Raw genomic sequence first — 112,691 nt, forward strand, 5'->3', positions numbered from 1 at the left:
TCTGTCGAATCCCTTCGTTCTGGCTCTGGCTGCGGTCGCCGCGGTGTTCGCCGTGGCGATGGGCGTCGCCACGTTGACCGGCGGACGGTCCGGCGGAGAAAAGGCACCGCAGGCGCCGGTTCAGCAGGCCGCGGTGCCGCCTGCGCCGGCCTCAGCGCCGCCCGCAACGCCGCCTTCAACGCCTGCGGTCAAGGCCGAGGCGCCGGTGCATGCGGCGGAAGGGCCGGAACATGCGGTGCCGGAAAAGCCGGCGCAGGATAAGGTCGAGGCGCGTCCGCCGGCCACGACGGTGGCGATGCTGCCGCCGCCCGCGCCGCCGGCCCAGCCGCCGGTGCAGGCACCTTCGGGCAACGCCGCGCTGTGGCGCAAGAACGCGCTGCCGGCCGAGGTGCCGCCGGGCAGGCCGATCATCGCCATCGTCATCGACGACATGGGGCTGGACCGCAAACGCTCGGCGCGGATGGTCGGGCTGCATGGTCCGCTGACTCTGTCCTGGCTGCCCTATGCCCGCGACCTGTCGGCCCAATCGAAGGCGGCCCGCGCCAATGGGCACGAGCTGATGCTGCACATGCCGATGGAGCCCAGCGTGAAGGCCGATCCGGGGCCGAACGCTCTGCTGGTCTCGCTGGACAAGGGCGAGATCGTGAAGCGGTTCCGCGCCGCGCTGGACAGCTTCGACGGCTATGTCGGGGTAAACAACCATATGGGCAGCCGGTTCACCGCCGACCGGGCGGCGCTGGCGCCGGTACTGGCGGAGCTGCACCGCCGCGGGCTGCTGTGGCTGGACAGCCGGACGACGCCCAACAGCGCCGGAATCGGGCTGGCGCGGGAGCTGAAGATGCCCTGGGTCGGCCGCGACATCTTCCTCGACAACGAGGAGACGGTGGCGGCGGTGAAGGCCCAATTGGCGAAGACGGAGCAGGTGGCGAAGCGGCAGGGCTATGCGGTCGCCATCGGCCACCCGCATGATGCGACAATCGAGGCTCTGGCGTCCTGGCTGCCGGATGTGCAAAAGCGTGGCTTCGTTCTTGTCCCGGTCAGCGCGGTGGTGCGGACGCACCATGCCGGCGGCTGACCCGACCGAAAGGGGAGCCCCGTGACGATGGCCGATGCGTACAAGGTGGATGGAATGACCTGCGGCGGCTGCGCCCGCTCCGTTTCCAACGCGATCACCAAGGCGGCCCCCGATGCCGCGGTGACTGTCGACCTCGCCACCGGCACCGTGCTGGTCGATGGCGGCGTGCCGGCCGATGTGGTGCGGCAGGCGGTCGAAGCGGCCGGTTTCGATTTCGCTGGGGCTGCTGCCTGACCGATTTGGGTGCGGTGCAACAAAACCATTTTCTTAATATGGATATTGCGGCATGCTCGGGACGATGCGATCCGTTTCGCGAGGGTGCGATGCCGCTTTACTCCTATCGCTGCAAGGCCTGCGACCATGGGTTCGAGTCCCTGGTGCGCTCCGGTGAGACGCCCGCCTGTCCATCCTGCGGCAGCGCCGAGCTGACCCGCCAGCTTTCGAACGTGGCGCCGGAAGGCAAGTCCGGCGCCATCGTCCACTCCGCCCGCCGGATGGCGGCGAAGGAAGGGCATTTCAGCAATTATTCCCGGTCGGAGCGGCCCAAGGCGTAGGGCGGCCTCAGGCCACCTCGGCCGTCACCGTCGCGGTGATCCACGCCTCGACCCGCTCGGCCGCCGACTGCCAGTCCTGTTCGAGCATCATCGCGTGGCCCATGCCCGGCAGGAACACCGGGTGGGTGCCCAGCGCTGCGGCGGTGGCGACCACCTCCGCACGGGGGAACAGCAGGTCTTCCTCCGCGCCCATGACCAGCATCGGCATGTCGCGCGGCGGCAGGACGGGGAAGGGGATCCAGCCGCCGATGTCCAGCAGGACTCGGCGCGATTCCTCCTGCAGGTAGCTCTCGTACTTGGCGGCTTCGGCGCGCGGCATCTTGTCGGAGAACATGGCGCGGCGGATGGCGTCGGGGTCGATCGCCTTCTCGCCGAATGTCATCAGCATCGACATCTGCTGGAACACATAAGGCGAGCGCCAAGCCAGCCCCATGGTGGAGGACAGCAGGCCGTAGGGCGGGGCGGACGCCATCAGCACGCCGGCGGGAAAGCGGCACTTCGCCAGCGCGCGCTGCACCACCATGCCGCCCATCGAATGGCCGATCAGAACCGGCGGGGCGGAGAGGCGATCTGCCGCCTCCAGCACGTCATCGATGTAATCGGCGATGCCGAAATCATGCAGCCGGTCGCGCCCTTCGCTGTTGCCATGCCCACGCAGCGAGACGGCATGGGCTTCCCACCCGCGCGCGGCGAACCAGGGCAGGAACTTGGCATCCCAGATCCAGGCGCCGCTGAAGGCGCCATGGACGAACAGGAGCGGCGGCGCTTTCGGCGTGCTGATGGGCGGCGTGCCGGCGGGACGGCGGCTGATGATTTCCAGGGTCGACATCGCATCGCAGGTTGTTGTTTTGCACTGCAATAAGCATGGTGGGCGAACGGGCACCTGTCCAGCCGTAGGGCGGGCAACCCTGCCCTGTAAGGGGACTTGAGCCGTTTGACGCCGCCGGTGCGGTTTGCGACAGTCCGGACCCGCACTGCAGAACCGGAGAGCGCCCGTGCCGAACCCACCGGTCCTTGATCCCGCGACGCTGGCCGCTGAAACCGGCGCCACCGACTATCCGCAGCCGTTCCGGGCGCAGGTCGCCGGGCGGCACAGGGTCGTGCTGGGCGATCCGCTGGGCCTGAGCAAGTTCGGCGTCAACATGACCCGGTTGGCGCCCGGCGCTTCCTCCGCCCTGCGCCACTGGCACAGCAAACAGGACGAGTTCGTCTATGTGGTGGAGGGCGAACTGACGTTGGTGACCGACGCGGGGGAGACGCTGCTGACCGCCGGCATGTGCGCCGGATTCCCGCATGGCGTCGCCGACGGGCACCGGCTGATCAACCGCAGCGACCGCCCGGCCAGCTATCTGGAGGTCGGCGACCGCAGCGCCGGCGACGAGATCGACTATTCCGACGAGGACATGGTCTGGCGCGACGGCGCCTATCGGCATCGCGACGGGACCGCCTGGGAATGAAGGTTGGGGGAATGAGCGCCGATCTGACGCTGGTGCTGGGCGGCGCGCGGTCGGGCAAGAGCCGCTATGCCGAGGGGCTGGTGACCGCGCTGGGGGGCCCACGCGTCTACATCGCCACCTCGCAGGTGTGGGATTCGGAAATGGCGGAGCGGGTGGCGAAGCACCGCGACGACCGTGGCCCCGACTGGACGACGGTGGAGGAGCCGCGCGACCTGACCGGGTCCTTGCGTACCCATGCGGCCGAAGGCACCGGAGTCCTGGTCGATTGCCTGACCCTGTGGCTGACGAATCTGATGATGGCGGAGGCCGACGTCGCGGCGGAGACGGCGACGCTGGTGGAGCTTCTGCCGACTCTGCCGGGCCGTGTGGTCCTGGTCTCCAACGAGGTCGGGATGGGCATCGTGCCCGACAATGCGCTGGCGCGCCGCTTCCGCGACCATGCCGGCCGCCTGCACCAATCCATCGCGGCCGTGGCGCCGCGCGTCGTGCTGACCGTCGCCGGTCTGCCGATGTTCGTGAAGGGAACTCCGATATGACCGCCGACACCGAAGACCTTAACCGCCGCCACGCCGAGAAGATGAAGCGGCGCAAGGCGTTGCAGGAGCGCGCTCTCGCCTCCAAGACGGTGGAGAAGGGCCTGCTGATGGTCCACACCGGCAAGGGCAAGGGCAAGTCCACCGCCGCCTTCGGCCTGATGATGCGCGCCGTCGGCCACGGCATGCGCGTGGGCATGGTCCAGTTCGTCAAGGGCGCCTGGTCCACCGGCGAGACGGTGGCGCTGGAGCGATTCGAGGATCTGGTCGATTTCCACACGATGGGCGAAGGCTTCACCTGGGACACGCAGGACCGCGCCCGCGACATCGCCGCCGCCGAGGCCGCCTGGGCCAAGGCCAAGGAGCTGATGGCCGACCCGCGCTATCGCCTGATCGTGCTGGACGAGCTGAACATCGTGCTGCGCATGGACTACCTGCCGCTGGACGAGGTGCTGGCGACGCTGGCCGCCCGCCGGCCCGACCTGCATGTCTGCATCACCGGCCGCAACGCCAAGCCGGAGCTGATCGCCGCCGCTGACCTCGTCACCGAGATGACGCTGGTCAAGCACCCGTTCGAAGCCGGGGTGAAGGCCCAGGCCGGCATCGAGTTCTGAGTTATGCAGTCTCGGGCGATGCGATCTCGCGCGATCATGCTGCAAGGCACCGGCTCGGACGTCGGCAAGTCGCTGCTGGTGGCCGGCCTGTGCCGGGCGCTGGTGCGGCGTGGGCTGACCGTCCGGCCGTTCAAGCCGCAGAACATGTCCAACAACGCGGCGGTGACGGCGGACGGCGGCGAGATCGGCCGTGCCCAGGCGCTCCAGGCGCGGGCCTGCGGCGTGGCGCCCAGCGTCCACATGAACCCGGTGCTGCTGAAGCCGCAGTCGGACGTCGGCTCCCAAGTGGTGGTGCGCGGCGTGGTGGTCGGCACCGCGCGGGCTGCCGACTATCAGACGCGCAAGCGCGAATTGCTGGGCACCGTTCTGGATAGTTTCGAGCGGCTGCGGGGCGAGGCCGACATCGTGGTGGTGGAGGGCGCCGGCAGCCCGGCGGAGGTCAATCTGAGGGCAGGCGACATCGCCAACATGGGCTTTGCGACGGCCGCCGATGTGCCGGTGCTGCTGGTCGGCGACATCGACCGCGGCGGCGTGATCGCCAGTCTGGTCGGCACCCAAGCCCTTCTACCAAAATCTGAGCAGGAGCGGATCAAGGGCTTTCTCATCAACAAGTTCCGCGGCGATGTTCGCCTGTTCGATGAAGGCCTGCGGATCATTGAGAGCCACACCGGCTGGCGCGGATTCGGCGTGGTGCCCTGGCTGCACGAGGCGGCGACCCTGCCGGCGGAGGATGCGGTGGCGCTCGACCGGCCGCGCGCTGCGGGGAACGGGTCGTTGCGCGTCGCGGTGCCGATGCTGTCGCGCATCGCCAACTTCGACGATTTCGATCCGCTGGCGCAGGAGCCGGGTGTCGCGCTGACCATGGTCCGTCCGGGGCAGCCGCTGCCCGGTGACACCGATCTGGTGATCCTGCCCGGCACCAAGGCGACGATTGCCGATCTCGCCTTCCTGCGGGCGCAGGGCTGGGACATTGACCTGATGGCCCATTGGCGGCGCGGTGGGCGGGTGCTGGGGATCTGCGGCGGCTATCAGATGCTGGGCAGGCGCATCGCCGATCCGGACGGCATCGAGGGGCTGCCTGGCGCGGCCGCCGGGCTCGGATTGCTGGATGTCGAGACGGTGCTGATGGGGCCGAAGGTGCTGGAGGAGGCACGCGGCACGGAGCGCCGCACCGGGGCGGCGGTGGCGGGCTATGAGATGCATATGGGGCGCACCGAGGGGCCGGACCGGGCGCGGCCGATGCTGGAGCTTGCGGGCGGCGTGACGGACGGCGCGGAGTCGGCGGACGGGCGGGTTGCCGGCTGCTATCTGCACGGGCTGTTCGGCGCGGACGGATTCCGTGCGGCCTATCTGCGCCGGCTGGGCGGAGACGGGTCGGAACTGGCCTATGGCGTGGCGGTGGAGCGGGCGCTCGACGCCGTTGCCGACCGGCTGGAGTCGGCGGTCGATGTCGACGGGCTGCTGGCGGTGGCCGAGGGCGCTTAACGCTTCGGTTGGGAAGACGGAGCGGCGGAACGTCGCCGCCCTCTCTGACTTAGCGGGCGAGCGGAATATGCTCCCCGGAACTGCGCGGCAGCACGCCCTCCAGGCGCGGATCGCGGACCTCGCGGGCGACATGGCGGGTCGGAACGAAGCCCATGCTCTGATAGAGCGGCAGCGCCTTCGGATGGTCGAAGGTGCAGGTGTTGACAAGCAGCTTGGCCGTGCCGCCGTCCCAGGCCTTGCGGATGATGGTGTCGAGCAGCCAGGGGCCGAGCTTGTGGCCGATGAAGTCGGGGATCAGACCGAAATAGGAGAGATCGGTCTCCTGCGTCCGCCGGTCCAGTTCGCCATAGCCGGCGGGCGTGCCGTCGACATACAGCACCCAGACCTCCACCAGCGGATCGTGGATCGAGCGCTCCAGCTCCTTGCGCGGCATGCGGCGACGCTCGTGCCACAGCCAGGGTTCGCCCACCGTGTCGTAGAGATAGCGGTAGAAGGACCAGGTCGGCGGGTTGGCCCGCACCAGGGAAAGGTTGCCGGCCGGCTGGCGCACGGGCGCGTGGGCCGGCGGTGCGGCCATTTCCAGATAGGTGACGATCACCGACAGATGGTCGGGCCGGCTGGCGGCCGGGACGGCGGGGCGGGTCAGGGAGAAGGGTTGGTCAGCCATTTCTGCATCATCGTGACGGGCGATCTGGCATAGCCCAGCCTTTCATAGAAGGCTAGCACCCGTTGGTTGGTCTCACGGACGAGGAGCTGGACCTTCGGCATCCCGGCAGCAGCCAGCCAGTCTTCGGCCTCCGCCACCATGCGCCGGCCGAGCCCTTGTCCCTGCAAAGCCGGATCGACGGCGACGTAATAGATCCAGCCGCGGTGGCCGTCCTGCCCGACCATGGCGGTTGCGACGATCCGGTTATCGGCGACCGCCGCCAGTACGGTCGAACTGGTCTTCGACAAAGCCAGTGCGAAGTCCGCCGCCGGGTCGTTCCACGGCACCACCAGCCCGCAGGCGGTCCACAGCGCCACGACGGCGTCGCGGTCGTCCGTCGTGCAGGGACGGACGGTGACGGAGCCGGTCACGGCTGCCGAGGTCCCGCTTCCAGCGGCAGATCCTGTCGCAGACCCCATTCCGCCCAGGATCCGTCATAGATCGCCACGTCCGGCTTGCCGGCGGTGGCGAGGCCGAGCGCGATGACGCAGGCGGTGATGCCGCTGCCGCAGGAGGCGACCACCGGCCGGTCGAGGTCCAGCCCGGCGGCGCGCGCCTTCCCGGCGATGACGTCCGGCGGCAGCAGGGTCTTGGCCTCGGCGTCGATCAGGTCGCTGTGGGGCAGGTTGAAGCTGCCGGGAATCCGTCCGCTGCGGCGGCCGGGCCAGGGCTCCGCCACCGCGCCCTCGAAACGTGGCTGGGCGCGGGCGTCGGTCACCTGATCGGCGCGGGCGTCGATGTTGGCGAGAACCTGATCGGCACTGCGGATCAGCTCCGGCCGCTTGCGCGCGGTGAAGACCGCCCGCTGGACCGGGGCGGCCTCGCCCGAGTCGGTCGGGCGTCCCTCCGTCAGCCATTTCGGCAGGCCGCCGTCCAGCACCGCCACCCGGTCGAAACCGAACAGCCGGAACAGCCACCAGACGCGCGCCGCCGCGGTGGCCATGCCGGCACTGTCGTAGACCACCACCGTGTCGGCGTCGCCGATGCCGAGCGCGCCGATCTTGGCGGCGAAGGTCGCCTCGTCGGGCGCCATATGGGGCAGGGGGGCGGTGTTGGGGGCCGCCACCTCGTCGACATCGCACAGCCGGGCGCCGGGGATGTGGCAGGCGGCGAAGTCCGCCCGGATGTCGCGCTTCAGGGCCGGCATGTGCCAGGACCCGTCGAGAACTTTCAGGCCGGGCCGTCCCAGATTGCGGGCGAGCCAGTCGGTGGAGACGACGGGGCCGGTCAGCGGTTCCACGGTGCTGTCGCTCATTCTGCGCGTCCTCGATATGACTCTGTCGGGCGGAAAATCGGGGTGACGGGCTCAGTCCTTCAGCGCGATGACGACGCGCCGGTTCTGCTTGCCCTTGTTTTCGATTTTCGTCACCTCGATTCCGCCGATCTCGCCGGTACGGGCGACATGGGTGCCGCCGCAGGGCTGCAGATCGACGCCCTCGACATTCAGCAGGCGCACCCGGCCGCTGCCGGTCGGCGGCTTCACCGACATGGTGCGGACCAGCTCCGGCTGCGCCGCCATCTCCTCGTCGGAAATCCAGCGGGTGCCGACCGGCGTGTCGGCGGCGATCAGCCGGTTGACCGCCTCGGCGATGGCATCCTTGTCCAGCACTTCGGCCGGGACGTTGAAGTCGAGCCGGCTCTTGTCCGCGCCGATCTGCCCGCCGGTGACCGACCCCGGCACCGCGGCGCACAGCAGGTGCAGCGCGGTGTGCATGCGCATGTGGCGATAGCGGCGGTCCCAGTCGATCTCCGCCTCCACCGCGGTGCCGGGGCCGGGCAACTCCTGTCCGTCCTCCGGCACATGGATGACGTCGTCGGGGCCGCCGTCGCCCTTCACCGTGTCCTTGATGCGGACTTCGAACCCGTCGAAGCGCAGGACTCCGCTGTCGCCCGGCTGGCCGCCGCCGGTCGGGTAGAAGACGGTGCGGTCGAGCCGGATGCCGCGCTCGTCCACCGCCGTGACGGTGGCGACGCAGTTGCGGGCGTAGGCGTCCTCGCGGAATAGCGCGTCCATATCCCCCTCGATGAAGAATCAGGCCAGCCAGTCTGGCACCGGAAGATTCTTCTCACGGAGGAAGTCAGGATTGAAGAGCTTCGATTGGTAACGCTGCCCCCCGTCGCACAGGATGGTCACCACCGTGTGCCCCGGACCGAGGTCGCGCGCCACCCGCATCGCCGCGGCGATGTTGATGCCGCTTGATCCGCCCAGCACCAGACCCTGGGTCTTGATGAGGTCGAAGATGATCGGCAGCGCCTCTTCATCCGGGATCTGCAGGGCGTCGTCGATCGGCGCCTGTTCCAGGTTGGCGGTGATGCGCCCCTGGCCGATGCCTTCGGTGATGGAGCTGCCTTCCGACTTCAGTTCGCCCTTGGTGTAGTAGCTGAACAGCGCCGCACCCATCGGGTCGGCCAGCGTGATGCGGATGTTCGGGTTCCGCTCCTTCAGGGCCATGGCAATGCCGGCCAGCGTGCCGCCGCTGCCCACCGCGCAGGTGAAGGCGTCTACCTTGCCGCCGGTCTGCTCCCAGATCTCCGGACCGGTGGTGGTGCGGTGGCCTTCGCGGTTGGCGGTGTTGTCGAACTGGTTGGCCCAGACAACGCCGTTCGGCTCGGTCTTCGCCAGTTCCTCGGCCAGCCGGCCGGAATAGCGGACGTAGTTGTCGGGATTGGAATAGGGGACCGCCGGAACCAGCCGCAGGTCGGCGCCGATCAGGCGCAGCATGTCCTTCTTCTCTTGGCTCTGCGTCTCCGGCATCACGATGACGGTGCGATAGCCAAGCGCATTGCCGACCAGCGCCAGCCCGATGCCGGTGTTGCCGGCCGTCCCCTCGACGATGGTGCCGCCGGGGCGCAGCAGTCCGCGCTTTTCCGCGTCGCGCACGATGGCGAGAGCCGCGCGGTCCTTGACCGATCCACCGGGGTTCAGGAACTCCGCCTTGCCCAGGATCTCGCAGCCTGTCGCCTTCGATGGCCCTTCCAGGCGAATCAGCGGCGTGTTGCCGATGGCACCGATAAAGCCGTTGCGGATGTCCAAGGCGGGTACTCCCAAGGTCAGGTGTGGATTGCTGACGATACTATCAGGTCGGGGAGCGGCGGATTCAAGGCGGTGGTGTGAAATGCTGCATTGAACGATTTATTTATGTGGATTTGGTAGCGGAGGGAGGGCGTCGATTGCCGACGCCCGCTACACTCATCCCTGACCGAGCCAGCGCTTGCGCAAGCCCTCGCGGTGGCGGGCCAGCCAGCCGACCGCGATGATGGCGATGGAGTTGCGCAGGCGGTTCTCGTCCATCATGCGGATCGCCTTGTCGGCCGGCAGGGCAAAGATCCGGATGTCCTCATGCTCGTCCTCCAAGCCACCGGTGGCGGCGAGGTTGCGGCTGTCGACCCGGCCGCAGAAGACGGTGACGACCTCGGTGAAGGCGCCGGGGCTGACGTAGTAGTCGCAGATCTGCTCGATCTCCTGGATGGCGCAGCCGGCCTCCTCTAGCGATTCGCGGCGTGCCACCTCCTCGGGGGTCTCGCCCTCGCCGACCATGCCGGCGACGATCTCGGTCATCCAGGCTGGGCCACCGGCCGCGGCCGAGCCGACGCGGAACTGCTCGATCATCACCACGCTGTCGAGGTCGGGGTCGTACAGCAGGACACCCACCGCCGCGCCGCGGTCGCAGACCTCGCGCGGCGGCAGCACGTCTGTCCAGGTTCCGTCGAATTTCTTGTGGCGCAGGCGGTAGACGTCGATGGTCAGGAAACCCTTGTAGGGGGTTTTCTTGTCGATGATCTCGATGTCGGGATGATTCATGGTCGGCGTGGTCCCACGGATGGCTGTTTGCGACAGGGTGCTACGCCGCCGCGCCCACCACAAGCGCCGGCGAGGGCGTCACAGCGTCGGGTTCAGCCGCAGGAAACGCACGCGGTCGGCCGAGGTCACCGGGACCGGGGTCAGGGTGGCGCCGCGCATCACCTCCAGCGGCACGACGACGCCGGCCGGCCCCAGGCCCCAGAGCTTGCGATAGAAATCCGCCAGCCCGCTGAAGCGCTGGCCGCCGACGCCGACGATCCAGTCGCCCGGACGCAGCCCGGCCGACTCGGCGGGACTGCGTGGCGACACCTTTTCAACCATCAGCCGGCCCATCTCATCGCGCAGGGTGACGCCCAACCACGGCCGTGCCGGCTCCTGGCGGCGGCCATAGGCGAGCAGGTCGGCAAGAATCGGCTCCAGCGCCGAAACCGGGACGAACATGTTGCCGGGCAGGCCGCGCCCCTCCACCGCCTCCATCACCAGCAGTGATCCGATGCCGACCAGCCGGCCTTCGCGGTTGACCAGCGCGGCGCCGTTGAAGGCGCGGATCGGCGGGAAGGTAAACAGCGCCTCGTCCAGCAGATACTCCCAATAGCCGGCGAACTCGCGCTTGCTGACCAGCTTCACGGCGGTGGCTCCGCGGTTGTCGCCGCCGCTGAGCGCCAGCAGCGTGTCGCCTTCCTTCACCGCACTGAGGTTGGCCAACCGCAGCCAGGGGGCCGAGAAGCCCATCTCCGCCCGCAGCAGGCCGAAGCCGCTGACCGGGTCGTAAGCGACCATGCTGGCGGGATAGCTGCGCCCGTCGGCGGCTGTGACCTCGATCTGCGAGGCCTCCATCACCGTATAGCCGATGGTCAGGATCAGGCCGGACCCGTCGATGACCACGCCGCTACCCTCGCGCTCGGTTCCCAGCGTGCGGGCGCTCTGGCTGTCCGGCGGAACGACGGCGCTGATGCCGACGACGGAGCGGACGACGCGATCGGGATCCAGTTGCTCGGGATTCGCCGCCTGCGCCGGGCCGGCGCCGAGCGCGCCCAGTTGAATGCCGACAAGAACGAGGATGGCGGCCGCCAACCGCGGCACGACCGGTGCAGAGACGACCCGCATGACACCGCACTCCCGCGCAAGGCAGGGCCAAGGGCACCTCCGCGGTCGCGCGGCCCTGTCCGTCGCGACTCGCGTGACACTGACATGACATTGCGCTCGAGTCGCGGCTCATCAAGCGGTCGCCTGACGCCGGCCGGGCCTTTGAGGGAGGAAACATACCGCCGCCGGTCGGTGTTGTCCTGTCCGAGACCGGAAATCGGCCCGGACAATGAAGAGGAAAGGCGACAGCATGCCCATCAACAGCGAACAGGAACTGGAACAGGCCGTCCAGGAATTCCAGCGCGTGAGCGATGCACCCGAGGGCTCGGAGGAGGGACGCCGCCGCAGTGTTCTGGACGCGGACATCAAGGCGTATTACGCCAGATGCGCCAACACGATGCGGCCGGCCAAGCCGCCCTCCGCCGGCTGACCGATGTTGGGCAGCGGGTCCGGGGGGCTCCGGCTCGATCGGCTGGCAGATTCGGCCAGAAGGAGACCGGTCCGCGATGAAGCGACTCGACACCTGCTACACCTGCCGCTTCTGGGAGGGGCAGGGGCTCCGCCAGCGCGGGCCGAAGGGAACCTGCCGGCGCTATCCGCCGGTGGTGACGCCGCGCAGCCCGGAAGGCGACTTTCCCATTACGCTGTCCACCGACTGGTGCGGGGAATGGAAACGGGTGGCCGTCGCCGCGGTCGGTGGCGATCCGTCTGAGTCCGGCGACACCATCTATGACGATCTGGTGGAATAGGGCCGCCTCACCGCGGGTGGGGCGGGATCACCAGGACCGGCGTGTTCTCGTAGGACTGCGGCCGATGGTCGGTCGCGGATCCGTCCCAATCGGTGCTGAAAGCCAGCAGGGCGACCAGCACGGCCGCCAGGAACAGCAAAGCCGCGGTGATGCAATCCACCGTCCGCACCGGATGATCATCAGGTTCGGGCGAACTGCGGCCGGTTCCGTCGACCGGCGGCGCGGTGCGAAGACGTTCGGAATGGAATGGCATAAGCACGGCGATCCTCCATGGCTGGAGACGGCCGGTCCAAGACTGGGTCCGGATGGTTATCAAGTCTAACGCCGTGCGGCCGGACGCGGCATTTCGCTTCCGGCAAATCAGGATCGTCTTTTGGGACTAGTTCTTGTCATAATGAGCGACCGTCGGTCCTAGCCCGACTGCTTTAAACCGAATTCGGTTACTTAACCGCCACAGTCAAGGCGCAATGATGCGGAAATAAGAAAAGGCCGGATGCGTGTGGCATCCAGCCTTTTCGATCTGGCTCCCGGTGCTGGACTCGAACCAGCGACAAGCGGATTAACAGTCCGCTGCTCTACCAACTGAGCTAACCGGGATCGGTGACTGGCCTTTCGGCCGCCGCCGTTGTTGGCGTGGCGGGTGTATAGCCGAACCATCCGGCCCTGCCAAGCCAATTCCGACAGGAAAATGAATTTTCTTGGCCCAGGGCGCGAAGGGGTGGGGGAGGGGCATTCCGCCAATGAAAACAAGGCCCAAACGCAAAAAGCCCCGCCGGGGGCGGGGCTGCGTTCGGACCGGTTGGTCGTCTGCTATACTGTCGTCAGGTATGGAGGCACGGGCGGGAATCGAACCCACGTACACGGATTTGCAGTCCGCTGCATCACCACTCTGCCACCGCGCCATCCTGACCGGCACCGGCGCGCCGTTTCCGGTGCGCCCTCGGTGTGGAGCGGTGGTATAGCGGCCCGGAACGGAGCGGTCAAGGCGAATGGTGATGATTTTTGAACATCGTCGATCGGGCCGTCAGGGCATCCTCGCGACGACCGTTCGACCGGCGGTTCTCCCGGCACCCGCCAAAGGCTGGACGTCCATCGCCCGTGGTCCCATCGCTCGTGGCGTTGTGTTCGCCGGGCCTTTGCGGCTATATACCGCCATGGCAGGAAGCCGTTCGCTGTTCGGCTTGGTGCCGGTGTCGTCACAACACATCAATAAGCGACCGCCATGACCGATTTCGCCGCCGCACGCTATTTCATGGTCGAGGGACAGATCCGCCCCAACAAGGTGACCGATCAACGTCTCGTCGACGTCCTGTCGGAGCTTCCGCGCGAAGCCTTCGTTCCTGAGACGGCGCGTGGCGTCGCTTATGTCGACGACGACCTTCCCATCGGCAAGGGCCGCTTTCTGCTGGAGCCGATGGTCTTCGCCCGCATGCTCCAGGCCGTCGCCGTGCAGGAGACCGACCGGGTGCTCGACGTCGGCGCCGCCGGCGGCTACTCCACCGCGGTGCTGGCCCGTCTCGCCTCGTCGGTGGTCGGCATCGACTGCGACGAAGGGCTGACCGCCGCCGCGACCGCCGCGCTGGCCGGGCAGGGCATCGCGAATGCCAAGGCCGTCACCGGCCCGCTGGCGGAGGGGTACGCCCAAAACGCCCCTTACGATGTCATCGTCGTCGAAGGTACCGTGCCGGAGGTGCCGGCGTCGCTGACCGACCAGTTGGCGGAAGGCGGACGCCTCGTCGCCATCGTCCAGGGCAAGGGCGCCGTCGGCGAGGTCCGCCTGTTCCAGCGGAGCGCCGGCGTGGTGTCGAGCCGCATCCTGTTCGAGGCCCAGCCGCATGCGCTGCCGGGCTTCGAAAAGAAGGCGTCCTTCGTGTTCTGACCGGATTTGCCGGTTGGACAGGTCTTGAACTGAACCGTGCAGTTTACCTCTGCGCGGTTCTGCGCTACCGTCGCCGTCGCCCTTGCACGAAAGTGAGCACCCATGGCCGCGCCGTTTGAGATCGAGGTGGAAGAGCTGGACCGCCGCCGCAAGGCCGGTGACGATCCGGTCGTCCTCGATGTGCGCGAGCCGTGGGAGTTTGCGCTGTGCGCCATCGACGACAGCCTGCACATCCCGATGAACGGGCTTCCCGGCCGGGTGGACGAGCTGCCGAAGGACCGCGACATCGTCGTCGTGTGCCATCACGGTGGCCGCAGCGCGCAGGTCACCATGTGGCTGCGTTCCAGGGGCTTCGACCGCGCCATCAACCTGGATGGCGGTGTCGATGCCTGGGCGCGCCGAATCGACCCGAACATGAAGGTCTACTGAACATGACCGTGCGAAGCCGTTTTGCGCGCCGCTGGCTGCTGGCGACGGCCCTGACCCTGACCGCCACGATGGGCACAGCAGTGACCGGCGGTGGTACGGCCCAGGCGCAGTCCCTGGAACAGGCCCTCGCCCAGGCCTATGCCAACAACCCGACCATCGGCGCCCAGCGCGCCCGTCTGCGTGCCGTCGACGAAGGCGTGCCGCAGGCGCTGTCCGGCTACCGTCCGACGGCCCGCGTGACCGCCGGCATCTCGCGCTCGACGGGCGAGAGCAAATATGACGGCGGCTCGACGGGATCCGAAGCCAATCCCAAAAGCGTCGGCATCACCGCCACCCAGCCGATCTACGACGCCACCGTCGCCCCGGCCGTCCGCCGCGCCGAACGGCTGGTCGAGGCGCAGCGCGCCACCCTGATCGCGTCGGAACAGTCGGTGCTGCTGGCCGCCGCCCAGGCCTACCTGGACATCGTCCAGAACCAAGCCATCCTGCAGCTGCAGACCAACAACGAACAGGTGCTGCGCCGTCAGCTGGACGCCGCCCGCGACCGCTTCCGCGTCGGCGAATACACCCGCACCGACGTCAGCCAGTCCGAGTCGCGCCTGTCGGCCGCCATCGCCTCCAAGATCTCGGCCGAAGGCACGCTGCGCGCCTCCCGCGCGACCTACGAGCGTCTGGTCGGCGCCGCTCCCGGCGAGCTGAAGGCGCCGAAGCCGGCCTTCCGCCTGCCGAAGAACCTGGACGAGCTGGTCGAGCTGGCCCGCGCCAACAACCCGAACGTCCTGTCCGCCTCCTATAGCGAAGCGGCGCAGCGCGAGGCGGTGGATCAGCAGTACGGCCGTCTGCTGCCGTCGGTGAACCTGTCGGCCTCCGGCAACCGCACCTATGATCCCGGCCGCTCCTCCGGCATCGACCTGAACCGCTCCGACAGCGCGCAGATCACCGCCCAGGTGACCATCCCGCTCTATCAGGCCGGCCAGCCCGAAGCCCTGGTCCGCGAGGCCAAGCAGACGGCCAATCAGGCCCGCCTGCAGATCGAGGAGGCCCGCCGTCAGGTGACCGAATCGGCGGTCAGCGCGTGGCAGGCCCTGCAGACCGCGCGTGCCAGCATCGAGTCCTACTCGGCGCAGATCAAGGCGGCGCAGATCGCCCTGGAAGGCGTCCGTCAGGAAGCGCAGGTCGGCTCGCGCACCGTGCTCGACGTGCTGAACCAGGAACAGGAACTGCTGAACGCCCGCGTCTTCCTGGTCCGTGCCCAGCACGACGAGATGGTCGCGGCCTTCAATGTTCTGGCGTCCAGCGGACAGTTGACCGCCGACCGGCTCAACCTGCCGGTCCAGAAATACGACCCGCAAGCGAATTACGACAAGACGCGGGGCAAGTGGTTCGGAACTTCGGTGACCGAATGAACGAGACGGCCCGCGAAAGCGGGCCGTTTTTGTATTATGGCTTTTTTGCCAGCCCTGCCCTAGGTTTGGGGCAGGTTGACGTCTCGGGTTGCCACGATGAGCGATAAGGGCCAGCAAGAACCTTCGATGGAGGAAATCCTCGCCTCCATCCGGCGGATCATTTCCGAGGACGGCGAGCCTGCCAAGTCGGAAACCCAGGCGCCTTCGCCGCCTCCTCCGCCGCCTCCCCCTCCGCCGCCCCCGCCACCCTCGCCGGTGGACGAGGACGACGACGTCCTGGAACTGACCCAGATGGTGGAGGATGAGCCGGACGAGCGGCCTGACTTCGGCCAGCCGGACCCCGATCCGTGGCCGGAGGAACCCGCTTTTCCGGAACCGTCGCCGCCTCCGCCGCCGCCCCGTTGGGACGAGCCGGAGCCCGAGCCGATGCCGCCGCCGCGCCCCGCCGCCCGGCGGCCGGCGCCGGTGTTCGACGAGTTCGAGGATGATGAGCCGCCGCCCCCGCCGCGTCCGCGCCGCCGCACGGTCGATCCGGACGACGGGCTGATCTCCCGCCGGACGGCGGAGGATGCCTCGCACCACCTGACCCATCTGGCGCGCGAGTTGGGCGACGACCTGTCCATCGGCCCGATGCCCATCGGCATCCGCACGGTGGAAGAGGTCGTACGCGAGCTGTTGAAGCCGCTGTTGAAGGAATGGCTGGACGAGAATCTGCCGACGGTGGTCGAGCGGCTGGTCCAGCAGGAGATCGACCGCATGATCCGGCGGTCGCAGAAGTTCTGATCCTGTCTTTCTAGTGCCCCGCTTTTTTGAGCCCCGGTTGAGACGTTTCTAGCGAAAGTTCGTGGTGATGTTGGAAAAGACGTACCGGCCCGCCGAGGTCGAGGAGAAGCACTACCGCCTGTGGGAAGATTCGGGCGCCTTCGCCGCCCAGCCGCAGGGGAACGGCAAGCCCTACACCATCATGATGCCGCCGCCGAACGTAACCGGCAGCCTGCACATGGGCCATGCGCTGACCTTCACCATCCAGGACGTGCTGACCCGCTACAACCGCATGCGCGGCCGCGATGCGCTGTGGCAGCCGGGAACCGACCATGCCGGCATCGCCACCCAGATGGTGGTGGAGCGCAACCTCGCGAAGGACGGCAAGACCCGTCACGATTTCGGCCGCAACGCCTTCATCGACAAGGTGTGGGAATGGAAGGCCGAATCGGGTGGCACCATCACCCGTCAGCTGCGCCGCCTGGGCGCCTCGCCGGACTGGCCGCGCGAGCGCTTCACCATGGACGAGGGGCTGAGCCGCGCCGTCCGCAAGGTGTTCGTCGAACTGCACCGCCAGGGCCTGATCTACAAGGACAAGCGGCTGGTCAACTGGGACCCGAAGCTGCACACCGCGATCTCCGACCTCGAGGTCGAGCAGAAGGAGATCAAGGGCAACCTCTGGCATTTCCGCTACCCCATCGACGGGGAGGAAGGCCGCTTCATCGTGGTCGCCACCACCCGTCCGGAGACCATGCTGGGCGATACCGGCGTCGCGGTGCACCCGGAGGATGAGCGCTACAAGGACCTGATCGGCAAGATGGTCCGGCTGCCGCTGGTCGGCCGGCTGATCCCGATCGTCGGCGACGAATATGCCGATCCGGAGACCGGCTCGGGCGCGGTGAAGATCACGCCGGCCCATGACTTCAACGACTTCGAGGTCGGCAAGCGCTGCGGGCTCGAACAGATCAACATCATGGACCGCGATGCCCGGCTGAACGACAACGTTCCCGAGGCCTATCGCGGGCTGGATCGCTACGAGGCGCGCAAGCGGGTCGTCGCCGAGCTGGAAGCGCTGGAGCTTCTGGAGAAGATCGAGCCGCACACCCACATGGTCCCGCACGGCGACCGCTCCGGCGTCGCTATCGAGCCGTGGCTGACCGACCAGTGGTATGTCGATGCCGCGACCCTGGCCAAGCCGGCAATCGAGGCGGTGGAGACCGGCAAGACGGTGTTCGTGCCCAAGCAGTGGGAGAACACCTATTTCGAATGGATGCGCAACATCCAGCCCTGGTGCATCAGCCGCCAGATCTGGTGGGGCCATCAGATTCCGGCCTGGTACGGCCCGGACGGCACCTTCTTCGTCGAGGAGACGGAGGAGGAGGCGCGCGCTGCGGCCAAGACGCATTACGGCCAGGACGTCGAACTGACCCGCGACGCCGACGTGCTCGACACCTGGTTCTCGTCGGCGCTGTGGCCGTTCTCGACGCTCGGCTGGCCCGACCAGACGCCGGAACTGGACCGCTATTACCCGACCGACGTGCTGGTGACCGGCTTCGACATCATCTTCTTCTGGGTCGCCCGGATGATGATGATGGGCCTGCATTTCATGAAGGACGTTCCCTTCCGCACCGTCTACATCCACGCCCTCGTCCGCGACGAGAAGGGCCAGAAGATGTCGAAGTCGAAGGGCAACGTCATCGATCCGCTGGAGATCATCGACCAGTACGGCACCGACGCGTTGCGCTTCACCCTGTCGGCGATGGCGGCGCAGGGCCGCGACATCAAGCTGGCGGTGAACCGGGTCGAGGGCTACCGCAACTTCGCCACCAAGCTGTGGAACGCCGCCCGCTATTGCCAGATGAACGGCTGTGAGCCGGTCGCCGGCTACAAGCCGGTTGGGCTGACGCAGACGGTCAACCGCTGGATCGTCGGCGCGCTGGCCGATGCGGCGAAGAAGGTCGCCGAGTCGATCGACGCCTACAAGTTCAACGAGGCCGCCGGCGCTGCCTACCAGTTCACCTGGGGCACCTTCTGCGACTGGTATATGGAGTTCACCAAGCCGATCCTGGCCGGGACCGACGAGGCGGCGAAGGCCGAGACTCGGGCGACCACCGCCTGGGTGTTGGACCAGATTCTGCACATCCTGCACCCGCTGATGCCCTTCATCACCGAAGAGCTGTGGGAGCAGCTGTCGCCGGCCCGCGCCAACCGCCTGATCTCGGCGGAATGGCCGGAGTTCGCCGCAGACGTCATCGATCCGGCGTCGCGCGACGAGATGGATTGGGTGGTGCGGCTGATCTCCTCGGTCCGCTCCATGCGGTCGGAGATGAACGTCCCGCCGGCGGCGCAGATCGAGCTGAAGCTGAAGGATCCGAACGCGGTCAGTCTGAAGCGGCTGGACACCCACCGCGACCTGATCCTGCGCATGGCCCGGCTGTCGAGCGTCGATCCGCTTCAGGGCGACGTGCCGAAGAGCAGCGTTCAGGCGGTGCTGGACGAGACCACGCTGGTGCTGCCGCTGGAAGGTATTGTCGACCTCGACAAGGAGAAGGCGCGGCTGTCCAAGGAGATCGACAAGCTGACCGGCGAGATCAAGAAGATCGACGCCAAGCTGTCGAACGAGCAGTTCGTCGCCAAGGCTCCGGAAGAGGTGATTGAGGAGCAGCGTGACCGCCGCGAGGCCGCCGACCAGGCCCGCGACAAGCTGCAGAAGGCGCTGGAGATGCTGGCGGGGTGAGTTTGTGGGGCAGACACACTTGCCCCCACCCTAACCCTCCCCCGCTCTCAGCGGACCTTCGGTCCGCCTGCCGCGTCAGCACAAAGCGAAGCTTTGTGCGAGAGCTGGGCGGGGGAGGGGACTGGTGCTGATACGGGAAAAAGGCGGCAGTTCCTCCCCCGCCCAGCGGGGGAGGTTAGGTGGGGGGGCTTACTGCCCCGCTATACAGCGACCTTCGCCTGTTACAGCGTAAAGATCGCCAGCAGCACCAGCACCGCGATGACTCCGGCGATGCTGAGCTTCATGAATTTGGTGAAGGCGATCCAGTTCGCCTGATGTGCGCGGACGGTCTCTTCACTGACCGGGTTCGGACTGACGGCCACCATATCGATCAACCCTCCAACAGTTTCTTTTGCCCGCAATTTTTGACGCGGGCGCACGGAAACGCAACAGATTCCGAGCGGAACCGTCAACTATGCCGGAAGAGGGATGATCGGAAGGACGAACGCGCTTACAGCGGCGGGTTCACCACGGCCGCAAGCTCCGGAACCGGGCCGTCGATCCGCACCAGATCGCCGTCGACTCGGGCGCGGCCCTCGGCGATCAGACGAACGGCATGCGGATAAAGGCGATGCTCCGATTCCAGCACGCGCTCGGCCAAGCTGTGGGCGTCGTCGTCGGGCAGGACCGGAACCGCGGCCTGGGCGATGATCGGGCCTTCGTCCATCTCCGGCCGCACATAATGGACGGTGCAGCCATGGAAGCGGACGCCGGTGTCCAGCGCCCGCTGATGGGTGTCCAGCCCCTTGAAGGAGGGCAGCAGGGACGGGTGGATGTTGATGAGCGCGTTGTGCCACTGCCCGACGAACCAGGGCGACAGCAGGCGCATGAAGCCGGCGAGACAGACCAACTCGACACCCGACTCGCGCAGGGTGGCGTCCATCGCAGCCTCGAAGGCCGGCTTGTCGCCGGGATAGTCGCGGTGGCTGACCACCGCGGTGGCGATGCCGGCCTTGGCCGCCCGCTCCAGACCGAAGGCATCGGCCTTGTTGGACAGGACCAGCGCGATCTCGGCCGGGAAATCGGACGCGGCGCAGGCGTCGATCAACGCCTGCAGATTGCTGCCGCGCCCCGAGATCAGGACGCCGAGCTTCAACTTGCTCATTACTAAGGATCCTTAGGCGTCCCTTACGCGGTCCAGGCCGCGTCCATGCCATTGACGGTCACGCGGGCGTCGCCGTCCTTCAGCGCGGTGACGGTGCCGACGGTGTAGACCGTCTCGCCGCCCTCGCGAAGGATGTCGATGGCCTCCTGCGCCTTGTCGGCCGGAACCACGACGACCATGCCGAGGCCGACGTTGAAGGTGCGCGCCATCTCGTAGGGAGCGATGCCGCCGGTCTTCATCAGCCAGGAGAAGACGGGGGGCAGGGTCCAGGTCGAGGCGTCGAGAACGACACCCAGCCCGTCCGGCAGGACGCGCGGAATGTTCTCGATCAGGCCGCCGCCGGTGATGTGGGCCATGGCACGGACCGTGCCGGCGCGCACCGCCTTCAGCGTGCTCTTCACATAGATGCGGGTCGGTGTCAGCAGCGCCTCGCCCAGAGTCTTCGACTCGTCCCACGGGCAGGGGGCGTCGTAGCCGAGGCCCGACTTCTCGACCAGCTTGCGAACCAGCGAATAACCGTTGGAATGCACGCCGGTGGAGGCGAGGCCGAGGACCACGTCACCCGCCTGCACGGCGGAACCGGTCAGGGCATGCTGGCGTTCCACAGCACCGACGGAGAAACCTGCGAGGTCGTAATCGCCTTCCGAATACATGCCCGGCATCTCGGCGGTCTCGCCGCCGACCAGGGCGCAGCCGGCCTGACGGCAGCCTTCGGCGATGCCGGCGACGATGTCGCGGCCGGCGGCCACGTCGAGCTTGCCGGTGGCGTAGTAATCCAGGAACAGCAGCGGCTCGGCGCCCTGCACGACCAGATCGTTGACGCACATGGCGACGAGGTCGATGCCGACCGTGTCGTGACGGTTGGCGAGAATCGCCACCTTCAGCTTGGTGCCGACGCCGTCGGTCGTCGCGACCAGAAGCGGATCCTGGTAGCCGGCGGCGCGCAGATCGAACAGGGCGCCGAAACCGCCCAGGCCCGCGTCGGAGCCTGAACGCGCGGTGGAGCGGGCAAGGGGCTTGATCGCTTCGACAAGCGCGTTGCCCGCATCGATGTCCACACCGGCCTGCTTGTAGGCGTCGGACATGTTATAGGACTGGGTGCTGATGGTATCCTCGCTTGGGCTGAGCTATATACCGGGCCTTGGGCTCGGGCCGAACATACTCGAATCGGAAGGCTTTGCAATGCTCCACCGCCGCCGCGCGCCGCTCCTCGCCGGTCTTGCTGCCATGTCCACCGCTCTGGTCCTGACCATGACCGGGCCGGCCGGGGCGCAGACCGGTTCCCCGCCGCCGGCCGCCGTCTCGTCCGCCGCCGATCCCTTCGCCGTGTCCGGCGTGCAGGTCGACATCAGCGGCGGAAATCCGACCACCATCCGCGATCAGGCGATCCGCGAGGCGCAGGCCAAGGCCTGGGCTGAGCTGTACGGGCGTCTGGTGCCCGGCGGCGGCAATCCGCCGCGCCTGTCGGACAACCAGATCGCCAGGATGGTCCAGGGCTTCGAGATCGACGAGGAGAAGGTGTCGGCCACCCGCTATGTCGGCGCCATCACCGTGCGCTTCCGTCCCAACGCGGTGCGCGACGCGCTCGGCCAGAGCGGTGGCGCCACCCAGTATGTCGAGCCGCCGTCGCGCCCCTTCGTCATCCTGCCGGTGACCCAGAGCGACGGCCGTGTCATCCTGTGGCAGGACCGCACCCCCTGGCGCGCGGCTTGGGAAGCGCGGCAGCCCGCCGCTTCGCTGGTGCCGCTGGTGGTGCCGGACGGTGAGCTTTCCGATGCCCAGGCGATCAGCGGCGAGGACGCGATCGCGGGCAATTCGGAGGCGCTCGCCCGCATCGCGCAGGCCTATAAGGCCGGCGGAGTCGTGGTCGCCCGCACCGACATGCCGGCGAACGGTCCCGACCCGGCGCGCGGCCTGACGGTGGACGTCACCCGCTATGGGCTGGACGGCAACCGCGAGAACCAGACGGTGCAGGTGAAGGGCGGCGGCAGTGCCGACGAACTGATGAACCGTGCGGTCGCGGCGGTCGGCACCCAGATCGACGATTCGTGGCGGCGCGAGCACACCACCGCCACCGGACCGGAGCAGAACACCATCGTCAGCGTGCCGCTGACCGCGGTGAACGACTGGGTGGAGACGCGCAAGCGGCTGTCCGCCGTTCCCGCGGTGAGCCGCACCAGCCTGATGTCGATCAGCCGCAACGAGGCGCTCGTCACCCTGACCTATCGCGGCGATCCCGAACAGCTGGCCCAGGCGCTCGCCCGCCAGGATCTCGGATTCGCGCGGTCGGCCGCCGCGCCCGCCGGCTATCCGCCGGCCTATCCGGGGGCGCCGCTGCCGGTGCAGTCGGCCGACTGGCAGCTGACCCTGCTGCCGCGCGGGTCGGGTGCGGCGTCGGCCGGTGCGGTTCCTTCCGCGGCCTCGCCGATGGCGTCGCCGACCTCGCTGGCGCCGTCGGCGCCGATGGGCGCCGGCAATATGGGCGCCGGTGCTCCGGCCGCAATGGGCGCCCCGCCGCGCAACCTGGGCACGCTGCCGGCCAAGAGCCAGCCGTGAGCGTTCCCAACATCATCACGTTCCTGCGCATCGTGGCGGTTCCGGCCGCGATGTACATGATCCTGATCGGCAACATGGAGTGGGCCTTCGCCCTGTTCGTCGCCGCCGGTCTGTCCGATGCGCTGGACGGCGCCATCGCCCGCATGTTCCGCGCGCGCACGGTGCTGGGCGGTTATCTCGATCCGTTGGCCGACAAGGCGCTGATCGTCGGGGTGTATGTGGCGCTGGCCTGGGTCGGCGCGATCCCGCTGTGGCTGGCGATGATGGTGGTGTTCCGCGACATCATGATCATCGGCGGCGTCATCCTGCTGTTCACGCTGAAGGAGACGCTGGCGATGCAGCCGCTCTACATCAGCAAGGTGAACACGGTGGTGCAGATCGCGCTGGCCGCGGCGATTCTGGCGCCGCCGGCGCTGGGATTGCCGGACATCCACCTGTATGGCTGGGCGCTGGTCGATGTGCTGGTGTACGCCTGTACGGTGACGACGGTGCTGTCGGGTCTGCTGTACGCGCGGCGCGGCGCCTTGCTGTTCAACCGGCTCGGCGGCGTTCCGTGACGGCGGCCAAGCAGCTCCGCTTCTGGCTGATCGGGCTGGGGCTGTTCGTCCTGGCGCTCTGGCTGCTGTCGGACATGCTGCTGCCCTTCGTGGTCGGGCTGGCCATCGCCTATCTGCTCGACCCCGCGGTCGACCGGCTGGAGGCGGCGGGGCTGCCGCGCTGGCTCGGCACCACGCTGGTGCTGCTGGGATTCGTTCTGGTCATGGTGCTGGTGGCGCTGCTGCTGCTGCCGCTGGTGCAGGGGCAGGTCTCCCACCTGCTGGAGGTGCTGCCGACCTATGCGACACTGGTGAAGGAGCGGCTGATCCCGGCCCTGAATCGCTTTATCCACCGCCTGCCCGCCGACGATGTCGAGCGGCTGCGCGCCGCCGCCGGCACCTATGCCGGGGAGGTGGCGGGGCTGGTCGGACGCGTCGTCACCCGCATTCTGTCGGGTGGCCTGGCACTGTTCGACATCGTCACCCTGATGTTCATCACGCCCGTCGTCGCCTTCTATATGATGCGCGATTGGGACCTGATGGTGGGCAAGGTCGATTCGTGGCTGCCGCGCCAGCATGCCGAGACGGTGCGCGAGCAGGCGCGCGAGGTGAACGTCACCCTGTCGGGTTTCGTACGCGGGCAGGCGACGGTCTGCGTCGTGCTGGGCGTCTTCTATGCGCTGGCGCTGTCGGCGGCCGGGCTGGACTTCGGGCTGGTGATCGGTCTGATGGCCGGTCTGCTGTCCTTCATCCCCTATGTCGGCACCCTGTTCGGCTTCGTCGCCAGCACCGGCCTTGCCCTGCTGCAGTTCGACGAGTTCTGGCGCGTCGCCATCGTGGTCGGCATTTTCCTGTTCGGGCAGGCGGTGGAAGGCAATGTCCTGACGCCGAAGCTGGTGGGCGACAAGGTCGGGCTGCATGCGGTCTGGGTGATGTTCGCCCTGCTGGCCGGCGGCAGCCTGTTCGGCTTCGTCGGCGTGTTGCTGGCGGTGCCGGTGGCCGCGGTGATCGGCGTGTTGACCCGCTTCGCATTGCGACAGTATCTCTCAAGCCCGTACTACCGCGGCACCGACGCGGAACGCTGATGGGTGTGTCCGCATGAGCTTGCCGGCGCAGATACCGCTCGACCTCGGGCACCGGACTGCAATGGGCTGCGAGGATTTCCTCGTGGCGTCCAGCAACGCCGACGCCGTGGCGTGGCTGGACCGCTGGCCGTCCTGGCCGGCCCCGGCGCTGACCCTGTTCGGCCCGGCCGGTTGCGGCAAGACCCATCTGTCCCAGGTCTGGCGCGCCCGCAGCCACGCGGTGGTGACCCGCGGCGATGCCCTCGATTCGGGCGTGGTGCCGTCCCTGCTGGCTCCCGCCAACGCCGTGGTCGTCGAGGATGCCGACATGGTCGCCGGCAAGCCCGAGCGGGAAGAGGCGCTGTTCCACCTCTACAACCTCGCGCGCGAACAGCAGGGCCATCTGCTTCTGCTGTCGCGCAAGGCGCCGTCGCGCTGGCGCACCCGGCTGCCCGACCTGCGCTCGCGCATCAAGGGCGCACCGGCGGTGGAGGTCCGGCCGCCCGACGACGCGCTGCTGGCCGCGGTGCTGGTCAAGCTGTTCGCCGACCGCCAGCTGCGGCCGGGGATGGAGGTCATCACCTATCTGCTGGCGCGGATGGAACGGTCGCTGGATTTCGCCCGCCGACTGGTGGCGGCGCTGGACCATGCCTCGCTGGCGGCCCATCGTGGCGTGACCGTGCCGCTGGCGCGCGAAGTCCTTTCGGATCTGCAACGGACGGAACCGCAACGATCCGGTTCCAAAACGACCCTCTGATTCAAAAAGGGAAGAGACGACCATGGATTTGGGTATCGCCGGCCGCCGAGCCATCGTCTGCGCCGCCAGCAAGGGGCTGGGCCGCGCCTGCGCCTTCGCACTGGCCCGCGAGGGCGTTCACGTCACCCTGACCGCCCGCAATGCCGAGGCTCTGGAGGCGACCGCCGAGGAGATCCGCAAGGCCACCGGCGTCACCGTCACCACCGCCCCCGGCGACATCGCGACGGAAGAGGGGCGGGCTGCGGCGCTGGCCGCTTGCCCGGAACCGGACATCCTGGTCAACAATGCCGGGGGTCCGCCGCCGGGCGATTTCCACGATTGGGACCGCGAAGACTGGATTCGCGCGCTGGACGCCAACATGCTGGCGCCGATCTTCCTGATCAAGGCGACGGTGGACGGCATGATCGCCCGCCGCTTTGGCCGGATCGTCAACATCACCTCCGCCGCGGTGAAGGCGCCGATCCCGATTCTCGGTCTGTCGAACGGCGCGCGCACCGGCCTGACCGGCTTCGTCGCCGGCCTGTCGCGGCAGACGGTGAAGCACAACGTCACCATCAACAACCTGCTGCCCGGCCCGTTCGAGACCGACCGTCTGCGCAAGACCATGGAGGGTGGCGCCAAGGCCGCCGGCCGCAGCATTGACGAAGAGATGGATTTGCGCCGCAAGACGAACCCGTCCGGCCGATTCGGCGATCCGGAGGAATTCGGGGCCGCCTGTGCCTTTCTCTGTGCCGCCCAGTCCGGTTTCATGACTGGGCAGAACATTCTTCTGGATGGCGGAGCCTTTCCCGGCACCATGTAATCTGCCGGTTATTGCAGGCGGCGGGGGCGGAACACCCCCGCGTCTCAAGTTTGTCCCTCCAATTCGCTACAAAATCCGCCCATCGTCACAGGCCATTAAGAAACGGCGACGGGAAGGGGTGTCGCGGCACCCTTTCCCCGGTCCGCCGATCGGCAGGCACGGACTGTGCTGCGCCGACCGGATAACGGCGTTTGCAAAGCACTGGTGCTTTGCAAGCCACTGGCACAGGAATGATGAGCATGCAGCAGAGTGTGGCGGCCCCCGCGGTCTACACCGACCTTGGCCGCGTCATGGAAAGCATCACCCGACGCTTCCTCGACGTGCTTCGGATGGAACTGGCCCGCATCGGCGTGACCGACCTCAGCCCGACGCAGGCGCTGATGCTGCTGCACATCGGCACCGAGGAACTGTCAGTCCGTGATCTGCTGGAGCGCGGCTATTACCTGGGCTCCAACGCCTCCTACAATCTGAAGCATCTGGTGGAGGCGGGCTATGTCGACCGCAGCCCGTCCCAGCGCGACCGCCGGGCTGCCCGGCTCAAGCTGTCCGACCAGGGGCTCGCGACCTGCGAGGCGCTGAAGAAGCTGGAAGCGATGCGCGCCGACAGTCTGCTGCGCACCGACAGCGACGGCGCCGATTTCGAAACCACCTATCGCACGCTGCGGCGGCTGGAACGCGCCTGGACCGACCTGATCCGCTACGACGACGCCGATCCGGCCTGAAACTCCAAGCGTTAAACTCCACGCATTCGACACGTAACTTTCTGACCGCCTGTCCGTTCGATCTGTGTCCGGAATGGAACACCTGAGTCCGTAACGAGAACATAGACGGAACTGTGCAGTTGCCGTTCCGCGTCCGTTCTGGTAGCTCTATCAGAACAAGACGCGAACAATGGAGGGTGGCATGTCGGTTTTGGCTTTCCTGCGTGAGTGCGTGACTCTCGCCCTGTTCCTGGCGGTGCTCTATGGCTGGGCCACGGTCGGACCGATCCTGATCGGGTGATGACCGTCGAGGCGCCCAATATGCGGTCTGGGGCAGGGCGGGGCGGTGGAGCCCTTCGGAAGAGGTCTCCGAACGAGGGATGCCGCGTCGGTATTATATCCGAAATCCCAGCCCACCCCGGCCGGCGCAGCGCTTACATCGGGAACACGCGGAACCGTCCCTGGCCCACCAGAGAAGCCGAAAGGGGGCCGGTTCCGCGAACGCCGACAACGCGTGGGGATTGGGACGGATGCGGAATTTCTTTCGAAAGCGTCGCTCGGCCGCTGTGGCGGACGAGCGGCTGCCGGCCGCCGGCGCTGCCGGCCTGGGTAGTCCGGGCATCACCGGCGGGGGACTCGGGTCCGGTCCGCTGACCGGCGGACCCGGCATGGCCGGCGGTATGAATGGCAGCATGAACGGACCGGGAGCCGGCGGCTTTTCCAACGCGCCGGGACGGCCGGGCGGGCTCCATCTGCGTCCGGTCGATGGGAATGCGGGTGGCAATCCTGTCGGTGGGCCTATCGGTGGCCGGGCAGGGTTCGAGGCGATGCGCGGTCCTGCCGCTCCGCGTCTGCCCGATGTCATCGACAACGAGGCCACCGGCGACCGCCGCGGCCATATGTTCCCGCAGCCCGGCGGCCATGATGCCGACGGCGAGCACGACCTGCCGCGCTTCACCATGTCGGTCAACGGCGGTTACCGCGGCGGCTTCGGGGCCAACGGAGGCGCCAACGCGCCGGCGATGCTGAAGGGCCTGACGCCGGAGCTGAACGGCCTTCTGCGCGAAGCCTTCACCCCGACCAGGCCGAAGCAGCAGCTGAACGGCCTGTTCATCGGCCGCAACGACACCCTGCGCCGCATCATTTCGGCCATCGAGGAGGAGCGGGCGCACGTCATCCTCTATGGCGACCGCGGCCGCGGTAAGACCTCCGTCGCCAACGCGATCGAGAAGATCGCCGGGCAGGCGGGCTATCTGTCGCTGAAGCTGACCTGCAGCGGCGAGCTGAGCTTCGAGGACATCTTCCGGCACTTCCTGAAGAAGATCCCCTCGACCTATTACCGCTCGGCGCTCGACAACCCGTTCGCGGCGCGGCGCAACTTCGCCAGCTTCAACGAGCTGCTGCCGGAGGGCGCCTTCAGCGTCACCGAGCTGAACGAGGTGCTGTCGGGCATCCACGCCACCCATGTGCTGCTGATCCTCGACGAGTATGACCGCGTCACCGACGAGGATTTCCGCAACAAGCTGGCGGAGCTGTTCAAGAACCTGACCGACAGCTCGATCCCCGTCACGTTGCTGGTGGTCGGCGTCGCCGAGAATCTCGACCAGCTGCTGGGCAAGCATCCGTCGATCCAGCGTTCCCTGGTGCCGGTGCATCTGCCGCTGATGACCGATCAGGAGATCGGCCGCCTGATCCAGGCGGGTGCGCAGAATGCCGGCATCGAGTTTGCCGCCGACGTGGTGCGGCGGATCGCCGAGTTCGTGCGCGGCCTGCCTTATTACGCGCAGCTTCTGGGCCTGCATGCGGCGCGCAGCGCCGTCAGCCGCGGCAGCAAGCTGGTGGAACGGCCGGATCTTGGCTATGCCGTCGCCCGCTGCCTGCAGGAGGCCGAACGCGGCATCGTCGAAAGCTATGCCCGCGCGCTGGCCGCCGACCGTCGGGCCGAGCTAGAGGATGCACTGCTGGCCGCGGCGCTGTGCCCGGCCGATGCTTATGGCGTGTTCGATCCCAACGATCTGGCGGGCGACAGCGGCGAATTGCCGAGCGCCGCAACGCTCGACCTGCTGAAGCGTCTGACGCGGGAAGACCATGGCGGCATCCTGGCCCCGGTGGTGGAACCGGGACTGGAACGCTACCGCTTCCGCAACCAGATGATGCGCCAATATGTCCTGATGCGTCAGGCCAGCGAGCGCGGCCAGATCTGATCCATCCCCGATCAGGCCGTCCTTCGGCCCTTCCCCGGCAACGGGGATGGGCCACTCTTTGGTGAGGGGCGAACGGCCGAGTCGTGGGCGGGGTTACAGGAGGGCGGGGTTACAGGAACGCCGCACGCCGCTGTCCGCTGGCCTTCTGCCACGCCCACTCTACGACGACGCTCAGCAGCCGCTCCAGCGACGGCTTTACCTCCGCCGCCAGATCAGGGCGGAAGTGATAGGGCGCGTCCTCGTCCATATAGGTGGACTGGGTCAGTTCCAACTGGATGGCGTGGATGTTCTCTTCCGGCTGGCCGTAGCTGCGGATGATGAAGCCGCCGCGCAGGCGGCCGTTCAGCGCGGCCGAATAGCGCTCCGACGCCGAAAGCACGTTCATCAGCCGGACGACCAGCGGCTGTGCGCTGCTGCTGCCGTCGCCGGTGCCCAGGTTGAAGTCGGGCAGAGTGTCGTCGAAAAAGCGCGGGACCCGGCTGCGCACCGAATGGGCATCGAACAGGACGGCGACGCCGTATCGGTCGCGGAGCGCACGCAACTCGCTGCGCAGCTGCTCGTGATAGGGGCGCCAGTAGGCGCCGACCCGCCGGTCGACCTCCGCCCGGTCGGGCTCCCGCTCCGGCTGATAGATCGGCTGATGGTCGAAGGTGGTCAGCGGACAGATTTCGGTCGGGTCGAGGCCCGGCTGCACCATGACACCGTCGGGGTCGCGGTTCAGATCCACCACGTAACGCGAACACAGCGCCGTCAGGAAACCGATTCCGAGCGCGGGGGCGAAGTGGTACAACCGATCCAAGTGGCGGTCGACGTCGGGCTGGGCCAGCCCTTCCGGCGTCATCGTGGCTGCGATGTCCGGCGGAATCATCGTCCCGACATGCGGAATGCTGAGCAGGACCGGGGTTTCGCCCGGCTGGAAGCGAAAGGTTTCCATGGCTCGTCTCGTCATCGGAACGGCTTGCGCGGGACTGTGTGCAGTGCGGCACGGCCAGTGCTGGGACTATGGAGTGCGGTGCCGCACCCCGTCAAACAGATTGCGTTTTTTTGAATGCGCCGGGATAGCGCGCCGCGGGAAACCTGTCCTAACGCGCCAGTATTCCGCTTGCGTTCCAGCGAATTGCCGGTTGACCGCGGGCCGCGCTTGCCGGAGACTTTCGCGCAATTGGCGACCGCCCGGCAGAAGGCGTCGCCCCGCACCGGACAAAGCTGTTCCCTGGCGACCGGACAAGAGACTTCCGCAGCACACGGCGCCCCGATTTCGCAGCCCCGGTGACGAAGCAACGCAGCAGGGGAGAAGCGACCATGAACACCGCCACCCGTTTTGGTGCGGCCCTGGGCACGGCCATGCCCGGCCGGCGCCAGATTCTGTTGCCGCTTGCGCTCGCTCCCGTTGCCGGCTGGGCCGTTTGGGCCGCCGGATCGGCGGATGCGCCGAGCCATCCCGCGGGCCCCTTCCACCTGCCGCTGGACGAAACCACGGCGATCTGGCGCGATCTGGGCACGGTGCGGTTCGGCGGCCTTGCCGGCAATCCGCAATTTCCCACGAAGGTTTCGGCGCTGGACGGCCGGCCGGTCACCGTTCGCGGCTTCATGGTGCCGCTGACCGACGGCGCCACCCACAACCGCTTCATCCTGTCCGCCAATCCAATGGGGTGTCCCGCCTGCGAGAATCCCGGACCGGCGACCATGATGCATGTCCACACCGCCATCGCCCTGCCGGCGACGCGGGAACCGCTGACCCTGACCGGCACGCTGCGACTGCGTCCGCAGGAAGGGCTGTTCTACCGTCTGGACCGCGCAGAGCAGCGCTGGGCCTGAGTTCTGTAGGCCTGCGTTCCGGAGATCGGCCGTGAGGGTGGCGGCCGGCAGCCTCGGCGCGCTGTCGATGACGGCGGCCATGCTGCTCTATGGCGGCCTCAGCGTCCCTGCGCCGCCCGCTTTGCGCGGGGCCGAACTGTCCATCGGCCTTCTGATCCTGGCCGCCGTCGGCTGGAAGTGGCCGCTGGCGGTGGCGAGCGGTCATGCCCTGCGGACGCCGTCGGGCGTCGGGCAGTCGGATATGCGCTGGATGCCGGTGGCGGTCGCCGCGTTCACCTGGCTTCTGTGGGTGCCTCTGCTGCGCGGGGCTGCGCTGGGGTGGGAGGCGGCCGACATCCTGCGGGACGTCGTGCCCCTGGTCTTCCTGTTCCTTCCCGCGCTTCTGGTGCCGGCGCTGCGGAGCGGCGGAGACCGGACGGTGCGCGCGCTGGCGGGTGGGCTGGCGATGGCCGGGCTGCTGCTGGCCTTGCGTTGGTGGCGGCAGGCGGATTGGGGATTCGGCGCCATCGGACGGCGGGCGATGGCCGATGGCGGCGTCTATCTGCTCAATGCCCCGTCGGTTCTGTTCGCCGCGGTGCTGCTGCCGGCGCTCGCGCTGTCGCTGGTGGCGGTGGGCGGGCGAATCCGGTATTGGATGGCGGCGATTCCCTGTGCCGTCGGTGGAGCACTTTGCCTTGGCGCGCTCGCCGGCGCGGTCCATCGCACCGCGCTGGGGCTGGCGGTGCTGTCGCTCGCCCTGACCGCCCTGTGGTGGGCGCGGCGGCGACCGTGGCTGGCGTTGCCGCTGCTGCTGGGATTCGGCCTGCTGGCGATGGCCGGCGGCGATGCCCTGGTCGGCGCTTGGCAGCAGGCGGCTGAAAAGACGCGGCTGACCGGAATCAACGCCCGCTGGGAGGAAGCCGCGGCGGTGATCGACCATGCCGTCGCCACGCCCTGGGCTCTGCTGTTCGGCGACGGCTGGGGCGCGCGGATCGCCAACCCGGCGGTGGGGGGCTGGCGGGTCAGCTACACCCATACGCTGGCCAGCTACAGCCTGCTGAAGACCGGGCTTTTCGGCATGATCGCGCTGGGGGCCTATCTGGCGGCGCTGGTCCGGCCCTGGTGCCGGCTGCTGACGACCGATCCGCCACTGGCCCTTGCGGTGGTGCCGCCCCTGCTGATGGCGCTCTGCCTCCATACCAGCTTCAAGTATCTCGATACCGGCGTCATCCTGTCGCTGATGCTTGTGGCGGCGGAGCGCAGGAAAGGGTTGTCGGAAACTTAGTGGATCTGCATACTTTCGCGTGCAATTCCCGCATCGGTGCGCCGTGACGTTCGATCCGCCGTCCATCCTGTTCGTCAACCGGGTGTTCCCGCCGGACCGCGGGGCCACCGGCCGTTGCCTGTCGGACCTTTCCGGCCGTTTGGCGGCTGCAGGCTGGCGGGTAACGGTGGTCGCGGACGGGGTGTGGACGGACTGCCGCGCGCCGGCCGGCGTCACGCTTTGCCGCACCGGCGGCGTGGTCGCGGCAGGGGAGAGGCCGGACGCGCGCGCCTATCTCGATTCGTTGTGCCGGCTGACCGGCCGGGCCTTGCGCCTGCCGCGCCACGACCTGGTGGTGACGATGACCGATCCGCCGCTGCTGGCGCTGGCCGGTCCGGTTCTGGCCGCCCGGCATGGGGCGGCGTCGCTGCACTGGTGCCAGGACCTGTACCCGGACCTGCTGCCGGTGCTGGGGGTGCGGATGCCGGCGATCCTCCGGCGAATGGCCGGCCATGGCATGACGCGCGCCCTGCGCCGGCATAGCGGGGTGGTCGCCATCGGGCGCTGCATGCGCGATCGCATCCTGGCGGCGGGTGTACCGGCTGACCGGATGACTCTGCTGCCGAATTGGCCCGATCCGGCGATCCGCCCGCTGCCGAAGGAAGAAAACGACTTCCGCCGGTCGCTGGGCCTGGAGGAGGGCGACGGCCGTTTCCTGGTCGTCTATTCCGGGACGCTTGGGCTTGCCCATCCGATGCAAGGCGTTCTGGAGGCCGCGGCCCGGCTGCAGGACAGCGATCCCGCCGTGCTTTTCCTGCTGGTCGGCGAGGGAAAGGGATTTGCCGCGGTGGAAGAGGCCGCGCGCGATCGAGGTTTGCGCAACCTGCGGCGGCTTTCCTGGCAGCCGGCCGAGCGGCTGGCGGAGTGCCTGTCCGCCGCCGATCTGCATCTGGTGTCGATGGACCCGGCGGCGGAGGGGATGCTGGTGCCGAGCAAGCTGGCCGGGGTGCAGGCGGCGGGGCGGCCCTGCCTGTTCCTGGGGCCGGCCGGGAGCGAGGCGGCGGCACGGGTCGAGGGCTGCGGTCTGGTGATCGACCCGTTCGACGGTCCGGCCATCGCCGATGCGGTCCGCGCCTATGCCGCCGATCCCGGCCGGTGCGCGGCGGAGGGTGAGCGTGCGGTCCGGCTATCCGCCGCCTGGACCGCAGACAGGGCTGCCGCGGCCTTCGCCGGACTGGCCGAACGCCTCGTGGCGGAACGCAGGCTTGCCCGGCCGGTGATGGGAAGGCCGCTGCCCCATGCCTGACGGCGTCATCTCACCAACCCACCCTCCGCCCCAGCCGGAGGCCTTGACCCTGGTCCTGCCCCAATCGGGCGCAGAGGGTGACCTGCGCGCCTTCGTTCGTACCTTGCAGACGGGGTGGCGCTGGCTGCTGGCCGGCTGGCTGGGCGGGCTGGCGCTGGCGATTGCGGGCCTGTGGACGGTGACTCCTGCCTATACCGCGGCGATGGTCATCGGGCCGACGGCGCGGGTCGGATCGGCCGCGATGGGCGCCCGGGTGCCGACGCTGAGCGGCCGGGATTCCGCCGGCGTCGCCGAACCGGGGGCGGGTGACGAATCGCTGTCGGACTTCGCCCGCTATCTGGAACTGTTCGGGTCGGGCCCTGTTGCCGAGCGTCTGGCGCGCGATCCCGACATCCTGCGTGCCCTGTTCCCCGACCGCTGGGATGCGGAGGCGGGGCGCTGGCGATCGCCGCCGGGGCTGCTGCCGATGGTGAAGCGGGGGCTGCTGGCGCTGGTCGGGCGCGAGGATTGGGTGGAGCCGGACGGCGACCGCGTGGCGCGCGCCCTGCGCGACCGGCTGGTGGTCGACATGCTGCGGTCGGGGCCGATGCGGCGCATAACCTTCCGTCATGCCGACGGGGAGACGGCGGTCGATCTTCTGGGGCGGATCGCCGCGGCAACCGACGCCCATCTGCGGGCGGAGGCGGCCCGGCGCAGCGCCGCGCAGATCGCCCACATCAAGCTCCGCCTTGGCGCCGTCACCGTGGCGGAGCACCGGCAGGCCCTGAGCGACCTGCTGCTCGACCAGGAGCGGGTGGCGATGATGATCGGCGTTGACCTGCCCTTTGCCGCCGACCTGATCCAGCCGCCGACCACCGGCGCGCTGCCGGACTGGCCCAATCCGGCCGTCGTGGTGCCGCTGGCCGGATTGGTCGGGCTGATCGCCGCCGCCTTCGGCCTGTCGGCGCGCCACGCGCTGAAGGACCATGGCATCGGCGTGGAGGCGGTGCCATGACAGCCATTCCGGTATCTGTGGTCGTGATGACGCGCGACGAGGCGGCGAACCTGCCCGTCTGCCTGCCGTCGCTCGCCCGTTTTGCCGAGTGCTTCGTGGTCGACAGCGGCAGCGGCGACGGAACGCCGGACATCGCCCTATCCCACGGTGCGCAGCTGGTTCCTTTCCGTTGGAACGGCCGTTATCCCAAGAAGAAGCAGTGGTGCCTGAACACTCTGCCCTTCGCCCATGACTGGGTTCTTTTTGTCGATGCCGATGAACGGCCGACGGCGGAATTGGTGGAGGAGATTGGCCGCCTGATGGCGGGATCCTCAGCCGACGGACCCAGCCATGCCGCCTATTGGATCGACGGCCGGCCGGTCGTCCGTGGCCGGCCGCTGCGGTTCGGCTGCTGGAACCGCAAGCTCGCCCTGCTGGACCGCCGGCGCGTGCGTTTTCCCGAACAGCCCGATCTGGATGTCGCCTCCATGTGGGAGGTCGAGGGGCATTACCAGCCGGAGGTCGCCGGCACGACCGGCCGGCTGCGCCAGCCGATGGACCATGACGACGCCAAGCCGCTCTCGGCTTGGTTCGACCGTCACAACCGCTATTCCGACTGGGAGGCGGCCTTGCGCGCCGACGGCCGGATGGAGCGGCTGATCGACGGCGAGCCGGACATCGCCCCCGCTCTTTCCAAGCGCATGTGCGGAATCGCGGGCCGGCGGACGCAGAAGCGGCTGTTCCAGCGACTGCCCGGCCGGCCGCTCTGGGCCTTCCTGCATGCCTATGTGCTGCGCCTGGGGTTTCTCGATGGCGCAGCGGGGCTCGATCACGCGCTGGCGCGCGCGTTCTACTATTGGCAGGTCGGGTTCAAGATGCGGTCGGCCGCACAGGCGCGGGAGGCGTCAGCCCGCTTCCCGGCGGTCGATACCTATCCTGAAAATCCACCGATCATGCGACCGGTGGGCGATCCTTACTCCTCGAGCAATGCGATGCGGTCGCCGCCCAGTGCCTTCAGCAGGTCGAAGGTGCGCTTGCGCACGCCCGGATCCTCGATCCGGTAATAGGCCCGGACCAGTTCCAGCGTTTCGCGGCGCGCCATCGATTCGAATTCGTCCGTCTCGCTCATGCTCTCGGCAGGGGATTCGGCGGTGATCTGGTCAGGCGACGGCATGTCGTCGAAGAAGTAGCTGACCGGCACGCCCAGCACCTGCGAAAGATTGTAGAGGCGGCTGGCGCTGATGCGGTTCGACCCGCGCTCGTACTTCTGCAGCTGCTGGAAGGTGATCCCGACCGCCTCGCCCAGTTTTTCCTGACTCAGGCCGAGCAGGGTGCGGCGAAGCCGCAGGCGGGCGCCGACATGGATGTCGATAGGGTTGGGACCTTCGCCGCGGCGCGACAGGGTGTGGGCGGGGGCGAGTTTGGTCTTGGTCGCGCTCATAAGTCGTACCTCGAAGGGAAAGCCGGAGGGAAGGCGCCGCGAGAATGCTTAGTTCAGAAAGTAAATTCTATGCAACCATTTGTGCGTATCAATGGCCCGTTCGGGTGGAAGAGGGAGGACCTATGCAAAAGACGTTATGTTTCCGGGCACCGGAAACGTAATTTCGCGTATGCTGAGGGAAAATAATGACGCACTGCCAGCGCGACTCGCTGAGCTGCGGCTACCGCCGCTGCGCTTGCCGCTCCACAGCGGTAATGGCATCGGCGAATCGCGGTTTGCTCTCGCCGGCCCTCGGCGGCATCGCGTTGTGACAGGCCGCCGGGGGCGAACAGGCAGACGGGCCAGCGCAGCTGCACCGCCTCACCGCGGCCAAGAACAGCAAGCGTGAAGGCGTAATCGGCTGCGATCCGATAGCGGGGGTCGAAGCGAAGGTCTGCCAGAGCGGAAACCCGGTAGATCATGGCCTGATGGTGGGTGAACATACCCAGCGGCGCCCAGCGGTGCGACCGGGCGCGCTTCAGGAGGATACGTCCGTCCCCCTGCCGCTCCAGCGCATCGCCGTAGAGAAGGGCGCAGCCGGGGTGCCGGGCAATGGCCTGCAGCAGGCGCGTCCCGCTGTCCGCCGCCGCCAGCCGGTCGCCGGCGTTCAGAAACAGGGCATGGCTGCAGTCCAGCCGACGGGCGGCGTCGAGCAGGTCGTTCATCGCGTCGTACAGCCCCGAGTCGGGGCACGACCGCCACCAGAGCGGACTCTCGGCATGGGCGGTCAGCCACTCCGCGGTTCCGTCGGTGGAGGCGCCATCGGCCACCAGCCAGACGACATCGCGGCTCAGTTGACCGCGCAGGCTGTCATGGGTGTCGGCCAGCCCGGCGCGGTCGTTGCGGACCACGGTCAGGATGGCGAGGCGGGGAGGGGCGGGCGCCGTCATCGGGTGATCACCGAGATCGAGGCGGCCGTGATCGCCAACTGGCTCAGGATGTTGCCGACCGCCTTGGTGGCATCCAGACCGTCGAAGGGGCGCGGATCGCGCGGTACCACCAGGATCGAACCCGGCGGAATCGCGTCCACCCGGTGGTTCCAGGAGGACAGCGCCAGCGGCCGGGCCCGCCCGTCGGGCAGGACCAGGAAGCTCCGGCCGGTGTCGGCATCGCGGGTGGTGCCGCCGGCCTCGCCGAGATAATCGTCCGCCGTCTTGCCGCTGACGAACTGCGCGGCGGTGGGGTGCAGCACCTCGCCTGAGACCGCCACGGTCAGCGGCCGTTTCGGGATCAGAATACGGTCGTCGGGCTCCAGCAGCGGGTCCAGCTCCGGGCGGCCGCGCAGGACGGCGGGGTCCGCCTCGACCACCACGCGGCCGAGCGGTTCGGCGCTTCGGAGCTGGGCGGCGAGTTGGCGGGCCAACGCGACATTCTCCGCCTTCACCGGTTCGCCCTTCTCCACCTCCAGCGCCAGCGTCCGTTCCAGCTCGCGCGCTTGCCGCTGGAACTGCTCCTTCTCGCGGCGGCGCTCGCTCTCGCGGGTCAATACCGCCCCGGCGGGATAGGCGTCGTCCAGCAGGCCGCCGGCCCGCGTGATCAGCGAGGACAGCGTCTCGCCGCGGCCGATGTCGTAGCGGCCGGGGCGGCGCACCGCCCCTTCGATGGCCACGGCGCGCGATTCCAGCGCCTGCGGCCGCGGATTGATCCGCAGCGCATCGCCGGGACCGACCGATCGTGCGCCGTCGCGGGAAAGGTCGATGCTGCTGCGTGTGCCGTTGGCGGCCGTCAGTTCCGCCACCGTCGGGTCGGCATCGGCGGACAGACCGCCGGCGGCGGCGATCAGCGAGGCCAGCGGCGTGCGGTCGGCGACCGGGTAGCCGCCGGGATCCCGCACTGCGCCGCGCACCTGCACCGTCCGCTCGCCGATCACCGCGACGATGGCGGGATCGAGCACGGCCGCCAGCATCGCCGGCTCGCTTTCGCCATCCGCCTTGTCATCGGTCGCTGCCTCGGCGGGCTTTTCCAGGCTGCGGATGTCGTCGGCGGCGAACAGGTGGATGCGGTCGCCGTCGGCCAGTCCGCGATCCGCCCGCCCGGCGGCAACCTCCTGCGGAGAAAAGGGCAGATAGAGCCGGGTCAGGGTCCGCCGGTCGTATCGCTCGACGATGCCCAGCAACGGATAGACATCGCGTCTCAACAGCTTGCCGTCGGCCAGCGCCTTGCGCAGCGTGGTCCCGGCCGCCAGCCGGCGGGTGCCGGGGTGACGGACATGACCGATCAGTTCGTACTGCGGCGCTTGCGACTCGATGATGGTCTCGCGGGCGCCGGCGCTCTCCGCCCCGTCGGCCATGGGATAGAAGCCGGGGCGCGGCACGCCGGTCAGGCGCAGAACCGAATGGCGCAGGGCCAGCGGCAGCAGGTCTGGCACCGCGGCGAACAGCGGCGGACAGGGCGTGCGGGCGCCGGTCAGCGTGGCGGCGGCGCGGGCCTGCGGTCCGGTGGCGAGCGGCCCAGCCGGTTCCGCCGCCAGGGTCCTGGCGAGCGCGACCAGTCCGGGGCAGGCATCCTGCGGTGGCTGCCGGTCGCCGCGCAGGATGGCCAGCACCGGCTCCGAGGTCAGGAAATCGACATCCGCGCTCCCCAGCACATACAGCGTGTCGCCTTCGGCCAGGTCGCGGCGGTCCTTGCCATTCAGGACGGCGGACAGGGCGACCGGCCGCAGGTCACGCGCACCGGTGGCGGGGATGGTGCTTTCCAGGGCGGCGAAGGGCAGATAGGGATCGGGGCGCAGATCGGTGCGGGACAGCAGTCCAGGCAGCGTCTTGGCCCGGCTCCAGGCGCGCGGGCCGGGACGCAGGACATGCCCCTCCAGCCGCACTTCGCCGCGGCGGTCCTCGCGCCGCGGGGCGAGCAGCAGCAGGTCGCCGTCGCCGAAGCGCCTGGCATCGGCGTCCGCGACCTCCTCCGTCATCTCCTCGCCGGTGGGACCGATGCCGAACCGGAGGAGCCGCCCCTGGCCGGGCCGCAGCGAGCCGCCGGCAAGGTCGCGCAACTCCGCAGCCGACAGCGGGCCGCCGCCGGGCGGAAGCTCGTAGATTCCCGGCCGTTTCACCGGGCCGGCGACGGCGATGGTGGCGCCCAGCGGCGGAACGAACAGGCGGTCGCCGTCGCGCAGCGGCATGTCCGCATTGCCGGAGGCACCGGCGATCTGCAGGGCATAGAGGTCGACGGTGACGCTGCCGCCCGCCCGCATCAGCCGCACGGCGCGCAGGCTGCCGCCACGCTCCACCCCGCCGGCCGCGGACAGGGCGTCCAGCACGGTGGCGAAGGCGCTGATCTCCTGCCGGCCCGGCCGGCGGACGGCGCCGGTGACCAGAACGCCGATCCGTCGCACCTCCGCCAGCGAGGCGAAGGCGTCGGTGCTGGGCCATGTGGCTGCTGCCGCAGCGGCAAGATCCCGCCGCAGGGCATCCAGCGTCAGGCCGGCGGCGGTCAGCGGGCGCAGGTCGTCCACCACCAGCTGCCCGTTGCGGTCGATGGTGAAGCGCTTGCTGAAGGATTTCTGGCCGCGCAGGGTCACCAGCACGGCGTCGCCGGTGTTCAGCACGTAATCGCCCTGAATGGCGCCGGGGGCTGCGTCCGCCCCTGCGGCATCCGCGGCAGGGCCGAACAGGTCATAGCCGAATTGGCGCAGCGACTCGCCGGCGCGGGCGGAGAAGGCAGCTTCGAGGGGAGAAGCGAAAGAGTTTGCGGCGCTTCCAGGCGATTGCGGCAATGGCTGGTCAGTTCGCGTCGGCCCCGCGGCCAACACGGCGCACGCCCACAGAATCGGCGCCGCCCCCGGCGCCAGTCGGGCGAATATCCTGCACGCAGCAGCCAGCATCGATGTCCAATAACCCAATCCACCACCCGCACAACGCGAGCTGAAGGCAATGAACACTATTGCGTGCGTTCGGCCGAAAGGCAATGGCCCGCATCCGGGTCGCCATGCAAAAGGGCATCGTCCATCGTCCCGTCTGCGGGTCTATGATGATCCGAACTGCGCCGGCCCGGACGGCACCTGGCGGCGGAACAGTCGTGGAACAATCAGGGAAACCAGTGGCGTGATCGTCATTCACAGCGAAGAGCATCGGCTGCAGGCCGGCCGGTCCGAACTCAACGACGGCCAGCTCGTGCCCTGTTATGAGAAGCCGGCCCGCGCCGATATCGTCCGGGCGCGGATCGAGGCGGTGGGGCTGGGCCCGATCATGGAACCCACCCGTCACGGCATCGCGCCGCTGGAACGGGTGCATGACGCCGGCTATCTCAATTTTCTGCAGACCGCTTGGGACGAATGGGTGAAGGAACATGGCGCCGACATCGACGCGCTGCCGCTGAACTGGGTGGCGCCGGGCATGTCGCGGCGCCGGGTGCCGCGCTCCATCGACGGGCGACTCGGCTTCTACTCCTTCGATGCCGGGACGCCGATCACCGCCGGGACCTGGCGGGCCGCCACCGCCGCCGCCGACAGCGCGCTGACCGGCGCCGACCGCCTGCGGGCCGGCGATGGCAGCGCCTTCGCGCTGTGCCGTCCGCCCGGTCACCATGCCGGCCATGCCTTCTACGGCGGCTATTGCTTCCTGAACAACGCCGCGATTGCGGCGCAGTCCCTGCGCGACGGCGGAGCCGCGCGGGTGGCGGTGCTGGACGTCGACTATCACCACGGCAATGGCACGCAGGAGATTTTCTGGGAGCGCGGCGACGTGCTGTTCGTGTCGATCCATGCCGATCCCGCGGACGAATTCCCCTATTTCTGCGGCCATGCCGACGAGACCGGAGCCGGGGCGGGGGAGGGAGCGAACCTGAACCTGACGCTGCCCTGGGGGACCGACTGGGACGGCTATGCCCAGGCGCTGGCCGCCGCCGCGGCGCGCATCCGTGCATTCGGTGCCGACGCGCTGGTGCTGTCGCTGGGGGCGGACACCTATGGCGGCGACCCGATTTCCCGCTTCCGGCTGCTGTCGGAGGATTTCCTGCGCATGGGCGCGGCCATCGCCGGTATCGGGTTGCCGACCCTGTTCGTGTTGGAGGGCGGCTATGCCGTCGACGACCTCGGCGTGAATGTCGCCAACGTCCTGACCGGTTTCGAGCAGGGCTGAGGGCGGCGATCGCGGCATAACGGCGGTCGCACCATTGCCGGTGCGGCCGAATCGTCCTAAATTGAAGGGAAGTTCGGCCTCTTTTCTTGAGGATGCGGGCGGTGGCTGCCGACCTTTCCATCACCAGCCCGTCCATCGGGACCTATGCCCCCCCACGCAGCCAGCCGCTGCGGCGGGATGGGAAGGCCGCGTCGGACGGCGGGAAGGACAGTGCCGAAGGGAAGGGGCAGGGCGGTGGCTCCACCGACACCGTCACCCTGTCCGACGCGGCACAGCAGCAGGTCCAGAAGCTCAAGCAGGCCGACACCAGCGTCCGCCAGCACGAGGCGGCGCATCAGGCGGCCGGCGGCGCCCAGGCCGGCGGTGCCTCCTTCACCTTCACCCGTGGGCCGGACGGCAAGAACTACGCCACCGCCGGCGAGGTGCCGATCGACGTCAGTCCCGAATCGGAACCGACCGCCACCGTCGCCAAGATGGAGCAGGTGAAGGCCGCGGCTCTTGCCCCGGCCGATCCGTCGCCGCAGGATTTGCGCGTCGCCGCGCAGGCGGACGCGGCGAAGCTGCAGGCCCAGTCGGAACAGCGCCGGCAGGGCGGTGACACCGCGTCCGGACGGGCGGCTGCCGCCTATGGCGCGGCACAGGCGCTGGGCAATTCCGCCGGAGCGGGGAGGGGGCTGACGGTCTGACGCCGCGCGGCGTCTGCACCGCCTTTCCCGGTCCTCCCCGTCCGACCCGATCAGCGACGCGGCGTCGTCTCGCCGTCCAGCGTCAGCAGGGCGCCGTACAGCTCCGGACGGCGGTCGCGGAAGACGCCCCAGGAGGCGCGCTGTGCCGCGATCCGGTCGAGGTCGAAGGTCGCGGTCAGGACCGTCCGGCTCTCACGGTCGGCCTGCGCCACGATTTCCCCCTGCGGCCCGGCGATGAAGGACGAGCCGTAAAAGGTCAGCGCGCAGCTTTCCCCCTGCTCTACCCCGACGCGGTTGGAGGCGACCAGCGGCATCAGGTTGGCGCCGGCATGGCCCTGCATCACCCGCGTCCAATGACCCTGGCTGTCGATCGAGGAATCCTGCGGCTCCGAACCGATGGCGGTGGGATAGAGCAGGATCTCCGCCCCCTTCAGCGCCATGACGCGGGCGGTCTCCGGGAACCACTGGTCCCAGCAGATGGCGCAGCCGACGGTGGCGTAGCGGGTCTTGAACACCTGGATGCCGGTGTCGCCGGGGCTGAAATAGAACTTCTCCTGATAACCGGGGCCATCGGGGATGTGGGACTTGCGGTAGACGCCCAGCAGGCTGCCGTCGGCATCGACCATTGCCATCGAGTTGTAATAGGCGTTGCGCGCCTTCTCAAAGAAGCTGACGGGAATCACCACCGACAACTCGCGGGCCAGCGCCTGCATGCGTCCGATCACCGGATGCCCCTCGGCCGGAGCGGCCAGTTCGAACAGCGACTGCTTCTGGTCCTTGCAGAAATAGGGGGTCTCGAACAGCTCCTGCGGCAGGATGATCTGCGCGCCCTTGGCGGCGGCCTCGCGAATCAGCGATTCGACGCCGTCGACGTTGGCGGCACGGTCCCAGCTGCAGGCCATCTGGGTGGCGGCGACGGTGACGGTACGGGACGAAGGAACGGTGGTCGAAGCGGTCATTGCGGGCTCTCGGCTCCTGTGTGAAGGCGGTTTGCGTACTCGTGTGACCAAAGGCCGCATCCTATGCAAGCCGGTGGAAGGGGTTTATCAACAATTTAGCGAAATATTCACATTGCCCGATCGGTGCCGCACGAACTGCCAAGTAATACCGATCCAATTGGCAATGATCATATCGATCATCATATGCGGATATGGTGTCCGTTGGCCGCGCCAAAAAGATGGAGGCGACACAAGGCGGCCATGAGAAGAATCGAATGAGAGGTTCTGCTTATGCTGACGGTGTTCGGCGGGGCCGGGGGTGACATATCATTGCATGTCGGTGATCGCAGACCGCGCAATTGATTTGCGCTTTGCACACAACACGTTATGATTGGATGACGCAGCCATGCCCCTTCGTGTCAAGGTGGTGTTACCAGACAGGCATGGACCCGACGGACACGATGCCGCAGCGTCGCCTCGACAGGTGACTGCCCGGCGGTCGGCGCCGGTCGGCGTGGATGGTTGCGGGCACGGGAACGACGGCAGAGAGATTGTCGGTATGGAGGCGTCTGTCAAGGGGTGGGGGCCCGAACGCCCCGGCGAGTCGGAGGACCAGGCCGGTTCGGCCGACGGTGCTTTATCGTTCGTCGTCCGGGAAGTGAATCGCGCCTTCGCCCGCGCCCTGCAGACGCGCATCGCGCGGTCTGGGGTCAGCATGGGGCAATGGTTCTTCCTGCGCGCCCTGTGGGAGGAGGACGGCCTGACCCAGCGGGAATTGAGCCACCGCGTCGGCATGATGGAGCCGACCACCGTCACCGCGGTCAACGTGATGGAGGCGCAAGGGCTGGTCCAGCGCGTCCGCAACAGCCACGACCGCCGCAAGATGAACATCTTCCTGACCGACAAGGGCCGGGCCCTGCGCGACACGATGATGCCCAGCGCGTCCGAGATCGCCCAGATCGCCATCGACGGCATCGCGCCGGAGGAACTGGACGTGACGCTGGACGTGCTGCGCCGCGTCGGTGCCAACCTGAACGCCGCCTCCGCCGCCGCCCGCGAGAGCGAGGAAGAGTAGCGCCGGTGACGGCAGACGGCCGTCGCCGCTACGGCGGATCAATCGCCGTCCAGATCACACGCCGTCGGATCAGTCGTCATCCGGATCCGGCGGCGGCGGCAGGCTGGCGCCGGTCAGATTGGCGCCGGAGAATTTCGCATCCCGGATGTTGGCGTCGCTCAGGATCGCCCCGGTCAGGTTGGCATTGCTGAAGTCGCAGTCCGACAGGTTGGCCCCGCGCAGGTTGGTGCGGACGCAGGAACTGCCGGTCAGCCGCGCCCCGGTCAGGTTCGCCGCCCACAGCCGTCCGGTCGGCTGGCCGTCCGGCCCCTTGATGTCGACCCAGCCGACTCCGGCCCCGTCCAGCCGCACACCGTCCATGTCGGCGCCGCGCAGATTGGCGCCGTCCAGGATCGCCGCGCTGAAATCGGCGCCGGCCAGCACGGCTTCGGAGATGTCGCACATGATCAGCAGCGCCTCGCGCATCTTGGCACCGCTGAGATTTGCCCGCTTCAGGTTGGCGCCCGACAGGTTCACGCCAGTCAGGTCGATATGGCTGAGGTCGGCGCCGGTCAGGTCGGCCCGTGCCCCCATCGTGCCGTTGGTGTTGATCCAGGTGTAGTGGCTGTGCAGCGCCTGCTGGATCTGGACCGAGAAATTGTCGGCCGACCGCGCCAGATTGGCGCCGGTGGTGTCGGCCCCGGTCAGATCGGCGCCCTCCAGCTTCGCGCCCTGCAGATCGGCGTTGCGCAGGTTGGCGCCGGCCAGCATCGCGCCGGTCAGATTGGCGTCGCGCAGCACCGCGCCCTGCAGGTTCACGCCGGACAGGTTGCTGCCGCGCAGGTCGGCGCGGGCGAGATTGCAGTTCTTCATGCTGGCGCGCATCAGCGTGGCGCCGGTCAGCAACGCGCCCTCGCAATCGGCGCCGTTCATCGACACGTCGGTCAGGTCGGCGCCGGACAGGTTGGCGTTGGTCAGCGACGCATCGTCGAAATCCGTCCCCGTCAGGTCGGAGCGGACGAAATCCAGCCCCTTGCCGTTCTTGCCGCCCTGTCCGCCATAGAGCAGGGCGCCGCCGCGCAGATCGGCCTCGCGAAGGATGGCGCGCTTCATCTTGGCGCCGCGCATGTGGGCGCCGCGCAGGTCGGCGCGGTACAGGTTGCAGCCGGACAGATCCGCCTTCGTCAGATGGGCGGCGAACAGGTCGGCGGTGCTGAGATTGGCGTTTGACAGGTCGCAATGGGACAGGTTGGCGCCGGACAGCTTGCCCTGCGCCAGGTTCACCCCGGACAGGTTCGAGCCTTCCATGTTCGCCATGGTCAGGTTGGCGCGCGAACCGCCCGACTTGTTCTTCAGCCAGCGCTCGTGCTTTTCCAGCACGGCAACCAACTCGTGCGGTGTCATCGGTCCTGCCCGGTCTGCATGGTTGCGTGGTCCATCGATAGACCAGTGTCCGGAAATAATCTATGCCAAAGGTTAAAGCCGCCTCCAGTGCCGAGGCGGCTTGGCGACGGCGGCGGCGGGCCCCATCTGCGGGGCGTCGGGCGCAGCACCGCCTGCAACAGGCCAGTCATAATGGGGAGTTGGGGATCATGTCGGGTGGACACACGCTTGCGGCTTTCGACACCGAACTGGCGGCCCTGCGCAGCGCCATCGACCGGATGGGCGAACTGGTGGAGCGGCAGGTCGGGCTGGCGCTCGATTCGCTGGCCGGCCCCGACGCCGGGATCGCGGGCGAGGTGCTGAAGGGCGATGCCGAGATCGACCGGCTGGAGATGGAGGTGGAGGCGATGACCGTCCGCCTTCTGGCCCTGCGCCAGCCGATGGCGAAGGACCTGCGTGAGATCGTCGCTGCGCTGAAGATCGCCTCGAACCTGGAGCGGATGGGCGATTTCGCCGGATCGGTCGCCAAGCGGGCGGTCACGCTGGCCACCCTGCCGGTGGCGCCGCCGGTCGCCTCGCTGGTTCGCATGGGCCGCATGGTGCAGGCGATGATCGGCGACATGCGCCGCGCCTACACCGAACAGAATGCCGACCTCGCCGCCGCCGTCCGCGATTGCGACGGGGAAGTCGATGCCGCCTATACCGCTCTGTTCCGCGAATTCCTGACCTACATGATGGAGACGCCGGCGCAGATCACCGGCTGCACCCATCTGCTGTTCGCCGCCAAATCGATCGAACGCATCGGCGACCACGCCACCAACGTGGCGGAGAACATCAGCTTCCTGGTCAAGGGCCGCCTGCCGTCCGACGAGCGCCGCAAGGAGGACCTCAGCAGCTACGCCGTCGCCCCGCCGCCGGCGCGGGCGTAACAGGGAGTGCTTGACAGGCGGCCCCGCCCTGTGTTGCGGTTGCTGCCATGAACATGTCCTCGCCCCTCCTGTCGCAGCATTGGTGGTGGCCCGTCTCCCACGGGCCGGCCTGGCAATGCGCGTAAGCGTGGATTGAGAAGAAAAGGCCGCCCGGTGCATCCGGAGCGGCCTTTTTCCTGACCCGACACAGCGGGTCATCCAGCGGAAGAACGGACAGGCAGGCGGAAGCACCGGGCGGCGTCACCGAAAAGACGCCCGAACCGGAGCACCGCCGTCATGATCCCGTCCCACCTGTTCCTCGCCGACCCCGTCTTCCTCGAACCCGTCGCCGCCGTGACCGGCGGTGGCCTCGGCCTGCGCCGCACCGCCGAGCCGGTGGCGCTTGCCGAGTCGGTCGATGCGCTCGTCACCGTACTCGACGAGCGGCGCGGCCTGCTGCTGTCCGGCGGGGTGGAGGCACCCGGCCGCTACCGGCGTCAGGCACTGGGCTTTGTCGATCCGCCGCTGTCGGTGACCGCGCGCGGCCGGACCGTGCGCATCGACGCGCTGAACCCGCGCGGTCGGCTGCTGCTGCCCGCCGTGGCCCGCGCGCTGGATGGGCACGGGGCGCTTATCGGGCTGGAGGTGACTGCCGGGCGTGTCACCGCCCTGGTGCGCCGCCCGGCCGGGGTCTTCGCCGAGGAGGAGCGCAGCCGCCAGCCCTCCGTCTTCAGTGTACTGCGGGCGCTGATGGCGCTGTTCGCCTGCCCGGAGGAGCCGTTCCTGGGGCTCTATGGCGCCTTCGGATATGATCTCGCCTTCCAGTTCGAGCCGATCCGGCGCCGGCTGGAGCGGCCGGACGACCAGCGCGACCTCGTGCTGTACCTGCCCGACCGGTTGCTGGTGGTCGATCACGCCGCCGGGGTGGCGCGGCGCTTCACCTACGAGTTCGTGGTCGATGGCGTCTCGACGGAAGGCTTTGCCGGCGGCGGGCGGGTGCACGCTTATCGTCCCGACACCAACGCCGCCGCGGAGTGCGACCATGCCCCCGGCGAGTACCAGCAGGTGGTGCGGGCGGCGAAGGAGGCCTTCAACCGCGGCGACCTGTTCGAGGTGGTCCCCGGCCAGACTTTCGCCGAACCCTGCGCCGACAGCCCCGCCACCATCTTCCGCCGCCTGCGCACGGCCAACCCGGCACCCTATGAAGCGCTGATCAATCTGGGCGACGGCGAGTTCCTGGTTGCCGCCAGCCCGGAGATGTATGTGCGCGTCGGCGGCCGGCGGGTCGAGACCTGCCCGATCTCCGGCACCGTGGCGCGCGGTGGCAACGCGCTCGACGACGCATCGCAGATCCTGACGCTGCTGAACTCTGCCAAGGATGCGGCGGAGCTGACCATGTGCACCGATGTCGACCGCAACGACAAGGCGCGGGTGTGCGAGCCCGGTTCCGTCCGCGTCATCGGCCGGCGGATGATCGAGCTGTATTCCCGTCTGATCCATACCGTCGATCATGTGGAAGGGCGGCTGCGTGACGGCTTCGACGCGCTGGACGCCTTCCTCACCCACACCTGGGCGGTGACCGTGACCGGCGCGCCGAAGCGCTGGGCCATGCAGTTCCTGGAGGATACCGAACGGTCGCCGCGCCGCTGGTACGGCGGGGCCTTCGGCCGCATCGGCTTCGACGGTGGAATGGACACCGGGCTGACCCTGCGCACCATCCGCATGAAGGACGGCATCGCCTTCGTCCGCGCCGGCGCCACCCTGCTGTCGGACAGCGATCCGGATGCGGAGGATGCCGAATGCCGGCTTAAGGCGTCGGCCTTCCTCGACGCGGTGCGTGGCGAGGGCGCTGGGCCGCGGCTGTCGGTGGTCCAGGCCGGGGCAAAGCGAAGCGGGGAGGGCCGGCGGGTGCTGCTGGTCGATCATGACGACAGCTTCGTCCACACGCTGGCCGACTATTTCCGTCAGACGGGGGCGAGCGTGACGACGCTGCGCCATGCCCACGCGCGGGCGGCCCTGCGCAGCGACCCGCCCGACCTGCTGGTTCTGTCGCCCGGACCAGGGCGGCCGGCCGATTTCGATGTCGGCGGTAGCCTGCAGGCGGCGCTCGACCTCGGCGTGCCGGTGTTCGGCGTTTGCCTCGGGCTGCAAGGAATGGCCGAGCATTTCGGTGCGGAACTGGAGCGCCTGCCGGAGCCGATGCACGGCAAGGCCTCACCCCTGCGTCACCAGGGCGGTGGGCTGCCTATCGGGCTTTTCGAGGGGCTGCCGCAGGGGATGCGGGCGGGTCGCTACCATTCGCTGGTGGCGCGTCGCGACAGCCTGCCGCCGGAGCTGCGGGTAACCGCGGAGACGGAGGACGGCACCGTGATGGCGATCGAGCACCGGACGCTGCCGCTGGCCGCGGTGCAGTTCCATCCCGAATCGATCCTGACCCTGGACGGCGCCGCCGGTGGCGGTTCCGGGCTGGCGCTGGTCGCCAATGTGATGGACCGGCTGGCCGGGCGCGTCAGCGCGGTGCCGGAACGCGAAGCGGCGGCCTGAAGGGCCGCCGCTGCGTGACTTCGATGGAGTAAGAGTGACGGGGAAGCCCGTCACTCCACCATGCCCAGCGCTTCCTTATAGAGCTCCAGGATGGCTTCCTGCTCCTGGCGGTCGGCCTTGTCCATCTTCCGCAGGCGGATGATCTGCCGGATGATCTTGGTGTCGAAACCGGTGCCCTTCGCCTCGGCGTAGACTTCCTTGATGTCTTCCTGCAGACCGCGCTTTTCCTCTTCGAGACGCTCGATGCGCTCGACAAAGGACTTCAGGCGATCCGCCGCGATGCCGCCGACGTCGGACATGGCAAAACCTCAAACGATGGGGGTGTTCGGGAACGGGGCGGGACAATATCGGCGGGCGGGGGGAATGGCAAGCCGGCGATGCGCCGCGGGAACGCACGGCAGAGGTCCGGCTGCGTCATCGCGTCGCGACCATCCCTTCGTACAAGCGTCACCGTCGCCGGAGTTTGAACAGCTCATGGCTGATTTGTCTTAATGTATGAAACAATCGTACGATGGGCTTAAGCAGCCATTCCCTTTGTTGCGGCGCACCTAATAGGCTGGTATTACCATCGGTGGGTTCGGCTTCACAAAGGCGCATGGATACGGCATGTATGCACGTCGTCTGGGCCGATGACCCATGGGGGATGCCGGGATCGGCGTATCTGAGGCAGGGGAGTTTTATCTAATGAAAGTCGCCATTCCAAAGGAGCGACGTGCGGGCGAACTTCGCGTGGCCGCCTCACCGGAAACGGTGAAGAAACTGAAGGGTTTGGGACTGGACGTGGTGGTGGAGAGCGGGGCCGGTCTCGGTTCCAGCATCACCGACGCGGCCTATGAGGCGGCGGGGGCCGCCATCGCCGCCGACGAGGCGTCGGCGCTGGCCGATGCCGACATCGTGCTGAAGGTGCAGCGCCCCTTGATCGCCGGTGAGGGCGATGTGGACGAACTGGCGCTCATCCGCAAGGGCGCGCTGCTGTTCGCCATCCTCAACCCCCACAACAGCCGCGACCATGTGAAGGCCTACGCCGATGCCGGCGTGAACGCCTTCGCCATGGAGTTCATGCCGCGCATCACCCGCGCCCAGGTCATGGACGTGCTGTCCTCCCAGGCCAACCTCGCCGGCTACAAGGCCGTCGTCGATGCCGCCAGCGAGTATGGCCGCGCCTTCCCGATGATGATGACCGCCGCCGGCACCGTTCCGCCGGCGCGCGCCTTCATCATGGGCGTCGGCGTCGCTGGCCTGCAGGCGATCGCCACCGCCAAGCGGCTTGGCGCCATCGTCTCGGCCACCGACGTGCGCCCGGCGGTGAAGGAGCAGGTGCAGTCGCTGGGCGGCAGCTTCGTCGCCGTCGAGAATGACGAGTTCCGCCAAGCGGAGACCGCCGGCGGCTATGCCAAGGAGATGTCGGACGACTACAAGCGCCAGCAGGCCGCCTTGGTCGCCGAGCACATCAAGAAGCAGGACATCGTCATCACCACGGCGCTGATCCCCGGCCGCAAGGCGCCGATCCTGGTGACGGCGGAGCATGTGGCGTCGATGAAGCCGGGGTCGGTCATCATCGATCTGGCGGTGGAGCAGGGCGGCAACGTCGAGGGCGCCAAGCTGGGCGAGGTGGTGACCACGGCCAACGGCGTGAAGATCGTCGGCCATGCCAACTACGCCAGCCGCATCGCCGAAAGCGCCTCGCTGCTCTACGCCAAGAACCTGCTGGCGCTGCTGACGTCGCTGCACGGGAAAGACACCGGCGTGGCCGTCAACTGGGACGACGAGATCGTCAAGGCCATCGCGCTGACCCGCGACGGCGCCGTCGTCCACCCCGCCTTCGCCGGCTGACCGGGCGCCTGAGGAGACTTACCGCAATGGATCAGACCCAACTGTCCGCCCGTATTGCCGAGCTGAAGGCGAACCTCGCGGCGCTGAGCCAGCAGGCCGACCTGCTGGCCGCTCAGGCCGCGCACACCGCGCAGCCCGTTACCGAGGCCGCCGGCGGTCACGGCAGCTTCTTCGTCACCGGCCTGACGGTGCTCGTGCTGGCCTGCTTCGTCGGCTACTACGTCGTCTGGCGCGTCACCCCGGCCCTGCACTCGCCGCTGATGGCCGTCACCAACGCCGTGTCGTCGGTCATCATCGTCGGCGCGCTGATCGCCGCCGGCCCGGCCGGCTTGGACTTCTCCAAGGTCCTGGGCTTCCTCGCCGTCATCCTGGCGTCCGTCAACATCTTCGGCGGCTTCCTCGTGACCCAGCGCATGCTCTCCATGTTCAAGAAGAAGGGCAAGTAAGACCATGGAAACCTTGTCGGCCCTTCTCTATCTCGTCGCCTCCATCTGCTTCATCATGGCGCTGCGCGGGCTCTCCAGCCCGGAGACCTCGCGCCAGGGCAACATCTACGGCATGGTCGGCATGACCATCGCCATCCTGACCACGCTGGCCTCGCCCATCGTCCAGTCCTATTGGATGATCGTGCTGGGCATCGCCATCGGCGGTGCCATCGGCTATGTCGTCGCCAAGAAGATCGAGATGACGGCGCTGCCGCAGCTGGTCGCGGCCTTCCACTCGCTGGTCGGTCTGGCCGCCGTCTTCGTGGCGCTCGCCGCCTTCTATTCGCCGGAGGCCTACGGCATCGGCTTGCGCGGCGCCATCGCCAAGGGCTCGCTGGTCGAGATGGCGCTCGGCACCGCCATCGGTGCGATCACCTTCACCGGCTCGCTGGTCGCCTTCGCCAAGCTGCAGGGTCTGGTCACCGGCAAGCCGCTGGTCTTCCCGATGCAGCACCCGCTGAACGCGGCGCTGGGCGTGCTGACCGTCATCCTGATCATCTGGTTGGTGCAGTCGAACTCGTCCGCCGCCATGTGGCTGATCATCCTGGTGGCGCTGGCGCTCGGCTTCCTGCTGATCCTGCCGATCGGCGGCGCCGACATGCCGGTGGTCATCTCGATGCTGAACAGCTACTCCGGCTGGGCGGCTTGCGGCATCGGCTTCACCCTGCAGAACAATTTGCTGATCATCACCGGTGCGCTGGTGGGATCCTCGGGTGCGATCCTGTCCTACATCATGTGCAAGGGCATGAACCGCTCGATCTTCAACGTCATCCTCGGCGGCTTCGGCGGCGAGAGTGCCGCGGCCGGCGGCCCCGCCAAGGGTCCGCAGGGCTCGGTCAAGGCCGGCTCGGCCGAGGATGCCGCCTATATCATGAAGAACGCCCAGTCGGTCATCATCGTCCCCGGCTATGGCATGGCGGTGGCCCAGGCGCAGCATGCCCTGCGTGAAATGGCCGATGTGCTGAAGCACGAAGGCGTGGATGTGAAGTACGCCATCCACCCGGTGGCGGGCCGCATGCCCGGTCACATGAACGTGCTGCTGGCCGAGGCCAACGTGCCGTACGACGAGGTGTTCGAACTGGAGGACATCAACCGCGACTTCGGCACGGCGGATGTGGCCTTCGTCATCGGCGCCAACGACGTGACCAATCCGGCGGCCAAGACCGATCCGACATCGCCGATCTACGGCATGCCGATCCTCGACGTGGAGAAGGCCAAGACGGTGTTCTTCATCAAGCGCGGCATGGCCGCCGGTTACGCCGGCGTCGAGAACGAGCTGTTCTTCCGCCCCAACACCATGATGCTGTTCGGCGACGCCAAGAAGGTCACCGAAGAGGTCGTCAAGGCTATGGAAGCCTGACCGGCATCCATAGCGGTTGACCGGAGCGGGCGCGGGAAGCAAGGCTTTCCGCGCCCGTTTCTTTTGGGCCGAAAAACGACAAGAGAGGATGCGGAAACCATGACCGCCTACATCATTGCCGACGTCCGCGTGACCGACCCCGTCGCCTATGAGGTCTACAAGTCGCTGACCCCCGATGCGATCGCCAGGAACGGCGGACGCTTCATCAGCCGCGGCGGCGAGACGGCGGTGCTGGAAGGCGATTGGCAGCCCAACCGGATCGTCATCCTGGAATTCCCGGACATGGCGGCGGCCAAGGCCTTCTACGACAGCCCGGAATACCGCAAGGCGCGCGAGGCGCGTCGCGATGCCGCCGATTTCAAGATGATCGTGGTCGAGGGTCTGTAACCGACCGCCGGCGCCGTTACCGTCGGTTACACAACATCGTTCACGGGACACACCGCAGCAACACGGCCCCGCTATCGCTTACCGTCACCGAGAGACGGCGGCTTATCCCCGCCGTCCTCCCCACAGTGACGGAAATCAGGCCATGGACGATGACGATCTCTGCGAACCGTTCGATTCGCACCTCACGCTCTGGACCCGCATCGCGGTTGCGATCCTGTTGGTGGGGGTATCGCTCTGCGGCGTTTCGCTCTACCTGCTGACGGAGAGCTGAGGCCCTACCGTCCAAGCCGCGCCGAACCCACAATTTCTGCGGCTTTCCGGCGTTGTCCGGTGTGTTAATAACAAAGATTTTTTGTGTGATATTGAATTCCCTTTTCCAGTTATGTGGAAATCGCTCTTCTCCATCCGTGCAATCGTGCTAAATAGCCTCGGAACCCCAGTCGAGGATGATCCGATGCTTCGCACCACCCGCCGCTTCACCCTTGCCGCCCTGGTTGCCCTCGGCACCGCCGCCGTGATGCCCGGCACCGTGCGCGCTGCCGATCCGGTGAAGCTGGAGATCGGCTATATTCCGATCCTGGCGGCGTCGCCGCTGTTCATCGTCGATGGGCAGGGCTGGGCCAAGGATGCGGGGATCGAGCTGAAGCTGACCCGCTTCGAATCCGGCCCGCACGCCATCCAGGCGATGGCCGCCGGCAAGATCGACCTGCTCTATGCCGGCGTCGCCCCGGTGCTGGTCGCCCGCACCAAGGGCGCCGACATCTCGGTCATCGCCAATTCGGCGGTGGAGGAAATGGTGGTCGCCGCGCGCGGTCCCTTCGCCAAGGCGGTGGGCACCAACCCGACCGCGGAGTCCTTCAAGAAGTTCGCCGCCGATACCGGCCGCAAGCCGAAGTTCGGCACCCAGCCGCCGGGTTCCGTTCCCGACACCGTGCTGAAGTACTGGCTGTTCAAGGTGGTGAAGGTCGATCCCGCCGACGTGGAACTGGTGCCGATGGGCATCGAGAAGACGCAGCAGGCCCTGTTGGCCGGCGCGCTCGACGCCGCCACCATCCGCGAGCCGACGGTGACCGTCACCCAGCAGATGGACCCGAACGTCGCGCTGCTCGCCACCGGCGCCCAGATGTTTCCGAACCAGCCCGGCACCGTGGTCTCCGCCCGCGCGGAAGTGCTGAAGGCGCATCCCGACGCCATCAAGGCCCTGCTGAAGGCCCACATCCGCGCCGTCGACATGATCGCCAAGGATCCGGCCGCGTCGGCGAAGCTGGTGAACAACTATCTCGGCAAGGGCCTGCTGGAGCCGGCGACGCTGGAAGCCGCCTTCAAGGGGCCGGGGTCCAACTTCCTCGCCGACCCGCACAAGGTCGTGCCGGCGGTCGAGCAGATGATGGCCTACACCAAGGAGATCGGCTCGGCCAGCGAGACGGTGCCGGTGGCCGAGGCCTTCGACTTCAGCTTCTACGACGCCGCCGCCAAGTAAGCCGGCCGACCGATGCAGACCGACAAGCCGATGAAGTCCTATCAGAAAGTCGCCCTATCGGCGCTGGGCGTGCTCGTCTTCCTGCTGGCGTGGGAAGCGGTGGCGCGAAGCGGCGTCGTGCCGGCCCGGCTGCTGCCCTCGCCGAGCGCAGTGCCCGCCGCCTTCCTGACCGAGTTCAAGAGCGGCACCTGGCAGGAGATGGTGCTGGCCAGCCTGTCGCACTATCTGGTCGGGCTGTCGCTGGGCACCTTCCTCGGCGTGTCCTTCGGCACGGCGGCGGCACTGTGGGGCAAGTGGGACGCCTTCCAGGCCTGGGTCGTGCGCATGCTGCGCCCGATCCCGGCGATCGCCTGGATCCCCTTCGCCATCATCTGGTTCGGCGTCAGCGAAGGGGCGGCGTCCTTCCTGATCTCGCTGACGGTGTTCTGGATCAACTACTACGCCAGCTATGCCGCGGTGCGCGGGGTGGACAAGGACCTGATCGAGCTTGGCCATGCCTTCGGGCAGGGCGGGCTGATCCCGCGCCTGTTCAAGATCATCCTCCCGGGCGCCCTGCCGGGCATCCTGTCGGGCATGCGCGCCGGGCTGGGGCAGGGCTGGATGACGGTGGTCGCGGCCGAACTGTTCGGCATCTCCGGCCTCGGCATGCGGATGATGGAGGCGTCCGGCCTGCTGGCCACGCACATCGTCGTGCTCTACATGGTCACCATCGCGCTGCTCTACGGCGTGTCGGATTTCCTGTTCATGCAAGTTCAGTCGCGGGTGCTCTCATGGCAGCGGTGACCCTTTCCAAGACGTCCACCGCCGGGTCGGTCATCGACCTCGAGGACGTGTCCATCGGCTATGGCAAGGACGCGCCGCCGGTGCTGGTCGACGTCAACCTGTCGGTCGAGCGCGGCAGCTTCGTCGCCATCGTCGGCCCGTCCGGCGTCGGCAAGTCCACGCTGCTGCGCGTCGTCGCCGGGCTGCACACCGCGCGCAGCGGCGGCGTCACCATCCACCAGGACCAGCGCCCCGGTCATCGCCCGGTCGGGCTGGTGTTCCAGGACTCCCGACTGCTGCCCTGGCGCCGGGTGATCCGCAATGTGGAGTTCGGCCTGGAGGGCCTGCCGGTCAGCCGTGACGAGCGCCGCCGGCGCGCGGAAGCCGCGTTGAAGCTGGTGCGGCTCGACGGCTACGCCCGCCGCTGGCCCTACGAGCTGTCGGGCGGCCAGCGCCAGCGCATCGGCATCGCCCGCGCCATGGCGGTGGACCCGGACATCCTGCTGATGGACGAGCCGTTCGGCGCGCTCGACGCCATCACCCGCCACAATCTGCAGGACGAGCTTCGCCGCATCCATCAGGAGACCGGCAAGACCGTGCTGTTCGTCACCCACGATCTGGAAGAGGCGGTGCATCTGGCCGACCGCATCATCGTGCTGGGCGGCACCCCGGCCCGCGTGGTGCGCGACGTGCGCAACAGCGCCGGCCGGGACGGCTCGGTGTTCCGCGATCAGGTGGAACAGCTGCGGTCGGAGATCGCGGACAATTACAGCATCTGAGGGGTGGGGTCCTACCCCACCTCAACCATCAGGCTGGTCGGATAGCCCGCGTCCTTCATCCGTGCGATCAGCGCATCGACATGGGTCTGGTTGCGGGTTTCCAGCACCACGTCCACCTCGGCCATCTTCACCGGCACATTGTGGAACAGGCGCTGGTGGTGGACCTCGACGATGTTGGCGCCGGCCTCGCCGAGCAGGCGGGTGACGCGGGCCAGTGCGCCGGGGGCGTCGGTGATGCCGATGCGCAGGCGGACGATCCGCCCCTCATAGACCAGCCCGCGCATCAGCACCTGCGCCATGATGCGCGAGTCGATGTTGCCGCCGGACAGCACCATGCCGACCTTGCGGCCGCGGTAACGCTCCGGCTCTTCCAGAATGGCGGCGAGCGCGGCGGCGCCGGCCCCTTCGGCGACCAGCTTCTGCATGGTGGCGAGGCGGTAGACCGCTTCCTCCAGCCGGGCCTCGCCCACCTCGACCACATCGTCGACCAGCGCGCGGATGATCGGCAGGGTCAGGGCGCCGGGCGCCTTCACCGCGATGCCCTCCGCCACCGTGGCGCCGCCGCAGGTGATCGGCTGCCCCGCCAGCGCCTGACGCACGGCGGGGTAGAGGCTGCACTGCACGCCGACGATCTCCAGATCCGGCCGCAGCGCCTTGGCCGCCGTCGCCATGCCGGCGATCAGCCCGCCGCCGCCGATCGGGACCACAAGCACGTCGAGGTCCGGGACGTCCTCCAGCAGTTCCAGCGCTGTCGTGCCCTGGCCGGCGGCGACCAGCGGGTCGTCGTAGGGATGGACGAAGGTCAGCCCGTCGCGCGCCGCCAGATCGTGGGCGAAGGCGGCGGCCTCGCTCAGCGTCTCGCCATGCAACTCGACGGTGGCGCCCAAATTCTCCGTCCGCTCCACCTTGGTGAAGGGGGTGAAGGCGGGCATGACGATGGTGGAGCGGATGCCGAGCCGCGTGGCGTGGCAGGCCACCGCCTGGGCGTGGTTGCCGGCGGACATGGCGATGACGCCGGCTTGGCGCTCCGCCTCGCCCAGCGACAACAACTTGTTCAGCGCGCCACGCTCCTTGAAGGAACTGGTGGCGTGCTGGCTCTCCAGCTTCACGTGCAGCCGGCACCCCGCCATGTCCCCCAGGCGGGGCGCCGGAACCGTGGGCGTTCGGGACAGATGCCCCGCGATGCGCGCCGCCGCGGCGCGCACGTCCTCCAGAGTGATGGTCATTTCTTGTTTGTCCCGGTGTTGCGTGGTGTGAGTGTCAGCACCTCCGCCCCTGCCGAGACCAGCGTGCCACGGTCGCCGGCCAGACGCAACGAGCCGCCGTCGCGCCACAGTCCGACCAGATCGCCCCAATGGCGGGACCAGATGTTGCCGGACTGGCCGGTGGCGATCACGAAGCGGGAATTGTCCAGATCGGCCAGATCATAGACCGCGCGGAACCCGGCGCCATGGACATGGCGGAACGGGTTTGCCGGGTCGCGGGTCGAGGTCGACCCGCGGTTGACGGTGAAGAAGCCGCCGTCGGTTTCCACCGACAGGTCGGCAGTGCCGCCGATCAGCGGCAGGCGGCTCAGCATCCGGTGGACCAGCGCCGCCTTGTGGTCGTCGCCCCAGCGCCAGCTTTTCGGGCTGGAGCCGTGACGCTCGGCCAGCATCGCCACCGCCGCCTCCAGCGACCGGCCGATCACGTCGGCGCAGCCTTCCTTCTGCGGCGTGGTGACGTCGTCGCACCACTCCGGCCGCTCGTTCAGGACATGGCGCAAAGCCTCCGGCCGCAGGTCCCAGTAGGAGGCGAAATCGGGCCCGAGTTCGTCGGCGAACACCGCACGGACCAGTTCGCGCATCCAGGCGGTGAAGATCAGCGGTTCCGGCCGGTTGCGGTCCATCCGGCCGTCCCAATTGCGGAGAAGCGCCGCCGCATCGTTGGCGAGGCCGGGTGGGGACGGATATTTCAGCAGTTCGGGCAGGAAGTCGCGGGCGGGAAGCGAGACGATATCCATCTGCTGCTGCGCCACCTCCTCGACGGAAAAGCGCCCGGTGCCCAGCATCTCGACGATGCGCTTTGCGCGCGACGGATCGGGCCATTCGGTCGCGAGGCGATAGGGATAGTCGCGTCCGACCACAGCGTTGTTGGCGTTGACGAACTGCCCGGACGGCGGATTCACCGCCTGCGGCAGGGCGTAATAGGGCAGGAAGCCGGTCCAGTCATACTCGCCGGTCCAGCCGGGAACCGGCACGCGGCCGTCGCCCTTGCGGCGGATCGGCACCCGGCCGGCGGAGATGAAGCCGACCGTGCCCGACACATCCGCATAGACGACGTTCTGCTGCGGAGCGACATGCAGGCGCATCGCTTCGCGCGCCGCTTCCGCCGATGCCGCGTGGTTCAGGCGGTAGAGCGCCTCCGCACTGGTGTCGTCGTCGGCAAGGCCGGGGAAGGACAGCGCCAGCACCGGGCCGGGCGCGTTGCCTGTCGGCGCATTGCCGGCGGGCATGGCGTCGAGGTCGGAAATGACCGGGCCATGCCGCGTGTTGCGCACGGTCAGCGTCTGCGACGGCTCGCCGGCGATGGCGATGGTCTCGGCGCGCGTCTCGAAGGGCTGGCTGCCGTCGGGGGTCAGATAGCGGGCGGGATCCTGCGGGTCGGGCTTCTCGACGAACAGGTCCTGCGTGTCGCTGTGGGTGGTGGTGAAGCCCCAGGCGACCTTGCCGTTGTGGCCGAGGATGGCCAGCGGCACGCCCGGCACCGTGGCGCCGGCGACGGTAAAGTCCGGCGTCACGATGCGGGCGAGATACCAGAGGATCGGCGCTTCCAGCCCGAGATGCGGGTCGTTGGCGAGGATCGGCTTGCCGGTGGTGGTGCGGGTGCCGGTCAGGACCCATTCATTGGATGCGGTGTCGAAGCTCATTTGCGGCAGGGCCGCCAGGGTGCGGCGCACGGTTTCCCGCAGATCCATGCCGCGCAGGTCGGTCGCCAGCGTCGTGGGGGCGCCGGGGGCGTCGGGCGGGAACAGGTCGTCGACCTGAGCCGGCGACAGCCGTTCCAGCACGCGGGAGCGGAACAGCTCGTCGCGGTAGTTGGCGGACAGCTGCAGCGCCATCAGCTTGGCCCAGACCAGGCTGTCAGTGACGGTCCAGGGCTCCGGCGTGTGGCGCAGAAGCTGGAATTCGATCGGCAGCGCCTCCGACCGTGTGGCGAGATAGGCGTTCACCCCCTCGGCATAGGACTCGAAGGCGGTGCGGGCCTCCGGCGACAGGGTGGCTTCCATCGCCTCGGCCGAGCGGCGGACGCCCAGCGTGCGCATCAGCCGGTCGCTGCGCAGGGCGAAGTCGCCGTATTTGGTGCCGATCAGCTCGGCCAGCCGGCCGGCGCCGGCACGGCGCATCGTCTCCATCTGCCACAGCCGGTCCTGGGCGTGGGCATAGCCCAGCGCGCGGTAGGCGTCGCCCTCCGTCGCCGCGAAGATATGGACCACTCCCTGCTTGTCGCGGACGATCTCCGCCGGGGCGCCACTGCCGGGGATGGCTATGGTGCCGCTGGTCTGCGGCTGCTGCGCCCGCATCCACCAATAGGCGCCGAGCAGCGTCACCGGGGGCAGCAGAACCAGCACGCCCGCGACGACCGCCACCTTGCCCCAGCGCCCGCGCGGCAGGCGGAATTGCGGGCGTCCCGGCGGCCGGTTGGACGGTGGGGTTTGGAGCGGATACTGCGGGGGAGGGGCGTAGGGAGGAACCGCTTGCGGCGGCTGCACGCCATAGGGCGGCGCCGGCTGCTGCGGATAGGGATAGGGCTGCCCGGGCGGATAGCTTCCGGGCGGGTAGCCGTCGGGCGGATAGACCGACTGCTGCGGAGCCTGCGGGTAGGGTGCGCCGGGATAGGGTGCGCCAGGGTACGGGACCGGTGGCTGCTGCGGGGGCGCCGGATGGCCGGCATAAGGAGGTGCAGCGGGCGGTGCGGCAGGAGGGGCGGGGCGGGACAGCGCACGCGCCAGGGCGGCGCGGAGATGGAAAGCGCAGGTCTCGCCGGCGCGGATCAGGGAACGGCGCAGCATCACGGTCCGTGAGAGAGAATGGGGCGGCGACGGGCGGGGGCCGCCGGGGGGCTCGTTCGGGTGGCGGATGCTAGTCTCCCGGCCGCCGGCCCGTCCAGGGTTGCTTCGGTGGAGTCGGGCGCTTTTTGCCGCCGCGTCCCGCCTATGCGGCCGAGGTCAGGATCTCGCGCAGCATCGGGGCCGACACCGGCTTGTGGATCAGGCGGTGGCCGCTGCGCTGCACCTCGGCGATGCGGGCGGGGTCGGTGTCGCCGGTCAGAACCACGGCGGGGACGCGCACGCCGCAGACGCCGTAGATGTCGCGGATCGCCTCCACCCCCGTCCGTCCTTCACGCAGGCGATAGTCGGCGACGATCATCGCCGGTTGCCGGCCGAGATTCAGCAGCGACGCGATCGCCTCGTCGGCCGACACGGCGGCGACCACCTCGTATCCCCACTCCTCCAGCATCGCCCGCATGCTGAGCAGGATGATGGTGTCGTCGTCGACGACCACGATCAGCCCCTTGGCGTCCGGCAGTTCGGTCGGGCAGCGCACCGGTTTCGGGACCGGGCGGGGAACCGCCGTTGGCAGGTCGAGGAAGAAGCCGCTGCCGCGGCCGGGTGTCGAGCGCACCACGACCTCATGGTCCAGCAATCCGGCCAGCCGCCGCACGATCGCCAGCCCCAGTCCCAGACCCTTGCGCCTGTCGCGTTCCGGGTTGGCGAGCTGGATGAACTCCTGGAAGATGTCCCCCGTCCTGTCGGCGGGGATGCCGATGCCCTGGTCGATCACCGCCAGCCGCAGAGTACCGCCGCGGTGCAGGCAGCCGACCAGGATATGGCCGCGCTCGGTATAGCGGATGGCGTTCTCGATCAGGTTGCGCAGGATGCGTTCCAGCAGGGCGGGGTCGCTGCTGGTCCAGGCGGAGGTCGGGACATGGCGCAGCGTCAGCCCGGATTCGGTGGCGCGGATGCGGTATTCCTCCGCCAGCCGGTCCAGCAGGGGCCCGAGCGCGAAATCGGTGATGCCGGGCTTCACAACCCCGGCATCCAGCCGCGACACGTCCAGCAGGCTGTCCAGCATCACCCGGAGACCGTTCAGCGAATCGGTCATGCTGGCCAGCAGCGGCGACGTGGGGTGGTCCTGCAGCTTGTCCGATAAGGCGTGGGCAAAGAAGAACAGCGACTGCAGCGGCTGGCGCAGATCGTGGCTGGCGGCGGCCAGGAACTTGGTCTTCGCGCGGTCGGCCCGCTGGGCGTCGTCGCGGGCTCGGACCGCCTCGATCCTCGCCGCCTCCGCCTCGTCGCGGGCGCGCAGGATCGCTTCCTCGGCGGCCTTGCGGGCGGTGATGTCGCGCATGATGCCGGTATACATGCGCCGCCTGCCGACATGCCATTCACCCACCGACAGGTCGAGCGGGAAGGTGGAGCCGTCCTTGCGCAGCCCTTCCACCTCGCGGCCGATCCCGACGATCCGCCGCTCTCCCGTCCGGTGATAGCGGTCGAGATAGCCGTCATGGGCGCTCCGGTACGGCTCCGGCATCAGCATGTTGACGTTGCGGCCGATCACCTCGTCGGCGCGGTAGCCGAAGGTCTTCTCCGCCGCATGGTTGAAGGATTCGACGGTGCCCTGGTCGTCGATCAGGATGATGGGGTCGACCGCGGTGTCGACGATGGCGCGATAGCGCGCCTCCTGTTCCGCCGACCGCTCCGCCTGCTGCCGGCGGTCGAGCAGCGACGACAGCATCGCGAGCGAAAGCAGCAGCAGCGTGCCCACTCCCGTCATGATCGCCAGCAGGGAGGGGGAAAGCGCCATCCGCTGCCCGGAGGAGGTCATCGCATGGGCCGGCATGGCGTGGTAAGCGCCCATGCTGTCGGGCGCCGCGGTGCTCACTTCGGTTATCGGCTCCATCCCGGCCGCGGCCATGCCGGTGTAGTGCATCGTCACCACGCCCAGGCCCAGCAGAACGGCACCGGCGGCACGTTGCAGCGGGCGCTGGGTCCGGAAGGCCAGCCACAAGGCCACGGTGGAGGCGACGATGGCGACGGCCACCGAAACGGCGACCAGAATGACGTCGTAGGACAGGTTCATGTCCATGCGCATGCCCGCCATCCCTACATAGTGCATGCTGACGATGCCCAGCCCCGTCAGGGTTCCCGCCACCGGCAGGGTGTGACGGCGGGGACGGTTGCGGGCGACGGCGAACAGGCCGGCCCCGGAAACGGCCACCGCCAGCAGGAAGGACAATGCGGTAAGCCCGGCGTCGTAGCTGATCGGTATGTCGCTGCGATAGGCGAGCATGCCGATGAAGTGCATCGACCAAATCCCCGCCCCCAGCGCCAGCGCCGCACTCGCCAGCCGCCGGCCGTCGCCCGGGTCGCGCTCGGAATCGCCGCGGCGGTTCGGAGCGATGGAGGGATTGGCCGTGCCGTTGCCGCTGTGATGGGCGAGATCCAGCGCCACATAGCCGCCGAACACGGCGATTACGTATGACAACGCGACGAGGAGGGGGTCGTAATGGCCGGGCACGGTGGGCTTTGCTGTTGTGGGACCACGTTCGGGGAGGGAGCAGACCTGATTGTGCGTGTACAGGAACAATTTTGGTGAAGGTGCCAGCCCCTTCCTGCAAACGAAAGGCTTGCCTTGGTGGTAGACAGGCGACCTAGGACGTCCGTCGGGATATTTCGAATGAACAGCAAACTCCCGCCCGGCCCCACGCCAGGGGCAGACAAGCATACCGCCTCGCCGGTTCGGCCGAAGCAGCCGTGGCGGCTGTTGGCTCGGCTGCTGCGTCCGGTCGCGACCCTGCTCGCGGTCGGATATTTCCTTCTGGATGCGCTGGCTTACTGGGTGGTGCGGCCGGTGGTCCGCCGGATCGCCCGGCTGCCACTGTTCGGGCGGATCGGCCGCTGGGTGGCCGGGCTGGGGCCTTATCCGTCGCTGATCCTCGTCCTGGTGCCCCTGGCGTTGCTGGAGCCGGCGAAGCCGGTCGGGGCATGGCTGTTCGCCACCGGCCGCCCGATGTCCGGCGCCGCCGTGATCGTCGGGGCGGAACTGGTCAAGATCACCCTGGTTGAGCGGCTGTTCCATGCCGCCAAGCCGAAGCTGCTGACCATAGGCTGGTTCGCCTGGGGCTATGTTCGGGTGACGGCCTGGCTCGCCTGGCTGAAGGAGACCGCTCCCGTCCGCGCCGCCCGTTGTCTGCTGTCCGGCCTCCGCCGTGTCGGTCGCCGGGTCGGCCGGCGGCTGTCGCTGATGATGCGGCGGTTGGCGCGCGGGTGACCGCCTATCCCAGCGCCGCCAGCACCAGCGCCGAGGCGATCAGCAGGGCGCAGGCGCGGCGGTAGAGAACCAGCGCCCGGTCGATGTCGTCGGGGGTGGCGGCGGTGCGGCCGGGGCCGAGCCAGACATCCTCGATCCGGGTGGCGCCATAGACCCGCGGGCCGCCCAGCCGCAGGTCGAGCGCGCCGGCCATCGCCGCTTCCGGCCAGCCGGCATTCGGGGAGCGGTGGCGGTGGGCGTCCCGCCGGACCGACGCCCAGGCTTGCGTCGCATCGGCGCCGCCGGTCATCCAGGCAGCCCCCACCAGCAGAAGGGCGGTCAGGCGCGATCCCGGCAGGTTGACCAGATCGTCCAGCCGCGCCGCCGCCCAGCCGAAGGCCTCGTGGCGCGGGGTGCGGTGGCCGATCATGCTGTCCGCGGTGTTGACCGCCTTGTAGAGCGCCAGACCGGGCAGCCCGCCCACCAGCAGCCAGAAGGCCGGCGCCACCACCCCGTCGGAAAAATTCTCCGCGAGGCTTTCGATGGCGGCGCGGGCGACGGCAGGCTCGTCGAGCGTCGCCGGGTTGCGGCCGACGATCATCGACACCGCCTTGCGCGCACCCTCCAGCCCACCGGTGCGGAAGCCCTTGGCAACGGCCGCCACATGGTCGTGCAGGCTGCGCTGGGCCAACAGGGTGGAGGCCAACACTGCCTCGACCAGCCAGCCGAACGGCAGCAGCCGACAGACCCAGGCCACCGCCACCGCGACACCGCCGACCGTCAGCAGAAGCACCACAACCGCCAGCACGCCGAACGCCTTGCGGCGGCCGAAGCCATCGGTCTCATGGTTGAGCGTACGGTCAAGCTGGGCGATAAGCGCTCCGATCCACACGACCGGGTGACGGATGCGGGCGTAGAGTGGATCGGGATAGCCCGCCAGCGCTTCGACGATGAGTGCGGTGGCGAGCAGGAAGGGATGCAGCGGCACGGGTGGGACGTTCCAGGCAATGGGGCGGCGCGCTGGCCGCGCGTCGGTGAATGAGGAAGAGGCGCGATCATGGCCGAAGACAGCCCGGTGACCAAGCCGTGCGTGGCGGACGAAGGGCGGACGGGGCAGGAGGCCTCCGCGGGCGGCGCCCTGCTGCATGGCGGCGACCTGGACGGCGCGCGCGCGGTGTTTCCCGGTGCGCCGGAGCCGTGGGTCGATCTGTCCACCGGCATCAACCCCTGGCCCTACCCGCTGCCGCCGGTACGGCCGGATGCCTGGAACCGGCTGCCCGGCCGCGGAGAGGAGGCCGCGCTGCGGGACGCGGCGGCGGCCTGCTACGGCGCGCCGTCGGCCGAGCTGGTAGCCGCGGCGTCTGGCTCGCAGGCGCTGATCCAATTGCTGCCCCGGCTGCGCGCGCCGGGGCGCGTCGCCGTCCTGGGGCCGACCTATGCCGAGCACGCGCGCTGCTGGGCGCTGGCCGGCCATGAGGTCCGGATGGTGGAGGAGGTGGAGGAGGTCGACGTCCTGGTGATCGTCAACCCCAACAACCCCGACGGCCGGCGCTGGCCCGCCGCCCGGCTGCTGGAGATGGCCGACGTACAGGCGGCGCGCGGCGGCTGGCTGGTGGTGGACGAGGCCTTCGCCGACATGCGGCCGGAGGACAGCCTCGCGGCGCATGCCGGCAAGCCGGGGCTGGTGATCCTGCGGTCCTTCGGCAAGTTCTTCGGGCTTGCGGGGCTGCGGCTGGGCATCGCACTGGCGCCGGCCGGGCTGGCGGCGGCGCTGCGCGAGGCCTTCGGGCCCTGGGCGGTGTCGGGACCGGGGCTGGCCATCGCCACGGCGGCGCTGGGCGATCGCCATTGGATCGGGGCGACCAGGCGGCGGCTGGCGGCGGCGGCGGCGGAGCTGGACCGTATGCTGGAGGGGGCCGGCCTGCGGGTGGTCGGCGGGACCGAACTGTTCCGTCTCGTCGAGGACCCGCGGGCACCGGCGCTCTATCGCGCCTTGGGGGAAGCCGGGATTCTCGTGCGCCGATTCGAAGGCCGGGCGGACTGGCTGCGCTTCGGGTTGCCGGACGCCGCTGAAGATTGGCAGCGGCTTGGTGTCGCATTGGCTGTGGAAAGACGCCGGGCACTGCAACCGCGTGAAACGTCAGCGTCTTGAACAATCGGCGAAAATTTTATATACTCAACCGTTTTTAGAAATCCGGCCGTCACACTTCGACCCTGTCGGAAATCGCCGGCGTTGCGGGGATATAAAATTCTATGAAACACTCTCGGCCATGCCGGTATCGGGTTGCATGGTGATGATCTCGGGCCGTGGTGTGGATGACGGGCGCGATATCGCGTTTTCAGTCTTCGACCGTCTGCCGGTCGGGGTTTGCCTCGTCACGGCATCGGGGATCATCCACCACGCGAATCCAGCCCTGCATGACCTGCTGGGTTGCGAGGCGGGCGGCCTGCCGGGCCGGAGTCTGTGCGAATTTGAACTCGACCATAGTGGCTCCGGCAGCTGGGCGCAGGCTTCGGGTGATGCGCAGCGCGCCCTGCGGAACGATGGTTCCACACGCTGGGTGACGGTGGCTGAAAGTCCGTGGATTGGCAAAGCGGACGGCAAAACCGGCATCAGCCGGCTGCTGACCGTGACCGACGTCGATTCGATTTTTCAGCAGGCCGGCGATCCACGCGATGCGGAAGCGCCTGCCGAGATATCGGCGGTCGACGCTCTGCTGTACGAGGCGCCGATCGGTACGGCCGAAGGTGCGACGCGGACGGTCAGTCTCACCAAAACTGCCATCCACGAGCTGACCGAATCGCGCCCGAACGAGGAGCGGCTGGAGGCCATCCTCGAACAGAGTCCGATCGGCGTTTCTGTATCCCGGCGCGATGACGGCCGGATCATCTTCGTCAACACCCGCTTCGCCGAACTGATCGGCCTGCCGCGTGAAAAACTGATCGGCAGCCGTGCCCGCGACTATTACCTGGACAGCCACCAGCGCCTGCGCGTGTTGGAACGGCTGCGCGGCGGCAGCGGCGTCACCAATATGGAGGTCCAGTTCAAGCGGGCCGACGGCTCGCCCTTCTGGACGCTGTTCACGGTGAATCAGGCGGTGATCCAGGGCATGGCGGTCAATCTCGCCTGGATCTACGACTACACCGAGCGTCGCAGCATGGAAGAGGCGTTGCGCGACATGGCGTCGCGCGATCCGCTGACCGGCATCTACAACCGTCGATCGTTCATGGACATGGCGCGCGCCCAACTGGCCCGCGCCCACCGGTTCCACGAGCCGCTGTCCGTCTTCGTCCTCGACGTCGACCATTTCAAGCGCATCAACGACACCTTCGGCCATGCCACCGGCGACGACGCGCTGCGCATGGTGGCGGCCGGCTGTCAGGCGATTCTTCGGGAATACGACATTCTCGGCCGGCTGGGCGGGGAGGAGTTCGTAGTAGTCCTGCCCGGTGCGACCGCTGACGAGAGCCGCGTGGTGGCCGAACGGGTGCGCCGCCATCTGGCCCGTATGCCGATCGAGGCGACCGACGGCACCTTCCGCCTGACCGCGAGCATCGGCATCGCCGGGCTGGAAGGGGCGACCGACACGTTGGAGCGGGCGATCCACCGTGCCGACCTCGCGCTCTATCGGGCGAAGCACCTCGGCCGCAACCGCGTCGCGGTGTTCGAGCCGGGAATGTAGGTCGGCAGGGTTTCAAGGGTGGATCGGGCAACGGTGGATCGGGTGATGGACTACACGGTGCGCGACAGCGGCGGCGTGCGCGAACTGGAGCTGCGCGGGCAGATGACGTTCGAGGCCGACGCCGGGTTCCGGGAGATCCTGGCGGAGTGGGAGAAGGGCGGCATTGCGGAGTGCGTGCTGAACCTGTCGGCCGTCGAGTATATGGACTCCGCCGGGCTGGGGCTGCTGGTCCTGGCGAAGAATGCGGCCAAGCGGACGGGCGTCGTCTTCCGCATCAGGCATCCGCGCGGTCAGGTCCGCGAGCTGATCGAGATCTCGGAGTTCCACACCATCATTCCCTGCGAGTTCTAGCCGGTGAGCGGCAGCCCGCTGGTCGTGATCGGCCATCCGCGTCCCCCGGCGGCGGGGCGGTTGCGCGGTGTGCTGGGCCGGCTGGGGGTTCGAAACATCATGGTGGTCGATGGCGACGGGCTGGCCGGGGCGTTGGCGGCCGGGACGCCGCAAATGCTTCTTCTGCATGCCGGCCTGTCGGGATTCGGGCCGGAGCTGCTGGCGGGGCTGCGGACGGAGGCTCATCTGCGCGACCTTCCGATCCTCGTGCTCGGCCGCTTCCCCGGCGGGCGGGAGCGGGCGGAACTGCTGCGCGCCGGCGCGACCGATCTGCTGGCGCGCCCGCTGACCCTGGCGGAGCTGTCGGCCCGCCTGTCGCTGCATCTGGAAAACCGCCGGCTCGACCGCTCGCTGCAGGAGGTGATCCGCAGCCTGCGCAACCACCACAGCGACGCCGTGCAGCGGATGGCGCTGGCGCGCGACATGCAGTTGGACCTTTTGCCCGATGTCACGCTCTGCCGGTCGCTGGAGCGGCGCTATGGCATCGCGCTGGACAGCCATTTCGAATCCAGTTCGGAGCTCGGCGGCGACCTGTGGGGCGCACGGCCGATCGACGACCGGCGCTTTGCGCTGTTCCTGTGCGATTTCACCGGCCATGGGGTGGCGGCGGCACTGAACACCTTCCGGCTGCATGCGCTGCTCGCCCGCAGCGATTTGCCGGCCGGCGATCCGGCCGAAGCGCTGCGGGTGCTGAACGGCCTGCTGGTCGGACTGCTGCCGGAGACGCAATTCGCCGCGATGATCTATGCCGTGGTGGATGTCGCCGCCGACCGGCTGGTCTACGCCACGGCCGGCGCGCCGAAGCCGCTGGTTCGCCGCTCCGATGGTGAACTGGAGATCGGTTCGAGCTGCGGCCTGCCGCTGGGCGTCGCGGCCGAGGCGCGCTACCGCAACCAATGCCTGGACTTCCCGTCGGGCTCCGCCCTGGTCCTGTTCAGCGATGCCTTGTACGAGGCGCGCGGATGGGACGGGCAGATGTTCGGCTATGGCGGCGTGACCGATCTGGTGCGCGGCCTGGGGGATGGCGGCGCGCCGGACCGGCCGCTGCGTTGCCTGCTCGACCGCTATTTCGCGGCGATGCCGCGGCTGCTGGCCGACGACCTGACGGTGCTGTGGGTCAGTCGGACAGGCCGTCCGGCGTCCGGTCCAGATTGACGATGCCGACCACCCGGTTGCCGTTGCCGACATAGGTCAGCTGGTCGAATCCGACCATGCGGGCCAGCGCGATTCCGCGGCCATGGGTGGCGTTGGACTGGGAGGCATCGACCGACAGGTAGCGGTTGAAGTCGAAACCCGCCCCCATGTCGGTCACGGTGAAGATCACGCGGCTGTCGCTGCGCTCCACATGCAGGGTGGCGTATTTGTCGCGATGCTCGGCCGAAGCCAGCCTCGCTTCGATCTCGCGCGCCAGCATGCCGCTGGCCTTCAGCCGGCCCTTCGCCTCGAAGCCGATGCCGAGGTTGCCGTGCTCCACCGCATTCACCAGGATCTCCGACAGCCCGAAGGTCAGGCTGTGTGCGGTGGCGGCGACGGACGACAGGGTGATGGCGAGATTCTGCGCCTCCTGCAGGGTGCGGAAGCGGAAACGCCCGTCGCGCAGCAGGCCGATGGCGTTGGAGCGGGAGCGCAGGTCGCCCTGCAGGCTTCGCATCCGCCCGGTGGTCTCCTCCGCCGCACGGACGACGGAGCGCAGCAGCGCACCGTCATAGGGCTTGAGGAGGTAGTAGAACACGCCGGCGCGGATGGCGGCCGCGATCTCCGAACTGCTGTCGGAGATGGTCTGGACGATGACGGGGATGTCGGCCAGATGCGGCTCGCGCTTCATCCACTCGTACAGTTCCAGCCCGTCGCCGTCGGCGAGCCGCCGGTCGAGCAGAACGACATGGATCGTCGACCCGCTGGCCGACAGGATTTCCCACGCCTGCGCCTTGGTCTCGGCCTCCAGCGTGCGGTAACCGATGCGGGAGAGGTAGCCGGCAACGATGGCGCGGGTCATTTCCTCGTCATCGACGACCAGAGCGGTGACGGCATCGGCCATGGTCGGCGTCTACTCCAACGGTTCGGGGAGCGGGATCGGGAAATCCGCGGCATTTTACTGAAACTGACGCTATTGCACAATCACCGGCGGCACTGCGTCGCAGCATGGCGGGCCGGCGACCCGGTCAGCGGTTCAGCCGACGGACGCCTCCAGGGCCGCCGCGGCCTTCCGTGCGGCCGACAGCTCGGCGGCGACCCGTTCGCCGGCGGTGGCGGTCAGGGCGTCGAGGTCGCCGCTGCGGGCGGCGGCGACCAGATGATGCGCGGTGGCGGCCAGCCGGTCGAACCCGACATTGGCGGCGGAACCCTTCAGGATATGCGCCTCGCGTTCGATGCCGGCGCAGTCCCCGCGCGCGATGGCGGCACGCAGCAGATCGAGATGCTGCGGACTGTCGCTGAAGAAGGTTTCCAGCAGCAGCGCGAACCCGTCACCGCCCAGCGCGTCGCGCAGTTCATCGATCTTTTCCGCATTGACGGTGGCCGGCTCCGGTTCGGACGGCGGCTGTGGCGGGGCAGGGGCTTGCCCGCCGCCATCGGCGGTGTCGTCGGCCGCCGGAACGACGAAGCGGGCGATGGTGTCCAGCAGCTTGCGGGCATTGATCGGCTTGGACAGATAATCGTCCATGCCGGCTTCCAGGCAGATGGCGGCGTCGCCCTGCATGGCGTTGGCGGTCAGGGCCACCACCGGGATGCGCGCGGCGGGGCCGGACAGCCGGCGGATCCGCCGTGTCGCCGTCAGCCCGTCCATCACCGGCATCTGGACGTCCATCAGGACGAGGTCGTAGGGCCGGGACGTCACCGCCTCCACCGCCTCCTCGCCGTTCGACACCGCTTCCGCGCTGTGTCCGGCGCGGCGCAGCAGGGCCAGGGTCAGCTGTTGGTTGACCGGATTGTCCTCCGCCACCAGCACGCGGGCGCGCTGCTTCACCTCCGGCTGCTGGGCGGACGGGACATCGGTTTTGGCGACAGCCGCCATGTCGGCCGGCCCGCGGACGGGGAGCGACATGATTTTTGCGGCGGCCGTAGTGCTTGCCGGGAGGGGATGCGGCCCGGATGCAAGGCTATCCGCAGGCGGTTGCGGTTCCAGCAGCCGGGCGAGGCATTGGCAGAGAGTGCTGAAGCGGATCGGCTTGGGAAGGTGGGTATCGACCGGTGACCGGTCCGGCTCCTGCCCCTCCGACCTCTGCGACGAGGCGAGCGCCAGCCGGATGCCGGCCAGTTCGGGAATGGACCGGATGCGGCGGGCCAGCTCGGGACCGGTCAGGCCCGGCATGCGGTGATCGAGGATGGCGGCGTCGAAGGGCTTGCCGTTCCGGGCGGCGGCGATCAGGCGGTACAGGGCCTGCTCCCCGTTCTCCGCCGTTTCGGTCACGATGCCGAAACCGTCGATCTGCCGGGTCAGCAGGTCGCGGTTGACGGCGATGTCGTCGACCAGCAGCAGGCGGCGCCCGGCCCAATCGCCGGCCGGCGTCGGCGGATGGGCGCTGCCCGCGCCGCGCTTCAGCGGGATGGTCACCCAGAAGGTGCTGCCCGATCCCGGCTGGCTGTCCACGCCGATCCGGCCGCCCATCAGTTCCGTCAGCCGCTTGCAGATCGCCAGCCCCAGCCCGGTGCCGCCATGGCGGCGGGCGGGCGAGGAATCCACCTGCGTGAACATGGCGAACAGGCGTGGCCGCTCCTCCTCCGGAATGCCGATTCCGGTATCACGCACCTCGAACCGGACGCAGACGCCGTCGTCATCGGAACCGGCGGACGCAGGCTCCTCGCTCAGCAGGATGGTGACGCTGCCGGTATCGGTGAACTTCACGGCGTTGCCGGCAAGGTTCAGCAGGATCTGCCGCAGCCGTCCGGCGTCGCCCAGCAGCGGGCCGCGCAGGCCGGGCGGCACGTAGCTGGCCAGATCCAGCCCCTTGGCCGCGGCGCGCGGCGCCAGGATCTCCGCCACGCTTTCAACCATCGGCACAAGCTCGAACTCGCCGATCTCCAGGTCCAGCCGGCCGGCGTCGATCTTGGAGAAGTCGAGGATGTCGTTAATGATGACCAGCAGCGATTCCGCGGAATCGCGGATCGTCTCGGCATAGGTGCGCTGTTCGGCCTCCATCGGCGTGTCGAGCAGCAGCCCGGCCATGCCGATCACGCCGTTCATCGGCGTGCGGATCTCGTGACTCATGGTCGCGAGGAATTCCATCTTGATGCGCTGGCCGTCCTCCGCCCGCTCCTTGGCATCGCGCAGCGTATGCTCCAGCCGCTTTTCCTCGGTCAGGTCGCGCAGGATCGCGGCATAGAGCGGGCCGGCCCCGGTCCTGACCAGCGCCATGGAATAGGCCAGCGGGAAGCTCTCCGCCTCCCCGGTGCCGTCGGACGCCGACGGCCGCAGGGCGACGGTCTCGCCCCGCCCCGCACGACCCATGCCGCGGCGGCCCTGTGCGATTTCGTCCATCGCACGGACGGCATTGGTCCGCCTGTCCGGCGGCAGCAGATCCAGCACCGACCGTCCGACCAGCCCGCCCGGCGCGGCGCGGAAGATGGCGTGTGCGGCCGGATTGGCGGCCTCGATCACGCCGTCCGGCCTTGCGGTGACGATGCCCTCCGCGGCGGTGTCGACGATGGCGGTCAGACGGGCGTTGGTCTCTTCCAGTTCCTTGCCCTGCCGGCGCTGCGCCGCCAGTGAACGGGCAAGCATCAGCCCGAACAGGCCCAGCAGCAGGATCATCCCGCCGGACAGCAGGGTCGCCGTCCACAGATTGTCGCGCCACCCGGCCAGCACCGCGTCCTTGCGCACGCTGACCGTCAGGACCAGCGGCCAGACCGGCGTCGTCCGGTAGGCGACGATGCGCGTGTCGGGACCGGCGCCGACGTCCGTCCCGGAATGGCGGAACACGCCATATTCGGCCTGCGGCAGATGGCGCTGGAACAGTGGGGTCGCGGCGAAGGAACGGGCGACCTCCTCCCCGGCCTGCGGCTGGACGGTCAGCAGGGTGCCGTCATAGCGGTACAGCGCGATGCGGTCGCCCACGACGGAGACGTTGTCGGCGACGTGGCCGCCCTGGACCGCGCGGTACAGGCCCTGGAAATAGTCCGGATTGACGGTGGCGACGACCACCGCCTGCAGTGTGCCGTCGGCGTCGCGCAGGGCGCGGCTCATCGGCAATATCCAGCGTCCCGACCGCTCTCCCCCATCGGCGCGGTCGATCAGGCTGCGTCCCGGGCGCGGATCGCCGATCACCAGGCCGCTGCCCTGGCCGGCCGCCTGCAGGCGGAAGACGTCCAGCTCCGTCAGATAGAAGCCGGCGGGGCGCGTCCCCTCCGTGGTGGCGACGATGCGGCCGGTGCGGTCGAGCAGTGTCAGCCCGCGCAGGTGCGGCGAGCGGCGCAACCGGTCGGTCAGCATGGCGGTCGGGTCGGGGGCGGTCGCCCCATCCTGGCCGGTCCAGCTGGCATCGGACAGCGAATCGACGATGGAGGAGAGGGTCACGTCCACCGACTGAACCGTGCGGGTGGTCGATACCTCCAGCGCAGCGGCGAGGCTGGACAGGCTGGCCTCCGCCGAATCGAGTGCGGCCTGCCTTGCGGCGATCAGCTGCTGTCCCTGGTTTATCAGCAGGGCGAAGACCGCCAGAAGGGCGAAGGCGATGACGCCGCCCCGCTTTTCGAAGAGACCTTTCAGGTCCGCTTTGGCTGGGGGCAGGGACAGGGACAGGACTGCGTTCCGGACGGTCAGATGTGGTCGAGCGACCCGGCAGGTTTCGCGGATCCGACGCGCAACCGCCTCCGGATTGCAGTCGAATCAAGGCGCTGGACGTCGGCCGTGGTCGAAGTTTGCGTCCGGGATAATAGCAGGAACGGGTGGCGGAGGCCAAGCACTCGCTGCTGTCCATGCTCGTGTTATGCTAAGATATCAGCGGCGCTTCGCCGAGTTGTGTTTGGGGCGTGAAGAACTGGGGCGATTGGTTAACGAAAGGTGTGACATGGCGACGCGGGTCCTCTGGGCAATCGGCTTGGCAATTCTGTCGGTTTTATCGGTTTCCATCGCTGAACCGGCTATGGCAGCCGATGGGAAACTTCAGAAAATTGCAGAGCAGAAGCAACTTCGTGTCTGCTCCTGGCCCGATTACTATGCAATCTCGTTCCGTAATCCGCGCACCGGCGCGTTGGAGGGGTTGGATGCGGAACTGGCGCAGGCCTTCGCCGACGATCTGGGTGTGCGGCTGGCCGTGGTGGAGAGCAGCTTTCCCCGCTTCATCGACGATCTGCTGGCCGATCGCTGCGACATCGGCATGTTCGCCATTGGCGCCACCCCGGCGCGGGCGCAGCGCGTCGCCTTCAGCCAACCCTATCTGCGCAGCGGGATCTATGCGGTGACCACCCAAACGAACGACGGCATCCAGCGGTGGGAGGACCTCGACCGAGCCGGCAACGTCGTGGCGGTGCAGAAGGACACCTACATGGACGGCTATGCGCGATCGGCCATGAAAGCCGCGCGCATCGTCGCCGTCACCCGTCCGCAGGAGCGCGAGGAGGAGGTGCAGTCCGGCCGCGCCGACGCCTTCCTGACCGACTATCCCTATGGGCAGCGCATGCTGGCCTTCCACCCCTGGGCGCGGCTGATCGTGCCGGACGTGCCGGTACAGCCGACCCCCTATGCCTATGCGGTGGCGCCGGGCGATGCGGCGTGGCTGGAGCGGGTCAACGCCTTCGTCGCCGCGATCAAGACCGACGGCCGGCTGGAGACCGTCGCCGCCCGCTACAAGCTGACCCCCATCGTGGCGCGGGACTGAGCCGCGCGCCAAGAATGCGACCACGGGACAAATCCGTATTAGGATCGGTGGCGTCTTCCAGCAGTCAGCAGGGAAATCGTCGATGATCCTGATCGGACAGTATGACTCGCCCTTCGTGCGCCGTGTCGCCGTGGCCCTGCGCCTCTACGGCATGGCTTACGAGCACCGGCCCTGGTCGGTCTTTTCCGACGCGGCGGAGGTCGCGCGCTTCAACCCGCTGAAACGCGTGCCGACCCTGGTGCTGGACGATCTTATGCGGGAGGATGGCGAGGTGCTGATCGAAAGCGGCGCCATCCTCGATCATCTGGACGAGGTCGCCGGGCCGGACCGTGCGCTGATCGCCCGCCAGGGTGCGGACCGCCGCCGGGCGCTGAAGCTCTGCGCGCTTTCCACCGGCTTCGCCGACAAGGCGGTGAGCCTCGTCTATGAACGGGTGCTGCACAAGGAGCGGTCGGACCTGTGGGTGGAACGCTGCACCGGCCAGATTGGCGCGGTCCTGGATGTGCTGGAGGCCGATCGCGCCGCCGCGTCCGGCCCCTGGTGGTTCGGTGAGCGGATCAATCACGCCGACATCGCCGCCGCCTGCGCCCTGCGCTTCGTCGGCGAGGCCCATCCGCAGGTTTTCGACCGCTCCCGCTGGCCGGCGCTCGCCGCCCATTCCGACGCCTGCGAGGCGATGGCGGAGTTCCAGGCGGTGGTGCAGCCCTTTTCGGTGAGCGCCTGAAGCGGTGCCCCCTCCCGGTCCCTGCGTCGGCAGCGGACCGGAGGGGGACCCGTCGCTTCACCTTACCGGTGCCCGCTGATCTCTGCATGCAGCGGCTTGGTGTCCTCGAACGTCTTCTGCTGTTCGGGGGTGGCTTCCTTCTGGTGCTTCTGCTTCCATTCGGAATAGGGCATGCCATAGACGGCGATGCGGGCCTCCTCGTCGGATAGCTCGACACCGCGTTCCTTGGCCGCCGCCGCGTACCATTTGGACAGGCAGTTGCGGCAGAAGCCGGCGAGATTCATCAGGTCGATGTTCTGCACGTCGGTGCGCTTGCGCAGATGCTCGACCAGTCCGCGGAAGGCGGCGGCTTCCAGTTCGATGCGGGTCTGGTGGTCCAGATCGGCCATGGGGTCTCAACTCCTCCGGTGTTCTTGTTCGGTTAAGAGTGGGGTGGCCGGTGCAGCGTGACCATCCGGCCATAGGGATGAAAATCGCGCGATCCGCCACCGCCGGCGATGGTGCGCACCACCGCCTCGCGGTCGATGGCGACGAAACCGGCCAGCGAATGGACGCCATAGTCGAACAGGCGAGGGGTCAGCGGCGTGCCGGGGCCGATCATCGCCACCGTCGCGCCGGCCGAAACCCGCAATAGGCGGGGCAGGGTGCGGTTGGCGAAGGCGGACGCGGTGATGGCCACCGCCTCGGCCCCCGGCAGCAGCCAATCGCAGGCGGCCTCCGGATATTCGCCATCCTGGGGGTTTAGGTCGATGACCTTCGCGCGCGGCAGGCGGCGGGCAAGCTGGGGGAAGCCGCCGATCACCACCACCCGGCCCTCCACCGAGGCGAACAGGTCGAGCCCATTGCCGGGGACGCCGGTCACGTCCGGCCGGTTGTAATGCGCGTTCAGGGCGGCGACGCCGACCGCGATCTCCAGCGGATCCCAGGATTGGGCGGCCATCGCGGCGAGATCGCGCAAAGACCGGCCGGCCCAGCGTTGCGGATCGTCCTCGGCCGCCGGAGCCTGCCGGGCGGCGACGCCCAGGCCATCGGCGGTCTCCACCAGAACCCACTTGTCGCCGGTGACGACGCGGCGGACCTCGGCATCGGCGACGCCCTGGACGAGGTCCACATACATCCGCTGCGGCCCCCACCAGCGCCACAGCGCGTCCGGCACCGGCGACAGCAGGTCGCAGAATCCGCCGGTGGCGGTCTGCCATTCGTTGAGATAGCGGCTGCCGACGCTGGTCAGCAGGGGGATGCCCTCGGCGATGGCGGTCAGCATCTCGTCCGACAGGCCGTCGCCATGGGATTCCAAACCGGCGAACTTGTTGATCACCAGCAGGTCGACCCTTGACGCGACGGCGTTGCGGATCGCCTGGCTGGCCTCGGCCACGCCGGTCGGGTCGACACGGCAGGACTGCGATTCCCGGCCCAGCTTCTGGGTGATGTCATAGGCGCGGCCGGTGGCGACATCGACCAGTTCCATCCGCTCGGCGCAGTCGTCGCCCGGCCCGTGGTTGCGCTGCACCAATCCGCCGACGCGGAAGCCGCGCCGTTTCAGCTCCGCCGTGAACCCGTCCAGCAGCGCGTCGACGCCGTAGGAGCCGGGGCCATGGATGACGGCACCGGGGCGCAACGGCGGCAGGGAGGCGGGGGGAAGCGGCATCGGGATGGACCTTTCGCGGGACGGCGGGCGGGCGGCGACGGGCGCCTCAACCGCCCCGGCGGATGCGGTAGATGAAGACCGTCTTGTGGACCTCGTCCGGCTGGGTCTCGTGCGACAGCAGCGCGTTGTCGGTCGTGTTGCAGAAATGCTTGAAGTCGATGACGGAGGCCGGATCGGTCGCATAGACCACCAGTTCCTCCCCGGTCTCCATCCCGTTCAGCAGGGCGCGGGTGCGCAGGATGGGCAACGGGCAATGCAGCCCCTTCACGTCAAGCTCTCTTGCCGGCACCGTGCCCGCTCCACGTTGATTGAGGACGAAATCCTTACCAGACCAATGACTGTAACGGGTTCCCGCCCGCTTCTCCAGACCGGCGGCCGAAAGGTCGCATCCGGGATTTTCGTCAACCGGCGCTGTTGTACGGCGCAATCGACGAAACCTGAATGGAAGGATGGCGGTCATGGCGAAGCGTTCTATGGACGAGAAGGTGGTGGTCATCACCGGCGCCTCCAGCGGCATCGGGCGGGCGACCGCGCTGGAATTCGCCCGCCAGGGGGCGGCGGTAATCCTTGCCGCCCGGCGGATGGCGGCCCTGCACGAAGTGGCGGAGGAATGCGTCGAGGCCGGCGGCCGGGCCATGGTGGTGCCCACCGACGTGACCGACCAGCGCGCCATGCAGCATCTGGCCGACCGCGCCGTCCAGGCCTTCGGCGGTATCGACATCTGGGTGAACAATGCCGGCGTCATCGCCTTCGGCCGGTTCGAGGACATTCCCGACGAGGTGTTCGAGCAGGTGGTCCGCACCGACTTCTTCGGCATGGTCCATGGCTGCCGCGCTGTCCTGCCCCATTTCCTTGACCGTGGCGAAGGGATCATCATCAACACGGCGTCGATGGTGTCCAACATCGGCCAGCGCTACGCCACCCCCTACACCGCGGCGAAGTTCGCCGTGCGCGGCTTCTCCGAATCGCTGCGACAGGAACTGGTGGACGAGCCGGACATCCATGTCTGCATGGTCATGCCGGCCTCCATCGACACCCCGCTGTGGCAGCATGCCGCCAACTACACCGGCCGCGCCGTCAAGCCGCTGAACCCCATCCATCCGCCGGAGGAGGTCGCCGCCGCCATCCTGGCGCTGGCCCGCAACCCGCAGCGCGAGATGTTCGTCGGTGCCGAGGGGCGCCTCGCCGCCGTCGGCAACGCCATGGCGCCGCAGATGACCGAACGGGCGCTGGCCCACACCATCGAGCGCGACATGTTCCAGAACCGCTCGGCGCCGGCCACATCCGGCGGGGTGATGACCGCCATGCCGGAGTATCAGGGCGCGAGCGGCGGCTGGATGGAACGGCGGCCGGAGCACGGCCGGGGCAGGCAGGAGGGGCGGGAGCGGTCCTTCTCCTGGACCAACCTGACCCTGTTCCTGCTGCCGGTGGTGCTGGCAAGCCGTCCCTTGGGCAACGGCCGGACGCGCCACGTTTGGTGATCCTTCGGCAGCACGCTTGATCCGGCGGTCGGGAGCCGTTATACGCTCGCCCCTTTTCCGGTGCGGCGGGTGGCCGCACCGGTCATCCGGGCAGGAGGCGGGACATGACGGCGTGCGGGCTCGATTTCGGCACCTCGAACACGACGCTGGGCGTGCAGGACGCCGACGGCTTCCGGCTGCTGGCGCTGGACGGCACGCGCACGACGCTGCCGACCGCGGTGTTCTTCGATTTCGAGCATGACCGGACCACCATCGGGCAGGCCGCCATCGACGGCTACGTGTCGGGGGTGGAAGGGCGGCTGATGCGCTCGATCAAGTCGATGCTGGGTACCGACCTGATCGACGCGGACACCGCGCTGCGCAAGGGCCGCATCAGCTTCCGCGCGGTGATCGGCACCTTCCTCGATCTGGTGAAGAAGCGGGCGGAGGAGGCGAGGGGTGGCGAGCTGGGCGACGTGGTCGTCGGCCGCCCGGTCCATTTCGTCGACGGCGACCCGGCCGGTGACGCCGCGGCGGAGGAGACGCTGGGCCAGATCGCGCGGGCCGCCGGATTCCGCAACGTCTCCTTCCAGTTCGAACCCATCGCCGCCGCGCTCGATTACGAGCAGCAGGTGGCGGGGGAGGAACTGGCGCTGATCGCCGACATCGGCGGCGGCACCTCGGACTTTTCGGTTGTCCGGATCGGACCGGCGCGGCGCGGCAAGGCCGACCGGGCCGGCGACATTCTGGCGAATGACGGCATCCGCGTCGGCGGCACCGACTTCGACCGCGACCTCAGCCTCGCCACCGCCATGCCGGAGCTGGGGCTGGGCAGCGCTATGAAGCGCGCCGGGCTGCTGGCGCCGCGGAGCATCTATTTCGATCTGGCGACCTGGGCGAAGATCAACTTCCTCTACACCACCAAGGCGATGGCGGAGTTGGAGCGCCTGCAGCGCGATTCCGCCGAGCCCGAGAAGATCGAACGGCTGATCGGCATTGTCGAGCACCGCCAGGGCCACGCGCTCGCGATGGCGGTGGAGCGAACCAAGATCGCGCTGTCCGACCATGAGGCGGCGGAACTGGCGCTGGATTGGGGCGACGGTGAACTGGCGCTGGCGGTGGATCGGGTTGCGCTGAACCGCGCCACCGGGTCGCTGGCGGCCCGAATCGGCAGCCGCATCCGTGATTGTCTGACGGACGCCGGAGTGACCGCCGACCGCATCGACGCGGTGTTCCTGACCGGCGGCTCCACCCTGCTGCCCCAGGTCCGCGCCGCGATCCTGGCCGAGGCACCGGGCGCGCGGGTCGTGGAGGGCAACATTTTCGGTTCGGTCGGGCTAGGGCTGACGGTGGAGGCGTTGCGGCGGTACGGGTGAGGGTCGGTTTCCTTTGCCCCCTCCCTAACCCTCCCCCGCTCTCAGCGGACCTACGGTCCGCCTGCCGCGTCAGCACAAAGCATAGCTTTGTGCGAGAGCTTCGCGGGAGAGGGGACTGCCGCCGCTCTGGCGCTTAACCCCCCTCGCCCGCGTAAGCGGGGGAGGGTCGGGGAGGGGGCACCCATGCGAGCACCCCCACACAATCACTGCACCACGATGCGCGGCGCCGCACGGCCGCCGGTGCCGCCGCCGATCTTTTCCCACAGACGGGTCGCGATCCGGCGATAGGCCTGGGCGTGCTCGGAGTCCGGCTGCGACACCACGATCGGCTGGCCCTGGTCGGAGGTCTCGCGGATCGACAGGTGCAGCGGGATCTCGCCCAGGAACTCCATGCCGAGATCGTCGGCCTCCTTGCGGGCGCCGCCGTGGCTGAAGATGTCGGTGCGGTGGCCGCAATTGGGGCAGCAGAAATAGCTCATGTTCTCGATGATGCCCAACACGGGCACATCGACGCGGCGGAACATGTTCAGGCCCTTGCGGGCATCCAGCAGGGCGATGTCCTGCGGGGTGGAGACAATCACCGCACCGGCCAGCGGGACCTGCTGCGCCATGGTCAGCTGGGCATCGCCGGTGCCCGGCGGCATGTCCACGACCAGGATGTCCAGCGTGCCCCAATTCACGTCGCGCAGCATCTGCTGCAGCGCGCTCATCACCATCGGACCGCGCCAGATCATCGGCGTGTCCTCGGCAACCAGGAAGCCCATGGACATGACCTTGATGCCGTAATTCTCCATCGGCTCCAGGCGCTTGCCGTCGGGGCTGTTGGGGCGGCCGGAGATGCCCATCATGCGCGGCATCGACGGTCCGTAGATATCGGCGTCGAGCAGCCCGACCTTCAGCCCGTTGGCGGCCAGCGCCAGCGCCAAGTTGGCGGACGTGGTCGATTTGCCGACGCCACCCTTGCCGGACGCCACTGCGACGATCGCCTTCACACCGGGGACCAGCGGCTTCTGCGGATCACCCTGCGGCGCACCGCCATGCGAATGCCCATGCGAATGGCCATGCCCGGCATGCGAATGCCCCTGCTGGGATGCGGCCTGGGGCGCGGCGCGATGGGCGGTCAGCACCGCGGTGACCGACAGGACGCCGGGCAGGGCGTCGACCGCCTTCTCCGCCGCGTGGCGCAGGGGTTCGGCCTGGGCGCCGCGCTTGGGGTCGACTTCGATGGAAAAAGCGACATGGCCGTCGCGCACCACGAGGCCCGACAACATGCCCAAACTGACGATGTCGCCGCCCCGGTCCGGGTCGATGACGGTCTTCAGCGCCTGCATGACTTGAGCTTCGCTGATCTGCGCCATGGTTGAAAACTCCGCTGTCTTCCCGATATTGGCGGATATCCGTTGGTGGAATCCTTGCCGAAGGGTATGGGGGACTATAGGACCGACGGACGAGATCGGTAAAGGGATGCGCGGGGCTTAAGCCATTGCGCTTCCACATGATGGGACGAATCGCAGAGGGGGACACAGTCGGATGCCGTGGAACAATCAAGGTGGGGGCGGCGGTGGCGGTCCCTGGGGTCCCCCGCCGGGCAACAACGGCCCGGGCAACCCGTGGGGGCGTCCCCAGGGCGGGGGAAATGGCGGCGGTGGCGGTGGCCCGCAGCCTCCCGACCTTGAGGATCTCTTGCGCCGCAGCCAGGATCGCCTGCGCCGCGCCATGCCCGGCGGCTTCGGCAGCGGCCGCGGCATCGCGCTGGTCGCGGGCGTGCTCGGCCTGATCTGGCTTGCCAGCGGCATCTACCGCGTCGAGGCGGACGAGCAGGGCGTGGTCATGCGCTTTGGCCAATGGGTGCGCACGGAGCAGCCCGGCCTGCGCTATCGCCTGCCGTCGCCGATCGAGACGGTGCTGCTGCCCAAGGTGACGCGCGTGAACCGGATCGAAGTCGGTTACCGCTCCTCCGCTGGCGGCGGTCGCACCGACCGCGACGTCCCGGACGAGTCGCTGATGCTGACCGGCGACGAGAACATCGTCGACATCGACTTCACGGTGTTCTGGGTCATCAAGGACGCCGGCAACTTCCTGTTCAAGATTCGCGAACCGGAAGTGACGGTGAAGAAGGCCGCCGAAAGCGCCATGCGCGAGGTCATCGGCCGCACCGACCTGCAGCCGGCCCTGACCGAGGCCCGCCAGCAGATCGAAACCTCGACCCGCCAGCTTCTGCAGGCCATGCTGGACGAATACCAGTCGGGCATCGAGATCACCCAGGTCCAGTTGCAGAAGGCCGATCCGCCACAGCCGGTCATCGACGCCTTCAACGACGTGCAGCGCGCCCGCGCCGACCGCGAACGCGCCCGCAACGAGGCGGAAGCCTACCGCAACGACATCATCCCGCGCGCCCGCGGCGAGGCGGAGCGGCTGGTGCAGGAGGCCTCGGCCTATCGCGAGCAGGTGGTCAGCCTGGCACAGGGCGATGCCGAGCGCTTCCGCAAGGTGTACGAGGCCTATGCGCTGAACAAGGACGTCACCGCCAAGCGCATGTATCTGGAAACCATGGAGGAAATCCTCCGCGGCCGGAACAAGATCATCGTCGAAGGATCGGCGCAGAACGTCGTGCCCTATCTGCCGCTGAACCAACTGGCCCCCAACGCCACGTCGGTCCCGCAGCAGCAGGCGCCGCGCCAGGCTCCGGCCAATCCGGGCAGCAACCAGGGCGGCGCGCGGTCCGGCACGCAGACGCAGCCGCTGTCCTCGCTGTCCCAGAATCCGTCAATGTCCGGCCAGTGAGGAGGAACGCATCATGAAACGCACCCTCGCCGTCGCCGGCATCGCCATCGTTGCGCTCGGCATCGTCGCGTCCTCCGCCCTGTTCACCGTCAACGAGGCCCAGCAGGCGCTGGTCCTGCAGTTCGGCGAACCGCGTCGGGTGATCCAGGACCCGGGGCTCAAGTTCAAGATCCCCTTCATCCAGGAAGTCCGGCTGCTCGACCGCCGCGTGCTTGACCTCGACCCGCCGGTGGAGCAGGTCATTCTGGCCGACCAGAAGCGCCTGGACGTCGACGCCTTCGCCCGCTACCGCATCCACGATCCGCTGCGCTTCTACCAGACCGCCGGGACCGAGGCGGTGGCCGAAACGCGCCTGAACTCCATCGTCAACTCCGCGCTCCGTCGTGTGCTCGGCAACGTCACGGTGCTGGCCGTCCTGTCGGACGAACGCGCCCGGATCATGACCGACATCAAGGGGCAGGTGAACGACGAGGCCAAGCGCTTCGGCATCGAGATCGTCGACGTCCGCATCCGCCGCGCCGACCTGCCGGAAGAGACCAGCCAGTCGATCTTCGCCCGCATGCGTTCCGAACGCGAACGCGAAGCGTCGGAGGCCCGCGCCCAGGGTCAGGAACAGTCGCAGCAGATCAAGTCGCGCGCCGAACGCGAGCGCACGGTCATCATCGCGGAGGCCCAGCGCGACGCTCAGATCCTGCGCGGCGAAGGCGACAACACCGCGCTGAAGCTGATTGCCGAGGCGACGTCGCAGGACCCCGGCTTCTACGGCTTCTACCGGTCTCTCGAAGCCTACCGGAAGTCGCTGAACGGCAACGACACCACCATGGTGCTGTCGCCGAACGGGGAGTTCTTCCGCTACTTCGGCGGTCCCGGTCCGCAGGCGGGCGGCGGTCCGGCCGCGAATGCGGCTTCGGCTCCCGCTCCCGCGCCGGCGCAGTAAGGTCCCGTGATGCGGGATTGACGCGGTCTTGCGGCCGGGTCGGGTTCAACCCCGATCCGGCCGCAGGCATGTTCGGCATCCTGTTTCCACGGCAGGAGGTCCGCAGCATTGGTTCAATGGAAATCCGAAGGCTTAAGATTTCCACTGGTGCCGACTGGACCGGCACGCCATCTTGCGGCCATACTCGTGGCCCAACACATATATGGCCCAGAACCGGGCGGCCGCTCCCGCCCACGGAATCGGCCGGACGTCTGGTAGGGAGAGCACGTTGATTCGCATACCCAACTTCGAACCCGCCACGCGCGGCGCCGTGGCCGAAGCCCGGCCTCGCAAGGCGGGCGTCCGGCCGCTGGTCGCCGCCATCGTCTGGGGCATGACCTCGGTCATGGCCGGCGGTGCCGTCATCGGCGCGCTGGCCGGTGCCGCACCCGCCCAGGCCCAGGCGGCCCAAGCCCAGGCGGCAACGCCGCCCCGCAATGCGCCCGGCAGCTTCGCCGATCTGGCGGAAAAGCTGCTGCCGGCGGTCGTCAACATCTCCACCAGCCAGAACGCGCCGCAGCGCCCGCCGGGTCAGCGGCCGGAGATCCCGCAATTCCCGCCGGGTTCGCCCTTCGAGGATTTCTTCCGGGACTTCTTCGACCGCCAGCAGCAGCAGGACCAGCCGCAGCGCAAGGCGACCTCGCTGGGCTCCGGCTTCGTCATCGATGCCAAGAACGGCTATGTGGTCACCAACAACCACGTCGTTCAGGACGCCGACGAGATCACCGTCATCCTGCAGGACGATACCAACATCAAGGCGGAGCTGGTCGGCAAGGACAGCAAGACCGACCTCGCCCTGCTGAAGATCAAGACCAGCCACCCGCTGGTCGCCGTGCCCTTCGGCGACAGCGACGCCATGCGCGTCGGCGACTGGGTTCTGGCCATCGGCAACCCGTTCGGTCTGGGCGGGTCGGTCACCGCCGGCATCATCTCGGCGCGCCAGCGCAACATCGACGCCGGCCCGTATGACGATTTCCTGCAGACCGACGCCTCGATCAACCGCGGCAATTCCGGCGGCCCGATGTTCAACCTGAACGGCGAGGTCATCGGCATCAACACCGCCATCTTCTCGCCCTCGGGCGGGTCGGTCGGCATCGGCTTCGCCATCCCGTCCAACCTCGCCAAGCAGGTCGTGGCGCAGCTGAAGGAATACGGCAAGACCCGCCGCGGCTGGCTGGGTGTGCGCATCCAGGCGGTGACGCCGGAGATCGCCGAAAGCCTGGGCCTGCCCAACCACAAGGGTGCGCTGGTCGCCTCGGTCACGCCGGAGGGTCCCGCCGCCAAGGGCGGCATCCAGGCCGGCGACGTGGTGACCAAGTTCGATGGCAAGGAAATCGACGAGATGCGGCGCCTGCCGCGCGTCGTCGCCGAAACCAGCATCGACAAGGCCGTCCCGGTCGAAGTCTGGCGCAAGGGCAAGTCGCAGACCGTTCAGGTCAAGGTCGGCGAGCTGGAAGCCGCGGAAGAGCAGGGTCTGCTCGCTGCCGGTCCGGAAGACAAGCAGCAGCCGAAGGAAAAGGCCCCGGCCCAGAAGCCGACCGAGTCGCTCGGCATGAAGCTGACCGCCATCACGCCGGAGCTGCGCCAGCAGTATGAGATCAAGCCCGACATGAAGGGCGTGGTCATCACCGATGTGGCCGGCAACTCCACCGCGGCGGAAAAGGGCCTGCGCGCGGGCGACGTCATCATCGAGGTCGGCCAGGAAGAGGTCCGCAAGCCCGAGGACGTGACCGCCAAGGTCCAGAAGGCCAAGGAGCAGAACAAGAAGTCCGTCCTGCTTCTGGTCGACCGCAAGGGCGATCTGCGCTTCGTGGCGATCCCGCTCAGCTGACCGGCTGCGGCGAAGGAACAAGTGCGTCCAGAATGGGGCGTCGGCGGGAAACCGCCGGCGCCTTTTTTGTTGCGGCGGTGGGAAGAGGGGCGGGGAGGCGGCTGAGCCGCCTATGTCCGGTCCAGCAGCATCGCCAGGGCCACGGCGCCGGCCAGCAGTGCGCACAGGGTGCCGACGATGGCGAGGCTGCGCAGGAACTGGCGGAACTCGCCCTGCTTCCACGCACTGCGCCCCAGCAGCACCAGATAGCCCGCCATGGCGGCGACGATGATCTGCCAGCCCATCCCGTCCTCGTCCTGTACCCGCCGGGCGGCGGAAGCCGGCAGACATGCGCATGCACGGCCCGGACCGGTCAAGCGATACGACCATGGCCGCAGACGCAACTATATCGAAAGTGTACCCCCTCCATTCGGGTTATCTGTTGGCATCACCACGTCGGCGGCTGCCGATGCAACTTCGTGTGAGAAAATTGTGCCCTTCCTCGCTTAAGAGAGGCTGTCTTACGCAAATAAGTGGTGGTTAACAAAACAGTTAACGCCTTTGAGCGCGTCAATGTTCGCTACTGTGATATCTTTGGAACCGGCAATCTTGGAGAGGCTTTGCGCATATGCCCAATGCGTTCTTCTTTTAACTCTGGAGAGTGGTACCGTAGGGCACGACACGGGGGTAACCTCACCCTAAATAACGGCCTGCCGGAGCTATCGAGAGGTAATCGCTGAAACGCCAATGCGTCGCGACCCTTCTCTGTACAACGGCCTTCACCCTGGCCACCACGTCATGACGATGGACCAAATTGCGGGAGCGGACGATGGACTCAGTGCGCGCTTTTCTAGTCGACTCGAACAAGCTGTTTCGCGAGGGGTTGAAGCGCCTGCTCGATGATTCGCCCTTCCAGATCGTTGCCGAGGCGGGAAACCTGCGGGAGGCGCTGGGGTCGGTTGAAAGCGGCTTGCGGCCTCAGCTTGTCCTTCTGGACCTGCAGAATGGCGGCGACGAGGAAGCCGACGGGATGCGCCGCCTGCGCGCCCTGCTTCCGGAAACCCGCATGGTCATCCTGACCAGCGACCTGTGCACCCGCCGCCTCGCCAACGCGTTGGAGGCCGGTGCCGACGGCTACCTGATGAAGGACCTGTCTTCCGACGCGCTGGCCCAGTCGCTGAAGCTGGTGATGATGGGCGAGAAGGTATTCCCGACCCATCTGGCGGCTCTGCTGATCTCCGGCCGCGTCAATGGCAACGGCACCGAAATGCCGGTGTCGCGCAAGGGCCTGTCGCAGCGCGAGGTGCAGATCCTGCGCTGCCTGCTGAACGGCGACAGCAACAAGATGATCGCCAACCACCTGAACATCACGGAAGCCACCGTGAAGGTTCACCTGAAGAGCCTGCTGCGCAAGATCAACGCCTCCAACCGCACCCAGGCCGCCATCTGGGCGCTGAACAACGGCATCGGCGGTGAACTGGCCGGCGCCAACGTGGTCGCCGCGGCGGCGAACCAGTAAAGACACACCCGTCCATTGCCCCCATCCCCACCTTGCCTGTCCGCAGGGAAGGTGGGATGAGGCCGTCATTGCATGACATGAATTGCCCGCCTGAATGAAGGCGGGCTTTTTCATGGAATCACGTCATTGGATCATACCGGCAGTCGGATCACCGCGCGCAGGCCGCCATAGGGGCTGTCGTCCAGCGTGATGTCGCCGCCGTGGCCGCGCGCCACGTCCCGTGCGATGGTCAGCCCAAGGCCGGACCCGCCGGTGTCGAGATTGCGGCTGCTGTCGACACGGAAGAAGGGCTTGAACACGTCGTCGCGCAGATAGGCGGGGATGCCCGGGCCGTCATCGTCCACCGTGATCTCGATGATGCCGTCCTTCGGTTCGGCCTTGACCCAGGCGGTGCCGGCATGGCGGCCGGCATTGACCAGCAGGTTGGCGATGCAGCGGCGGACCGCATTCGGGCGCAGCGGCAGGATCAGCCCGTCCGGCGCGGTCAGCGTCACCTCGGTCCCGTCGCGCCGCGCGCCGGCGGCGACCTCGTTCAGCAGGCGGGTCAGGTCGGTCGGCTGCACCGCCTCCGTCCCCTCGCCGCGGGCAAAGGCGAGATAGCCTTCGATCATGGTCTCCATCTCGGCGACGTCGGCTTTCAGCTCCTCCACCTCCGGATCCAGATCGGGATCCTCGATCATGTCGAGCGCCAGCTTCATCCGGGTCAGCGGCGTGCGCAGATCGTGGCTGACGCCGGCCAGCATCTCGGTGCGCTGGTTGATCTGGCGCTGGATGCGTTCGCGCATCAACAGGAAGGCGGAGGCCGCCTGCCGCACCTCCGTCGCGCCCTCCATCTTGAAGTTGGAGACGTCGCGGCCCTTGCCGAGAGCGTCGGCGGCGATGGCCAGCCGCTTGATCGGCCGGATCTGGTTGCGCATGAACAGGATGGCGACGGCGAACAGCACGATGGCCGATCCGACCATCCACAGGATGAAGATATAGCTGGTCGGCGTGAACAGCCGGCGTTCCGGCGACATCACCGACAGCACGCCGTCGGCCATCTGCACCCGGATCTCGTACCATTCATGGGCGACGCGGGTGTTGATGGTGAAGGGGCGGCCGACCCGCTCGTCCAGCGCCTTGCCCAGCGTGCGTTCCAGCAGGCCGCTCAGCTCCCGGCGCTTGTCCGGCAGAATCTGGTCCGGCTCCACCGTGACGATCAGGTCCGTCGTGCGGGCGGCGGTGGCCAGCGTCCAGTCGCGGCCGTCCTGCGACGGGTCTCGCTCCAGCATGGCGATGACGGTGGCGATATCGCCGGCAACCGCATAGGCCAGCCGGTTGGTCACCGTGTCCCAATGGCGGTCGTAGAAGATCCAGGTCGCAACCGCCTGGGCCAGGATCACCGGCGTGACGATGATCAGCAGCGACCGGCCGAACAGGGTGCGCGGCAGGAAGCGCTTCAGAAACGGCGTGCGACGCCGCCGTTCGGCGCGCCGCGCCGCCGCCCGGCCGGCCGCTGCGCCGTCGGCGCCGGCCCCTCCATTGTCGGCCCGTCCGCTGCCGGCCGCCGTCACGGATCGGGCCTCAGCACATAGCCCTCGCCACGGACGGTGTGGAGATAGCGCGGCTCGCGCGGGTCGGCCTCGATCTTCCGGCGCAGGCGGGTCACCTGGACATCGACGGTGCGGGCGTTGCCGGCGACCTTGCTTCGCTCCGTCAGTTCATCGCGGGTGAAGGTCACGCCGGGGGAGGCGGCGAGGATGCGCAGCAGGCTGGCCTCCGCCGTGGTCAGGCGGATCACCTCGTCGCCGTGGCGCAGCTCGTCGCGGTCGGGCAGATAGATGAGAGGTCCGAGCCGCACCGGCGCCGCGGGCGGGGCTGCCGGTTCCGGCGGGCGTGTCGCCTGCCGGCGCAGGATGGAGTTGATGCGCAACAGCAGTTCGCGCGGATTGAAGGGCTTTGCGAGATAATCGTCGGCCCCGGCCTCCAATCCGGCGATGCGGTCGTCCGGCTCGTCGCGGGCGGTCAGCAGCAGGATCGGCAGGTCGCGCTCGCGCCGCAGTGATTCGGTCAGCGACAGCCCCGACTCGCCCGGCATCATGATGTCGAGCACCAGCAGGTCGAAGGCGAGCCCGCCCAGCTGCGCCCGCGCGTCGGCGGCGTCCCGGGCCGTGCTGACCAGAAAGCCGTTTCCGGCGAGATACTTGCGCAGAAGTTCGCGCAGGCGGGTGTCGTCGTCGACGACCAGGATATGGGGCTGATCTTCGGTCATGACGGGACTATAACGCGGCTCCCCGCAATCGACATAGAGGCGCCATGCGGGACATACCTTGGGTATGCATGGCGGGCAGGCGTGTAAGCGTTTGGCCGTTTCGGCCTCGAACCGTGTTATCCTCCATATGTCCTCTACGAGGGCCGAGAGACACGAGGAGCGATCACGATGGCCGACCACCACAGGTCCAACGATCCCAAGGACCTGGACGCCCAAGACCTCGCCGACATGACCCGCGCCTTCCTCGCGAAGGGGGGGAACATCGTCCAATGCCCGCCGGGTGCCTCCGAAAATGTGGTTTATCGCAAGGGCGGCTTCCGCCGCCGCAATCCCAATGAGGCAAAGGCGGCCGCCGAAAAGCCGGCTGACGGTGCAACCCAGGGCGCAACCGAAGACAAGCCGGCGGAAAGCCAATCCGCAGCGCCGGTGGAGACTACCGAATCGAAAGCCGGCTGATCCGGTCCAGCGTTTCCTGATTTAGCGTTTCACGGCAAGACGGGCAGGGGGAACGGGCGGTGCGAATTTCGCCCGGTCCTCCTCGTCCAGCATGCCCATCATCACCTTGCGGAATCCCTCCACCGCCTCCGCCCCCGCCATGCGATAGGCGCGGGCGATGCGCTGACGCTGGGTCTCCGACAGCTGGCGTTCCAGCTCCACGCCCTTTTCCGTCAGCTCCAGCAACCGTTGCCGCCGGTCACGGGCGCCGGTCTGCTGATCGATGAAGCCCTGGCGCACCAGCTCGCCCAGCACGCGCGACAGGCTCTGCTTGGTGATCTTCAGGATCGCCAGCAGTTCCGAAACGGTGATCTTGGGATAGCGGCCGACGAAGTAGATCACGCGGTGATGCGCGCGGCCGAAGCCGATTTCCGCCAGAATTTCGTCCGGTTCGGCGGTGAATTCGCGATAGGCGTAGAAAAGCAGCTCCATCCCGGTACGGAGTTCCTCCTCGCGGAGGAAGAGCTGGTTAACGCCTGCTTTCAGATCGGCCATGGCGACGCGGTTGGTTCAATTTGTTCTAATTAGGACAGCAAGTCAGACATAAACAATCGTGCGCCCGGTTACAAGAACAAGCTCATTCCCGCAAACGGCTTTTCCCGCCGCCGCTCAGGCGCTGCCGATCAGGATGCCGGTGGCGAAAACCAGCAGCCCGCCGACCACCACCTGGAAGGCGGCGGACAGCAGCGGCGTGTCCATGTAGCGGTTGCGGATCCAGGCGATGATGGCCAGTTCGATCACCACCACGCCAACGGCGATGGCGGTCGCCGTCCAGAAATGCGGGATCAGATAGGGCAGGGCGTGGCCCAGCCCGCCCAGCGTGGTCATCGCGCCGCAGACCAGCCCGCGCAGCCACGGGCTGCCGCGCCCGGTCAGCGACCCGTTGTCGGACAGAGCCTCGGCGAAGCCCATGGAGATGCCGGCGCCGATGGAGGCGGCCAGACCGACCAGAAAGGTCTCGTGGCTGTCCTGGGTGGCGAAGGCGGCGGCGAACAGCGGGGCCAGGGTCGAGACCGACCCGTCCATCAGCCCGGCCAGACCCGGCTGCACGACCTGCAGCAGGAACAGCCGGCGTTCCGATTCGTGTTCCTGCTCCCGAACCTCCGGCGAGACGTATTTCGCCTCCAGCCGTTCGGCCTTGGCCTCGTGCCGGCGCTCCTCCTCGGCGAGATCACCCAGCAACTGGCGGATGGCGGCATCCTGCGACCGCTGGGCGGCGCGGGTGTAGAAGCGCTTGGTCTCCGCCTCCATCAGCTCGGCCTGGCGGCGCACGGTTTCGAGCCCCAGCGGCCGGCTCAGCCAGACCGGCTTGCGCTCCACGAATCCCTTCACGTCCTGGCGGCGGATCAGCGGGATGTGGTCGCCGAATCGCGCACGGAACAGCTCCAGCAGCCGGTGCCGGTGCCCGCTCTCCTCCGAAGCCATCGCGCGGAACAGTTTGGCCGTGTCGGGATAATTGTCGGAGAGGGCGTGGGCGAATTCGTCGTAGATGCGGCTGTCCTCCTCCTCCAGCGCGATGGCGAGCGCCAGCAGCTCCTTTTCCGTCAGGTCCGAGAAGTTCTTCATGGGGGTCAGGCCTTCGCCGCGTCTGGATGGTGCGTTGCGAATGATGCTATTCCGCCTAGGAGCATCCGCAACATGGCACTTCGTCTGATGTGGCTTCGCCCGCGGGCTGATGGGCCTTCGCCGGGGGACTGCTACAAGATGTCTCTTATGGCTGCCGACGGCCGATGTGCCGGTCGGGTGAGTGGAATTTCCGCGGCGGGCTTGCTATGGGCTTGGGTCACGAGAGGCCAAGAACGTTCCACAAGTTCCCATATAAAGCCAAGACAAGAAGGAAACGACCATGACCGCCAACCGGAAGCTGATCGCCGGAAACTGGAAGATGAACGGGTTGAAGGCCGACGGGCTGGATCTCGCCTCCGACCTCGCCGGTCGGCTGAAGGGCGCCGGCCCGGTCGTTTTCGACATGCTGGTCTGCCCGCCCTTCCCGCTGCTGTTTCCGGTGGGAGAGGCGATTGCCGACAGCCCGCTGGCGCTGGGCGGCCAGGATTGCGCGCCCAAGACCTCCGGCGCCCATACCGGCGACGTGGCGCCGACCATGCTGAAGGATGCGGGCTGCCGCTTCGTCATCCTCGGCCATTCGGAGCGCCGCGCCGGCCATGGCGAGAGCGACGCCGTGGTCAACGCCAAGGCGGTCGCCGCCCACAAGGAAGGCCTCGTCGCCATCATCTGCGTCGGCGAGACCGAGGCGCAGCGTGACGCCGGTCAGGCGAACGCCGTGGTGTCGGGCCAGCTCGCCGGCTCCATCCCCGCCGGCGCGACCGCCGAGAACACCGTCATCGCCTATGAGCCGGTCTGGGCCATCGGCACCGGCAAGACTGCGACTCCGGACGATGTGAAGGCGATGCACGCCCACATCCGCGCCGAACTGGACGGCAAGATCGCCGAGTCCGCCAAGGTCCGCATCCTCTATGGCGGTTCGGTCAAGCCGAACAACGCGGCGGAGCTGATGGCGGTGGAGAATGTCGACGGCGCGCTGGTTGGCGGCGCGGCCCTGAAGGCCGACGATTTCTGGGCCATCGCCACCGCCTGCCGCTGATACACCACGCTGGTGTCAGCCATGCCGCCAATGGATATGCCGTGGGTATTTTGGCGCTGGCATATCCCGCGGCGGCGCGGTACAAACAATGGGCGCGCGCCACGGGCCCTTAAGACGGCCTGTGGCGCGCTATTCGATTTTTGGGATGGGCGTGGGGTGAGCATCGCATGGAATCGGTGATTCTGGTTATTCACCTGCTGATCGCCGTCGGGCTGGTCGGCGTGATCCTGATCCAGCGGTCGGAAGGCGGCGGACTCGGCATCGGCGGCGGTACCATGGGCGGCATGATGAGCACCCGTGGCACGGCCAACCTGCTGACGCGGACCACCGGCATTCTGGCGGGCTGCTTCTTCGCCACCAGCATCGTGCTGGCGATCCTGGCCGGCGGCCACTCGCGCCCGGCGTCGATCATCGACACGCTGCCGGCCTCTCCGGCGGCTCCGGCCCAGCCGGTGACCCCGGCCGCTCCGGCCCAACCCGCGCCGCCGGTGTCCCAGTAAGGGATCTCCAGCGCACGGGTACGAAGCGGACAGCGAGGCGGCCTCCCCGAAGCCGCCTCTTTCTTTTGAGGGCCGACGTCCGCGACGTGAGTTTCGGCGCCGACCCCTCGGGGACATGAAATATCCGCCCCCTATGGGGACAGGAAACATGCGTCCCCTCCGGGGACATGGAACAGCTCTCAAGCTCTTCGGACGGACATGACTCGCTACATCTTCATCACCGGTGGCGTCGTTTCTTCGCTGGGCAAAGGTCTGGCATCGGCGGCGCTTGGGGCGCTTCTCCAGGCGCGCGGCTACAAGGTGCGGCTGCGCAAGCTGGATCCGTACCTGAACGTCGATCCCGGCACGATGAGCCCCTATCAGCACGGCGAGGTCTTCGTGACCGACGACGGGGCTGAGACGGACCTGGATCTCGGCCACTACGAGCGCTTCACCGGCGTGTCGGCCCGCAAGGGCGACAACATCACCACCGGCCGCATCTACTCCACCGTGATCGCGAAGGAGCGTCGCGGCGATTACCTGGGCGGTACCGTCCAGGTCATTCCGCACATCACCGACGAGATCAAGGAGTTCATCCGCGCCGACGCCACCGACGAGGACTTCGTCCTGATCGAGATCGGCGGCACGGTGGGCGACATCGAGTCGCTGCCCTTCCTGGAGGCGATCCGCCAGTTCGGCAACGAGGTCGGGCAGGAGAACGTCCTCTACATCCACCTGACCCTGCTGCCCTACATCCCGACCGCCGGCGAGCTGAAGACCAAGCCGACCCAGCATTCGGTGAAGGAGCTGCTGAGCGTCGGCATCCAGGCCAACATCCTGCTGTGCCGTGCCGACCGTCCGATTCCGGAGAACGAGCGCAAGAAGATCGCGCTGTTCTGCAACATCCGTCCGGAGCGGGTGATCGCGGCGCTGGACGTCGATTCGATCTATCAGGTGCCGATCAGCTATCACGAGGAAGGCTTCGACACCCAGGTCCTGAGCTATTTCGGCCTGCCGATCGACAAGGAGCCGGACCTGTCGCGCTGGACCCGCATCATGGAGCGGGTGCGCAAGCCGCAGGGCGAGGTCACCATCGCGGTGGTCGGCAAGTACATCAGCCTGCTCGACAGCTACAAGTCGCTGGCCGAGGCGCTGACCCACGGCGGAATCGCCAACAACGTCAAGGTCAACCTCGACTGGATCGATTCGGAGATCTTCGAGGACGACGACGCGGCGGTGAAGCGGCTGGAGAACGTCCACGGCATCCTGGTGCCGGGCGGCTTCGGTTCTCGCGGGACGGAAGGCAAGATTCGGGCGGCTCAGTTCGCGCGTGAGCGCAAGGTGCCGTACTTCGGCATCTGCTTCGGCATGCAGATGGCGGTGATCGAAGCCGCCCGCAACATGGCGAAGATCGAGGATGCCGGCTCCACCGAGCTGGGCAAGCCGGGCAACCCGGTCGTCGGCCTGATGACGGAGTGGATGCGCGGCAACACGCTGGAGCGTCGTGCCGAGGTCGGCGATCTGGGCGGTACCATGCGGCTCGGCGCCTACCCCGCCAAGCTGCTGGAGGGCAGCAAGGTCGCCGAGGTCTACGGCACCACCGACATCTCCGAACGGCACCGTCACCGCTATGAGGTGAACGTGTACTACAAGGAGCGTCTGGAGCGTTGCGGCATGAAGTTCAGCGGTCTGTCGCCTGACGGGGAGCTGCCGGAGATCGTCGAGATCCCCGACCATCCCTGGTTCATCGGCGTGCAGTTCCACCCGGAACTGAAGTCCAAGCCGTTTGAGCCGCACCCGCTGTTCACCGCCTTCATCAAGGCGGCCATCGATCAGAGCCGGTTGGTCTGACGGTTTCTTAAGCTATCTTATTCAAGCCTGAACGCGCCCCGCCCCACAAAGGCGGGGCGTTTTCATGTCCGGCACTTTCCCTATACGTCAGCTTCCTTGCGTCCCCGAAAACCTTGTGCGACGATCCGCGGAAAATCGCACAACCAAGCAATTGGATCGGGGAGTGACCATGAATCGCGTCAGGATTGCCGCGCTCGCCACCTGCCTGACCGCGGTCGCCGCGGTTCCGGCCGTCGCGGCGGACTATTCCTCCACCATCTTCTTCGGCGACAGCCTGACCGACAGCGGGGCGTTCCAGTCGCTGCTGCCCTTCGGCGGCAAGTTCACCACCAATCCGGGGCCGGTGTGGGCGGAGAACCTTGCCGGCGCGCTCGGTACCTCCGCCACCACGGCGGCGCGGGGCGGTACCGACTATGCGGTCGGCGGCGCGCGGGTGAACACGTCGGTCGGCGTCCCGGCGACAGGCCCGACGGCCCTGGCACCCAGCGTGGCGACTCAGGTCTCCGGCTATCTCGCCTCCACCGGCGGACGGGCGGATCCGAACGCGCTCTACACCGTCTGGGGCGGCGCCAACGACATCTTTGCCGCGCTCAACAACCCGGCGACCGCGCAGGCCACTGTGACGCAGGCGGCCGGCGATCTGGTGACTCAGGTGGCGAGGCTGCGCGCCGCCGGTGCGCGCACCATCCTGGTGCCGACGGTGCCGGACATCGGATCGACTCCGTTCGGGCTGGCGCAGGGCGCCACCGCTGCCGCACAGATCACGCAGTTGATCAGCGGCTATAACCAACTGGTCACGCTGGGTCTGGCGAATGCCGGTGTCTCGGTCATTCCGATCGACACCTATTCGCTGCTGCGGGCTGCGGTGGCGAATCCGGCCTCCTTCGGCTTCGCCAACGTGACCGGCACCGCCTGCACCACCAGCAGTTCGCTGCTCTGCACCTCCGCCTCGCTGGTGGCGCCGAACGCGGCGCAGAGCTACCTGTTCGCCGACGGCGTCCACCCGACCACGGCCGGTCATCGCGCGGTGTCGGACTTCGTGCTGAACGCGCTGACCGCCCCCGGCAACGTTGCGCAGCTTGCCGAATCGCCGATCCACACCCGCGACCGGCTGACCGCCACCATCCTCGCCCAGGCGGCGACCAGCCTGTGGAGCCGCAAGCCGGGCACCAGCGGCGCCTGGGTCAGCGGCGGAGTCGGCCGGCTGACCAGCGACCGCACCGGCGATCCCGGCATCGGCGGACAGGCGGAAGTGCGCGGCACGCCTCTGTCGGTCAGCGTCGGCATCGACAAGCGCTTCACCGAGAACCTGCTGCTCGGCGCGGCCGGCACGGCGTCGCATTACCGCGGCAGCTTCTCCACCGGCGGCGATTACAAGCAGCGGGAGTATGTGCTGAGCGGCTACGGCGTCTACCGCATGGGCGGCGCCTTCGTGAACGGGGTGGGGTCCATTGGTTTCGCCGACTACGACCTGCGGCGCGGCGTGACCATCAACGGCACCGACCATTCCACCGGCGGCAGCACCGAGGGCATCAACGCCTCCATCGGCGCCGAGGGCGGCTATGAGTTCACCATGGGCGGGCTGACCCATGGCCCGGTGCTGGGCCTGCGCTACCAGCATGTGGAGGTGGAGGGCTTCACCGAGGACAGCAGCCTGTTCGGCTTCACCTATCGCTCGCAGACCCGCAACTCGCTGGTCGGCAGCATCGGCTATCAGGCCGCTTACGATTTCGGCAGCGTCCTGCCCTACGCCAAGGTGACGCTGAACCGGGAGTTCAAGGACGACCAGCGCAGCATCACGGTGGAGAGCCGCAGCATTTCCACGCTCGCCTACGATGTGGCGGTGGCGAAGCCCGACCGCAGCTATGTCGATTTGACCGCCGGCGCCTCCTTCAAGCTGACGGAGTCGGTCACCGGCACGCTCGGCCTGAATGCCCGGCTGGGTGAGGAGGACCGCCGCGATTACGGTGGGTTTGTCGGCGTCAGCGTCGGATTCTGACGAAAGGCGGGATGACCGGGGGCAAGTCCGCTCCATATCAGGGGCGGATTTGCCAACGGGAGGAAAACAAAGCCATGTCCGAGGTGATGATCGATGCCGCCGATGGCGGCCGCTTTTCGGCTTATGTCGCCAAGCCCAAGGTGACGCCCGCCGGCGGTCTCGTGGTGATCCAGGAAATCTTCGGCGTCAACGCGGTGATGCGCGAGCAATGCGACTGGTACGCCTCACAGGGCTTCCTGGCGGTGTGCCCCGACCTGTTCTGGCGCCAGCAGCCGGGCGTGCAGCTGACCGACAAGACGCAGGAGGAGTGGAACAAGGCGTTCGCCCTGATGAACGGCATGGATCAGGACAAGGCGGTGGAGGACCTGAAGGCGGCGCTCGCCTGGGTGCGCGGGCAGGATGGCTGCACCGGCAAGGCCGGCAGCGTCGGCTACTGCCTGGGCGGCCGGCTGGCTTTCATGATGGCGACGCGGTCGGACGCCGACGCCAATGTCGGCTATTACGGCGTCGGGCTGGAAGGGCTGCTGGGCGAGGCCGATAAGATCGCCAAGCCGCTGCTTCTGCACATCGCGGAGAACGACAAGTTCTCCAGCCCCGACAAGCGCGACGCGGTAGTGGCCGGGGTAAAGGACAACAAATGGGTGACCGCGAAGGTCTATCCCGGCATGGACCACGCCTTCGCCCGGCCGGGCGGCGAGCACTACGACCAGAACGCGGCCGACGAAGCCAACCGGCTGACGGTTGAGTTCTTCCGCACGCATCTGTCCTGACATGGGCGCCGTTGACCAGCTTCTGAAATAGTGGGATGCAGGGGTCTTCCGACCCTTGCCCCCATCCCCTGCAGGGTGAGAGCGAGAGGGCGGCGCCCTCTCGCCCGTTTTCGTTTTGGAGCACTCCGATGACCACGCCGCGCCCTGTCCAGATCGGCGACCTGACCGTTGCCAACGACCGTCCCTTCGTCCTGATCGCCGGCCCCTGCCAGATGGAAAGCCGCGACCATGCAATGGAGACCGCGTCCGCGTTGGTGGAGATGACCAAGGCGCTGGGCATGGGGCTGATCTACAAGTCGAGCTTCGACAAGGCCAACCGCACCTCGATCACCACCGCGCGCGGCCTGGGCATGGACAAGGCGCTGCCGATCTTCGCGGAAATCCGCGAGCGCTTCGGCTGCCCGGTCATCACCGACGTGCATGAATCGACCCAGTGCGCTCCCGTCGCCGAGGCGGTGGACGTGCTGCAGATCCCCGCCTTCCTCTGCCGCCAGACCGATCTGCTGATCGCCGCCGCTGAGACCGGCCGCGCGGTGAACGTCAAGAAGGGCCAGTTCCTGGCGCCCTGGGACATGAAGAACGTCGCCGCCAAGCTGGTCGCCTCGGGCAACGAGCGCGTCCTGCTGTGCGAGCGTGGCGCCAGCTTCGGCTACAACACGCTGGTGTCGGACATGCGTTCCCTGCCGATCATGGCGGAGACCGGCTTCCCGGTGGTGTTCGACGCCACCCACTCCGTCCAGCAGCCGGGCGGGCAGGGCACCACGTCGGGCGGCCAGCGCGAGTTCGTGCCGGTCCTGGCCCGTGCCGCCATCGCGGTCGGCGTCGCCGCCGTCTTCATGGAGACGCACGAGAACCCGGACTGCGCCCCTAGCGACGGGCCGAACATGGTCCCGCTGAAGGACATGCCGGCCCTGCTGGCGAAGCTCCAGGCCTTCGACCGTCTGGCGAAGTCCTAAAAACGTGTAACTTGGAACGGGCCGGTTCAGCCTTCGGGGACAGTCATGATGGTCGGTCGGAGTTTTCGGGGTGCGGTCGTGGCGCTCCTGCTGCTGGTGGTCGCCTTCCCGGCGATGGCGCTGGAGAGCTTTCAGAAATCCAAGCTGACCATCGAGACGTCGGGCGGCGGCAAGTTCCGCTTCGACGTCGAACTGGCGCTGACGCCCGGCCAGCAGGCCCAGGGGTTGATGTTCCGCCAGTCGATGCCGGCCGACGCCGGGATGCTGTTCGTCTACGACCGGGTGCAGCCGGCCAGCTTCTGGATGAAGAACACGCTGATCCCGCTCGACATGCTGTTCATCGCCGCCGACGGCCGCATCGTGAACATCCACGAGCGCGCGGTGCCGGAATCGCTGGACTCGGTCAATTCCGACGGTCCGGTGAAGGCGATCCTGGAACTGAACGGCGGCATGGCTGCGCGGCTGGGCATCCGTCCCGGTGACCGTGTGGTGTCTCCCGACATCGCCAAGCCTTGAAGTGATAGATGATCCGCCGCCCATGACTTTCGCGTAAACTCGCCCAGATCAATCGCGCAGGGTCTGGGCGGCGCGGAGGGCTGGGATGAGCAGGCGGTCGGCGATTTTCCTCGGACTGGCGCTCAGCGCCGCGGCCGGACTGTCCGCCTATGTCGTGCTGGCGCGGGCGGAACCGGGGCCGGCCTACCGGCTGGCGCGGGTCGAACAAGGACCGCTGGTCAGCGCCATCACCGCCACCGGCACCATGAGCGCGCTGGTGACGGTGGAGGTCAGCTCCCAACTCTCCGGCCAGATCGCGGAGCTGTATGCCGATTTCAACAGCCGGGTCACCAGCGGGCAGATCCTTGCCCGGCTGAACGGCGACCAGCTGGCCGCCCGTCTGGCCCAGGCCGGCGCGGACGTTGATTCCGCCAAGGCGGCGCTCATCCAGCAGCAGGCGCTTCACGACAAGGCGCGGGCCGATCTCGCCAGCGCCAGGGCCAGCGTCGCCAACGCCGACGCCCAGATCGTCCGTGCCGACCTCGCCCAGCGCGACGCTGACCGTGACCTGCGCCGCCGGCGCGACCTGCAGGGACGCGGCGTCGTCGCCGCCGCCGATCTGGAGAAGGCGGAAACCGCAGCCCACAGCGCGCAGGCCCAGTTGATCGCCGCCCGCGCCCAGAAGCGGCAGGCCGAAGCGGCGGAGGCGTCGGCCGATGCCTCGCTGGCGGTGGCCGCCGCCCAGGTGGAGGTCGCCCGCGCCCAGGTCTCCCAGCGCGAGGCTGCCCTGCAACTGGTCCGCGTCGACCTCAACCGCTCCGTCATCCGCTCCCCCATCGACGGGGTGGTGGTGAACCGGGCGGTCAGCACCGGCCAGACGGTGGCGGCCAGCCTGTCGGCTCCCACCCTGTTCACCATCGCCCAGGATCTGCGGCAGATGGAGGTGCTGGCCAACATCGACGAGGCCGACATCGGCCGGGTGCGCGAAGGCATGCCGGTACGCTTCACCGTAAATGCCTTCCCCGGCGACAGCTTCACCGGCCGGGTGGCGCAGGTGCGGCTGGCGCCGAAGGAGGACATGACGGTCGTCACCTACATCGTCGTCATCACGGTGAAGAATCCGGAACTGCGGCTGCTGCCGGGCATGACCGCCAACCTCCGCATCACGGTGGACGAGCGGCCGTCGGCGCTGAAGCTGCCAAACGCCGCCCTGCGCTTCCGCCCCCCGGGGGTCGAGGCTTCGACCGATGCGCCGACGCCGACCACCGGCGGCCCCAATGGCGGGCGCGGCGCCGCGGCGCTGGAGGCGGCGGCCAAGCGGGTGATGGACGGGCTGACGTTGGACGAGACGAGGCGCCGCGACATCACCTCCCTGGTGGCCGAGGCCCGCGACCGCTTCGCCGCTCTGAACGCCGAGGGTAGCGACCCCGAACGCCGCCGGGTGGAGGCCAACGCCATCCGCACCGCGACCCTGGAGCGAATCGCCGGGCTGCTCGACCCGGAACAGCGCGACCGCTTCGAGGCGCTGGTGGCTCCCGGCCGGGCGGCGGAGGCGATGCGGACGGTCTGGGTGCCCGGTCCGGGAAATGGCGGCCCGGTCGGCATACCGGTGCGGCTCGGCATCGGCGACGGCAGCTATACGGAGGTAGTGTCGGGTGACCTGCGGGCCGGGCAGGAGGTCATCACCGGCATCCTGGCCCCCGACCGCGGCAGCCGCCGGGGACCGCGCCTTGGCTTCTGATCCAACGGCACCCGAACCCCTGATCGCTGTCGAACGCCTCAGCCGCCGCTATCGCATGGGGCCGCAGACCGTCCACGCGTTGGACGACGTGACCGTCACCATCCGCCGGGGCGAGTTCGTGGCGGTGATGGGACCGTCGGGGTCCGGCAAATCCACCTTCATGAACTTGCTGGGCTGCCTGGACCGACCCGATGCCGGACGGTACCGGCTGGATGGGCAGGAGGTCGCCGGCCTGTCCTCCGACGCGCTGGCGGCGGTGCGGAACCGCAGCATCGGATTCGTCTTCCAGTCCTTCAACCTGCTGCCGCGCCAGACCGCGCTCGCCAACGTCATGCTGCCGATGGTCTATGCCGGCGTCGGCCATGCCCAGCGGGTGGAGCGGGCGCTGGCGGCGCTCGATTCGGTGGGGCTGCGGGAACGGGCAAGGCACCGGCCGACCCAGCTTTCCGGTGGGCAGCAGCAACGCGTCGCCATCGCCCGCGCCCTGGTCAACGACCCGCTGCTGCTGCTTGCCGACGAACCCACCGGCGCGCTCGACACCGCGACCAGCCTGGAGATCATCGGCCTGTTCCAGCGGCTGAACCGCCGGGGCATCACCATTGTCCTGGTGACGCACGAGCCGGAGGTGGCGCGCTTTGCCGCCCGCGTCCTGCAGTTCCGCGATGGCCGCCTGATCGACGATCTGCGTCAGGAACCGGAGATCGCGGCATGACCGCCTGGGACGCCTTGCGCGCGGCGCTCGAGTCCCTGCGGGCGAACCCGCTGCGCAGCGCGCTGACCATGCTGGGTATCGTCATCGGCGTGGCTGCGGTGATCGCCATGGTCGCGGTGGGAGCCGGCGCCCGCGATCAGGTGCTGCGCCAGATCGCCAGCCTGGGCACCAACCTGATCCTGGTGGGGCAGGGCAGCATCGTCCGCAGCGGCGTGAAGCTGGGCGCCGGCACCGCATCCTCCCTGACGGAGGACGACGCGCTGGCGGTGCTGTCGGAGATCCCCGACGTGGTGGTGACGGCGCCGTCGGTGCGCTGGGGCCTGCAGATCGTCGCCGGCAACCAGAATTGGGGCACCATTCTGTTCGGCATCACGCCGGATTACATGGACGCCCGCGACTGGACCATCGCGCTGGGACGCGGCCTGTCGGACGAGGATGTGGCACAGGCGAACAAGGTCGTGGTCCTTGGTCAGACGGTGGTGCGCAACCTGTTCGGCGGCGGCGATCCCATCGGAGAGCCGGTGCGGGTGTTCTCCACCCCGCTGACCGTCGTCGGCGTTCTGGCGGAGAAGGGGCAGAACACGCAGGGCCAGGACCAGGACGACGTAATCTTCGTGCCGCTGTCCACCGCCAAGCGCAACATCCCGGGCATGGCGAAGAGCAACCCGCGCTTCATCCATAGCATGGCGGTGAAGATGCGGGACGGCGCCGACATGGCGGAGGCGCAGGCGCAAATCCGCGACCTGCTGCGCCAGCGCCACCGGCTGATCCCCGGCCAGGACGACGATTTCTGGATGCGCGACCTGTCGGAGGTGTCGGCGACCCGTGACGAGTCCTCCCGCGCCCTGTCCTTCCTGCTGGCCGCCGTGGCGGCGGTCTCGCTGCTGGTCGGCGGCATTGGCATCATGAACATCATGCTGGTGTCGGTGACCGAGCGCACGCGCGAGATCGGGCTGCGGCTCGCCATTGGGGCGCGGCGGCGCGATATCCTGGTGCAGTTCCTGATCGAATCGATCACCCTGTCACTGATCGGGGCCGCGGTCGGGGTGGCGCTGGGCATCGGCACCGCCGTGGCGGTCGCGGCACTGGCCGGCTGGCCGACGCTGATCCGGATCGACTCGATCGTGCTGGCGGTGGTGGTCAGCGGGCTGGTCGGCGTGTTCTTCGGCCTTTACCCGGCGCGTCGCGCCGCCGGCCTCAACCCCATCGAGGCGCTGCGGCACGAATAGCCGCAAAATCAGCCTCCGCATCCCCCTCCAGCACGACAAGCCGCGCATCACTGCGTCCCAGCCACAGCGCCAGCCGCCCGACCCACGCCACCTCGCGCGGTATGGCGAGCAGCGACGGCTGCCGTTCCGCCATCACACGGGCCAGGGCCAGGGCCGAGGTCGCGGCACGGCGCTTGGCGAGGTCGATCTGCCCGACGGCCGGGTTCAGCGCCGCGCGCAGCCGTCCCCCGCCCATCGGCGCCACCACATCCACCGCAACGCCGGCGCGCAGCAATTCATGGGCGAGATCGACCGCCGAGCGGCGGTCCGGCCGGTTCTCGAGGTCGGGCAGAAACAGGGCGACGGCAAGCGGGGCGGGGGTGAGCGATGGCAATGAAACGGATCCGGAACGGTGTTGGAGACAGGCTGTTGAGCGACCGAACGCCGCACCAAATGCCCTAGGCGGCAGGCTGGATGGAAAAGTCCGCAAAAGCGGTGCGCCGTCCGCTTGCCGTGGGCGTGGCGTTCGTGTATCTCACAACGCGGCGACGGGGCGTAGCGCAGTCTGGTCAGCGCGCCAGTTTTGGGTACTGGAGGCCCCCGGTTCGAATCCGGGCGCCCCGACCATCGCCAGGGGACAACTCCGCGTCCAGGCCATCCGCGCCGGGGACGCTACCGCAGGCATTTGGGGAGACGAGCGAGCCATGAACGTCCGGATCTATCAGCCGAGCAAGACGGCCATGCAATCCGGCCGTGCCAAGACTCACCGTTGGATGCTGGATTACGAGATCGAAACGCCGCGCCGTCCGGAACCGCTGATGGGCTGGACCAGCTCCGGCGACACGCTGAACCAGGTGCGCCTGTCCTTCGAAACGAAGGATGAGGCCATTGCGTTCGCGGAGCGCGAAGGCTGGAACTACACCGTGCAGGAAGCTCCGGTCCGCCGCGTCCGTCCGCGCAACTACGCCGACAACTTCCGCACCGATCGCCCGCGCTTCTGATCGCAAACCCGGGACAAGGCCCCATAGCTCAGTTGGATAGAGCAGCCGCCTTCTAAGCGGCAGGTCGCTGGTTCGAATCCAGCTGGGGTCGCCATCCAGGCCAAGCCGTTGCAGAACAGGAAAAGCCCCGCTTCGGCGGGGCTTTTTGTTTTCTCGGCCGTCATGCAGGACGGGGGAGGCATGCAGGTGAAGTCGTGCCCCATGCCGTGCCCCACAACGCCGAAGGGGCCGCTAAAGCGACCCCTTGAGGAAGGCTAAAGCCTTGAATTGGATGGTGATCCGGGTGGGATTCGAACCCACGGCCACATGATTAAAAGTCACGTGCTCTACCGACTGAGCTACCGGATCATCCTCTCGCGGCGGTGCGAAACTGGCCCCCGCCGGAAGTGGGCGCACCATAGAAAGACGCGCCCGAAAGGTCAACCATGGGCTTGATGGGAAATGCAGGATTTTGCCATCAAGCCCGCCCATCAAGCTCATGGTTCCGGGATCAGGTCTGGCTGGTCGTCGGCACCGAGCCGTTGCCGGCCTCGAGGGCGAAGCGTTCGGCCAGCCGTTCCGCGACGCGGGGCGAAACGAAATGGCGGATATCGCCGCCGAGCCGCCCGATCTCCTTCACGAAGCGGGAGGAGATGAACTGGTGCTTCTCCGACGACATCAGGAAGATCGTCTCGACCTTCGGGTTCAGCCGCGCGTTCATGCCCGCCATCTGGAATTCATATTCGAAGTCCGAGACGGCACGCAGGCCGCGGATGATGACCCTGGCATTCACCTCCATGGCGAAATGCATCAGCAGATTGTCGAACGCCCGCACCTCGATGCTGGCCCCAGCGGCGTTCAGCCCGGCCACATCCTCGCGAACCATAGCGACCCGCTCGTCCGTGGAGTAGAGCGGCCCTTTGCCGGCATTCCGGGCGACGCCGATGATCAGGTGGTCGACCTGACGGGCGGCGCGCTGGATGATGTCCATGTGACCGTTGGTGATCGGATCGAAGGTGCCGGGATAGACACCGATTCGACGACCTTCGCTGGTCTCGGTCTGGCTGGTCGCCATGGGTTCCCCTTTACGCCCTTCCGTTATTCGTTCGGCGCGGCGGAGCTGCCGGCATCACCGGTGGACTCGACCGAACCGTTGGCGTCATCGCCAGTCTCAACGCCCGTATCCACGCCGTTCTCGCCTTCTTCCTCGGCGATGGTGGCGACGGACACCACGCGCTCGTCCGCCCCCACGCGGAACAGCGTGACACCCAGCGTCTTGCGGCCGGCCACCCGCACGTCGTGCAGCGGCATGCGGATCACCTGGCCGCCGTTGGTGACCATCATCACCTGATGGTTCGATTCGACCGGGAAGGCGGCAACGATGGAGCCGTTGCGCTCGCCCATCTCCATGTTCCAGATGCCCTGGCCCCCGCGTCCGGCGGTGCGATACTCGTAGGACGAGCTGCGCTTGCCATAGCCGCGGTCGGAGACGGTCAGAATATACTGTTCCTTCTGTTTCAGTTCTTCGTATCGCTCCTGCGACAGGGTGACGCTGTCCGTCGGCACCTCGTCGGCTTCCGGCGCGGCCTCGCCCTCCATCTCCAGGCCTTCGTCGCGCTTCATCTTGAAGAAGGCTGCGCGCTCCTCGGGCGTGGCATCGACATGGGTCAGGATCGACAGCGACACCACCTCGTCACCGTCGGCCAGCCTGATGCCGCGCACGCCGGTGGAGGTGCGGCCGGCGAAGACGCGCACGTCGTCCACGGGGAAGCGGATGCACTTGCCGCCGCGGGTCGCCAGCAGGACGTCGTGGGTCTCGGAGCAGGTGTGCACGCCGATCAGACGCTCGCCTTCCTCCTCCAGCTTCATGGCGATCAGGCCGTTGGAGCGGATGTTGGCGAAGTCGGACATCCGGTTGCGGCGCACGTTGCCCTTCGACGTGGCGAAGACGACGTGCAGATCGGCCCAGGCGGCCTCGTCCTCCGGCAACGGCAGGACGGTGGTGATGGTCTCCCCGTCGATCAGCGGCAGCAGGTTGACGAAGGCCTTGCCGCGCGCCTGCGGGTTGCCCAGCGGCAGGCGGTAGACCTTCAGCTTGTAGACCATGCCGCGGTTCGAGAAGAGCAGCAGCGGCGTGTGGGTGTTGGCGACGAACAGGTCGCTGACCGCGTCCTCCGCCTTCATCGACATGCCGGAGCGGCCCTTGCCTCCGCGCTTCTGCGCGCGGTAGGTCGACAGCGGCACGCGCTTCACGTAACCGGACTGGCTGACGGTGACGACCATGTCCTCGCGCTGGATCAGGTCCTCGATGTCGGCCTCGAACTCCAGATCCTGGATTTCGGTGCGGCGCGGGTTGCCGAACCGCTCCTTCATCTCCACCAGCTCGTCGCGCAGGATCCCCATCAGCTTCGGCCGGTTGGCGAGCGTGGCGAGGAAGTCGGCGATCTGGTCGGTGACGTCGGTCAGTTCGGCGCCGATCTTGTCGCGCTCCAGCCCGGTGAGGCGGTGCAGACGCAGGTCGAGGATGGCGCGGGCCTGGACCTCCGACAGACGGTAGGTGCCCTGTTCGCTGACGCCGCGGCCGGGCTCGTCGATCAGCTCGATCAGCGGGCCGACGTCGTGAACCGGCCATTCACGGTTCATGATCTCCTCGCGCGCCCAGACCGGATCGGGGGCGCTGCGGATCAGCTGGATCATCGCATCCAGGTTGGCGACGGCGACCGCCAGACCAACCAAGGTGTGCGCCCGCTCGCGCGCCTTGCCCAGCAGGAACTCGGTCCGGCGGGTGATGACCTGCTCGCGGAAGCGGATGAAGGCGGCGATGATTTGCTGAAGATGCATCAACTCCGGACGGCCGCCGTTCAGCGCCAGCATGTTGACGCCGAAGGAGGTCTGGAGCTGGGTGTGGCGGAACAGCTGGGCCAGCACGACGTCGGGAACCGCGTCGCGCTTCAGTTCGATCACCACGCGCACGCCGTCGCGGTCGGATTCGTCGCGCAGGTCGGAGATGCCCTCGATGATCTTGTCGTTCACGACCTCGCCGATGCGTTCCATCAGCTTGGCCTTGTTGACCTGATAGGGAATCTCGGTCGCGACGATAGCGGTGCGGTCCTTGCGCACCTCCTCGAAATGGGTCTTGGCGCGCAGGATGACCGAGCCGCGCCCGGTCTGCAGCGCCGCCCGGCTGCCCGACCGGCCGAGGATCAGGCCGCCCGTCGGGAAATCAGGGCCGGGCACATGCTCCATCAGTTCGTCGAGCGTGACGTCCGGGTTGTCGATGTAGGCGCAGCAGGCGTCGATCACCTCGCCCAGATTGTGGGTCGGGATGTTGGTCGCCATGCCGACGGCGATGCCGCCGGCGCCGTTCACCAGCAGGTTCGGGAAGCGGGCCGGGACGACGGTGGGCTCGCGGCCCGAATCGTCGTAGCTGGCCTGGAAGTCGATGGTATCCTTGTCGATGTCGTCCAGCAGCGCTTCCGCCGCCTTGGCCAGACGCGCCTCGGTGTAGCGCATCGCCGCGGGCGGATCGCCGTCCATCGAGCCGAAATTGCCCTGGCCGTCGATCAGCGGCAGGCGCATGGAGAAGTCCTGCGCCATGCGGACCATGGCGTCGTAGATCGCGCTGTCGCCGTGCGGGTGGTATTTACCCATCACGTCGCCGACGATGCGCGCCGACTTCTTATAGGGCTTGGTCGAGTCGTACCCGCCCTCCTTCATCGCGTAGAGGATGCGCCGGTGCACCGGCTTCAGCCCGTCGCGGACGTCGGGCAGGGCACGGCTCACGATCACGCTCATCGCGTAGTCGAGATACGATTTCCGCATCTCGTCTTCGATGTTGATCGGCGCGATGTCGGAGGCGGGAGGAAGGGGCGTATTGCTCAAGCAGGACACTCATTCTTCGAATGCGCCGCCGCTCGGGAATCCGCGGCAGTCACTGGCCTTGCGGGCCGAAGGTTTTGCCCGAGAAATATAGCAACTCTCGCAATTGCACACAATGATTCGGGGCCGAAAACCCCTGTCGGTGCCCCGACTGATGCCGGTTCAACGCCGGCTGAGATGTGCGAATCGCAGGGACAGGATGGTGACCGACACCAGACTGGCGATGAGAATTCCCTCGAACAGCCCATGGGCGCCGTGGCCGAGGCCGAAGACCAGGAAGGCCGACACCGGAATCATCACCACCGCGTAGGAGAAGAAGTGCAGCGCGGTGGGAATCCAGGCGTCGTGCCGGCCGCGCAGCGCGTTCGCCATCACCGTCTGGCCGCCGTCGGCGATCAGGATCCAGGCGGTAAAGGCGATCAGCGGCGCCACCGCCTCCAGCAGTTCCGGGTTGTTGGTGTAGATGGCGCCCAGCGCGTCGGGCAGGCTGCGATAGAGCACGCCGACGCAGGCCAGGATCGCACTTGTGACTCCGAGGCCGGTCCAGCCGGCCAGCGCCATGTCGCTGCGGTCGCCGCGGCCATAGGCCACGCCAACCCGCACGGCGGTGGCCGACGCCAGACCGACCGCTGCCATGAAGGGCAGGGCGGTCAGGTTCAGTCCAACCGTGTAGGCGCCCAGCGCCAGCGGCGAGATCATGCCGGCGAACAGGCCGAGCGCCGCGAAGGCGCCGCTCTCCACCCCGATGCTGAGCCCGGCGGCATAGCCGAGGTGACGCTGGCGGGCGGCACCGCTCCACCAGCCGGACACCGGCAGGCGGATCTGCCAGCGGTCATGGTCGTGCATCCACCAGACATAGGCGACCAGCCCCAGCCCCATGGACCAGCGCACGATGCTGGTCGCCCAGGCGGAGCCGACGGCGCCCAGCGGCTCCAGCCCGATATGGCCCCACACCAGCGCCCAGGCGAGCGCGGCATTGACGAGATTGCCGATCACCATGGCGACCATGCCCGGCAGCGGGCGCTTGATGCCCTCCAGGAAGAAGCCGGTGGTGATGTAGAGCATCATGCCCGGCGCCCCCAGCCCCAGCACCGCCAGCACATGGGCGCCGCCCGCCGCCATCTCCGGGGTCTGGCCGCCGGCCTGGAACAGCGGGTCGCCCAGCAGCGAGATCAGTGCGAACAGCACGCCCAGCAGCAAGGCATAGGGGACCGACCGCCGCCATGCCCGGCCGCACTCCACGTCGCCGCCGGCGCCGAAGGCATGGGCGGTGACCATCACCGTCCCCATCAGCAGCCCGACGCCGGTGCCGACCATGATGTTGCCCGGCAGGTGCGCCAGCCCGTAATAGGCCAGCTCCTGCGCCGAGAAGCGGCCGACGATCGCGGTATCGACCGCCATCATCACCATCAGCCCGGCGCGGGAGACGATAACCGGTGCCGCCAGCCGCAACAGCTCGCCGATGTGGGCGGCAAGACGCGCGCGCAACGGCTCGGGGGCGGGCAGGGTGGCGGTGCTCATGACTGGACCTGTGGCGACGGAGGGATGACGGCGGCCCGTGCCGCGCGACCGGACCGTAAGGCTTGGCCGGAAAGCGGGCAGACTGCGCAAAAGCCGGTCATCTTGCCCGGTGGGCGTACCGCGTCAAGGATTTCGGGAGCCCCGAAAGGACCGTTGCATTCTCTGCATGGCGGCGGGGTCGGTTGCGGAACCAAGCCGCCGCAGCCCCGTTGTCAAAAGCAGAGACGAACGACCCCCAGGCCATCGCTCATCCCCGCCACCCCCGTCCCCTCACCCCAGACCGGAGAGACACCATGCAGCACGCCACGAACCGCCGGCAGCGCGCCACCGCCCGCGCCATCCCGTTCCCCGCGCGCGAGGTGGTGATCCTGACCTTCCTGATGGCGCTCGCCGCCATGCTGACCGGCTGCAACACGGTCGAGGGGGCCGGGCAGGACCTCCAGTCCGGCGGCCGGGCGATTGAACGGACGGCCGAGTAATGCGTTATCCGAGGAACCCACCTTATCAGGAGTTGCCGCATGAGCGATCCGCAGAAGCCGTCCACCCCCGGCGAGATTCCGGCCCCGTCCAATCCGAATCCGCCTCAGCCCGGCCGCCCGACGACTCCCGATCCCTATCCGGTGCCCGACAACCCCGGCATCCTGCCGGAAGTCCCCCCGCCGGCCGACGAGCCGATGCCGGGCATGCCGAATCCGACGACGGCGTGATTGGCTGAGGGGAACGCGAGAGATCGGCGAGGCCGATCTCTCCTATCCTTCCTATCGCCGCAGGTCCTTGTCGAGGTTCGGTTCCGCCCGGTCGCCGTTCAGGCGGGCGCGATAGACCTGGACGGCTTCCAGCACGCGCTGGACATAGTTGCGGGTTTCTGAGATCGGGATCAGCTCGATCCAATCGACCACGTCGATGGTTTCCGTGCGCGGATCACCATAGGTCTGCAGCCATTGGCGGACACGGTTCGGACCGGCGTTGTAGCCGGCGATGGCCAGCACCCAGGAGCCGTTGAAGCGATCGATCAGCTCGGCCAGATAGGCGGAGCCCAGCGTGACGTTATAGCCGGGGTCCGACGTCAGCCGCGCGTTCGTGTGCTTCAGCCCCAGCTTTCCCGCCACCAGCTGCGCCGTCGTCGGCATCAGCTGCATCAGCCCGCGCGCGCCGGCGGACGACACGATGGTCGGGTTGAAGGTGCTTTCCTGCCGGATGATGCCGTGGACCAGCGCCAGTTCCGGCGCCGACGGACGGGCGTCGATCATCGGATAGCCGGCCTCGACCAGGAACACGTCGTTCTGGGCGGCATCCTTCGCGGCGGCCACGGCCAGGTCGCGACGGCCGACATCGCTTGCCAGCCTCGCGGCCAGGACATAGTCGGCCGGCGTCTTGGCGTCGAGGCTGATGCGGCGGACGAAGCCGGTCACCTGATCGGCGGCGTTCCCGCCGATTTCCGCCAGCAGCCGGGCGACGCGCACCACCTCCCGTTTGTTGAAGGCCGCTGTCTCGGCGCTGGAGACCGACGGCGGGGTGGGCAGGGTGACCGCGCCGCCTGAGACATGGCGGAAGGCCAGCTGACCATAGAAGGTGGTGGAGTAGGTCGCGGCCTTGGCATACCACTCCCGCGCCGGGCCGGTCTGGCCCAGCGCCTCGGCTGCGCGTCCGCACCAATAGGCACCGCGCGCCTTGCTGATCGGCGCGCTGACCGACCGGTACAGCTTGTGGAAATGGGCGAAGGCTTCCGACGGCTTGTCGAGGAAGCGCAGGGCCAGGAATCCCGACAGGAACTCCGCATCGGCGAAGGCGCTGCCGTCGCTCATGCCGTTGGCGCTGACCAGACGGTAAGCGAGGTTGTAGTCGCCCCGCTCCATCGCCCGGCGGGCCAGCAGATGGCGCTCCGACCACCAGGACTGCGGGCGGCCCATGTCGGCGCCGGCCTGGGCGATGATCTCCAGCGCGCCGGCATCGTCGCCCTTGCGCCGCAGGTAGCGGGCGCGGTCGAACATCAGCCCCGGGTCGTTCAACAGGCTGGGCGGCACGCGCGCCAAGGCCGCATCGGCGCCTGCACGGTCGCCGTCCAGCGCGATGCGCGCCTCGATCAGCGTGTCATAGGCTTCGTCGAAGAAGGGCAGCATCCGCCGCACCGGCGCTTCCTGCCGGGCCCACAGCAGCCGGTCGATGCGCGCCTTGTGGTCCTGCTGGCGCAGATAAGGCGTGTAGTGGGCGAGGAAGGTCGCCTCCTCGTCGGCGGTGAAGGTGGCGTCGGCCCACTGCTTGCGGATCAGGGGGGTCGCGCGCTCGCCGCTGCCGGTGGCGATCAGCGCATCGGCATAGCGGACGAAGCCGTCGTTGGTCAGCGGCGGGCTCTGGCGGAACCATTCCACCACCTCGGCCGGCGGGATGTCGGGCATCGCCATTTCCGCCTGACGGCGCAGCGCCGCCATGTTCGGCCAGTCCGGATTGTCCCGGATGAAGGCGGCGATGTCGCTGAAGCTGCCGCCGCCGGGATTGGCCAGCGCGATCCAGCGCAGAACCTTCGCCGGTAACGGATCCTGCGCGCGGGACGCTGCGGCCAATGCCTCCGCCAGCCGTTCGTCATCGGCGAGCTTGAAAGCCTCGCGATAGATGGCGATGTCCTGCGGGCTCAGCGCCGCGGCGGGAAGGGCGCCGGGAAGCGCCGCGAAAAGGGTGAGGAGACCCGCGAAAACAGAGATCCGGGCGCTCTTGCCGAGGGCGGCGGGGAGGGATAATGTGCGCAACTCTTTTTTCCAGCTAAGCCGACTGAGGAGGCAGCCATGTTCCACGGTTCCATCGTCGCCCTTCTGACTCCGTTCAAGGGCGGGAAAGTGGACGAGAAGGCCTTCCAGTCCTTCGTGGAGTGGCAGGTCGCCCAGGGCACCCACGGACTGGTGCCCTGCGGCACGACCGGCGAGTCGCCGACCCTGTCCCACGAGGAACACAACCGCGTCGTGGAACTGTGCATCGAGGCGGCCGGCGGCAAGGTGCCGGTGATGGCCGGCACCGGTTCCAACTCGACCGACGAGGCGATCGCCCTGACCCGCCATGCCAAGCAGGCGGGCGCGCAGGCGGCGCTCGTGGTCACGCCCTACTACAACAAGCCGTCTCAAGAGGGTCTGTACCAGCATTTCAAGGCGATCCATGACGCGGCGGATTTGCCGATCTTTATTTACAACATTCCCGGCCGCAGTGTCGTGGATATGTCTGTGTCGACGATGGCGCGGCTTGCAAAGCTGCCCAACATCGTCGGTGTGAAGGACGCCACTGCCGACCTGTCCCGTCCGTCGCGCCTGCTGCAGGAGGTCGGTCCCGACTTCATCCAGCTGTCGGGCGAGGACGCCACCGCGCTGGGCTTCAACGCTCAGGGCGGCGTGGGCTGCATCTCCGTCACCGCGAACATCGCACCGGCGCTGTGCTCCGCCATGCAGACCGCCTGGGCCAAGGGCGACCTGAAGGAGGCGTTCCGCCTGCGCGACGTGCTGTCGCCGCTGCACGACTCGATGTTCGTGGAGACCAGCCCGGCCCCGGTGAAGTTCGCCGCCAGCCTGCTGGGCCTCGGCACCGACGAGGTCCGCCTGCCGCTGGTTCCGGCGTCCGAGACCGCCCGCGCCGCCGTGCGCGGAGCCATGACAAAAGCCGGCCTGTTGTCCTAAGCGACAGAACGGGCCGTAGAGGAGAGAGACTTGGCGACGCGCGAGGAAGCGAAAAAATTCGCGGCGCAGAACCGCCGCGCGCGGTTCGACTTCTTCATCGACGATGTCCTTGAGGCCGGCATCATGCTGACCGGGTCGGAGGTGAAATCGCTGCGCGGCGGTCGCGCCAGTGTGAACGAGGCCTACGCCGGCCTGAAGGGGGGGGAACTGTACCTGTTCAACGCGTACATCCCCGAATATCTCCAGGCCGGCCGCGTCGATCAGCACGAGCCGAAGCGTCCGCGCAAGCTGCTGGTCCGCCGCCGCGAGCTGGACAAGCTCGCGGCCGGCATCAAGCAGAAGGGTGTCACCCTGGTGCCGATGTCGGTCTATTTCAACGACCGCGGCATCGCCAAGGTCGAGATCGGCCTCGCCACCGGCAAGAAGAAGCACGACAAGCGGCAGAACGAGAAGGAACGCAGCTGGCAGCGCGACAAGGCGCGGCTGATGCGCGACAAGGGCTGATACGGTGGCACGTCTCGACAATCGGGCCACGGACCGCGACCAGACCGTCGCCGCCGTGGCCGCCGAAGCCCTGTCCGAAATCCGGCCGCAGGGTCGGATCCTTGTCGCTTTCGACAGTGACGGCGCCATTGCGGAGGCGCTCCGCGATGGCGGGGCCGAGGTGGTGGTTTGGAACCGACTCGCTGTTGGCGGGCAGGCCGCCACGCCCTGGCCGGCCGAGGGACCGTTCGACGGTGCCGTGCTGCGCCTGCCGCGCGGCTGGGCCGGGTTCGAAATGGCCCTGCACGCCTTGGCCTCCCGCCTTGCCCCCGGCGCCCCGCTGTGGATCGCCGGCGGCAACGACGAGGGGGTGACCAGCGCACCCAAGCATCTCGACGGGCTGGCCGGGGAGCCGGAAACGCTCATCATCAAGCGGCGCGCCCGGCTGCTGCTGACCCGCCGCACCGATGCGCCGGCAAAGGGGGCATTGGAGGATTGGCGGCAGACCGTCACCCTGACGCTGCCCGACCGGACGCTGGATCTGGTGTCCTATCCCGGCCTGTTCGCCCACGGCCATCTCGATGCCGGCACCGAATGCCTG

At 68.2% G+C, this 112,691-nt stretch carries 108 protein-coding genes and 5 tRNA genes (2 of these 113 cut by a window edge); 71 read left to right on the forward strand and 42 right to left on the reverse strand.

The window, feature by feature from the left end; genetic code table 11:
• The 3 genes from ACCD06_RS08980 to ACCD06_RS08990 all read left to right on the forward strand — a co-directional run.
• Positions 1-1,075: the 3' portion of a divergent polysaccharide deacetylase family protein gene (locus ACCD06_RS08980; RefSeq protein ID WP_413340155.1), read on the forward strand. 65 nt of this gene lie to the left of the window's left edge; the window shows 1,075 of its 1,140 coding nt (coding positions 66-1,140); its start codon lies beyond the left edge, outside the window; its stop codon occupies positions 1,073-1,075.
• Between the two features lie 27 nt (positions 1,076-1,102).
• The gene (locus tag ACCD06_RS08985; protein ID WP_109155572.1) at positions 1,103-1,309 is read left to right on the forward strand and encodes a heavy-metal-associated domain-containing protein; all 207 of its coding nucleotides are present in this window, start codon (positions 1,103-1,105) and stop codon (positions 1,307-1,309) included.
• Positions 1,310-1,398: 89 nt separating this feature from the next.
• The gene (locus tag ACCD06_RS08990) at positions 1,399-1,629 is read left to right on the forward strand and encodes an FmdB family zinc ribbon protein (RefSeq protein WP_109155573.1); all 231 of its coding nucleotides are present in this window, start codon (positions 1,399-1,401) and stop codon (positions 1,627-1,629) included.
• Between the two features lie 7 nt (positions 1,630-1,636).
• Here the strand turns inward: ACCD06_RS08990 and ACCD06_RS08995 are convergent, their stop codons facing one another.
• Positions 1,637-2,458 carry an alpha/beta hydrolase gene (locus tag ACCD06_RS08995; RefSeq protein ID WP_109155574.1) on the reverse strand — a complete coding sequence of 274 codons (822 nt, stop codon included), beginning with the start codon at positions 2,456-2,458 and terminating at the stop codon, positions 1,637-1,639.
• Positions 2,459-2,624: 166 nt separating this feature from the next.
• Between ACCD06_RS08995 and ACCD06_RS09000 the strand changes: the two genes are divergently transcribed.
• The 4 genes from ACCD06_RS09000 to ACCD06_RS09015 are packed head-to-tail and all read left to right on the forward strand — an operon-like array spanning position 2,625 to position 5,718.
• Positions 2,625-3,086, forward strand: coding sequence for a cupin domain-containing protein (locus ACCD06_RS09000; protein ID WP_413340158.1), 462 nt, complete (start codon positions 2,625-2,627; stop codon positions 3,084-3,086).
• Positions 3,087-3,097: 11 nt separating this feature from the next.
• On the forward strand, positions 3,098-3,622 hold the full coding sequence (gene cobU, locus ACCD06_RS09005; protein ID WP_413340160.1) for a bifunctional adenosylcobinamide kinase/adenosylcobinamide-phosphate guanylyltransferase: 525 nt from the start codon (positions 3,098-3,100) through the stop codon (positions 3,620-3,622).
• Entirely contained in the window at positions 3,619-4,233 is a 615-nt protein-coding gene (gene cobO, locus ACCD06_RS09010) for a cob(I)yrinic acid a,c-diamide adenosyltransferase (protein ID WP_098739950.1), read from the forward strand. Before cobU ends, cobO begins: the two co-directional genes overlap by 4 nt.
• Before the next feature lie 18 nt (positions 4,234-4,251).
• Entirely contained in the window at positions 4,252-5,718 is a 1,467-nt protein-coding gene (locus ACCD06_RS09015; protein ID WP_413340162.1) for a cobyric acid synthase, read from the forward strand.
• A 49-nt stretch (positions 5,719-5,767) separates the two neighbouring features.
• Here ACCD06_RS09015 and ACCD06_RS09020 read toward each other — a convergent pair whose 3' ends face one another.
• From ACCD06_RS09020 to ACCD06_RS09050, 7 genes are all read right to left on the reverse strand, one after another.
• Positions 5,768-6,385, reverse strand: coding sequence for a GNAT family N-acetyltransferase (locus ACCD06_RS09020; protein WP_413340164.1), 618 nt, complete (start codon positions 6,383-6,385; stop codon positions 5,768-5,770).
• Positions 6,361-6,795 (reverse strand): GNAT family acetyltransferase, encoded by a 435-nt coding sequence (locus tag ACCD06_RS09025; protein WP_413340166.1) that lies wholly within the window; start codon positions 6,793-6,795, stop codon positions 6,361-6,363. The genes ACCD06_RS09020 and ACCD06_RS09025 overlap by 25 nt, the downstream gene beginning before the upstream one ends.
• Positions 6,792-7,679 carry a rhodanese-like domain-containing protein gene (locus tag ACCD06_RS09030; RefSeq protein WP_413340169.1) on the reverse strand — a complete coding sequence of 296 codons (888 nt, stop codon included), beginning with the start codon at positions 7,677-7,679 and terminating at the stop codon, positions 6,792-6,794. The genes ACCD06_RS09025 and ACCD06_RS09030 overlap by 4 nt, the downstream gene beginning before the upstream one ends.
• 51 nt (positions 7,680-7,730) lie before the next feature.
• A complete protein-coding gene (locus tag ACCD06_RS09035) occupies positions 7,731-8,438 on the reverse strand; it encodes an alanyl-tRNA editing protein (protein ID WP_109155582.1) in 708 nt (235 codons plus the stop codon).
• 18 nt (positions 8,439-8,456) lie between these two features.
• Positions 8,457-9,458: a cysteine synthase A gene (locus ACCD06_RS09040; RefSeq protein ID WP_109151359.1), complete on the reverse strand. Its 1,002-nt coding sequence runs from the start codon at positions 9,456-9,458 to the stop codon at positions 8,457-8,459.
• 156 nt (positions 9,459-9,614) lie between these two features.
• Positions 9,615-10,226 (reverse strand): NUDIX domain-containing protein, encoded by a 612-nt coding sequence (locus tag ACCD06_RS09045; protein ID WP_413340172.1) that lies wholly within the window; start codon positions 10,224-10,226, stop codon positions 9,615-9,617.
• Between the two features lie 78 nt (positions 10,227-10,304).
• Positions 10,305-11,333, reverse strand: a complete 1,029-nt coding sequence (locus ACCD06_RS09050) for a S1C family serine protease (RefSeq protein ID WP_413340174.1) — start codon at positions 11,331-11,333, stop codon at positions 10,305-10,307.
• A 229-nt stretch (positions 11,334-11,562) separates the two neighbouring features.
• Between ACCD06_RS09050 and ACCD06_RS09055 the strand changes: the two genes are divergently transcribed.
• Both ACCD06_RS09055 and ACCD06_RS09060 read left to right on the forward strand, forming a co-directional pair.
• A complete protein-coding gene (locus ACCD06_RS09055) occupies positions 11,563-11,742 on the forward strand; it encodes a hypothetical protein (protein ID WP_109155586.1) in 180 nt (59 codons plus the stop codon).
• Positions 11,743-11,818: 76 nt separating this feature from the next.
• On the forward strand, positions 11,819-12,061 hold the full coding sequence (locus ACCD06_RS09060) for a hypothetical protein (RefSeq protein WP_085089261.1): 243 nt from the start codon (positions 11,819-11,821) through the stop codon (positions 12,059-12,061).
• Positions 12,062-12,068: 7 nt separating this feature from the next.
• Here the strand turns inward: ACCD06_RS09060 and ACCD06_RS09065 are convergent, their stop codons facing one another.
• The 3 genes from ACCD06_RS09065 to ACCD06_RS09075 all read right to left on the reverse strand — a co-directional run bounded on the left by ACCD06_RS09065 (position 12,069) and on the right by ACCD06_RS09075 (position 12,963).
• The gene (locus ACCD06_RS09065; RefSeq protein WP_413340176.1) at positions 12,069-12,314 is read right to left on the reverse strand and encodes a hypothetical protein; all 246 of its coding nucleotides are present in this window, start codon (positions 12,312-12,314) and stop codon (positions 12,069-12,071) included.
• Between the two features lie 268 nt (positions 12,315-12,582).
• A tRNA-Asn gene (locus ACCD06_RS09070) sits at positions 12,583-12,658 on the reverse strand.
• A gap of 231 nt (positions 12,659-12,889) precedes the next feature.
• Positions 12,890-12,963: transfer RNA gene (locus ACCD06_RS09075), tRNA-Cys, on the reverse strand.
• A gap of 320 nt (positions 12,964-13,283) precedes the next feature.
• On the opposite strand from ACCD06_RS09075, the gene ACCD06_RS09080 reads away from it, so the two are divergent.
• The 5 genes from ACCD06_RS09080 (at position 13,284) to ACCD06_RS09100 (ending at position 19,274) form a co-directional block, all read left to right on the forward strand.
• The gene (locus tag ACCD06_RS09080) at positions 13,284-13,940 is read left to right on the forward strand and encodes a protein-L-isoaspartate O-methyltransferase family protein (RefSeq protein WP_109152886.1); all 657 of its coding nucleotides are present in this window, start codon (positions 13,284-13,286) and stop codon (positions 13,938-13,940) included.
• A gap of 102 nt (positions 13,941-14,042) precedes the next feature.
• A complete protein-coding gene (locus tag ACCD06_RS09085) occupies positions 14,043-14,369 on the forward strand; it encodes a rhodanese-like domain-containing protein (protein ID WP_085089264.1) in 327 nt (108 codons plus the stop codon).
• 2 nt (positions 14,370-14,371) lie between these two features.
• Positions 14,372-15,775, forward strand: a complete 1,404-nt coding sequence (locus ACCD06_RS09090) for a TolC family outer membrane protein (protein WP_109155588.1) — start codon at positions 14,372-14,374, stop codon at positions 15,773-15,775.
• A 126-nt stretch (positions 15,776-15,901) separates the two neighbouring features.
• Entirely contained in the window at positions 15,902-16,558 is a 657-nt protein-coding gene (locus tag ACCD06_RS09095; protein WP_413340179.1) for a DUF2497 domain-containing protein, read from the forward strand.
• A 67-nt stretch (positions 16,559-16,625) separates the two neighbouring features.
• The gene (locus tag ACCD06_RS09100; protein ID WP_413340180.1) at positions 16,626-19,274 is read left to right on the forward strand and encodes a valine--tRNA ligase; all 2,649 of its coding nucleotides are present in this window, start codon (positions 16,626-16,628) and stop codon (positions 19,272-19,274) included.
• Between the two features lie 221 nt (positions 19,275-19,495).
• Here ACCD06_RS09100 and ACCD06_RS09105 read toward each other — a convergent pair whose 3' ends face one another.
• The 3 genes from ACCD06_RS09105 to purM form a co-directional block, all read right to left on the reverse strand.
• Positions 19,496-19,639 (reverse strand): hypothetical protein, encoded by a 144-nt coding sequence (locus ACCD06_RS09105; protein ID WP_413340182.1) that lies wholly within the window; start codon positions 19,637-19,639, stop codon positions 19,496-19,498.
• A 125-nt stretch (positions 19,640-19,764) separates the two neighbouring features.
• Positions 19,765-20,418: a phosphoribosylglycinamide formyltransferase gene (gene purN, locus ACCD06_RS09110; protein WP_413340184.1), complete on the reverse strand. Its 654-nt coding sequence runs from the start codon at positions 20,416-20,418 to the stop codon at positions 19,765-19,767.
• Between the two features lie 23 nt (positions 20,419-20,441).
• Entirely contained in the window at positions 20,442-21,503 is a 1,062-nt protein-coding gene (gene purM / locus ACCD06_RS09115) for a phosphoribosylformylglycinamidine cyclo-ligase (RefSeq protein WP_136705525.1), read from the reverse strand.
• 97 nt (positions 21,504-21,600) lie between these two features.
• Between purM and ACCD06_RS09120 the strand changes: the two genes are divergently transcribed.
• From ACCD06_RS09120 to ACCD06_RS09150, 7 genes are all read left to right on the forward strand, one after another.
• Complete coding sequence (locus ACCD06_RS09120; protein ID WP_413340187.1) at positions 21,601-22,974, forward strand: DUF2066 domain-containing protein; 1,374 nt, start codon at positions 21,601-21,603, stop codon at positions 22,972-22,974.
• Positions 22,971-23,531 (forward strand): CDP-alcohol phosphatidyltransferase family protein, encoded by a 561-nt coding sequence (locus ACCD06_RS09125; protein ID WP_109157721.1) that lies wholly within the window; start codon positions 22,971-22,973, stop codon positions 23,529-23,531. Before ACCD06_RS09120 ends, ACCD06_RS09125 begins: the two co-directional genes overlap by 4 nt.
• Positions 23,528-24,595, forward strand: coding sequence for an AI-2E family transporter (locus ACCD06_RS09130; RefSeq protein WP_109157720.1), 1,068 nt, complete (start codon positions 23,528-23,530; stop codon positions 24,593-24,595). Before ACCD06_RS09125 ends, ACCD06_RS09130 begins: the two co-directional genes overlap by 4 nt.
• Positions 24,596-24,608: 13 nt before the next feature.
• Entirely contained in the window at positions 24,609-25,331 is a 723-nt protein-coding gene (locus ACCD06_RS09135) for an HdaA/DnaA family protein (RefSeq protein WP_109154003.1), read from the forward strand.
• A 22-nt stretch (positions 25,332-25,353) separates the two neighbouring features.
• The gene (locus ACCD06_RS09140) at positions 25,354-26,133 is read left to right on the forward strand and encodes an SDR family oxidoreductase (protein WP_413340189.1); all 780 of its coding nucleotides are present in this window, start codon (positions 25,354-25,356) and stop codon (positions 26,131-26,133) included.
• Between the two features lie 239 nt (positions 26,134-26,372).
• Complete coding sequence (locus ACCD06_RS09145; RefSeq protein WP_246194136.1) at positions 26,373-26,855, forward strand: MarR family winged helix-turn-helix transcriptional regulator; 483 nt, start codon at positions 26,373-26,375, stop codon at positions 26,853-26,855.
• Positions 26,856-27,364: 509 nt separating this feature from the next.
• Positions 27,365-29,038 carry an ATP-binding protein gene (locus ACCD06_RS09150; protein ID WP_247882729.1) on the forward strand — a complete coding sequence of 558 codons (1,674 nt, stop codon included), beginning with the start codon at positions 27,365-27,367 and terminating at the stop codon, positions 29,036-29,038.
• A 109-nt stretch (positions 29,039-29,147) separates the two neighbouring features.
• On the opposite strand, the gene hutG is transcribed toward ACCD06_RS09150, so the two are convergent.
• Positions 29,148-29,972 (reverse strand): N-formylglutamate deformylase, encoded by an 825-nt coding sequence (gene hutG, locus ACCD06_RS09155; protein ID WP_413340192.1) that lies wholly within the window; start codon positions 29,970-29,972, stop codon positions 29,148-29,150.
• Between the two features lie 368 nt (positions 29,973-30,340).
• On the opposite strand from hutG, the gene ACCD06_RS09160 reads away from it, so the two are divergent.
• Genes ACCD06_RS09160 through ACCD06_RS09180 form a run of 5 tightly spaced genes read left to right on the forward strand, consistent with a single transcriptional unit; the run spans position 30,341 to position 35,442 of the window.
• Positions 30,341-30,856 (forward strand): hypothetical protein, encoded by a 516-nt coding sequence (locus ACCD06_RS09160; RefSeq protein WP_109157717.1) that lies wholly within the window; start codon positions 30,341-30,343, stop codon positions 30,854-30,856.
• 31 nt (positions 30,857-30,887) lie between these two features.
• Positions 30,888-32,120 (forward strand): hypothetical protein, encoded by a 1,233-nt coding sequence (locus ACCD06_RS09165; protein ID WP_413340194.1) that lies wholly within the window; start codon positions 30,888-30,890, stop codon positions 32,118-32,120.
• A gap of 43 nt (positions 32,121-32,163) precedes the next feature.
• Positions 32,164-33,405, forward strand: a complete 1,242-nt coding sequence (locus ACCD06_RS09170; protein ID WP_413340197.1) for a glycosyltransferase family 4 protein — start codon at positions 32,164-32,166, stop codon at positions 33,403-33,405.
• Positions 33,398-34,399 carry a hypothetical protein gene (locus ACCD06_RS09175; protein WP_413340199.1) on the forward strand — a complete coding sequence of 334 codons (1,002 nt, stop codon included), beginning with the start codon at positions 33,398-33,400 and terminating at the stop codon, positions 34,397-34,399. The genes ACCD06_RS09170 and ACCD06_RS09175 overlap by 8 nt, the downstream gene beginning before the upstream one ends.
• Positions 34,396-35,442: a glycosyltransferase family 2 protein gene (locus ACCD06_RS09180; RefSeq protein ID WP_413340201.1), complete on the forward strand. Its 1,047-nt coding sequence runs from the start codon at positions 34,396-34,398 to the stop codon at positions 35,440-35,442. Before ACCD06_RS09175 ends, ACCD06_RS09180 begins: the two co-directional genes overlap by 4 nt.
• Here ACCD06_RS09180 and ACCD06_RS09185 read toward each other — a convergent pair.
• The 3 genes from ACCD06_RS09185 to ACCD06_RS09195 form a co-directional block, all read right to left on the reverse strand.
• A complete protein-coding gene (locus ACCD06_RS09185; protein WP_085089280.1) occupies positions 35,352-35,819 on the reverse strand; it encodes a helix-turn-helix domain-containing protein in 468 nt (155 codons plus the stop codon). The two genes, ACCD06_RS09180 and ACCD06_RS09185, sit on opposite strands and share 91 nt — an antisense overlap.
• 134 nt (positions 35,820-35,953) lie before the next feature.
• Entirely contained in the window at positions 35,954-36,748 is a 795-nt protein-coding gene (locus ACCD06_RS09190) for a colanic acid biosynthesis glycosyl transferase (RefSeq protein ID WP_413340203.1), read from the reverse strand.
• Positions 36,745-39,573, reverse strand: a complete 2,829-nt coding sequence (locus tag ACCD06_RS09195; protein WP_413340205.1) for an SLBB domain-containing protein — start codon at positions 39,571-39,573, stop codon at positions 36,745-36,747. Before ACCD06_RS09195 ends, ACCD06_RS09190 begins: the two co-directional genes overlap by 4 nt.
• Before the next feature lie 328 nt (positions 39,574-39,901).
• Here ACCD06_RS09195 and ACCD06_RS09200 point away from each other — a divergent pair, with 328 nt between their 5' ends.
• Positions 39,902-40,936 (forward strand): histone deacetylase family protein, encoded by a 1,035-nt coding sequence (locus ACCD06_RS09200; protein ID WP_413340207.1) that lies wholly within the window; start codon positions 39,902-39,904, stop codon positions 40,934-40,936.
• A gap of 92 nt (positions 40,937-41,028) precedes the next feature.
• A complete protein-coding gene (locus tag ACCD06_RS09205; protein ID WP_109157551.1) occupies positions 41,029-41,622 on the forward strand; it encodes a putative metalloprotease CJM1_0395 family protein in 594 nt (197 codons plus the stop codon).
• A 50-nt stretch (positions 41,623-41,672) separates the two neighbouring features.
• On the opposite strand, the gene aguB is transcribed toward ACCD06_RS09205, so the two are convergent.
• Positions 41,673-42,581, reverse strand: a complete 909-nt coding sequence (aguB, locus tag ACCD06_RS09210; RefSeq protein WP_109157550.1) for an N-carbamoylputrescine amidase — start codon at positions 42,579-42,581, stop codon at positions 41,673-41,675.
• A gap of 538 nt (positions 42,582-43,119) precedes the next feature.
• Here aguB and ACCD06_RS09215 point away from each other — a divergent pair.
• Entirely contained in the window at positions 43,120-43,635 is a 516-nt protein-coding gene (locus ACCD06_RS09215) for a MarR family winged helix-turn-helix transcriptional regulator (RefSeq protein WP_109157549.1), read from the forward strand.
• Positions 43,636-43,704: 69 nt separating this feature from the next.
• On the opposite strand, the gene ACCD06_RS09220 is transcribed toward ACCD06_RS09215, so the two are convergent.
• Positions 43,705-45,018 (reverse strand): pentapeptide repeat-containing protein, encoded by a 1,314-nt coding sequence (locus ACCD06_RS09220; protein ID WP_109154016.1) that lies wholly within the window; start codon positions 45,016-45,018, stop codon positions 43,705-43,707.
• Between the two features lie 188 nt (positions 45,019-45,206).
• On the opposite strand from ACCD06_RS09220, the gene phoU reads away from it, so the two are divergent.
• A complete protein-coding gene (gene phoU, locus ACCD06_RS09225; RefSeq protein ID WP_136705534.1) occupies positions 45,207-45,926 on the forward strand; it encodes a phosphate signaling complex protein PhoU in 720 nt (239 codons plus the stop codon).
• Between the two features lie 276 nt (positions 45,927-46,202).
• Positions 46,203-48,449 carry an anthranilate synthase gene (locus tag ACCD06_RS09230; protein ID WP_413340210.1) on the forward strand — a complete coding sequence of 749 codons (2,247 nt, stop codon included), beginning with the start codon at positions 46,203-46,205 and terminating at the stop codon, positions 48,447-48,449.
• Positions 48,450-48,499: 50 nt separating this feature from the next.
• Here the strand turns inward: ACCD06_RS09230 and ACCD06_RS09235 are convergent, their stop codons facing one another.
• Positions 48,500-48,748: a DUF2312 domain-containing protein gene (locus tag ACCD06_RS09235; protein WP_012973951.1), complete on the reverse strand. Its 249-nt coding sequence runs from the start codon at positions 48,746-48,748 to the stop codon at positions 48,500-48,502.
• A 385-nt stretch (positions 48,749-49,133) separates the two neighbouring features.
• On the opposite strand from ACCD06_RS09235, the gene ACCD06_RS09240 reads away from it, so the two are divergent.
• The 8 genes from ACCD06_RS09240 to ACCD06_RS09275 all read left to right on the forward strand — a co-directional run bounded on the left by ACCD06_RS09240 (position 49,134) and on the right by ACCD06_RS09275 (position 55,535).
• Entirely contained in the window at positions 49,134-50,282 is a 1,149-nt protein-coding gene (locus tag ACCD06_RS09240) for a Re/Si-specific NAD(P)(+) transhydrogenase subunit alpha (RefSeq protein WP_413340212.1), read from the forward strand.
• Positions 50,283-50,308: 26 nt separating this feature from the next.
• Complete coding sequence (locus ACCD06_RS09245) at positions 50,309-50,728, forward strand: NAD(P) transhydrogenase subunit alpha (RefSeq protein WP_136705537.1); 420 nt, start codon at positions 50,309-50,311, stop codon at positions 50,726-50,728.
• 4 nt (positions 50,729-50,732) lie between these two features.
• Complete coding sequence (locus ACCD06_RS09250; protein WP_413340214.1) at positions 50,733-52,127, forward strand: NAD(P)(+) transhydrogenase (Re/Si-specific) subunit beta; 1,395 nt, start codon at positions 50,733-50,735, stop codon at positions 52,125-52,127.
• Between the two features lie 99 nt (positions 52,128-52,226).
• Positions 52,227-52,514: a DUF1330 domain-containing protein gene (locus ACCD06_RS09255; RefSeq protein WP_149270555.1), complete on the forward strand. Its 288-nt coding sequence runs from the start codon at positions 52,227-52,229 to the stop codon at positions 52,512-52,514.
• Between the two features lie 142 nt (positions 52,515-52,656).
• The gene (locus ACCD06_RS09260) at positions 52,657-52,785 is read left to right on the forward strand and encodes a hypothetical protein (protein WP_256379244.1); all 129 of its coding nucleotides are present in this window, start codon (positions 52,657-52,659) and stop codon (positions 52,783-52,785) included.
• A 183-nt stretch (positions 52,786-52,968) separates the two neighbouring features.
• Positions 52,969-53,994 (forward strand): ABC transporter substrate-binding protein, encoded by a 1,026-nt coding sequence (locus tag ACCD06_RS09265; RefSeq protein WP_109074743.1) that lies wholly within the window; start codon positions 52,969-52,971, stop codon positions 53,992-53,994.
• Between the two features lie 12 nt (positions 53,995-54,006).
• Positions 54,007-54,777: an ABC transporter permease gene (locus tag ACCD06_RS09270; RefSeq protein WP_413340217.1), complete on the forward strand. Its 771-nt coding sequence runs from the start codon at positions 54,007-54,009 to the stop codon at positions 54,775-54,777.
• Positions 54,765-55,535 (forward strand): ABC transporter ATP-binding protein, encoded by a 771-nt coding sequence (locus ACCD06_RS09275; protein WP_109074744.1) that lies wholly within the window; start codon positions 54,765-54,767, stop codon positions 55,533-55,535. Before ACCD06_RS09270 ends, ACCD06_RS09275 begins: the two co-directional genes overlap by 13 nt.
• An 11-nt stretch (positions 55,536-55,546) precedes the next feature.
• Here the strand turns inward: ACCD06_RS09275 and ACCD06_RS09280 are convergent, their stop codons facing one another.
• The 3 genes from ACCD06_RS09280 to ACCD06_RS09290 form a co-directional block, all read right to left on the reverse strand.
• Positions 55,547-56,761, reverse strand: a complete 1,215-nt coding sequence (locus ACCD06_RS09280; protein ID WP_136705540.1) for a threonine ammonia-lyase — start codon at positions 56,759-56,761, stop codon at positions 55,547-55,549.
• A complete protein-coding gene (locus tag ACCD06_RS09285; protein WP_413340219.1) occupies positions 56,758-59,586 on the reverse strand; it encodes a penicillin acylase family protein in 2,829 nt (942 codons plus the stop codon). The genes ACCD06_RS09280 and ACCD06_RS09285 overlap by 4 nt, the downstream gene beginning before the upstream one ends.
• Before the next feature lie 142 nt (positions 59,587-59,728).
• The gene (locus ACCD06_RS09290) at positions 59,729-62,095 is read right to left on the reverse strand and encodes an MHYT domain-containing protein (RefSeq protein WP_413340221.1); all 2,367 of its coding nucleotides are present in this window, start codon (positions 62,093-62,095) and stop codon (positions 59,729-59,731) included.
• Positions 62,096-62,254: 159 nt separating this feature from the next.
• Between ACCD06_RS09290 and ACCD06_RS09295 the strand changes: the two genes are divergently transcribed.
• Positions 62,255-62,848, forward strand: a complete 594-nt coding sequence (locus ACCD06_RS09295; protein WP_413340223.1) for a hypothetical protein — start codon at positions 62,255-62,257, stop codon at positions 62,846-62,848.
• A gap of 4 nt (positions 62,849-62,852) precedes the next feature.
• Here ACCD06_RS09295 and cbiB read toward each other — a convergent pair whose 3' ends face one another.
• Positions 62,853-63,815: an adenosylcobinamide-phosphate synthase CbiB gene (cbiB, locus tag ACCD06_RS09300; RefSeq protein ID WP_413340225.1), complete on the reverse strand. Its 963-nt coding sequence runs from the start codon at positions 63,813-63,815 to the stop codon at positions 62,853-62,855.
• Positions 63,816-63,884: 69 nt separating this feature from the next.
• Between cbiB and cobD the strand changes: the two genes are divergently transcribed.
• The 4 genes from cobD (at position 63,885) to ACCD06_RS09320 (ending at position 68,055) form a co-directional block, all read left to right on the forward strand.
• Complete coding sequence (gene cobD / locus ACCD06_RS09305) at positions 63,885-64,979, forward strand: threonine-phosphate decarboxylase CobD (protein WP_413340227.1); 1,095 nt, start codon at positions 63,885-63,887, stop codon at positions 64,977-64,979.
• 136 nt (positions 64,980-65,115) lie between these two features.
• Positions 65,116-66,510, forward strand: coding sequence for a diguanylate cyclase (locus ACCD06_RS09310; protein WP_413340229.1), 1,395 nt, complete (start codon positions 65,116-65,118; stop codon positions 66,508-66,510).
• 33 nt (positions 66,511-66,543) lie between these two features.
• Positions 66,544-66,861 (forward strand): STAS domain-containing protein, encoded by a 318-nt coding sequence (locus tag ACCD06_RS09315; protein WP_136705545.1) that lies wholly within the window; start codon positions 66,544-66,546, stop codon positions 66,859-66,861.
• 3 nt (positions 66,862-66,864) lie between these two features.
• The gene (locus tag ACCD06_RS09320; RefSeq protein WP_413340231.1) at positions 66,865-68,055 is read left to right on the forward strand and encodes a PP2C family protein-serine/threonine phosphatase; all 1,191 of its coding nucleotides are present in this window, start codon (positions 66,865-66,867) and stop codon (positions 68,053-68,055) included.
• Here ACCD06_RS09320 and ACCD06_RS09325 read toward each other — a convergent pair.
• Together ACCD06_RS09325 and ACCD06_RS09330 are read right to left on the reverse strand one after the other, a co-directional pair.
• Positions 68,018-68,938: a response regulator gene (locus ACCD06_RS09325; protein ID WP_413340233.1), complete on the reverse strand. Its 921-nt coding sequence runs from the start codon at positions 68,936-68,938 to the stop codon at positions 68,018-68,020. The two genes, ACCD06_RS09320 and ACCD06_RS09325, sit on opposite strands and share 38 nt — an antisense overlap.
• A 132-nt stretch (positions 68,939-69,070) precedes the next feature.
• A complete protein-coding gene (locus tag ACCD06_RS09330) occupies positions 69,071-72,418 on the reverse strand; it encodes a response regulator (RefSeq protein ID WP_413340235.1) in 3,348 nt (1,115 codons plus the stop codon).
• A 562-nt stretch (positions 72,419-72,980) separates the two neighbouring features.
• On the opposite strand from ACCD06_RS09330, the gene ACCD06_RS09335 reads away from it, so the two are divergent.
• Positions 72,981-73,715, forward strand: coding sequence for a substrate-binding periplasmic protein (locus ACCD06_RS09335; RefSeq protein WP_413340237.1), 735 nt, complete (start codon positions 72,981-72,983; stop codon positions 73,713-73,715).
• Between the two features lie 82 nt (positions 73,716-73,797).
• Complete coding sequence (locus tag ACCD06_RS09340; RefSeq protein WP_109074755.1) at positions 73,798-74,439, forward strand: glutathione S-transferase family protein; 642 nt, start codon at positions 73,798-73,800, stop codon at positions 74,437-74,439.
• 62 nt (positions 74,440-74,501) lie between these two features.
• Here the strand turns inward: ACCD06_RS09340 and ACCD06_RS09345 are convergent, their stop codons facing one another.
• From ACCD06_RS09345 to ACCD06_RS09355, 3 genes are read right to left on the reverse strand one after another with little or no spacing between them, the layout of a single operon-like run.
• Positions 74,502-74,828 carry a DUF1244 domain-containing protein gene (locus ACCD06_RS09345; RefSeq protein WP_136705550.1) on the reverse strand — a complete coding sequence of 109 codons (327 nt, stop codon included), beginning with the start codon at positions 74,826-74,828 and terminating at the stop codon, positions 74,502-74,504.
• Positions 74,829-74,860: 32 nt separating this feature from the next.
• Positions 74,861-76,087, reverse strand: coding sequence for a DUF2478 domain-containing protein (locus tag ACCD06_RS09350; protein WP_413340239.1), 1,227 nt, complete (start codon positions 76,085-76,087; stop codon positions 74,861-74,863).
• Between the two features lie 46 nt (positions 76,088-76,133).
• A complete protein-coding gene (locus tag ACCD06_RS09355) occupies positions 76,134-76,376 on the reverse strand; it encodes a sulfurtransferase TusA family protein (RefSeq protein ID WP_413340241.1) in 243 nt (80 codons plus the stop codon).
• Between the two features lie 169 nt (positions 76,377-76,545).
• Between ACCD06_RS09355 and ACCD06_RS09360 the strand changes: the two genes are divergently transcribed.
• A complete protein-coding gene (locus ACCD06_RS09360) occupies positions 76,546-77,568 on the forward strand; it encodes an SDR family oxidoreductase (protein WP_413340243.1) in 1,023 nt (340 codons plus the stop codon).
• Positions 77,569-77,672: 104 nt separating this feature from the next.
• The gene (locus ACCD06_RS09365) at positions 77,673-78,923 is read left to right on the forward strand and encodes an Hsp70 family protein (protein ID WP_413340245.1); all 1,251 of its coding nucleotides are present in this window, start codon (positions 77,673-77,675) and stop codon (positions 78,921-78,923) included.
• Between the two features lie 203 nt (positions 78,924-79,126).
• Here the strand turns inward: ACCD06_RS09365 and apbC are convergent, their stop codons facing one another.
• Positions 79,127-80,281 (reverse strand): iron-sulfur cluster carrier protein ApbC, encoded by a 1,155-nt coding sequence (gene apbC / locus ACCD06_RS09370; protein ID WP_413340247.1) that lies wholly within the window; start codon positions 80,279-80,281, stop codon positions 79,127-79,129.
• A gap of 172 nt (positions 80,282-80,453) precedes the next feature.
• On the opposite strand from apbC, the gene hflK reads away from it, so the two are divergent.
• From hflK to ACCD06_RS09385, 3 genes are all read left to right on the forward strand, one after another.
• Positions 80,454-81,707, forward strand: a complete 1,254-nt coding sequence (hflK, locus tag ACCD06_RS09375) for an FtsH protease activity modulator HflK (protein ID WP_413340249.1) — start codon at positions 80,454-80,456, stop codon at positions 81,705-81,707.
• Between the two features lie 13 nt (positions 81,708-81,720).
• The gene (hflC, locus tag ACCD06_RS09380) at positions 81,721-82,644 is read left to right on the forward strand and encodes a protease modulator HflC (RefSeq protein ID WP_413340251.1); all 924 of its coding nucleotides are present in this window, start codon (positions 81,721-81,723) and stop codon (positions 82,642-82,644) included.
• Between the two features lie 373 nt (positions 82,645-83,017).
• On the forward strand, positions 83,018-84,514 hold the full coding sequence (locus tag ACCD06_RS09385) for a DegQ family serine endoprotease (RefSeq protein WP_371307832.1): 1,497 nt from the start codon (positions 83,018-83,020) through the stop codon (positions 84,512-84,514).
• Positions 84,515-84,624: 110 nt separating this feature from the next.
• Here ACCD06_RS09385 and ACCD06_RS09390 read toward each other — a convergent pair whose 3' ends face one another.
• On the reverse strand, positions 84,625-84,798 hold the full coding sequence (locus ACCD06_RS09390; RefSeq protein ID WP_169055058.1) for a hypothetical protein: 174 nt from the start codon (positions 84,796-84,798) through the stop codon (positions 84,625-84,627).
• Between the two features lie 524 nt (positions 84,799-85,322).
• Between ACCD06_RS09390 and ACCD06_RS09395 the strand changes: the two genes are divergently transcribed.
• Positions 85,323-86,012: a LuxR C-terminal-related transcriptional regulator gene (locus tag ACCD06_RS09395; protein WP_109074762.1), complete on the forward strand. Its 690-nt coding sequence runs from the start codon at positions 85,323-85,325 to the stop codon at positions 86,010-86,012.
• A 131-nt stretch (positions 86,013-86,143) separates the two neighbouring features.
• Here ACCD06_RS09395 and ACCD06_RS09400 read toward each other — a convergent pair whose 3' ends face one another.
• Both ACCD06_RS09400 and ACCD06_RS09405 read right to left on the reverse strand, forming a co-directional pair.
• Positions 86,144-87,565, reverse strand: coding sequence for an ATP-binding protein (locus tag ACCD06_RS09400; protein ID WP_413340253.1), 1,422 nt, complete (start codon positions 87,563-87,565; stop codon positions 86,144-86,146).
• A complete protein-coding gene (locus ACCD06_RS09405) occupies positions 87,562-88,263 on the reverse strand; it encodes a response regulator (protein ID WP_136705556.1) in 702 nt (233 codons plus the stop codon). Before ACCD06_RS09405 ends, ACCD06_RS09400 begins: the two co-directional genes overlap by 4 nt.
• Before the next feature lie 168 nt (positions 88,264-88,431).
• On the opposite strand from ACCD06_RS09405, the gene ACCD06_RS09410 reads away from it, so the two are divergent.
• On the forward strand, positions 88,432-88,719 hold the full coding sequence (locus tag ACCD06_RS09410) for a hypothetical protein (RefSeq protein ID WP_413340255.1): 288 nt from the start codon (positions 88,432-88,434) through the stop codon (positions 88,717-88,719).
• Between the two features lie 21 nt (positions 88,720-88,740).
• Here the strand turns inward: ACCD06_RS09410 and ACCD06_RS09415 are convergent, their stop codons facing one another.
• Both ACCD06_RS09415 and mbfA read right to left on the reverse strand, forming a co-directional pair.
• The gene (locus ACCD06_RS09415; protein WP_098739700.1) at positions 88,741-89,253 is read right to left on the reverse strand and encodes a MarR family winged helix-turn-helix transcriptional regulator; all 513 of its coding nucleotides are present in this window, start codon (positions 89,251-89,253) and stop codon (positions 88,741-88,743) included.
• Between the two features lie 114 nt (positions 89,254-89,367).
• Positions 89,368-90,324, reverse strand: coding sequence for an iron exporter MbfA (gene mbfA, locus ACCD06_RS09420; RefSeq protein ID WP_109074767.1), 957 nt, complete (start codon positions 90,322-90,324; stop codon positions 89,368-89,370).
• A gap of 280 nt (positions 90,325-90,604) precedes the next feature.
• Between mbfA and tpiA the strand changes: the two genes are divergently transcribed.
• From tpiA to ACCD06_RS09470, 10 genes are all read left to right on the forward strand, one after another.
• Entirely contained in the window at positions 90,605-91,360 is a 756-nt protein-coding gene (tpiA, locus tag ACCD06_RS09425) for a triose-phosphate isomerase (protein ID WP_413340258.1), read from the forward strand.
• Between the two features lie 167 nt (positions 91,361-91,527).
• Complete coding sequence (secG, locus tag ACCD06_RS09430; RefSeq protein ID WP_109074769.1) at positions 91,528-91,860, forward strand: preprotein translocase subunit SecG; 333 nt, start codon at positions 91,528-91,530, stop codon at positions 91,858-91,860.
• Positions 91,861-92,058: 198 nt separating this feature from the next.
• The gene (locus tag ACCD06_RS09435; protein WP_109074770.1) at positions 92,059-93,690 is read left to right on the forward strand and encodes a CTP synthase; all 1,632 of its coding nucleotides are present in this window, start codon (positions 92,059-92,061) and stop codon (positions 93,688-93,690) included.
• Positions 93,691-93,859: 169 nt separating this feature from the next.
• The gene (locus ACCD06_RS09440) at positions 93,860-95,689 is read left to right on the forward strand and encodes an autotransporter domain-containing protein (protein ID WP_413340261.1); all 1,830 of its coding nucleotides are present in this window, start codon (positions 93,860-93,862) and stop codon (positions 95,687-95,689) included.
• Between the two features lie 74 nt (positions 95,690-95,763).
• On the forward strand, positions 95,764-96,459 hold the full coding sequence (locus ACCD06_RS09445) for a dienelactone hydrolase family protein (RefSeq protein WP_413340263.1): 696 nt from the start codon (positions 95,764-95,766) through the stop codon (positions 96,457-96,459).
• 128 nt (positions 96,460-96,587) lie between these two features.
• On the forward strand, positions 96,588-97,415 hold the full coding sequence (gene kdsA / locus ACCD06_RS09450) for a 3-deoxy-8-phosphooctulonate synthase (protein ID WP_252137369.1): 828 nt from the start codon (positions 96,588-96,590) through the stop codon (positions 97,413-97,415).
• A gap of 78 nt (positions 97,416-97,493) precedes the next feature.
• The gene (locus tag ACCD06_RS09455) at positions 97,494-97,931 is read left to right on the forward strand and encodes a DUF192 domain-containing protein (protein ID WP_413340266.1); all 438 of its coding nucleotides are present in this window, start codon (positions 97,494-97,496) and stop codon (positions 97,929-97,931) included.
• Between the two features lie 85 nt (positions 97,932-98,016).
• Positions 98,017-99,651 (forward strand): efflux RND transporter periplasmic adaptor subunit, encoded by a 1,635-nt coding sequence (locus tag ACCD06_RS09460; protein WP_413340268.1) that lies wholly within the window; start codon positions 98,017-98,019, stop codon positions 99,649-99,651.
• Positions 99,641-100,363, forward strand: a complete 723-nt coding sequence (locus tag ACCD06_RS09465; RefSeq protein ID WP_413340270.1) for an ABC transporter ATP-binding protein — start codon at positions 99,641-99,643, stop codon at positions 100,361-100,363. Before ACCD06_RS09460 ends, ACCD06_RS09465 begins: the two co-directional genes overlap by 11 nt.
• Positions 100,360-101,592: an ABC transporter permease gene (locus ACCD06_RS09470; protein WP_413340272.1), complete on the forward strand. Its 1,233-nt coding sequence runs from the start codon at positions 100,360-100,362 to the stop codon at positions 101,590-101,592. Before ACCD06_RS09465 ends, ACCD06_RS09470 begins: the two co-directional genes overlap by 4 nt.
• Here ACCD06_RS09470 and ACCD06_RS09475 read toward each other — a convergent pair.
• Positions 101,561-101,965 carry a hypothetical protein gene (locus ACCD06_RS09475; protein ID WP_413340274.1) on the reverse strand — a complete coding sequence of 135 codons (405 nt, stop codon included), beginning with the start codon at positions 101,963-101,965 and terminating at the stop codon, positions 101,561-101,563. The genes ACCD06_RS09470 and ACCD06_RS09475 overlap by 32 nt on opposite strands.
• A 155-nt stretch (positions 101,966-102,120) precedes the next feature.
• On the opposite strand from ACCD06_RS09475, the gene ACCD06_RS09480 reads away from it, so the two are divergent.
• From ACCD06_RS09480 to ACCD06_RS09490, 3 genes are all read left to right on the forward strand, one after another.
• Positions 102,121-102,198: transfer RNA gene (locus tag ACCD06_RS09480), tRNA-Pro, on the forward strand.
• Between the two features lie 77 nt (positions 102,199-102,275).
• On the forward strand, positions 102,276-102,572 hold the full coding sequence (locus ACCD06_RS09485; protein WP_413340276.1) for an ETC complex I subunit: 297 nt from the start codon (positions 102,276-102,278) through the stop codon (positions 102,570-102,572).
• 17 nt (positions 102,573-102,589) lie between these two features.
• Positions 102,590-102,666, forward strand: a tRNA-Arg gene (locus tag ACCD06_RS09490).
• Positions 102,667-102,844: 178 nt separating this feature from the next.
• Here ACCD06_RS09490 and ACCD06_RS09495 read toward each other — a convergent pair.
• The 4 genes from ACCD06_RS09495 to ACCD06_RS09510 form a co-directional block, all read right to left on the reverse strand.
• Positions 102,845-102,920, reverse strand: a tRNA-Lys gene (locus ACCD06_RS09495).
• A gap of 142 nt (positions 102,921-103,062) precedes the next feature.
• Complete coding sequence (coaD, locus tag ACCD06_RS09500; protein WP_413340278.1) at positions 103,063-103,626, reverse strand: pantetheine-phosphate adenylyltransferase; 564 nt, start codon at positions 103,624-103,626, stop codon at positions 103,063-103,065.
• A 23-nt stretch (positions 103,627-103,649) separates the two neighbouring features.
• Complete coding sequence (gene gyrA / locus ACCD06_RS09505; RefSeq protein WP_413340280.1) at positions 103,650-106,433, reverse strand: DNA gyrase subunit A; 2,784 nt, start codon at positions 106,431-106,433, stop codon at positions 103,650-103,652.
• A gap of 159 nt (positions 106,434-106,592) precedes the next feature.
• Positions 106,593-107,951 carry an MATE family efflux transporter gene (locus ACCD06_RS09510; protein WP_109074781.1) on the reverse strand — a complete coding sequence of 453 codons (1,359 nt, stop codon included), beginning with the start codon at positions 107,949-107,951 and terminating at the stop codon, positions 106,593-106,595.
• A gap of 293 nt (positions 107,952-108,244) precedes the next feature.
• On the opposite strand from ACCD06_RS09510, the gene ACCD06_RS09515 reads away from it, so the two are divergent.
• Entirely contained in the window at positions 108,245-108,430 is a 186-nt protein-coding gene (locus ACCD06_RS09515) for an entericidin A/B family lipoprotein (protein ID WP_199232143.1), read from the forward strand.
• Between the two features lie 39 nt (positions 108,431-108,469).
• Positions 108,470-108,658: a hypothetical protein gene (locus ACCD06_RS09520; protein WP_109074782.1), complete on the forward strand. Its 189-nt coding sequence runs from the start codon at positions 108,470-108,472 to the stop codon at positions 108,656-108,658.
• Positions 108,659-108,709: 51 nt separating this feature from the next.
• Here the strand turns inward: ACCD06_RS09520 and ACCD06_RS09525 are convergent, their stop codons facing one another.
• On the reverse strand, positions 108,710-110,695 hold the full coding sequence (locus ACCD06_RS09525; RefSeq protein WP_413340282.1) for a lytic transglycosylase domain-containing protein: 1,986 nt from the start codon (positions 110,693-110,695) through the stop codon (positions 108,710-108,712).
• Between the two features lie 36 nt (positions 110,696-110,731).
• Here ACCD06_RS09525 and dapA point away from each other — a divergent pair, with 36 nt between their 5' ends.
• The 3 genes in view from dapA to ACCD06_RS09540 are tightly spaced (at most 30 nt apart) and all read left to right on the forward strand, a layout consistent with a single transcriptional unit that may run on beyond the window.
• Entirely contained in the window at positions 110,732-111,607 is an 876-nt protein-coding gene (gene dapA / locus ACCD06_RS09530; RefSeq protein WP_109074784.1) for a 4-hydroxy-tetrahydrodipicolinate synthase, read from the forward strand.
• A gap of 30 nt (positions 111,608-111,637) precedes the next feature.
• Positions 111,638-112,111, forward strand: a complete 474-nt coding sequence (smpB, locus tag ACCD06_RS09535; RefSeq protein ID WP_109074785.1) for an SsrA-binding protein SmpB — start codon at positions 111,638-111,640, stop codon at positions 112,109-112,111.
• A gap of 4 nt (positions 112,112-112,115) precedes the next feature.
• Positions 112,116-112,691, forward strand: partial view of a methyltransferase gene (locus ACCD06_RS09540; RefSeq protein WP_413340285.1) — the 5' portion only. The gene runs 447 nt beyond the window's last position; the window shows 576 of its 1,023 coding nt (coding positions 1-576); the start codon lies at positions 112,116-112,118; the stop codon falls past the right edge of the window.

The sequence above is a fragment of the Azospirillum sp. CT11-132 genome (assembly GCF_047302835.1).
GTDB lineage: Bacteria > Pseudomonadota > Alphaproteobacteria > Azospirillales > Azospirillaceae > Azospirillum.

Coding starts and splice junctions, on each gene's coding strand:
- hflK (WP_413340249.1), top strand. CDS start 80,454: ATGCCGTGGAACAATCAAGGTGGGGGCGGCGGTGGCGGTCCCTGGGGT.
- ACCD06_RS09385 (WP_371307832.1), top strand. CDS start 83,018: ATGACCTCGGTCATGGCCGGCGGTGCCGTCATCGGCGCGCTGGCCGGT.
- ACCD06_RS09515 (WP_199232143.1), top strand. CDS start 108,245: ATGCAGCACGCCACGAACCGCCGGCAGCGCGCCACCGCCCGCGCCATC.
- ACCD06_RS09295 (WP_413340223.1), top strand. CDS start 62,255: ATGAACAGCAAACTCCCGCCCGGCCCCACGCCAGGGGCAGACAAGCAT.
- ACCD06_RS09145 (WP_246194136.1), top strand. CDS start 26,373: ATGCAGCAGAGTGTGGCGGCCCCCGCGGTCTACACCGACCTTGGCCGC.
- kdsA (WP_252137369.1), top strand. CDS start 96,588: ATGACCACGCCGCGCCCTGTCCAGATCGGCGACCTGACCGTTGCCAAC.
- mbfA (WP_109074767.1), bottom strand. CDS start 90,324: ATGAAGAACTTCTCGGACCTGACGGAAAAGGAGCTGCTGGCGCTCGCC.
- ACCD06_RS09360 (WP_413340243.1), top strand. CDS start 76,546: ATGGCGAAGCGTTCTATGGACGAGAAGGTGGTGGTCATCACCGGCGCC.
- ACCD06_RS09215 (WP_109157549.1), top strand. CDS start 43,120: ATGGAGGCGTCTGTCAAGGGGTGGGGGCCCGAACGCCCCGGCGAGTCG.
- coaD (WP_413340278.1), bottom strand. CDS start 103,626: ATGGCGACCAGCCAGACCGAGACCAGCGAAGGTCGTCGAATCGGTGTC.
- ACCD06_RS09190 (WP_413340203.1), bottom strand. CDS start 36,748: ATGACGGCGCCCGCCCCTCCCCGCCTCGCCATCCTGACCGTGGTCCGC.
- ACCD06_RS09365 (WP_413340245.1), top strand. CDS start 77,673: ATGACGGCGTGCGGGCTCGATTTCGGCACCTCGAACACGACGCTGGGC.
- ACCD06_RS09510 (WP_109074781.1), bottom strand. CDS start 107,951: ATGAGCACCGCCACCCTGCCCGCCCCCGAGCCGTTGCGCGCGCGTCTT.
- ACCD06_RS09035 (WP_109155582.1), bottom strand. CDS start 8,438: ATGGACGCGCTATTCCGCGAGGACGCCTACGCCCGCAACTGCGTCGCC.
- secG (WP_109074769.1), top strand. CDS start 91,528: ATGGAATCGGTGATTCTGGTTATTCACCTGCTGATCGCCGTCGGGCTG.
- ACCD06_RS09275 (WP_109074744.1), top strand. CDS start 54,765: ATGGCAGCGGTGACCCTTTCCAAGACGTCCACCGCCGGGTCGGTCATC.
- ACCD06_RS09175 (WP_413340199.1), top strand. CDS start 33,398: ATGCCTGACGGCGTCATCTCACCAACCCACCCTCCGCCCCAGCCGGAG.
- ACCD06_RS09460 (WP_413340268.1), top strand. CDS start 98,017: ATGAGCAGGCGGTCGGCGATTTTCCTCGGACTGGCGCTCAGCGCCGCG.
- ACCD06_RS09280 (WP_136705540.1), bottom strand. CDS start 56,761: ATGACCATCACTCTGGAGGACGTGCGCGCCGCGGCGGCGCGCATCGCG.
- ACCD06_RS09065 (WP_413340176.1), bottom strand. CDS start 12,314: ATGCCATTCCATTCCGAACGTCTTCGCACCGCGCCGCCGGTCGACGGA.
- ACCD06_RS09445 (WP_413340263.1), top strand. CDS start 95,764: ATGTCCGAGGTGATGATCGATGCCGCCGATGGCGGCCGCTTTTCGGCT.
- cobU (WP_413340160.1), top strand. CDS start 3,098: ATGAGCGCCGATCTGACGCTGGTGCTGGGCGGCGCGCGGTCGGGCAAG.
- ACCD06_RS09030 (WP_413340169.1), bottom strand. CDS start 7,679: ATGAGCGACAGCACCGTGGAACCGCTGACCGGCCCCGTCGTCTCCACC.
- ACCD06_RS09390 (WP_169055058.1), bottom strand. CDS start 84,798: ATGGGCTGGCAGATCATCGTCGCCGCCATGGCGGGCTATCTGGTGCTG.
- ACCD06_RS09220 (WP_109154016.1), bottom strand. CDS start 45,018: ATGACACCGCACGAGTTGGTTGCCGTGCTGGAAAAGCACGAGCGCTGG.
- ACCD06_RS09310 (WP_413340229.1), top strand. CDS start 65,116: ATGGTGATGATCTCGGGCCGTGGTGTGGATGACGGGCGCGATATCGCG.
- ACCD06_RS09255 (WP_149270555.1), top strand. CDS start 52,227: ATGACCGCCTACATCATTGCCGACGTCCGCGTGACCGACCCCGTCGCC.
- ACCD06_RS09240 (WP_413340212.1), top strand. CDS start 49,134: ATGAAAGTCGCCATTCCAAAGGAGCGACGTGCGGGCGAACTTCGCGTG.
- ACCD06_RS09245 (WP_136705537.1), top strand. CDS start 50,309: ATGGATCAGACCCAACTGTCCGCCCGTATTGCCGAGCTGAAGGCGAAC.
- ACCD06_RS08990 (WP_109155573.1), top strand. CDS start 1,399: ATGCCGCTTTACTCCTATCGCTGCAAGGCCTGCGACCATGGGTTCGAG.
- ACCD06_RS09045 (WP_413340172.1), bottom strand. CDS start 10,226: ATGAATCATCCCGACATCGAGATCATCGACAAGAAAACCCCCTACAAG.
- ACCD06_RS09270 (WP_413340217.1), top strand. CDS start 54,007: ATGCAGACCGACAAGCCGATGAAGTCCTATCAGAAAGTCGCCCTATCG.
- ACCD06_RS09095 (WP_413340179.1), top strand. CDS start 15,902: ATGGAGGAAATCCTCGCCTCCATCCGGCGGATCATTTCCGAGGACGGC.
- ACCD06_RS09140 (WP_413340189.1), top strand. CDS start 25,354: ATGGATTTGGGTATCGCCGGCCGCCGAGCCATCGTCTGCGCCGCCAGC.
- ACCD06_RS09060 (WP_085089261.1), top strand. CDS start 11,819: ATGAAGCGACTCGACACCTGCTACACCTGCCGCTTCTGGGAGGGGCAG.
- ACCD06_RS09160 (WP_109157717.1), top strand. CDS start 30,341: ATGAACACCGCCACCCGTTTTGGTGCGGCCCTGGGCACGGCCATGCCC.
- ACCD06_RS09405 (WP_136705556.1), bottom strand. CDS start 88,263: ATGACCGAAGATCAGCCCCATATCCTGGTCGTCGACGACGACACCCGC.
- ACCD06_RS09100 (WP_413340180.1), top strand. CDS start 16,626: ATGTTGGAAAAGACGTACCGGCCCGCCGAGGTCGAGGAGAAGCACTAC.
- ACCD06_RS09260 (WP_256379244.1), top strand. CDS start 52,657: ATGGACGATGACGATCTCTGCGAACCGTTCGATTCGCACCTCACGCTC.
- ACCD06_RS09485 (WP_413340276.1), top strand. CDS start 102,276: ATGAACGTCCGGATCTATCAGCCGAGCAAGACGGCCATGCAATCCGGC.
- ACCD06_RS09250 (WP_413340214.1), top strand. CDS start 50,733: ATGGAAACCTTGTCGGCCCTTCTCTATCTCGTCGCCTCCATCTGCTTC.
- dapA (WP_109074784.1), top strand. CDS start 110,732: ATGTTCCACGGTTCCATCGTCGCCCTTCTGACTCCGTTCAAGGGCGGG.
- purN (WP_413340184.1), bottom strand. CDS start 20,418: ATGAGCAAGTTGAAGCTCGGCGTCCTGATCTCGGGGCGCGGCAGCAAT.
- ACCD06_RS09335 (WP_413340237.1), top strand. CDS start 72,981: ATGGCAGCCGATGGGAAACTTCAGAAAATTGCAGAGCAGAAGCAACTT.
- purM (WP_136705525.1), bottom strand. CDS start 21,503: ATGTCCGACGCCTACAAGCAGGCCGGTGTGGACATCGATGCGGGCAAC.
- ACCD06_RS08985 (WP_109155572.1), top strand. CDS start 1,103: ATGGCCGATGCGTACAAGGTGGATGGAATGACCTGCGGCGGCTGCGCC.
- hutG (WP_413340192.1), bottom strand. CDS start 29,972: ATGGAAACCTTTCGCTTCCAGCCGGGCGAAACCCCGGTCCTGCTCAGC.
- ACCD06_RS09265 (WP_109074743.1), top strand. CDS start 52,969: ATGCTTCGCACCACCCGCCGCTTCACCCTTGCCGCCCTGGTTGCCCTC.
- ACCD06_RS09345 (WP_136705550.1), bottom strand. CDS start 74,828: ATGGCCGATCTGGACCACCAGACCCGCATCGAACTGGAAGCCGCCGCC.
- hflC (WP_413340251.1), top strand. CDS start 81,721: ATGAAACGCACCCTCGCCGTCGCCGGCATCGCCATCGTTGCGCTCGGC.
- ACCD06_RS09325 (WP_413340233.1), bottom strand. CDS start 68,938: ATGGCCGATGCCGTCACCGCTCTGGTCGTCGATGACGAGGAAATGACC.
- ACCD06_RS09120 (WP_413340187.1), top strand. CDS start 21,601: ATGCTCCACCGCCGCCGCGCGCCGCTCCTCGCCGGTCTTGCTGCCATG.
- tpiA (WP_413340258.1), top strand. CDS start 90,605: ATGACCGCCAACCGGAAGCTGATCGCCGGAAACTGGAAGATGAACGGG.
- ACCD06_RS09340 (WP_109074755.1), top strand. CDS start 73,798: ATGATCCTGATCGGACAGTATGACTCGCCCTTCGTGCGCCGTGTCGCC.
- ACCD06_RS09230 (WP_413340210.1), top strand. CDS start 46,203: ATGATCCCGTCCCACCTGTTCCTCGCCGACCCCGTCTTCCTCGAACCC.
- ACCD06_RS09205 (WP_109157551.1), top strand. CDS start 41,029: ATGCGGGCGGTGGCTGCCGACCTTTCCATCACCAGCCCGTCCATCGGG.
- ACCD06_RS09470 (WP_413340272.1), top strand. CDS start 100,360: ATGACCGCCTGGGACGCCTTGCGCGCGGCGCTCGAGTCCCTGCGGGCG.
- ACCD06_RS09520 (WP_109074782.1), top strand. CDS start 108,470: ATGAGCGATCCGCAGAAGCCGTCCACCCCCGGCGAGATTCCGGCCCCG.
- cobO (WP_098739950.1), top strand. CDS start 3,619: ATGACCGCCGACACCGAAGACCTTAACCGCCGCCACGCCGAGAAGATG.
- ACCD06_RS09285 (WP_413340219.1), bottom strand. CDS start 59,586: ATGCTGCGCCGTTCCCTGATCCGCGCCGGCGAGACCTGCGCTTTCCAT.
- ACCD06_RS09085 (WP_085089264.1), top strand. CDS start 14,043: ATGGCCGCGCCGTTTGAGATCGAGGTGGAAGAGCTGGACCGCCGCCGC.
- ACCD06_RS09055 (WP_109155586.1), top strand. CDS start 11,563: ATGCCCATCAACAGCGAACAGGAACTGGAACAGGCCGTCCAGGAATTC.
- ACCD06_RS09090 (WP_109155588.1), top strand. CDS start 14,372: ATGACCGTGCGAAGCCGTTTTGCGCGCCGCTGGCTGCTGGCGACGGCC.
- ACCD06_RS09020 (WP_413340164.1), bottom strand. CDS start 6,385: ATGGCTGACCAACCCTTCTCCCTGACCCGCCCCGCCGTCCCGGCCGCC.
- apbC (WP_413340247.1), bottom strand. CDS start 80,281: ATGGCGCAGATCAGCGAAGCTCAAGTCATGCAGGCGCTGAAGACCGTC.
- ACCD06_RS09150 (WP_247882729.1), top strand. CDS start 27,365: ATGCGGAATTTCTTTCGAAAGCGTCGCTCGGCCGCTGTGGCGGACGAG.
- cobD (WP_413340227.1), top strand. CDS start 63,885: ATGGCCGAAGACAGCCCGGTGACCAAGCCGTGCGTGGCGGACGAAGGG.
- ACCD06_RS09080 (WP_109152886.1), top strand. CDS start 13,284: ATGACCGATTTCGCCGCCGCACGCTATTTCATGGTCGAGGGACAGATC.
- ACCD06_RS09180 (WP_413340201.1), top strand. CDS start 34,396: ATGACAGCCATTCCGGTATCTGTGGTCGTGATGACGCGCGACGAGGCG.
- ACCD06_RS09050 (WP_413340174.1), bottom strand. CDS start 11,333: ATGCGGGTCGTCTCTGCACCGGTCGTGCCGCGGTTGGCGGCCGCCATC.
- aguB (WP_109157550.1), bottom strand. CDS start 42,581: ATGACCGCTTCGACCACCGTTCCTTCGTCCCGTACCGTCACCGTCGCC.
- ACCD06_RS08995 (WP_109155574.1), bottom strand. CDS start 2,458: ATGTCGACCCTGGAAATCATCAGCCGCCGTCCCGCCGGCACGCCGCCC.
- ACCD06_RS09395 (WP_109074762.1), top strand. CDS start 85,323: ATGGACTCAGTGCGCGCTTTTCTAGTCGACTCGAACAAGCTGTTTCGC.
- ACCD06_RS09440 (WP_413340261.1), top strand. CDS start 93,860: ATGAATCGCGTCAGGATTGCCGCGCTCGCCACCTGCCTGACCGCGGTC.
- ACCD06_RS09435 (WP_109074770.1), top strand. CDS start 92,059: ATGACTCGCTACATCTTCATCACCGGTGGCGTCGTTTCTTCGCTGGGC.
- ACCD06_RS09135 (WP_109154003.1), top strand. CDS start 24,609: ATGAGCTTGCCGGCGCAGATACCGCTCGACCTCGGGCACCGGACTGCA.
- ACCD06_RS09235 (WP_012973951.1), bottom strand. CDS start 48,748: ATGTCCGACGTCGGCGGCATCGCGGCGGATCGCCTGAAGTCCTTTGTC.
- ACCD06_RS09105 (WP_413340182.1), bottom strand. CDS start 19,639: ATGGTGGCCGTCAGTCCGAACCCGGTCAGTGAAGAGACCGTCCGCGCA.
- ACCD06_RS09350 (WP_413340239.1), bottom strand. CDS start 76,087: ATGCCGCTTCCCCCCGCCTCCCTGCCGCCGTTGCGCCCCGGTGCCGTC.
- ACCD06_RS09015 (WP_413340162.1), top strand. CDS start 4,252: ATGCGATCTCGCGCGATCATGCTGCAAGGCACCGGCTCGGACGTCGGC.
- ACCD06_RS09415 (WP_098739700.1), bottom strand. CDS start 89,253: ATGGCCGATCTGAAAGCAGGCGTTAACCAGCTCTTCCTCCGCGAGGAG.
- phoU (WP_136705534.1), top strand. CDS start 45,207: ATGTCGGGTGGACACACGCTTGCGGCTTTCGACACCGAACTGGCGGCC.
- ACCD06_RS09410 (WP_413340255.1), top strand. CDS start 88,432: ATGGCCGACCACCACAGGTCCAACGATCCCAAGGACCTGGACGCCCAA.
- ACCD06_RS09185 (WP_085089280.1), bottom strand. CDS start 35,819: ATGAGCGCGACCAAGACCAAACTCGCCCCCGCCCACACCCTGTCGCGC.